Source organism: Paenibacillus endoradicis, from assembly GCF_024721975.1.
Window position 1 is genome coordinate 57,672 of record NZ_JANQBB010000007.1, and the last position, 115,343, is coordinate 173,014.

The 115,343-nt window shown below is 37.4% G+C and carries 89 protein-coding genes, 2 pseudogenes and 3 riboswitches (2 of these 94 cut by a window edge); of the genes and pseudogenes, 64 read left to right on the forward strand and 27 right to left on the reverse strand.

Annotation, left to right across the window (positions count from 1 at the left end; translation table 11 throughout):
* Positions 1–196, forward strand: partial view of an S-layer homology domain-containing protein gene (locus NV377_RS20675; RefSeq protein ID WP_258202703.1) — the 3' end only. The gene continues 5,618 nt to the left of window position 1, outside the view; only the last 196 of its 5,814 coding nucleotides appear in the window; its start codon lies beyond the left edge, outside the window; it ends in the stop codon at positions 194–196.
* Positions 197–334: 138 nt separating this feature from the next.
* On the opposite strand, the gene NV377_RS20680 is transcribed toward NV377_RS20675, so the two are convergent.
* Positions 335–1,036, reverse strand: a complete 702-nt coding sequence (locus NV377_RS20680; RefSeq protein ID WP_258202704.1) for a glycosyltransferase family 2 protein — start codon at positions 1,034–1,036, stop codon at positions 335–337.
* A 174-nt stretch (positions 1,037–1,210) separates the two neighbouring features.
* On the opposite strand from NV377_RS20680, the gene NV377_RS20685 reads away from it, so the two are divergent.
* From NV377_RS20685 to NV377_RS20695, 3 genes are all read left to right on the forward strand, one after another.
* Positions 1,211–1,987, forward strand: coding sequence for a hypothetical protein (locus NV377_RS20685; protein WP_258202705.1), 777 nt, complete (start codon positions 1,211–1,213; stop codon positions 1,985–1,987).
* 257 nt (positions 1,988–2,244) lie between these two features.
* Positions 2,245–3,132: a DMT family transporter gene (locus NV377_RS20690; RefSeq protein ID WP_258202706.1), complete on the forward strand. Its 888-nt coding sequence runs from the start codon at positions 2,245–2,247 to the stop codon at positions 3,130–3,132.
* A 344-nt stretch (positions 3,133–3,476) separates the two neighbouring features.
* Positions 3,477–4,121, forward strand: a complete 645-nt coding sequence (locus NV377_RS20695; protein ID WP_258202707.1) for a 2OG-Fe(II) oxygenase — start codon at positions 3,477–3,479, stop codon at positions 4,119–4,121.
* Positions 4,122–4,204: 83 nt separating this feature from the next.
* Here NV377_RS20695 and NV377_RS20700 read toward each other — a convergent pair whose 3' ends face one another.
* From NV377_RS20700 to NV377_RS20715, 4 genes are all read right to left on the reverse strand, one after another.
* Positions 4,205–4,570: a GntR family transcriptional regulator gene (locus NV377_RS20700; RefSeq protein ID WP_258202708.1), complete on the reverse strand. Its 366-nt coding sequence runs from the start codon at positions 4,568–4,570 to the stop codon at positions 4,205–4,207.
* Positions 4,570–5,223 carry an ABC-2 transporter permease gene (locus tag NV377_RS20705; protein WP_258202709.1) on the reverse strand — a complete coding sequence of 218 codons (654 nt, stop codon included), beginning with the start codon at positions 5,221–5,223 and terminating at the stop codon, positions 4,570–4,572. The genes NV377_RS20700 and NV377_RS20705 overlap by 1 nt, the downstream gene beginning before the upstream one ends.
* Complete coding sequence (locus tag NV377_RS20710) at positions 5,216–6,070, reverse strand: ABC transporter ATP-binding protein (RefSeq protein WP_258202710.1); 855 nt, start codon at positions 6,068–6,070, stop codon at positions 5,216–5,218. Before NV377_RS20710 ends, NV377_RS20705 begins: the two co-directional genes overlap by 8 nt.
* 273 nt (positions 6,071–6,343) lie before the next feature.
* Positions 6,344–7,261 carry a LysR family transcriptional regulator gene (locus NV377_RS20715; RefSeq protein ID WP_258202711.1) on the reverse strand — a complete coding sequence of 306 codons (918 nt, stop codon included), beginning with the start codon at positions 7,259–7,261 and terminating at the stop codon, positions 6,344–6,346.
* A 108-nt stretch (positions 7,262–7,369) separates the two neighbouring features.
* Here NV377_RS20715 and NV377_RS20720 point away from each other — a divergent pair, with 108 nt between their 5' ends.
* The 3 genes from NV377_RS20720 (at position 7,370) to ald (ending at position 10,700) form a co-directional block, all read left to right on the forward strand.
* Complete coding sequence (locus NV377_RS20720; RefSeq protein WP_258202712.1) at positions 7,370–8,413, forward strand: 2,3-butanediol dehydrogenase; 1,044 nt, start codon at positions 7,370–7,372, stop codon at positions 8,411–8,413.
* A gap of 48 nt (positions 8,414–8,461) precedes the next feature.
* Positions 8,462–9,235 carry an SDR family NAD(P)-dependent oxidoreductase gene (locus NV377_RS20725; RefSeq protein ID WP_258202713.1) on the forward strand — a complete coding sequence of 258 codons (774 nt, stop codon included), beginning with the start codon at positions 8,462–8,464 and terminating at the stop codon, positions 9,233–9,235.
* 328 nt (positions 9,236–9,563) lie between these two features.
* Entirely contained in the window at positions 9,564–10,700 is a 1,137-nt protein-coding gene (gene ald / locus NV377_RS20730; protein WP_258202714.1) for an alanine dehydrogenase, read from the forward strand.
* 221 nt (positions 10,701–10,921) lie between these two features.
* Here ald and NV377_RS20735 read toward each other — a convergent pair whose 3' ends face one another.
* The 3 genes from NV377_RS20735 to NV377_RS20745 are packed head-to-tail and all read right to left on the reverse strand — an operon-like array spanning position 10,922 to position 15,232.
* Positions 10,922–11,311, reverse strand: a complete 390-nt coding sequence (locus NV377_RS20735) for a carboxymuconolactone decarboxylase family protein (RefSeq protein WP_258202715.1) — start codon at positions 11,309–11,311, stop codon at positions 10,922–10,924.
* Positions 11,312–11,313: 2 nt separating this feature from the next.
* On the reverse strand, positions 11,314–12,942 hold the full coding sequence (locus NV377_RS20740) for a thiamine pyrophosphate-binding protein (RefSeq protein ID WP_258202716.1): 1,629 nt from the start codon (positions 12,940–12,942) through the stop codon (positions 11,314–11,316).
* Complete coding sequence (locus NV377_RS20745) at positions 12,926–15,232, reverse strand: EAL domain-containing protein (protein ID WP_258202717.1); 2,307 nt, start codon at positions 15,230–15,232, stop codon at positions 12,926–12,928. The genes NV377_RS20740 and NV377_RS20745 overlap by 17 nt, the downstream gene beginning before the upstream one ends.
* A 681-nt stretch (positions 15,233–15,913) precedes the next feature.
* Between NV377_RS20745 and NV377_RS20750 the strand changes: the two genes are divergently transcribed.
* The 7 genes from NV377_RS20750 to NV377_RS20780 all read left to right on the forward strand — a co-directional run bounded on the left by NV377_RS20750 (position 15,914) and on the right by NV377_RS20780 (position 28,291).
* A complete protein-coding gene (locus NV377_RS20750) occupies positions 15,914–21,640 on the forward strand; it encodes a right-handed parallel beta-helix repeat-containing protein (RefSeq protein ID WP_258202718.1) in 5,727 nt (1,908 codons plus the stop codon).
* A 140-nt stretch (positions 21,641–21,780) separates the two neighbouring features.
* Entirely contained in the window at positions 21,781–23,028 is a 1,248-nt protein-coding gene (locus tag NV377_RS20755; protein WP_258202719.1) for a mechanosensitive ion channel family protein, read from the forward strand.
* Positions 23,029–23,204: 176 nt separating this feature from the next.
* The gene (locus NV377_RS20760; RefSeq protein ID WP_258202720.1) at positions 23,205–25,475 is read left to right on the forward strand and encodes a carbohydrate-binding domain-containing protein; all 2,271 of its coding nucleotides are present in this window, start codon (positions 23,205–23,207) and stop codon (positions 25,473–25,475) included.
* A gap of 251 nt (positions 25,476–25,726) precedes the next feature.
* Positions 25,727–26,623, forward strand: coding sequence for a dienelactone hydrolase family protein (locus NV377_RS20765; RefSeq protein ID WP_258202721.1), 897 nt, complete (start codon positions 25,727–25,729; stop codon positions 26,621–26,623).
* 61 nt (positions 26,624–26,684) lie between these two features.
* A complete protein-coding gene (locus NV377_RS20770; RefSeq protein WP_258202722.1) occupies positions 26,685–27,335 on the forward strand; it encodes an SGNH/GDSL hydrolase family protein in 651 nt (216 codons plus the stop codon).
* A gap of 70 nt (positions 27,336–27,405) precedes the next feature.
* Positions 27,406–27,882 (forward strand): methyl-accepting chemotaxis protein, encoded by a 477-nt coding sequence (locus NV377_RS25830; protein WP_308860195.1) that lies wholly within the window; start codon positions 27,406–27,408, stop codon positions 27,880–27,882.
* A 253-nt stretch (positions 27,883–28,135) separates the two neighbouring features.
* Positions 28,136–28,291: a hypothetical protein gene (locus tag NV377_RS20780; protein ID WP_258202723.1), complete on the forward strand. Its 156-nt coding sequence runs from the start codon at positions 28,136–28,138 to the stop codon at positions 28,289–28,291.
* Positions 28,292–28,432: 141 nt separating this feature from the next.
* On the opposite strand, the gene NV377_RS20785 is transcribed toward NV377_RS20780, so the two are convergent.
* Together NV377_RS20785 and NV377_RS20790 are read right to left on the reverse strand one after the other, a co-directional pair.
* The gene (locus NV377_RS20785; protein WP_258202724.1) at positions 28,433–29,104 is read right to left on the reverse strand and encodes a YwrJ family protein; all 672 of its coding nucleotides are present in this window, start codon (positions 29,102–29,104) and stop codon (positions 28,433–28,435) included.
* Between the two features lie 172 nt (positions 29,105–29,276).
* Positions 29,277–29,834 carry a hypothetical protein gene (locus NV377_RS20790; RefSeq protein WP_258202725.1) on the reverse strand — a complete coding sequence of 186 codons (558 nt, stop codon included), beginning with the start codon at positions 29,832–29,834 and terminating at the stop codon, positions 29,277–29,279.
* A 328-nt stretch (positions 29,835–30,162) separates the two neighbouring features.
* Between NV377_RS20790 and NV377_RS20795 the strand changes: the two genes are divergently transcribed.
* Complete coding sequence (locus NV377_RS20795) at positions 30,163–30,471, forward strand: hypothetical protein (protein WP_258202726.1); 309 nt, start codon at positions 30,163–30,165, stop codon at positions 30,469–30,471.
* Between the two features lie 93 nt (positions 30,472–30,564).
* Here NV377_RS20795 and NV377_RS25965 read toward each other — a convergent pair.
* Positions 30,565–30,641, reverse strand: a pseudogene (locus NV377_RS25965) (IS3 family transposase); the annotation flags it as partial.
* Positions 30,642–30,816: 175 nt separating this feature from the next.
* Between NV377_RS25965 and NV377_RS20805 the strand changes: the two are divergent.
* Positions 30,817–31,542, forward strand: coding sequence for an alpha/beta hydrolase (locus NV377_RS20805; protein ID WP_258202727.1), 726 nt, complete (start codon positions 30,817–30,819; stop codon positions 31,540–31,542).
* A gap of 156 nt (positions 31,543–31,698) precedes the next feature.
* On the opposite strand, the gene NV377_RS20810 is transcribed toward NV377_RS20805, so the two are convergent.
* From NV377_RS20810 to NV377_RS20825, 4 genes are all read right to left on the reverse strand, one after another.
* Positions 31,699–35,586: an endo-1,4-beta-xylanase gene (locus NV377_RS20810; RefSeq protein ID WP_258202728.1), complete on the reverse strand. Its 3,888-nt coding sequence runs from the start codon at positions 35,584–35,586 to the stop codon at positions 31,699–31,701.
* Positions 35,587–36,008: 422 nt separating this feature from the next.
* A complete protein-coding gene (locus NV377_RS20815) occupies positions 36,009–36,848 on the reverse strand; it encodes a carbohydrate ABC transporter permease (protein ID WP_258202729.1) in 840 nt (279 codons plus the stop codon).
* On the reverse strand, positions 36,848–37,738 hold the full coding sequence (locus tag NV377_RS20820) for a carbohydrate ABC transporter permease (RefSeq protein WP_258202730.1): 891 nt from the start codon (positions 37,736–37,738) through the stop codon (positions 36,848–36,850). Before NV377_RS20820 ends, NV377_RS20815 begins: the two co-directional genes overlap by 1 nt.
* 112 nt (positions 37,739–37,850) lie before the next feature.
* Positions 37,851–39,230, reverse strand: a complete 1,380-nt coding sequence (locus NV377_RS20825; RefSeq protein WP_258202731.1) for an ABC transporter substrate-binding protein — start codon at positions 39,228–39,230, stop codon at positions 37,851–37,853.
* A gap of 286 nt (positions 39,231–39,516) precedes the next feature.
* Here NV377_RS20825 and NV377_RS20830 point away from each other — a divergent pair, with 286 nt between their 5' ends.
* Positions 39,517–40,572 carry a LacI family DNA-binding transcriptional regulator gene (locus tag NV377_RS20830; RefSeq protein ID WP_258202954.1) on the forward strand — a complete coding sequence of 352 codons (1,056 nt, stop codon included), beginning with the start codon at positions 39,517–39,519 and terminating at the stop codon, positions 40,570–40,572.
* A gap of 11 nt (positions 40,573–40,583) precedes the next feature.
* Here the strand turns inward: NV377_RS20830 and NV377_RS20835 are convergent, their stop codons facing one another.
* Positions 40,584–40,913: a hypothetical protein gene (locus NV377_RS20835; RefSeq protein WP_258202732.1), complete on the reverse strand. Its 330-nt coding sequence runs from the start codon at positions 40,911–40,913 to the stop codon at positions 40,584–40,586.
* Positions 40,914–41,066: 153 nt separating this feature from the next.
* The gene (locus NV377_RS20840; RefSeq protein WP_258202733.1) at positions 41,067–42,410 is read right to left on the reverse strand and encodes an amino acid permease; all 1,344 of its coding nucleotides are present in this window, start codon (positions 42,408–42,410) and stop codon (positions 41,067–41,069) included.
* A gap of 76 nt (positions 42,411–42,486) precedes the next feature.
* Positions 42,487–42,565, reverse strand: a riboswitch (glycine riboswitch).
* Positions 42,566–42,812: 247 nt separating this feature from the next.
* On the opposite strand from NV377_RS20840, the gene NV377_RS20845 reads away from it, so the two are divergent.
* A complete protein-coding gene (locus tag NV377_RS20845; protein WP_258202734.1) occupies positions 42,813–43,196 on the forward strand; it encodes a GntR family transcriptional regulator in 384 nt (127 codons plus the stop codon).
* A 20-nt stretch (positions 43,197–43,216) separates the two neighbouring features.
* Complete coding sequence (locus tag NV377_RS20850; RefSeq protein ID WP_258202735.1) at positions 43,217–44,590, forward strand: DUF5808 domain-containing protein; 1,374 nt, start codon at positions 43,217–43,219, stop codon at positions 44,588–44,590.
* Positions 44,591–44,646: 56 nt separating this feature from the next.
* Here the strand turns inward: NV377_RS20850 and NV377_RS20855 are convergent, their stop codons facing one another.
* From NV377_RS20855 to NV377_RS20865, 3 genes are all read right to left on the reverse strand, one after another.
* The gene (locus NV377_RS20855) at positions 44,647–46,338 is read right to left on the reverse strand and encodes a type 2 periplasmic-binding domain-containing protein (RefSeq protein WP_258202736.1); all 1,692 of its coding nucleotides are present in this window, start codon (positions 46,336–46,338) and stop codon (positions 44,647–44,649) included.
* 108 nt (positions 46,339–46,446) lie between these two features.
* Positions 46,447–48,054 carry a response regulator transcription factor gene (locus NV377_RS20860; RefSeq protein WP_258202737.1) on the reverse strand — a complete coding sequence of 536 codons (1,608 nt, stop codon included), beginning with the start codon at positions 48,052–48,054 and terminating at the stop codon, positions 46,447–46,449.
* Position 48,055: 1 nt separating this feature from the next.
* The gene (locus NV377_RS20865) at positions 48,056–49,870 is read right to left on the reverse strand and encodes a sensor histidine kinase (protein ID WP_258202738.1); all 1,815 of its coding nucleotides are present in this window, start codon (positions 49,868–49,870) and stop codon (positions 48,056–48,058) included.
* Positions 49,871–50,042: 172 nt separating this feature from the next.
* Between NV377_RS20865 and NV377_RS20870 the strand changes: the two genes are divergently transcribed.
* The gene (locus NV377_RS20870) at positions 50,043–50,963 is read left to right on the forward strand and encodes an ABC transporter permease (RefSeq protein WP_258202955.1); all 921 of its coding nucleotides are present in this window, start codon (positions 50,043–50,045) and stop codon (positions 50,961–50,963) included.
* A gap of 42 nt (positions 50,964–51,005) precedes the next feature.
* Complete coding sequence (locus NV377_RS20875; RefSeq protein ID WP_258202739.1) at positions 51,006–51,878, forward strand: carbohydrate ABC transporter permease; 873 nt, start codon at positions 51,006–51,008, stop codon at positions 51,876–51,878.
* Between the two features lie 355 nt (positions 51,879–52,233).
* Here NV377_RS20875 and NV377_RS20880 read toward each other — a convergent pair whose 3' ends face one another.
* From NV377_RS20880 to bglX, 4 genes are all read right to left on the reverse strand, one after another.
* Positions 52,234–53,100 carry an AraC family transcriptional regulator gene (locus NV377_RS20880; protein WP_258202740.1) on the reverse strand — a complete coding sequence of 289 codons (867 nt, stop codon included), beginning with the start codon at positions 53,098–53,100 and terminating at the stop codon, positions 52,234–52,236.
* Positions 53,101–53,303: 203 nt separating this feature from the next.
* Complete coding sequence (locus tag NV377_RS20885; RefSeq protein WP_258202741.1) at positions 53,304–53,774, reverse strand: GNAT family N-acetyltransferase; 471 nt, start codon at positions 53,772–53,774, stop codon at positions 53,304–53,306.
* A 65-nt stretch (positions 53,775–53,839) separates the two neighbouring features.
* The gene (locus NV377_RS20890) at positions 53,840–54,454 is read right to left on the reverse strand and encodes a DJ-1/PfpI family protein (protein WP_258202956.1); all 615 of its coding nucleotides are present in this window, start codon (positions 54,452–54,454) and stop codon (positions 53,840–53,842) included.
* 59 nt (positions 54,455–54,513) lie between these two features.
* Positions 54,514–54,592: riboswitch (ZMP/ZTP riboswitch) on the reverse strand.
* A gap of 503 nt (positions 54,593–55,095) precedes the next feature.
* Positions 55,096–57,300 (reverse strand): beta-glucosidase BglX, encoded by a 2,205-nt coding sequence (gene bglX, locus NV377_RS20895; RefSeq protein ID WP_373425842.1) that lies wholly within the window; start codon positions 57,298–57,300, stop codon positions 55,096–55,098.
* A gap of 208 nt (positions 57,301–57,508) precedes the next feature.
* On the opposite strand from bglX, the gene NV377_RS20900 reads away from it, so the two are divergent.
* The 24 genes from NV377_RS20900 to NV377_RS21015 all read left to right on the forward strand — a co-directional run bounded on the left by NV377_RS20900 (position 57,509) and on the right by NV377_RS21015 (position 84,637).
* On the forward strand, positions 57,509–58,480 hold the full coding sequence (locus NV377_RS20900; protein ID WP_258202742.1) for a LacI family DNA-binding transcriptional regulator: 972 nt from the start codon (positions 57,509–57,511) through the stop codon (positions 58,478–58,480).
* 266 nt (positions 58,481–58,746) lie between these two features.
* Positions 58,747–59,673, forward strand: coding sequence for an urea transporter (locus NV377_RS20905; protein ID WP_258202743.1), 927 nt, complete (start codon positions 58,747–58,749; stop codon positions 59,671–59,673).
* A gap of 21 nt (positions 59,674–59,694) precedes the next feature.
* Entirely contained in the window at positions 59,695–59,916 is a 222-nt protein-coding gene (locus NV377_RS20910) for a DUF5342 family protein (RefSeq protein WP_258202744.1), read from the forward strand.
* 90 nt (positions 59,917–60,006) lie between these two features.
* The gene (locus tag NV377_RS20915; RefSeq protein WP_258202745.1) at positions 60,007–60,309 is read left to right on the forward strand and encodes an urease subunit gamma; all 303 of its coding nucleotides are present in this window, start codon (positions 60,007–60,009) and stop codon (positions 60,307–60,309) included.
* Between the two features lie 32 nt (positions 60,310–60,341).
* Positions 60,342–60,653: an urease subunit beta gene (locus NV377_RS20920; RefSeq protein ID WP_258202746.1), complete on the forward strand. Its 312-nt coding sequence runs from the start codon at positions 60,342–60,344 to the stop codon at positions 60,651–60,653.
* An 11-nt stretch (positions 60,654–60,664) separates the two neighbouring features.
* Entirely contained in the window at positions 60,665–62,377 is a 1,713-nt protein-coding gene (gene ureC / locus NV377_RS20925; protein WP_258202747.1) for an urease subunit alpha, read from the forward strand.
* Between the two features lie 11 nt (positions 62,378–62,388).
* Positions 62,389–62,841: an urease accessory protein UreE gene (locus NV377_RS20930; protein WP_258202748.1), complete on the forward strand. Its 453-nt coding sequence runs from the start codon at positions 62,389–62,391 to the stop codon at positions 62,839–62,841.
* Positions 62,822–63,523: an urease accessory protein UreF gene (locus NV377_RS20935; RefSeq protein ID WP_258202749.1), complete on the forward strand. Its 702-nt coding sequence runs from the start codon at positions 62,822–62,824 to the stop codon at positions 63,521–63,523. Before NV377_RS20930 ends, NV377_RS20935 begins: the two co-directional genes overlap by 20 nt.
* A 29-nt stretch (positions 63,524–63,552) precedes the next feature.
* Positions 63,553–64,164, forward strand: a complete 612-nt coding sequence (gene ureG / locus NV377_RS20940; RefSeq protein WP_258202750.1) for an urease accessory protein UreG — start codon at positions 63,553–63,555, stop codon at positions 64,162–64,164.
* Complete coding sequence (locus tag NV377_RS20945; RefSeq protein ID WP_258202751.1) at positions 64,125–64,988, forward strand: urease accessory protein UreD; 864 nt, start codon at positions 64,125–64,127, stop codon at positions 64,986–64,988. The genes ureG and NV377_RS20945 overlap by 40 nt, the downstream gene beginning before the upstream one ends.
* A 200-nt stretch (positions 64,989–65,188) precedes the next feature.
* Positions 65,189–66,553, forward strand: coding sequence for a sodium-dependent transporter (locus tag NV377_RS20950; protein ID WP_258202752.1), 1,365 nt, complete (start codon positions 65,189–65,191; stop codon positions 66,551–66,553).
* 97 nt (positions 66,554–66,650) lie between these two features.
* Positions 66,651–66,696: riboswitch (PreQ1 riboswitch) on the forward strand.
* A gap of 5 nt (positions 66,697–66,701) precedes the next feature.
* On the forward strand, positions 66,702–67,418 hold the full coding sequence (locus NV377_RS20955; protein ID WP_258202753.1) for a queuosine precursor transporter: 717 nt from the start codon (positions 66,702–66,704) through the stop codon (positions 67,416–67,418).
* A gap of 272 nt (positions 67,419–67,690) precedes the next feature.
* Positions 67,691–68,056 (forward strand): DoxX family protein, encoded by a 366-nt coding sequence (locus NV377_RS20960; RefSeq protein WP_258202754.1) that lies wholly within the window; start codon positions 67,691–67,693, stop codon positions 68,054–68,056.
* A 30-nt stretch (positions 68,057–68,086) separates the two neighbouring features.
* Entirely contained in the window at positions 68,087–69,457 is a 1,371-nt protein-coding gene (locus NV377_RS20965) for an MFS transporter (RefSeq protein ID WP_258202755.1), read from the forward strand.
* Positions 69,458–69,492: 35 nt separating this feature from the next.
* Positions 69,493–70,941: an MDR family MFS transporter gene (locus NV377_RS20970; RefSeq protein ID WP_258202958.1), complete on the forward strand. Its 1,449-nt coding sequence runs from the start codon at positions 69,493–69,495 to the stop codon at positions 70,939–70,941.
* A gap of 453 nt (positions 70,942–71,394) precedes the next feature.
* The gene (locus NV377_RS20975) at positions 71,395–74,910 is read left to right on the forward strand and encodes a family 10 glycosylhydrolase (RefSeq protein ID WP_258202756.1); all 3,516 of its coding nucleotides are present in this window, start codon (positions 71,395–71,397) and stop codon (positions 74,908–74,910) included.
* A 255-nt stretch (positions 74,911–75,165) separates the two neighbouring features.
* Positions 75,166–77,235: a bifunctional aldolase/short-chain dehydrogenase gene (locus NV377_RS20980; protein WP_258202757.1), complete on the forward strand. Its 2,070-nt coding sequence runs from the start codon at positions 75,166–75,168 to the stop codon at positions 77,233–77,235.
* A gap of 105 nt (positions 77,236–77,340) precedes the next feature.
* Positions 77,341–77,712 (forward strand): sensory rhodopsin transducer, encoded by a 372-nt coding sequence (locus tag NV377_RS20985; protein WP_258202758.1) that lies wholly within the window; start codon positions 77,341–77,343, stop codon positions 77,710–77,712.
* A 327-nt stretch (positions 77,713–78,039) separates the two neighbouring features.
* Positions 78,040–79,260 (forward strand): L-rhamnose isomerase, encoded by a 1,221-nt coding sequence (gene rhaI, locus NV377_RS20990; RefSeq protein ID WP_258202759.1) that lies wholly within the window; start codon positions 78,040–78,042, stop codon positions 79,258–79,260.
* A complete protein-coding gene (locus tag NV377_RS20995; protein ID WP_258202760.1) occupies positions 79,257–80,741 on the forward strand; it encodes a rhamnulokinase in 1,485 nt (494 codons plus the stop codon). Before rhaI ends, NV377_RS20995 begins: the two co-directional genes overlap by 4 nt.
* Positions 80,742–80,777: 36 nt before the next feature.
* The gene (locus NV377_RS21000; protein ID WP_258202761.1) at positions 80,778–81,539 is read left to right on the forward strand and encodes a DeoR/GlpR family DNA-binding transcription regulator; all 762 of its coding nucleotides are present in this window, start codon (positions 80,778–80,780) and stop codon (positions 81,537–81,539) included.
* 120 nt (positions 81,540–81,659) lie between these two features.
* Positions 81,660–82,409 (forward strand): (Fe-S)-binding protein, encoded by a 750-nt coding sequence (locus tag NV377_RS21005; RefSeq protein ID WP_258202762.1) that lies wholly within the window; start codon positions 81,660–81,662, stop codon positions 82,407–82,409.
* A complete protein-coding gene (locus tag NV377_RS21010; RefSeq protein WP_258202763.1) occupies positions 82,384–83,913 on the forward strand; it encodes a LutB/LldF family L-lactate oxidation iron-sulfur protein in 1,530 nt (509 codons plus the stop codon). Before NV377_RS21005 ends, NV377_RS21010 begins: the two co-directional genes overlap by 26 nt.
* Complete coding sequence (locus tag NV377_RS21015) at positions 83,903–84,637, forward strand: LutC/YkgG family protein (protein WP_258202764.1); 735 nt, start codon at positions 83,903–83,905, stop codon at positions 84,635–84,637. Before NV377_RS21010 ends, NV377_RS21015 begins: the two co-directional genes overlap by 11 nt.
* 89 nt (positions 84,638–84,726) lie before the next feature.
* On the opposite strand, the gene NV377_RS21020 is transcribed toward NV377_RS21015, so the two are convergent.
* On the reverse strand, positions 84,727–87,186 hold the full coding sequence (locus NV377_RS21020) for an O-antigen ligase family protein (protein ID WP_258202765.1): 2,460 nt from the start codon (positions 87,184–87,186) through the stop codon (positions 84,727–84,729).
* 224 nt (positions 87,187–87,410) lie between these two features.
* Between NV377_RS21020 and galU the strand changes: the two genes are divergently transcribed.
* The 18 genes and pseudogenes from galU (at position 87,411) to NV377_RS21110 (ending at position 107,113) form a co-directional block, all read left to right on the forward strand.
* Positions 87,411–88,310 carry a UTP--glucose-1-phosphate uridylyltransferase GalU gene (gene galU, locus NV377_RS21025; protein WP_258202766.1) on the forward strand — a complete coding sequence of 300 codons (900 nt, stop codon included), beginning with the start codon at positions 87,411–87,413 and terminating at the stop codon, positions 88,308–88,310.
* 1 nt (position 88,311) lies between these two features.
* Complete coding sequence (locus NV377_RS21030; RefSeq protein WP_258202767.1) at positions 88,312–88,728, forward strand: hypothetical protein; 417 nt, start codon at positions 88,312–88,314, stop codon at positions 88,726–88,728.
* Positions 88,729–88,784: 56 nt separating this feature from the next.
* Positions 88,785–89,537 carry an ABC transporter permease gene (locus tag NV377_RS21035; protein WP_258202959.1) on the forward strand — a complete coding sequence of 251 codons (753 nt, stop codon included), beginning with the start codon at positions 88,785–88,787 and terminating at the stop codon, positions 89,535–89,537.
* Positions 89,538–89,554: 17 nt separating this feature from the next.
* On the forward strand, positions 89,555–90,835 hold the full coding sequence (locus tag NV377_RS21040) for an ABC transporter ATP-binding protein (protein WP_258202768.1): 1,281 nt from the start codon (positions 89,555–89,557) through the stop codon (positions 90,833–90,835).
* Between the two features lie 29 nt (positions 90,836–90,864).
* Positions 90,865–91,482, forward strand: a pseudogene (locus NV377_RS25995) (class I SAM-dependent methyltransferase); the annotation flags it as partial.
* Positions 91,483–92,190: 708 nt separating this feature from the next.
* Positions 92,191–93,390: a rhamnosyltransferase WsaF family glycosyltransferase gene (locus tag NV377_RS21050; protein WP_258202770.1), complete on the forward strand. Its 1,200-nt coding sequence runs from the start codon at positions 92,191–92,193 to the stop codon at positions 93,388–93,390.
* Positions 93,391–93,401: 11 nt separating this feature from the next.
* Complete coding sequence (locus NV377_RS21055; protein WP_258202771.1) at positions 93,402–95,636, forward strand: hypothetical protein; 2,235 nt, start codon at positions 93,402–93,404, stop codon at positions 95,634–95,636.
* A 33-nt stretch (positions 95,637–95,669) separates the two neighbouring features.
* Entirely contained in the window at positions 95,670–96,965 is a 1,296-nt protein-coding gene (locus NV377_RS21060; protein ID WP_258202772.1) for a glycosyltransferase, read from the forward strand.
* A gap of 75 nt (positions 96,966–97,040) precedes the next feature.
* Positions 97,041–98,120, forward strand: a complete 1,080-nt coding sequence (locus NV377_RS21065; protein ID WP_258202773.1) for an acyltransferase family protein — start codon at positions 97,041–97,043, stop codon at positions 98,118–98,120.
* 272 nt (positions 98,121–98,392) lie between these two features.
* Entirely contained in the window at positions 98,393–99,136 is a 744-nt protein-coding gene (locus tag NV377_RS21070; RefSeq protein ID WP_258202774.1) for a sugar phosphate nucleotidyltransferase, read from the forward strand.
* 16 nt (positions 99,137–99,152) lie between these two features.
* Positions 99,153–99,710: a dTDP-4-dehydrorhamnose 3,5-epimerase gene (gene rfbC / locus NV377_RS21075; RefSeq protein WP_258202775.1), complete on the forward strand. Its 558-nt coding sequence runs from the start codon at positions 99,153–99,155 to the stop codon at positions 99,708–99,710.
* A gap of 10 nt (positions 99,711–99,720) precedes the next feature.
* Complete coding sequence (rfbB, locus tag NV377_RS21080; protein ID WP_258202960.1) at positions 99,721–100,728, forward strand: dTDP-glucose 4,6-dehydratase; 1,008 nt, start codon at positions 99,721–99,723, stop codon at positions 100,726–100,728.
* Between the two features lie 140 nt (positions 100,729–100,868).
* Positions 100,869–101,717 (forward strand): dTDP-4-dehydrorhamnose reductase, encoded by an 849-nt coding sequence (gene rfbD, locus NV377_RS21085; RefSeq protein ID WP_258202776.1) that lies wholly within the window; start codon positions 100,869–100,871, stop codon positions 101,715–101,717.
* Positions 101,718–101,733: 16 nt separating this feature from the next.
* Positions 101,734–102,678, forward strand: a complete 945-nt coding sequence (locus NV377_RS21090) for a glycosyltransferase family 2 protein (protein WP_258202777.1) — start codon at positions 101,734–101,736, stop codon at positions 102,676–102,678.
* A gap of 82 nt (positions 102,679–102,760) precedes the next feature.
* Positions 102,761–104,167, forward strand: coding sequence for an undecaprenyl-phosphate glucose phosphotransferase (locus tag NV377_RS21095; protein WP_258202778.1), 1,407 nt, complete (start codon positions 102,761–102,763; stop codon positions 104,165–104,167).
* Positions 104,157–105,173 (forward strand): glycosyltransferase family 2 protein, encoded by a 1,017-nt coding sequence (locus tag NV377_RS21100; protein WP_258202779.1) that lies wholly within the window; start codon positions 104,157–104,159, stop codon positions 105,171–105,173. The genes NV377_RS21095 and NV377_RS21100 overlap by 11 nt, the downstream gene beginning before the upstream one ends.
* Positions 105,174–105,422: 249 nt before the next feature.
* Positions 105,423–106,346: a DUF2167 domain-containing protein gene (locus NV377_RS21105; protein ID WP_258202780.1), complete on the forward strand. Its 924-nt coding sequence runs from the start codon at positions 105,423–105,425 to the stop codon at positions 106,344–106,346.
* Positions 106,347–106,555: 209 nt separating this feature from the next.
* A complete protein-coding gene (locus NV377_RS21110) occupies positions 106,556–107,113 on the forward strand; it encodes a DUF1697 domain-containing protein (RefSeq protein WP_258202781.1) in 558 nt (185 codons plus the stop codon).
* 106 nt (positions 107,114–107,219) lie between these two features.
* On the opposite strand, the gene NV377_RS21115 is transcribed toward NV377_RS21110, so the two are convergent.
* Complete coding sequence (locus NV377_RS21115; RefSeq protein ID WP_258202782.1) at positions 107,220–107,990, reverse strand: response regulator; 771 nt, start codon at positions 107,988–107,990, stop codon at positions 107,220–107,222.
* Positions 107,968–110,925: a histidine kinase gene (locus NV377_RS21120; protein ID WP_258202783.1), complete on the reverse strand. Its 2,958-nt coding sequence runs from the start codon at positions 110,923–110,925 to the stop codon at positions 107,968–107,970. Before NV377_RS21120 ends, NV377_RS21115 begins: the two co-directional genes overlap by 23 nt.
* A gap of 459 nt (positions 110,926–111,384) precedes the next feature.
* On the opposite strand from NV377_RS21120, the gene NV377_RS21125 reads away from it, so the two are divergent.
* A protein-coding gene (locus NV377_RS21125; RefSeq protein ID WP_258202784.1) for an immunoglobulin-like domain-containing protein crosses the window boundary here: on the forward strand, positions 111,385–115,343 show its 5' portion. It continues 3,595 nt past the right edge of the window; only the first 3,959 of its 7,554 coding nucleotides appear in the window; the start codon lies at positions 111,385–111,387; the stop codon falls past the right edge of the window.

The window sequence follows — 115,343 nt, forward strand, 5'->3', positions numbered from 1 at the left end:
TCAGTCTAGCGTTAGTTATCAAGACCGTGACCAAATTGCATCATGGGCACAGGGACATGTTGCGGATATTTCCTCGTTAAACATTATGACTGGTTATAATGAGCAATTTAATCCGAAGGGTGTTGCGACGAGAGAGATGGCTTTCGTTGTTGCGATGAGAGCATACCAATACAATAAGAGTCAAGAAGTGAAATAGAAAATAAAAACCTCGACCGCATGTGGTCGAGGTTTTTATTTTAAATAATAAAGGTGCAATAGTGGAGATCAATATAGCCCTCTCTTTAATAGGGTTTTAACATAGCTAATTAGTGAAAACTATTATTGTCCAGTTCACTTAATATTTCCGCACGGCGTAATTTTTGAAATTATTAGTAACTGCAACAGGCTGGCCACCGTTTAGAAACTCTTTATCGCTTACTTGCCAAGTATGAGTACTTTTGTTTTTTCGGCGAATGTAGACGTAATTGTGGGGAGAAGTAGCGTAAATAGTATAACCTTTCTTAGAGCAATCTTTTAAAAATTTGACGTCCTCGCCAACCGAGCGATCTGAGAAGCGCACTTTCTTGAGGATGCTCTTCCGAATCAAGAGAGTTCCTCCTTGAATGAAATCTACAGATTTATTCTTTTCATAAGGAGACCGAATGAGAAGTTTTTTACTTGCAGTCAGATAGACATAACATGCGTGCTTACCTACTACTGGGCTTCCTGTACGAAGGAGAACTTTGACTTGCTCGCCTAAATAGTATGGCGAATAATAATCATCGTTATCAAATTTAGCAACTAGGGGATATTTGGACTTGCCGATACCAAAATTTAAGCATTTACCAAGCGAGATTCGCTCTTGCAACTTATAGATGGTGACGTCGGGATACATGGCGGTTTTTTTCTGCCATTCCTTTAAACTGATGCTGTCTTTATTAATTATGATAATTAATTCTTTTCGCTTATAGCGCTGATTATGGTAATTGTTCAAGATGTTCTTGAGAAAATCTGGATGATTCGTGCATGTGATAATAGATACACCTGGATCTGACAATATTTTACTCCTCCATTCGTTTACTACATTAAATTCTTTATTGCATAATATTCAAACCTATAGAAAGCTGCTTGGACGATCGTAAATAGTTCCAAAAGATAATAACCTGTATTTAAATACATAAATTGACAGATGATGTAGTGTCATATATCATTGGGAACTGGAGGGGATCATATGTTATTTCTAGCTGTACTATGTATTAATATAATGCTAGGTATGTTTGTACCGTATATTCTCGTCTATGCTTTCATTGTCCAACCAATTCAAAAGAAAAAGCGGGATAATGAACCTCAATTACGCAAGAGAAAGAAAGAGCAGGGAAGTCTGAAATCGATAATAGGTAATATTGTTATAGCTGTGTTCGTTATGGGGGGGATATTGGCACTTGGTGTTCTAACCTGGTCGTTAGCAATGCCTCACTGGAAGGACATACCCTCTATTCTCCTTAAGCAATACGAAGAGAAAACAGGTACAGTAACTGACATCGAATATGATTGGGAGAGAGATTCTAGAAAATCGTGGGGGTTTGACCATGTAAAGCTTGATGGTAAACGATTTTCGTTTGAGGGTTTGGAGCTAGATTATATTAATATCGGTGATGAGGTTACGGTACAATATCTAAAACATTCAAACTACGTTATACGAATTACCGATCAGGAGGGTAATGTAATTAAGCATACTTTTTCTAAGTTATCATTTCTGATTACAGTCTTTATTTATATTTTACTGACCGCAATATATTTTTATAGGAAAAAGCGGTTGAAAATCATCAATAGTGCATGGAGTAAACGGAAGGTTATTGTTACGATTAGTTTTCATACAATAACTATTCTCATACTTATAGTCTCCTGCTATTTCTTTCAACCACAAGCACTTCTAGTCGTTTTGGTGGTGCATTTCTTGATGCATTATATTCAAGCGGACGGCGGTATAAGGTCGAAAATTGTATAGCTGCACGTAAATTCTCCTATAACGTTTTTGTATTTCGTAGGGATGGAATAGAGGTAAAGCATATATTGGATATTAATCCCATTGTAATTTTGTGCATGAATAATGCATTGAGGTTATAATGAATATAAAGAACAACCGATGCTTACTGACCGTCAGTACAATAGACCGCGTACCTTACGATGGCCGGTCTATTTTTTTGTTTTAAAGGGTACTTAGGGGCAAGTTGAACAGCAGGAATTATTGAAAGGTGATTATTAATGTTTAAAGCTTATGGTTGGCTCACGTTTTGTGTAGTCATATGGGGTAGTAATTTTGTATTTGGCAAGATGTTAGTTCAAGACTTTTCCCCTAGTCTGTTAACATCACTACGGCTTTTATTTATTGTCATGTTTTTAGTTGGAGTAACTTCTTATAAAAAGCATTTCAAGCGAGTGTCTAAATTCGATTTATTATTCATATTATTTCTAGGTGTAATTGGTGTATTTATAAATCAGTGGTCCTTTTTCAAAGGGTTACAAACAGCTGATCCAACAACATCTGCAATTATTTTAGCTATGACTCCAATTTTAACTGGCTTGTTAGCAGCTCTATTTCTAAAGGAAAAATTAACGATCCGTATGTTAATGGGGTCAGTACTTGCGATCATAGGTATTTATTTTGTCGTTGTAAAAGGTAATTCGTCCTCTTTACATATAGATAAAGGACTAATATGGATTGTCTTAACGATGATAACATTCGCCATTATGATTATTATTACTAGGGTACTTTCGCAACGAATAGACCCACTCACAATTACTTTATATTCGAATCTGGTGGGTTTTATTGTGTCGATCCCGTTTGCTATTTCACTAGAAGCTCCATTACGAATGAGCACAAATATTACGGATTGGGCGATGCTGATCGGAACTGCGGTTGTTGTACATGGAATAGCGACACTTATTTGGAATAATAATATTCGACATGTTGATGCTTCTAAAGCATCGGTATTATCTAATTTAGAGCCTTTTGTAGCGATGATTATGGGATTAATATTATTGTATAAGCCAATTACAGGTGTAGAAATACTAGGGTCTTTGTTTATTCTAGCGGGAGTTATGCTATCAACGTATCAACGTACAATGCGAGATAAGCGATCGGTGGGCTGATACTATATTGAATCTACGTAGGGAATATCAATACTTACTTTCTCCTCCACAAATATGTAGAACCCTGATCTCAAAAGATCGGGGTTTTTATATACCATCCATGATTTATTTGTTGAAACTTTTAAATAAAAGAAAATTATTTGGGTGACGCCACATCTGTAACACCGGCAGGAAGACGTATACGACATTGTAATATGGCTTCGTGATATTCTGAGATTAATAGGGAACTTAGAATATGATATTGATGGTTGTACTAATATTTTGATTTTTCTGAAATTAGTTAGAGTAATTAATTCCATTTTATGGTATTCTAATGAGTGTCATAATATAGGGGATGTATAAGGATGATAGGGAATACGATAGAAAAAGAACAGACGATTTTTGATCATGTTGGAAATACGATTAAGACAGAAGATCGAGAGATTCGAATTGTTGCCAAGTATGAGGTACCACTAGTTGTCGTTTTAGGGAATGTGCTTAGCGATGAGGAATGTGACGAACTAATTAATCATTCTAGAGAACAATTACAACGTTCAAAAATAGGTGGCAATCGTGAAGTCAATCAGATTAGAACGAGTAGCGGGGTATTCGTTGAGGAGAATGAGAAGATTACAAAAATCGAGAAGAGACTCTCTCAAATTATGAATATTCCTATCGAGCATGGTGATGGCTTACAAATTCTACAGTATACACCTGGTCAAGAGTATCAACCTCATTATGATTTTTTCGCAGAAACGAGTCGAGCAAATACCAACAATCGAATTAGTACGCTCGTAATGTATTTGAATGATGTAGAAGAAGGCGGAGAAACAGCATTTCCAATGCTTAATTTTTCTGTTTTTCCTAACAAAGGTATGGCAGTCTACTTCGAATATTTTTACAATAACGATGAATTAAATGATTTCACCTTGCATGCAGGTACACCAGTGATCAAGGGTGAAAAATGGGTTGCAACGATGTGGATGAGAAGACAAGCTCTTCGCGTCTAACAGCAAAAACACCATCCGCATGAGGATGGTGTTTTTGTTGTTAATATAAAATTGTTGATGTAGTAGACATGAGATTGGATAAATTAATAAACCTTTTTCAATAACTCAATAACCTCTTCTATGGTGACACCAAAAGATTTATAATATGAAGCGCTCTCGACCATTTGCTTCAAGATCATCTCATTTCGTTTTTGAAGCATATCATCGGGTGAAAGTTCGGCTACAAAGCATCCTTTACCAGTTACTGTATAGATAAGACCAGATCTTTCAAGCTCTTCCCAAGCTTTTTTCACAGTGATAATGCTTATCCCAAGTTCTATAGCTGCTTGTCGTATTGGTGGTAAACTATAGCCAGATTCTAACTCACCCTTTAGAATTTGAGAGCTAATTTGTTCAAAAAGTTGCTGATAAATAGGTTTTTCAGATGTGTTGGAAAGTGCGATGTTCATTATATTTCTACTTTCTTAAATTGTTTAATAGAAATATTATAAGCGATAATGGTAAATGTTGCGAATAATGCAATCCCTGCGAGTAGAATAGATATTTGTAATGGAATGTTCTCAGCACCACTACCCTTGAAAAGGTCAAAAACTACTGAATTTTGTATTCCCAACCATTCTGCCCCTCCAGCAAACAGTATAGCTGCTGCGATGGATGTGAACGCTGCTGCGCCATATTTATATGCTGTCTTGTAATACATAGAGAAAAAGATAATGTTAAAGATCGCAAGCATGACAAAACATAGTCCCCAAAAACCTAAGGTTGGTTCAAAGAAAAAGTAGATCAAATTAGGATATAAGCGAGTGCTTATCATACCGAAGATAACTGCAATAACGATATGCAATAATTCAAGAATGACAACGACACCTATTTTTGCTTTCACAATATTGTTTTTTGTAACAGGTAACATCATCGTAAACATCAAATCATTTTGTGATTTGAACACCCCAAACATATTAGGCACTGTTATAAAACAAAAATATAAGATGACAAGAAAGTATAACCAACTCGGAATGAGCATTAAGGCTCCAGTCAAGAAGGGTAATGCATAAAAAAAAGGACTTACTCCGAGTTTTAATTCTTTCATTAGTAAGTTATACATACATATCCTCCTTCTTTGATACATAGATCATAATGTCTTCGAGATTAGGCAAAGTTGATTTAATATCGGAAGAAGTATCGAAATCTTTAGTATGAATCAATCCTGTAAAGCCAAATGAATTTGTTTTGTAGGATATTAACTGGTCTTTAACTTCAGAAAGTTGACTTTCTTTACCGTTTATCAAGCGGTACGAGTTAATGAAGTCTTCTTTTTCGCAGCTATTGATAATTTGTCCTTTGTGTATAAAAGTTATATAATCAGCACATTTTTCTAAATCTGAAGTGATATGAGTTGAAAAGAGAATGCTAATTTCCCCTGGTTCTACTAACTCCTGGAAAATGGTTAATAGTTCCCCTCTTGCAACTGGATCTAGTCCACTAGTTGGTTCATCTAAAATGAGAATTTTCGCTCCGTGGGATAAAGCAAGAGCCAAACTATACTTTACTTTCATACCAGTCGATAACTGGACTATTTTTTTATTTTCATCCAAATGGAATCTTTTTAAATAACTGTAATAGGTTTCATCATCCCAATTCTCATAAAATCTCTTAATTACATTAGTTAATGTTTTAATTTTGCTGCGAGTATAAAAATCAATCCCGCCGAATGAGAAACCAATCTCTTGCTTCAACTCAATCTCATGCTTTATGGCATCCTTGCCTAAGATGCTAATTTCTCCACTATCGATTTGAATGATATTCAGGATTGATTTAATCGTTGTTGTTTTTCCCGCACCATTGGCTCCGATAAAACCCATAATATAGCCCATTTCTAATTGCAAAGATATATCTTTCAATTGAAAATTATCATATTTCTTATTCAGGTGCTTAATATCTAACGCTAGCATATAACAACCTCCTTGTTAACTGTGTATATTGTGTATACCGTGCATACACAATATATCACCCTATAATAACGATGTCAACAATTGAATAAAAATCCATTTTTACGAAGTTGAATGATTAGTTGCATCCTCGTGGAAAAACACCATCCACATGTGGATGGTGTTTTTGTGTTGTTTATAAAGATGACATCGTTGTTAATTACTAACTGAAATGATGATAGTAATTCTATTATTAGAGTGGAATGAAGTGATGTTGAATCGAGTATTAGAAGTGAATTAGACCATGCTACTATGTTTGATCAAGATTTGATTAATTCCCTCGATATAAAGTTTTGCTTCGCTTGATAGTTTATAATCATTCTTTCTCACCCAGCCAAATCTGAAAGAGGAATCATAGAAATTGTCTAAACTGTAAGCTTTCATTTTACTTCTTGAGAATTCAGAGTTAAACAAGGTAGATATATCATGTCCAAGCGTAATGGCACCAAACTCGAACACAGCATTAGATATTATATCTACATTCGTTGTTTTTAAGAAAATATCTACCGGTCCGTATTTTCTTTGGAAATTGGCAATGAAATCTTCTACATATTCATCTTTGTATAACACAAACGTTTGCTTCTTCAAAAAATCTGCAGTAATTTCATTTCCGCTGCCAGGTATCTCTAATTGCTTTGATGTGAAGATCAAAAGTTCCCCATTTATAATGGGTGTAAAGCTAAGTTCGCTCAATGAATCAATGCTGGCTTTATTTATCGCTATAAATCCAATATCTGCGATATCATTTTTAATATCCCTTATTATTTTTGTGCTCGATTTCTCGTTTACCTCTATATTTAGACTTGTTTTCTTATTTTTGAATGAAAAGTATGTATCAATTAATGGAACGGTCAAACCCGGAATTGCTGTTATACGTAGCAAATCGTCTTTGTTATTATTTTGTTTGTATGCTTCCTCTTTGATCTGGTAAATGGCATCTAAAGCATGAAGCGCTTTTTCAACGATTTTATCACCCTCTTTAGTTGTCACAGCTCCTGTTCTCGTGCGCTCAAATATTTTCATATTTAGTTCAGATTCTAATCGTGTTATCGCTTGGCTCAATGCGGATTGGCTAATATTTAAAGTCTTAGAAGCTTCAGCTAATGATTTTCTATTTGCCACTTCCACGATATAGGTTAGTTGTTCAATGTTCATCTCATCACACCTTAAGTAAAAGTTAATACATCTTAAATTATATTAACTTTTATTTATAATTACAAACTTTTATACTAATATTGTAAATATAAATTAGGAGTTGATTACATGCGGGCAGCAGTATTGCACAATAGTAAAGATATTCGGGTAGAACAGGTGGAAGAACCACAAGTTTCATCAGGTCAAATAAAGGTTAAAGTAGAATGGGCGGGGATTTGCGGAAGTGATCTTCATATCTACTTACACGGCTTATCTATGGAAGCGCATCCATTAACTGGTCAAAAGCCGCCGCTTACATTAGGTCACGAATTTTCGGGGAAGATTGTAGAGGTTGGTGAAAATGTGACTAGCCATCACATTGGGGAAAGAGTAGCCATTGAACCTTTAATCTATTGCGGAGAATGCTACGCATGCAAGCGAGGTTATTACAATCAATGCAATAAAGTGGGCTTTATCGGAATCAATCGTGATGGCGGCTTTGCCGAGCATGTCATCGTTGAGGATAATATGGTTCATACGATTCCTGACCAAGTGTCTTTTGAAGAAGGCGCTTTGGTTGAACCAACTGCTGTTTCGTTGTATGCAGTAAGAGAGAGTAGACTTAAAGCAGGGGATTCGGTAGCTATCTTTGGAGCAGGGCCAATCGGCTTGTTGACATTATTGTGTGCAAAAGCAGCGGGTGCTACACAAATCATTGTCATCGATTTGTCTGTTGAACGTTTGAACAAAGCAAAGGAATTAGGTGCTACCACTGTTATTGAAGGAAATCGTGACGATATTGTCGCAACTATACATCAATTGACTCATGGCGGAGTTAGCGTAGCATACGAATGTGCTGGCGTACAGCCAACGATGACAAATGCTATTGCATCTGTGAAACAAGGCGGGCAAGTTATGGCCATAGCGAACTTTGCCAAGCCGGTAAGTATTGACATGGGGCTATTAATGTTTAATGCGTCTGAGATAACATCTAGATTGGCTTATCGGCATATTTTCCCGGAAGTTATTGAAATGATTGCTACGGGAAGACTTGATGTAAAACAAGTCATTACGAAGAAAATCGATCTGGATAATATTGTTGAGGAAGGTTTTAATGAGCTAATTAACGATATTAAACAAGCTAAAATTTTAGTCAGACCGTCCGTTCAGTAGAGCTTTCGCAATGAAAAGTATCAATAATCTGATTTGAGAGGGAGATGGATGATGAGCAATTTAACTGGAAAAGCGGCTATTGTCACTGGAGGGGCGTCAGGAATTGGCTATGCGATTGTTCAGCGTTTATTGGCGGCTGGAGTTAAAGTCGCAGTCGCTGATTTGAATAAAGACAAGCTTGCAGAATTGGAGGAAGCTCATAAAGGAAACTTAATCGGTTGCGTTACCAATGTGACTAAAGAATCCGATATTGAGGTTCTTGTTCAACAGACGGTTGATAATTTCGGTCGACTTGATTTTGCTTTCAATGTTGCAGGTGCATCTAAAGCGGGTGCTATCGTCGATCAAAGCGAAGAGGACTGGGATTTCACTGTTGATTTATGTTTGAAGGGTGTATTTCTATCGGTGAAACATGAAGCGAAATATATGAAGGATCATGGTGGAGGGGCAATTGTAAACGTTGCTTCATTAAACGCCCATGTTCCAATGTTTTATGGTGCAGCATACTCTTCTGCAAAAGCAGGAGTGGAAATGCTAACGAAAAATGCCGCTCTAGAGCTGTCGCAATTTAACATTCGCGTAAATGCCATTTTACCAGGATTGGTTGCGACTCCTCTTACAAACGGGTTGACAAGTGTTGATGTTATTAATCAAGCCTACATGGAACGAATTCCAATGAAACGTGCTGCAGAACCAGATGAAATGGCTGGTCCAGCTCTATTTCTAGTAAGTGATGATGCTACTTATGTTAATGGAGCAAGCTTACTTGTAGACGGAGCATGGGCTGTAACGGGCTATCCTGATTTGAGCAAGTTTATATAAAAGTATACACTTCCCTTTTAAAACATCATCCGCATGAGGATGGTGTTTTTTGTTATAAAGCTTGCACCGATTCCTTGGTCTAACAATGTCACTGGGTAAAGAGCACATAGAGCATCGATGAATAGGCATTTAATCAGAAAAAAGCTACCCGTATGAAGAAGTGTGACGCTGCAGATAATAATCCTAGTGAAAAGGATATTCTAAAAAACAATTTGTAATTAATATTGTTTATTGTTAACAGTCATGGTTTGTATCAATTTTTAAAATTAATGATGGGGATCTTATTACTATATTGCATTATATAAAAATAAATAGGAGTGTGTCGATCATGATTATTGGTGTGCCAAAAGAAGTTAAGAATAATGAAAATCGAGTAGCAATTACACCAGCAGGTGTTATTTCATTCGTTAATGCTGGACATGAGGTATGGATTGAGAATGGTGCAGGATTAGGCAGTGGGATTACGAATGAAGCATACAGTCAAGCTGGAGCAAAAATTGTTGCTTCCGCAAGTGAAGCTTGGTCTGCAGATATGGTTATGAAAGTAAAAGAGCCGCAACGAGAAGAGTTTTCATACTTCCGTGAGAATCTAATATTATTCACGTATTTGCATCTTGCAGCAGAGCCTGCTTTAACACATATGCTTATCGAGAAAAAAGTGACCGCGATTGCTTATGAAACGATTCAATTAGACAATGGTGCTCTGCCTTTATTAATACCGATGAGTGAAGTTGCAGGGCGGATGTCTGTTCAAGTGGGGGTACATTGTTTAGAAAAGTTCCAAGGAGGAAAAGGGATTTTAATTAGTGGTGTACCAGGCGTGAAGGCAGCCAACGTCGTTATTATTGGCGGTGGGGTTGTAGGAATGAATGCTGCAAAAATGGCAGTTGGACTTGGCGCTAAAGTAACGATTCTTGATGTTAACCCCGAGCGACTTAGACAACTAGATGATATGTTTGAGGGACGTGTACAAACATTAATCTCTAATCGTTTCCATATTACTGAAGAAGTAAAAAAGGCAGATTTACTAATCGGAGCAGTATTAATTCCTGGTGCTAGAGCACCTCAGCTTGTAACGGAAAGTATGATCAAGGACATGGAAGCGGGCTCTGTTGTCGTTGATGTTGCGATTGATCAAGGTGGTTCAATTGAAACGATAGATCATATCACGACGCATGATCAGCCTACTTATGTAAAGCATGGCGTTGTTCATTATGCTGTTGCTAATATGCCTGGTGCGGTTGCAAGAACGTCCACATATGCTTTGTCAAATGTAACAAACCCATATGGTGTCTATATTGCTAACCAAGGCTTCACTCAAGCAGTATTGAATAATGCGGCTATCGCGAAAGGGGTAAATACGTATAGAGGTGAAATTACATTCAAAGCTGTTGCTCAATCATTAGATCTATCTTATACGGCAATTGATGAATTAGTTTCACGCACATCCGTAACGGTATCCTAATATAACGAGAGGAGAGGATTTCATTGGAAACTACAACAGTAAAACTCTTTAGGAAAGTTAAAAATGAGAACATCTGTATTTTAGGATGTTCTCATTTTTTTGCTTCAAGCATTTTCATGATAGAATACATTGCTAAGTCCTTTAAATACATTTGAATAGAAGATAGCATCCACGCAGGTACTTATCCTTTATGTACTATAGAAAATTATGCAGAAAAGTCATTAAATTTCTTTTATTCCTCTTTGTTCAAATACATTCATTACTTGTCCCATAGCACTGCACGCTTTTGGAAAGCCAACATAAGCAGCACAATGGATAACGAGTTCAACAATTTCTTTTGGACTCATCCCCACATTGAGCGCGGCATTAATATGAAAACCCATTTGCTCAAAAGCACCCTGTGAAATCAACGCTGTCAGAGTGATGGTTTCTCTTTGTTTAAAGTCTAATATTTCTCTGGAATATATTTCTCCGAAACCAAATGAAACTAGAAAATCTGCAAAATCTGGATAGAATTTTTGGAATGATTCTATCGCTTGCAAACCTTGTGCTCCAACCATTTCATTTAGAACTTCAATTCCCTTGTTATAATTATCTGAATCTCTACTCATATTTATCCCCTTCTCGTAGTTGGTGGAATTTCTAATGGATCAATTATAGCTTCAATAACAACCGTTGTATTGGCAAGCTTAGCTTTTTCTAACGCATCTTCTAACTCCTTAGCATCGAAACATTTGAAAGAGAGAGCTCCCATGGATTCTGCAAACTTTTGAACATCTAACATCGTTTTATAAACAGTTCCCACAGCTTTTCCTAAGTGCAAAGTCATTCCTGTATCAACCATATCGATTTTGCCATTATTGAAAACGACAAAAATGACATTAGCACCGTAGTTTACAGCAGTGGAAATCTCAGTTCCATGCATAAATGTGCATCCGTCCCCGGTTAAGCAAACAATCTTAGCTTTGGGATTTGAAAGCTTGGCTCCAATAGAATATCCTATAGCATGGCCCATCGTACCGAACACATCATCAAAATAAAAAGTTCCGGGCATCTTAACATCGTAATATTTTATACCATAAAAAGTATGACTCCCATCATCGCCAAAAATGATAGTATCATCATCTAAAGTTGCGCTCATCACTTTAACAGCTTCAACTGCAGACATTGGAGATTTAATTTCCTTGCATGGTTCCTCTATTTTATAATCATAAATATTAAAGGGCATTTTAATAATTTCATTATAATTAAGTTGTTCAAATAGCGTATTTAGATTTGTTTTAATATCGCCAATAATAGGTAATGTTTCTACCTGAATAGTTTTACCTATGAAAGTTTGGTCAAAATCAAAATGAATTACGCTTTTTGGAAAATTGGATGGTTTTAGGCCGGCAACGGACATATCTGAAAGTTTAGTTCCGATGACGATCATCAAATCTAAACCACATTCAACGTATGTACTAGATTCCTCAGTCCCTCCAAGACCGTAAGCCCCCAATGACAAATGGTGATTACTCTCAAATACGCCCTTACCTCCTGGCGTGGTCATGACTGGAATATTGAAAATCTCGGCTAACATTTTCACTTCTCGATACGCTCTGCTCGAATGTACGCCTTTGCCTAGAAAGATAACTTTTTTACCAGGACGGTTTATTAAATCCGAACACTTAGCTAAGTTTGGAGCAACAGGATATATAACCTCCGGTAAATCAATCTCAAATTCAGCAATACTTTCAGCTAAAACGTCTGCGGCTATGGATAGATGAACAGGGCCTTTAACTCCTGAGTAGGCTTTTTCAATGGCATGCTGAAAATAAGACTTAAAAGTATCTGCTCTTTCCACTCTAGCACTAAACTTTGTGACAGGTTCAAACATTTTAACGAGATCTGTTCCAAAAATAGTTGAGTCTTGGCCTAACGCTTTGCCTGAATCTTTGGTAGAAGGTTGTCCAGTAATAAATAAAACAGGAAGATGAGATGCTTTAGCTTGACCAGCAGATGTTAAAAGATTAGTACCACCTGGACCCGATGTTCCAATAGCCACAGCCAATTTATTATTCATTAATGCATAACCAGCAGCCTCGAATCCTGCACCCGACTCATGTTTGGATAATACAAACTCAATGCCGTTATTATATAAATCAAGAATGAGTGGAGTGACTGGCTTACCAGGAATGCCAAATATGTGGTTGATCCCCCACTTTTTAAAATGGATTGCTAATATCTCAGAAATTTTTTTCATTATAACCATCCATTTCGCTTGAGTAATTGAGTTTTATATCGTCATTCAGTTGATAAAACGACTTTTCAAAATCATCGACAGAAAGAGGTTTACTAAAATAATATCCTTGAACAACATCGCATTTCTTCATTTGTAAAAAATTGAGCTGATCTTTTGTTTCTACACCCTCTGCTACAACATCTAAGTTTAAATTGTGTGCCATTGAAATAATTGTGCTAACAATATCTGAATCATTTTTATCCAACATGATATCTCGGACAAAGGATTTGTCTATTTTTAAAGTATGAATAGGGAACTTCTTTAAATAATTCAAAGAGCTGTAACCGGTTCCGAAATCATCAATACTAATCCTTACTCCTAAAGCGTTTAATTGACCCAAAACGTTTATCGCACGTTCAACATCCATGGTCATCGTTTCCGTAATTTCTAACTCCAAATAATTAGGATCCATTCCAGTTTCCATTAATGTATTGGAAATTACTTCCACTAAGTTATCCTTTAAAAATTGCTGTGAAGAAAGATTAACCGCTATTCTAAATTTAGGAAACCCCATTTCAACCCACCGCTTACTTTGATCACAGACTTCACTTAGAACCCATTCACCAACTTGTGAAATTATTCCGTTTTCCTCTAAAATGGGAATAAATACATCTGGTGATACAATACCATATTCTGGGCTGTTCCATCTTAGGAGAGCTTCCGCTCCAATGATTTTCTTACTAATTAAGTCAACTTGTGGTTGATAGTACACGATAAATTCTTTATTTTCTAAAGCTTTTCTTAATGAAACTTCCAATGATAGTTTATCTTTTTCATTAGAATTAGACTTCATATTTGAATCGAATAGGGTATAATTATTCCTTCCCTTTGATTTCGACTTATACATAGCATTATCTGCGTAAACCATGAACGTTTCAGCGTCAGTCCCATCATTGGGATAGATTGCTATACCGATACTCGCAGTTACATGGAATTTGGAACCATTAATAGTGAATGGGGTGTCAAATAAGTCAATAATTTGCTTCCCTATGTGAATAACTTCTTTTTGCCCAGTAAGGTTATGAAATAGGAAAATGAATTCATCTCCGCCCATTCTAAATACCTTCCCATTATCACCTAAAAATTGTGTCAGTCTACCGGAGACTTGCTTTAGCAATATGTCACCATTGGAATGTCCAAAAGCATCATTAATCGTTTTAAAGTGATCTAAATCCAAGAACATAAGTGTCAAATCAATATTTGTGCGAGTAGTTAGAGATGATAAAATATGATAATTTAATGTTTCACTTAGTGATCGTCTATTTGGTAAGGATGTTAATTCATCGTGATAGGCCAAATAATTATGCCGTTCTTCATTAAGATAACGTTCTGTAATATCTCTAAGCTGAGAGTATGAACCAATAAAATTATTTGTTTCATCATAGATAGGTTGAGCATCAAATAAACAAACTACTTTTTGATTATCTACCGTTCTTAAAATCATTTGAACATTATCAAAACTCTGTTTGTTTTTTATTACTTTTTTCATGTGACTGCTTACTAGACATCCTGGGTTTTGTTCACTTCTATCAACAATATTGGTATCTTTATGAATATTGAATGTTTCGACCACAAAATCGTTCACTGAGCTAATGATGCCATCAGCATTTGTGATGATAATGCCATTTCTATTTTTATTAACCATAATCTGATTTAACATATCTAACTTTCTATTTTGCTTCCTAAGTAAAAGTTCTCTCTCAATAGAGTCAACCACTGTAGATAACATAGTCAAGAAAAATGGATTATGCAATTCAGTCGCAGTCATAATACATATACTTCCGAGTAAATTGTTGATATCTGTGTAATGAAAGGCCACTCCATAGCATGCTGAGTCATGTAGGACCGTATGAAAATGATTTGAGCCTATGATTTGAACCGGATGGCTTTGTTGAAGAGACAAGCTCACAACATTAGTCCCCATATCTTCTTGAGTAAATTGTGCGCCTACTTGTATACCTAATTGGTGAATTGTTTTTTTTATCGTTTCATCGCCAACCATATGTAGCAAATATCCATTTTCATCAGATATTACAATTAGTACAGGTGTTCCACTTAACGAGTGTAAAATCTTTTTTGAGAAAAAATTAACAACGGATAAAATTTCACTGTATGTGTTTCTTTTTTTCAACAGTTCTTGTTCTGACATAGAACGTTTCGGTTTTCTAACTTCATTTGGATCCATTCCTGCTTCGATGCATTTACGCTTAGACTCAACAATATAGTCCTCTTCATGATCCAGTTGTATCATTTTAATCACCGCCCATTGATTCTAGCTTTTATATTTAACATAACTATTTTTGAGATTTGCAAGCTCAATTTTACGGTTTTTAAATATCCGAGGCATAGCCAGTTTGTGAGTGAATGCAGAATCTATTCCTATTAATTATATCTTCCATTTAATACTATCTTTCATATATTATTCGACAAAAAAAGATGTTACCCTGCAACAATAAATGTGAAATTTTAGGGCTTTATTGATACTTAGTATTGCAGTTATTGTTGTCCCACTTTATTTTGTTAGTTAATTCCTAATCATGCGTGTACATTTCTTGATCGATCTGATATTGATGCTGGGCATTTAGCTAAGATTGGCATGTGTTAAGGCAATAAAGCTTTAACATTCGCGTTTTCAGCAATAATCATTTTACGATGCAATAAGCATTTTATTAGATATTTATGTGTATGCAGATAAAATAGGTCCTAGTATAAGAGTCTGTTTAGATGATTATCGAAGTAACACACATCATCTGTCATAGTGTAGCTATACAGCATGAGTAGGTAGTATGGAAAGAAGAAGTTAAAGATTAAGAGCGTTAATGAGTTTTCAAACGGAGGTATTAAGAGCAGAGAGAAGGTGATGTGAGCTAGTGATAAGTAAGCCCGCGCAATCGAAACAACAAATTCGATTAAAGGAGTTGAAAACTATCGTATGAGTAAAAAATTTATAGGTAGAATATTCACTTCATTACTTGCAATATTACTTATATTACCTGCTAATATTGGGATGATAGCTGCTGAGGGCGAGGGGAACGACAACATGCTGGTCCAAGAACCAGCTATTACAAACCTACAGCCTGATTCGAGCTGGCAAGCTTCTATATTTGGGGATGTTGGTGGACAGGATAAAATAACGGCTACAAATTTTAGTGTTATTGAGGATGAACAAGGGATTGTTCAGATGAAAAGTCTCAATGATCGAGGTAAAATATCTTCATCAACAGATGGTATCGCCTATTTGTATCAGCCGGTGTTAATAGATCAAGACTTTGAGTTTTCAGCTACTGCTACAGTGAATAGTATTAGCGATAATAATCAAGCTTCTTTCGGAATTATGCTGAGAAATAAAGTATATGAAAATATACATGGAACTGAATATGGAAAAGATGATTATTTGGCTCTTGGTGGATTAGATAAAAAGATCAAAATATTTAATCGAGTGAACACAGTGCAAACAAAGCAGGATTTGGATGAATCATTAACAATGCCGACAGCTGGAAGTAGCTATCAGCTTTCTATTAAAAAATCAGAAAATATGTTTGTAATAAAGGTGAATGATTTTAGTTACGTGGTAGATAACTATGCTCCAGAGGTAAGCTACTTGGGTCTATTTACTGCCCGTAATGCTGACATTACATATAGTGATATTCAGTTTAATATCATTTCAGAGGAGCAACCAGAAATTGGAGAACTTCAATTCTACTCCTTCGGCGGTAATACTTCAGTTGAGAAAAATCCAGAACCAGTCTCAGGCGAATCAGGTGAATATACTTTGGAGGCAACTGGTGGAAAGTTAGCTGGAGGAGATGAAGGAATTTCATACCTAGCTTATGAAGTGCCGCCGAATGTTAGCTTCAGATTAGAGGCAACAGCGACGATTGAATCGTTTAATAGAAACACATCGATTAATAATGCTAATCAAAAGTCCTTTGGATTAATGCTTCGTGAAACCGTTGGCGAGCATCGTTCAGCTACAGCGACAACATCGAATTATGTTGCGGTAGGTGCACTGGATACTGTGATGAAAGGATTTTATAAATCAGGTGTAGTCAATAGTATCGGAGGTACGCAAACAAAGCTAAATACGTATTCTACTGCTAATGTACCAGCAATAAATGAGGTTTATCAGTTAAAAATCGAAAAAAATCAGAATAGCTATACGTTAACCGTTAATGGAGAAAGTCAGCTTGTAACGGTAGAAGATTTATTCTCGGAGCAATTATATGCGGGTGTTTATGTTGCGCGTGATGCTAAGGTAACCTTTTCTAATATTAAGCTACAAGTAGAAACAGCAACAGTGAGCTCTTTAAAGGTTGATGCCTCTAATATGAAAACAATTTATCGTCTTCAAGAGAAACTTAATCTAGAAGATCTGGTTGTCACAGCAATGATGGTTGATAACAGTGAAAAAGTACTTTCAGAAGAAGAATATATTGTTACGGATTTTGATAGCTCCAAGGTAGGAAATAAAGTACTAACGATTCATTATAAAGGGAAAACGGCACAATTGCATTATGAAGTGGTTGCACTAGAAGTGACATCCATTGAATTGGTATATGAGCCTGCGAAGACAACTTATTATGTGGGCGACGAACTTCAGCTTCAAGGCTTAACGATTGAAGCAAACTATGAAGATGGCTATGCATATCAAGAGCTCACACCAGACTTATACACGATAGCCATTCAAGATCAAGTGTACGATGGCTATGGTAATAATGAGGTAGGTGCAAAGTATAAATTTACTGCTGCAGGTACTTATAACGTTAAAATAATTTCAGCTGAAAATACTAATGTATCTACTGAGTTTACAATTAACGTGGTGGATGCAAGTCTAACTAGCATAGAAGTCCGTCAGCTTCCAACAAAAACAACATACTTTATAAATGAAGCGCTGCAATTAGATGGATTAATTGTTTATGGACATTATAGTGATCATTCTAGTAAACGTATTTCCAGAAACGATCTAACATTATCCGGCTTTAGCACAGCTGTTGCTAGTCGACAGGAGCTCTTAATTTCTTATCGTGATCAGATTGCAACACTATCTTTACTAGTCAAAGAAAAGGAAGCAGTTAAGTTAGTCGTAACAAGTTATCCAAAAACAACTTATAAGTTAGGTGAGGGATTAGATTTATCGGAATTAGAGCTAGCTATTGCGTTTGATAACGGAGAATTAAAAACGATTACAGATCGAGATTTTATAATGGATACCTCTAACTATAATGCGGAAGTAGTAGGGCAATATAAGCTACTGATTACACCTAATAATGAAGAACTGGAATCATTAGATCTGCTGGTGACCGTACGTGAAGAAACGTCAATGCTATGGGAGAGTATTCGCTTTGGGCAATCAACTACATCGAGCAATAATACGATTGAAGTAGCTGGAAATAGTGTAGTTACTCTGAAAGCAATTGGTGGTTCAGCGGGAAAAGTTACCGGAGATCATGATGGCATTAGCTTCTATTATGTAGAATTAGATGCTGTAGAAGATAATTTTGAGCTATCTGCAGATATTAAAGTGTTAGAATATGCGAAGTCTCCAGATCATGACGGTCAGGAATCCTTTGGGATTATGGCTCGTGATGCAATAGGAACAGCTAATGATTCCTCAGTTTTTGCCTCTAATATTGCGGCAATAGGAGGTTATAGCGGTGGAACATCAAATCCAATTGGCACGCAGCTATTTGCACGTACAGGAATTGAAACATCAGATGGCAGTGGTAGTCAAGGGATTCAATCTATAAGCTTTAACAGTGATCGTCCAACGCAGGCCAATACTTATCCTGCACAAAATTATAGACTGACTTTAGCTAAGACGAATAGCGGCTTTACAGGAAAGCTGAATGATAGTACGCCAGTGATTTTGTATACACCAACTATTCTGAATGTACAAGATAATAAAATGTATGTAGGATTCTACGTGGCACGTCTAGCAACAATCGAAGTTCATAATATTGAGCTTAAAGTAACATCAGCGGCATCGGATGCTCCTAAAGTTGAGCCTCCATTAGTTCCATTAGATGCTAGTATTGAATTTGTTTCTTTACAGCAAACCTCAACAACTGAGCTATATGAGGTTAAAGTGAAAGCCAATACGTCAGGTTCAGTGACGATTAAGCAAGACAATACGATCATCATGGATGATGTATTGATTGAAGCTAATCAAGTATTGTCAAAGGCAACGAAGTTAATGATAGGTAAAAATCCTTTTACGATCAGTTTTATTCCCAGTGATACGGAATATTTAAAAAGCTATGAAACGATTATTTTAAATCGCACCGTTACCGTGAAACAATACGCAGGAGATATGTACGTTTCTCCAGATGGAAGTTCAAATGGTGATGGAACTGTAGGCAATCCACTTAATCTGGATACTGCAATCACATATGTAGCTCCTGGTCAAACTATTATTGTTCAGGATGGACAATATATGCGTAATTCGAAACTGGATATTAAGAAATATAATGATGGAACAGCAGATGCCATGAAAACATTGAAGGCAGCAGAGGGTGCTCGGCCTGTTATTGATTTTGATAAGAAATCTGAAGGAGTAGTACTTAGCGGGAACTATTGGCATGTGATCGGTTTAGATTTTACTCGTTCAGCGGGCAATAAAAAAGGATTTACAATCGGTGGTAGTCATAATATTATTGAGCTTTCTCGCTTCTATGAGCATGGAGATACAGGTTTGCAAATTAGTAGAACGGATGATTCCAATAATATAGCAGATTGGCCATCCTACAATTTGATTGTAAATAGTACTTCATTTGCCAATTGTGATCCTTCTGATAACAATGCTGATGGTTTTGCAGCTAAGCTAACCTCTGGAGTAGGTAACGTATTCCGTGGTACCATTGCCTACAACAATGTTGATGATGGATGGGATTTATATACGAAGGCGGGTTCTGGAGCTATTGGAGCAGTAACGATTGAGAATAGTATTGCCTACAATAACGGATATCCGATGGGATCTACAGAGTTAAAAGGGGATGGCAATGGTTTTAAGCTAGGTGGAGAAGGTATTCACGTTGCTCACGTTATTCGCGATAGCATTGCTTTTAATAATGGTACAGTAGGCTTTGCAAGTAATAGTAATCCTGGGGTTATCGCTGACAATAATATTGGCTTTAACAATCCAAAAGGCAATATTGTATTTACGACTTATAATCAAATTACGCCAGACTTTACGATAGATGGATTCGTTTCCTATGCAACGACTTCTATTGCTTTAGATCAAGTACCACAATCCACACGAGCTAAAAATAATTATCTATATGATGGAACGAAGTTTGCTAATAGCGTTGGAACGGTTATTGCCGAAAGAAACTTTAAGAGCTTACAGGTGCCTCTAGAATTTGCACGTGATGAAGAAGGTAATATTATTTTAGAGGATTTCCTAAGCTTTACTGCTCCGAAAGATGCAAATAACTCTAGTAATTCTAACAATCAGATAACTGAGCCAACCCCAACGCCGACAACTTCCTTTAAGCTTAAAGGATATATTGAAAATGGGAAGGTAACGGGTAAAATTGCTTCAGAAGAGGCTAAAGCAGCCATTGCATTATTGAAAACTCAATCAGGTTCAAAAATTACGATTACTATTGAGGAAAATCGTAAAGAAAAGATCTATCGGTTAATATTGCCATCCAATTTATTTGTAACGACTAATCAAGATTACAACGTTGAAATTGTTACACCAATTGGAAGCATCGTAATTCCGAGTTTTGCTTTTAAGAATGAAAGTAATGCTGATAACGCTGAATTCATTGTTGAAATTCGTGATGTTACTGATGTAACTAATACTTCAAATTGGTCTAGTGATGCAATAGCAAGGCCAGTATTAGAGTTTGATTTTTATTGGAATGGTCAATTGATTGATTATAATAATCTAGATCTATCGTTGCAATTATTCGTACCATATACACCTAGTACAGATGAGCAAAATCAACTATCCAAACTAGCGATATGGTATATTGCTCCCAATGGAGAGATTACTCCAATACCTAATGCGTATTATGATGAAAAGGAAAAAGGTATGAGATGGAGGACCAATCATCTCAGTCAATATGCTATAGTACTCAAAGTTAAGAACTTCTCAGATGTACCCAATACCCATTGGGCTTATGAAGCAGTTAGTACACTAGCGGCAAAAGAAGTAATTAATGGGATAAATGAATCTAACTTTGCACCCAATGAGTCAGTTACTAGAGCTGACTTTGTCGTTATGCTCATGCGTTGTCTGGGACTTGCTGCAAGCATAGACAATTCATTAGCTTTTACTGATGTAGCGACTAAAGCTTATTACTATGAAGCAGTAATGACAGCCCAGCAACTCGATATTATTACTGGGTATCCTACTGGTGAATTTAAACCTAATCAAGCGATAGAGCGTCAAGAAATGTTTGTTATTGCTTATAAGGCAATCCAGAAGGTAGAGGAGTTGCAGCTAAGCTTAGCCAAAGATCATGAGTCGATAGAAAAATTTGTAGATTCAGCAACTATTGCTGGCTATGCGAAGGAGATCTTATCTACATTAGTTGAACATGGAGTGATACAAGGATATAACGAAAAGATAAATGCTAAGGGAGAAACAACTCGTGCCGAGGCAACAGTGTTAATCGAACGACTAGTTTTCAAAAATCTAAATAGCCGATAAGCGCAAATGAACTGTAGAATAAGTGGATGATTGATTAAAATTTAATAGGACCAGAGAAGACACCGCGAGGTGTCTTTTTTGCTTAGTAGTTAAAACTACTTTATAATAGTATGCTAACATAGGGTGTTTAGGAGGAGACAATGGAATATATAATAAGACAATTAGAAGAATACGGCATGAGCCCAATAACAGTTGTTTATCTTTCAAATATTATCATGATCGGTTTTATTACTGTGATCTGTATACTGGCAAATTATATAGCCAAAAGAATAGTATTGAAAATCATCATTCATATTATTACGAACAATAAGTACACATGGGATAATATTATATTAGAGAAAAAAGTTTTTCACAAACTTTCTCATATCGTTCCTGCCATTATTGTTTATTTCTTTGGGGCTGTATTTCCTACGTATCAATTTTTGATTGAAAAGGGCGCATCAACTTATATAATTATAGTGGCTATTATGGTCCTTAATGCATTGCTCAATGCTTTTGATGATATCTATCGATCGTTTGAAGTTTCCAAGGTCAAACCGATTAAGGGATATATTCAGGTTGTTAAAATTATTCTATTTATCATTGGTGGCATTGCAGTTATCTCGATTCTCATCGGACAAAATCCGTTGATCATTCTTAGTGGTCTTGGAGCATTATCAGCTATCTTTATGTTAATCTTTAAGGACTCGATATTAGGACTAGTAGCAGGTGTCCAATTATCATCTAACGATATGGTACGCGTAGGTGACTGGATTGAGATGCCTAAGTACAATGCGGATGGTGACGTAATAGATATCACATTGAATACGGTCAAAGTTATGAATTTCGATAAAACGATCACTACGATTCCTAGTTATGCACTGATTTCTGATTCATTCAAAAATTGGAGAAGTATGCAAGCTTCGGGCGGTAGAAGGATTAAGCGTTGCATCAATATAGATACAAGTAGCATACGTTTTTGTTCGAAGGAAATGATTGATGAATTTAAACAGATTCATTATCTTACTGATTATATGATGACAAGAGTAAGCGAAATCGAAGAATATAATAAGAAGAACCAAATTAACATAAACAATAAAGTAAACGGCAGGCAGCTTACGAATATTGGTGTATTCAGAATGTATATCCATCAATATCTCAAAAATCATCCGCAAATCCACAAGCAAATGACGCTAATCGTAAGACAACTTGCGCCAGGAGATAACGGATTACCACTGGAAATATACGCTTTCACTAACGATACTAATTGGGCGATATATGAATCGATTCAGTCGGACATCTTTGATCATATTTTTGCAGTAGCACCGGCATTTGGGCTTCGGGCTTTCCAAAACCCAACAGGGTATGATATGAATCATTATAAAGATACGTATCAAGGTGAATTCTAATTGAACTGCATTGAATCGCTAGAAACAAGATCCACAGCCGCAAGAGGTTGTGGATTTTTTATATTGCTGAGTGTTTTCCAAAATCTTCAGCTATCTTTAAACTGCTTATAAGCTTCGTTTAAGACAAGCGATATACACTAAAAGAGTACAAAATATTTGAAAGGAAGTGAGAAAGTATGCTGAAACGTACAACGTCTCTTATGCTTGTCTTAATATTGACAATGACTAGCGCGGTTGGACTTGCATCTGCTAGCACAACAACGAAGGAAACGGTTATTAAACTTACTGATACAGTCGTAACGGTTGATGGAGAAGTAGCATCAACGAGTTCATCGTCAGCTGTATATACAGGAGCTAGCATTGTATATTATGAGGATGGAAAAGACAGTAGTTATGGAGAAGGTACAGAGTCAGATGCGCACAGCGCTGAAGAAGCAGCTAAGCATACAGTTGTAACCATTACTGAGCCTGGAACTTATCTCGTATCAGGTAAGTTATCGGCAGGACAGTTAGCAGTTGATTTGGGAACGGACGCGGCTTCTGATCCGACAGCAGTTGTAACACTTATTTTAGACGGAGTAGATATTACGAATACAGTTGCTCCCGGTGTTATCTTTTACAATGTATATGAGCCATACTCAGATACAGAAGATACTAAAGGAATTGTCGATCTAAGCCAAGCAGGGGCACAGGTTATATTAGCAGATAATGCTATTAATACTGTAAATGGCGCCTATGTAGCACGAATTTATAAAACAGGTACAACGAAAAAACTGCATAAATATGATGGAGCATTTTATTCTAAAATGTCCATGAACATTTCTGGAGAAGCTAAGGGCACAGGTGAGTTGCATATTACTGCTACTAACGAAGGGCTCGATTCTGAACTACATCTCGCTCTCAACGGCGGAAAGGTTTATATTGAGGCTCAGGATGATGGAATCAATACGAATGAAGATGGAATTTCAGTTACGAGCATTAATGGTGGATATCTATACGTTAATGCAGGCCTAGGAGCAGAAGGTGATGGAATTGACTCTAATGGATACTTAACTATTAACGGAGGAACTATTGTTACAATGGCCAATGAACGTAGTCCTGACGGCGGTATTGATGCTGATAGTGATATTATCATCAATGGCGGCACAGTTCTTGCACTAGGCACACGTAATGATGCTACTTCTTCTACATCCAAGCAACCATTTATTGAACTGTCCTTTGCTTCAACACACGCAGCAGGAAGCAAAATTTTATTAACGGATACGGAAGGAAATGAATTGCTAAGCCATACTGCAGAAAAAGCTTTTCAAAGTGTAACATTCTCATCTGCTGATCTTAAGCTTGATACTGAATATCATTTGTACATTGATGGTATACAGCAGCAGTATACAGGAAATTCCTTCGGAATGATGGGTGGCGGTCCTGGTGGCAATCCCCCTGGAGATGGAAATGGACAATTTGGTCAAGGCACGCCTCCAACAGGTGAACGTCCAGATAATGGAATGACGAATGGACAATTCCCTGAAGGCACGCCTCCAGAGGGAACTATGTCCCGTCCTGATAATAATTTAGCAGGTATGCCAGAAGGTAGTTTTAATCCTAATGGACAAGAAAGCACAACTACTAGTGGTGAAGGTTCTACTGCATTCGTGATTACGGAAACGGTTCATAGCTTCTCAGGTGTTTCCGAAGCTACTGATGCTAGCGGTAAAACTAAGGTTACCTTTACTGTCAATGATGGTGCAGGCATTCAAAGTGTAGCTTCTGGTAAAAGTATAGTATTTGATGGAGTTTCAGCGAGCGTAGCTGTTCCTGAAAGTGATATCCAACTGACAGTAACAGATATGCCTTCAGAGAACTATTCTGAAACGTTTCTTCTATCTGAGTTGAAGGGTGACTTCTCCAAGATAATGCCCCAGGAGGATGGTCAATATCGCCTAACAATTGCGGTAGTTTCCTCAAATGAAACATATACTGGAGTATCACAATGGCAGTTTGCAATTGGTGTGCTTCCCTTTACTGATGTGAATTCAAACGATGTTTCCTACAATGCAATTAAATCTTTGTATGAACAGGGGATTATGATTGGTACTAGTTCAACTCGGTTCTCTCCAAACTCTCCAGTAACACGTGCTTCAGCGATTACGACTCTTGGTAGATTGCTTAAGATTGAGCAAGCTGAATCAAGCTCCTTCAATGATGTTGTGAAAAACAGCTGGTATAGTGGATATGTTGGTTGGGCAGCGCAAAGCGGAATTGTTATTGGTGATGGAAAAGGGAACTTCATGCCAAATGCTAACGTGACTGTTGAACAGATGAAGCTTATTATCTCGAGATATGTTAAGTTGAGCGGATTAAACATTTCAATAGACGATCTTTTCCCAAGCACTATTACTGGCACAATGACTCGTGCAGAGCTTGCAACTCTATTAAGCAAGCTACTATAGACGACATGTGGTGACACTAGCATAAATAGTATAATTAAAGATATCCTGCTGCTTACAAGATAGAAAGTAAGCACAGGTTATTTTTAGTTTTCAATGTCCATTACAACGAGCTATTCATTAAATAAAACTCTGACCTTCTAAGGTCGGGGTTTTATTTTATATAAATTGTGCGAAATTGAATGGGATATAGTAGAATAGTAGACATAATTTACAATAAGTTACAGTTAATCTGGAGTAGAGGAGTAATAACGATGACTACTACATACGATAAGCTATTTCAATTGCTAGGTGATTTACCAACAGAAGGTGTTACCAATGTACAACTATTAGATGAAACAATGGAAGACGGATATCGCTTGCAAACCGTTCTGTTAGAACTTGGGTTTACGGAGCGGGTATCTGTGTGGGTTGCCTTACCTGTAAAGCTAGATGGTCCTTATCCACTCGTTATTTTTAATCATTCACATGGTGGAAATTATACAAATGGAAGAAATGAATTAGTGCGTAGTAGCTCATATTTACAGCAACCCTCATTCGCTCATACGCTTACCAGCATGGGGTATGCCGTGTGTTGTATGGATATGCGAGGTTTTAATGAACGTTCTGGTAGAACAGAAAGTGAATTAGTAAAGGAAATGCTTTGGCAAGGTAAAGTATTGTGGGGCACGATGCTCTACGACACACGTTGCTTGCTAGATTATATGTTAAGTCGATCTGATATTGATGCTGGGCGTGTAGCTACGATTGGGATGTCTATGGGGGGATTGATGGCATGGTGGCTAGCTGCCTTAGATGAGCGTATTAACGTAGTAGTGGATATATGTGGTCAAGTGGACGCACATACTTTAATCAGTAAACGAGGATTAGACCATCATGGTTTCTATCATTATGTTCCTGGTTTGCTAAAGCACTTTACAACTTTAGAAATTCAAGCTCTTATTGTACCGCGTCCAAGACTTAGTTTAACGGGGCAGCACGATCGACTATGCCCAATGGAAGGGGTACAGCTGTTGAAAGAAGGTTTAGATCAAGCATATTTAGCTGCTGGATATCCAGATAACTTTCAAACGATTGAGACTACAGGTGGTCATATGGAAACTGTAGAAATGCGTACAGCGTGGAAACAATTTTTACAGCGACATTTATAAACGAATTATTATTTTGTTGTTATCATGTAGTTTAGATATTCTAAATAAAGGGTGCTGTGTGATGAAAGATAATCTTGTTGTAGTATTTCAGGGAGATTCCATTACTGATGGTAATCGAGATAGAGGCAATGATTTAAATCATATTATAGGTCATGGCTACGCATATATGATAGCAGGTAAATTAGGAAGTAAGTTCGCTGAAAAAAAACCTGATTTTGTGAATCGTGGTGTAAGCGGAGATCGAATTTCTGATTTGTATGCTCGCTGGAACGAGGATGCATTAAGTTTCACACCTAATGTGCTTAGTATTTTAGCTGGAGTAAATGATGCATGGAGAATCGTTCATCAAGATCGGGGCGGGTTTACTGATCGATTCGAACGAACATATCACCATTTGTTATCAGAGACGAGAGAAGTATTGCCAGCCACTAAGCTTGTATTATGTGAGCCATTCATATTAAAGACGTCTGCTACTGAGAAGCAATTTGATCAGTGGAAGGAGCTGATCTCCAATTACCAGCAGCATGTACGTCAGCTTGCACAGCAGTATAATGCTGTGTTTGTACCTTTGCAGGACGTATTTGATGATGCAGCTAAGCGGACTTCTGCTGAAGCATGGCTTTGGGACGGTATACATCCTACCGTAGCTGGACATTATCTGCTTGCAGAGCGCTGGCTTGAGGTAGTTGAAGATAGTGGTTGCTTAAACTGACTAAGTAATAGACTTATTAATATTGATAGATAGTATTACAGGGTTTTCAACAGTGTAAGTTCGCCTACATATGATAAAGAGCACCTTTTACGGTTTTGAATTTATTGGGACGGCTACACCGCTCCATGACTCTGATGGTAAAGTAATAGGTGGCATAGCCGTTCAGCTTCGAAAACAAAGTGAATTATTAGCTATTGCAGACCAAATTACAGCTTCATTAACACAAGCCAACATTCAGATGTCACAAGTCACGAATGGCTCAATGGGCTTGGCTGGATCTGCTCAGAATTTGCTTGCACTAGCAAGTCAGACAGCTGAACAAGTTAATGAAACAGGTGAAGTAGTATCAATTGTAAGAAGAGTGGCTGATCACACCCATTTGTTAGGTATGAATGCAGCTATTGAAGCTGCGCATGCCGGCGATAATGGAAGAGGCTTTGGGATTGTAGCTGATGAGATACGGAAAGTATCTAACGAAACGTTATCTTCAACGAAAACAATTCAACAGACACTGAAGGCATTTGAGGGAGCAATAAATACTATGTAGCAGTCTATTGAACAAATAGCATCGACTGTTGAGCAGCAAGCATTATCGTCTCAACAGGTTTTAGCATATATGGAAGAGATTTATCGTATGTCAGAACAACTTAATCTCTTTGCAAAAAAACTATAATTGAACTCTGAGGACGGGTTATTAAAATACGCAATAATGTTACAACGAAGAAGTCGTTCTTTAAGGCGACTTCTTCGTTGTATGATTTAGTCCAATTAAAGGTGAACCAGCAGATTTATTAGAGACAATGAAAGAGAAGGTTGCTTTATTTTCAGTGTTAGAAGAGAATCTAACGGAATTACAATCTCTCTATGTAATAAGTAATATTGCACGTGATAAGGATCAAAAGCTGAAGGTGCGAGCGATTGCAGATGTTAATCAAATGGACAATGGCGATTACTAGGTACTCAAAATGAAGATGGCAGAGATGCCTCCCCTATGATGCAAGAGGATGATATGCAGTAGTATATATAATAAAATCGAAAAGCAGTATCCTTTAGTTTCATAACTATAAGGATACTGCTTTCTTTCAGACATCGATTATTTATAATTGTTTTGGGGAGTGTACCGTCATCATATGTTGTATATTCCAAAAATAACTATTGCCGTCAGCTGTCACTAATTCGACCAAGTGGTTTTCTAACTTATTCAATAATCCTATCTTATTGGGATTTATACCTAAATCGAATACAACAATCTCCCCTGATAGCTTAGATAATTGTTCTTCAAATGTACGCATTAGAGGTATAACAGATGGGCTGACCGGAAGTAGTGAACGATCAATTGAAAAAGGTGTTTTGTCAGGGGAATAAGGAATTAACCATTTAAGATGGTTCATAGGAATATAAATTGTTTTGAAAACAGGCGAATAGAAGACAAAGTAGTCATTTAGTATAGTAGTCACATAACCATGTAATGATAGAGTCCCAGAGACGTAAATTTCAACGAATTGTCCGCGTGCATGCTGCAAAGTTTTTCGATATGAAATCTCCTTTTCACTTTCAATAGGAATGTGAGTAGGACTTTCAATTTTTCCTTCTATATTGGTGCTAGCTTTAATATTTTGAACATGTAGAATTGGAAAATACAGAAATTTAATACCGTTAAATAATACAAGAATATCTTGACCATAATCGATCAGAATTCCAGTATGTTTTTTTTCTCCCGATATTTCAATATCTATTGTTTTATTAAGGAAAGATTGCAATACTATCATGGGTAATCTCCTCTTCTTAATAGAATAAATCAAACTACATGAATCTAGCGGATTATAGTAATAGTAAGAAAGCTCTATCTATAAATCTTTAGCAATGATCTTCTTACCTTATTAAACTGAGAATAAAAAAACCAGACACAGCAGAAACAACACTTGTCTGGTTTGTATACAGTTATTTTTTAGAATAATGTTTACTATATCTAGATTTTTTCTTGTTACTATTGTTATTTTGTTTCTTATTTTCGTTCTCATTTTTATTATCTTGCTTCTTTTCTTGATTGTTTTCTTCATTATTCGCATCTGAGTTATCTTGGCTGAAGAAGCTGCAACTCTTAATATGAGAGTAAAGGATTAGAAGCACTTCTTCCTTTAAAACAATGGTAATGTAATCATCGTAGATTTCAGTTAGTACACCTTTTACGCATTCTGGGCCGCCACGATTAATTTGAATCTGTTTGTACTTCATCGATTCAAAAACATTTTTCATGGATCCAGAACTTACATAGTTAAGTCGAGTAATCGGCTTAATGACATCTTGTGAGGAATCACTCTTAACAAGTGTGATACTCTTAATATGATCTACATAGTAATAAACGATTCCATCATTCACAGTAGATAACACAAGGTAATCATCTCCAACTGCTAATACAAGACCTATTCTAGACTCAGGGCCACCTCTATCAAGTTGAACCTTCTTTCCTATAAGGCTAGATAATTGATACTCCGCCATCTCATATGCACCTCTTCATTATTAATGGTGAATCTATTACATATATACGTGTACCTCAATGATATTGATCTAATCATTTAGCCTTTATTTAGAAAATCCGCTAGAATCTAAGGATAATAACCTAGTGAATATAGATCGTAAAATTAGAAACTCTAATAGAGTTCATTCTATCGTCTAAACTTCGACAGCATTAATTGAAATATTAATCATTCTGTAGAAAATCACTTTCGTATATTTTGCAATGAGACAATGATGGAGTGGTAAGGATATGCTATACTTAATGTGTTTTATTGAATTTTCATATAAGTAGTAAAAGTGAGGGAAAACGATGAATACTAGATATAGAATTACAAGAAGTCCACAAGGTGATCAAGTTGAAAAGGGTATGTCTCTTGAAGAATGTAAGATATTCTTTGCTCAACAAGCTGATTTTGTACATGCCGAGGAATATTCTTCTCGCTCAGGTGAAACAGTGATGAAAATTAAGGGTGAGTTTTTTATGTGGCAGTTAGGAGAGGTGCAAATTCCATTTAGATACTTTGATGGAGATGTGTATGTATCCGTTTCTCACGAAGTCATCTATCATAGAATGTTAGAAGTAGCTGAAGGATTGCATGCCCAATGTATTGAAGGGTAGTCGCATTCATTGTGACATTTCAAGTTCAGATGAAAAAAAGGATACTCCAATTTTAGCAAGAATTCAGTAGAAGCAAAGTTAGCAAGATTATTGTTAGGCGGCTCCTAGGGCTTGCGCTCGGTATTCTACCGGACTCAAGCCCTTCAGTTTTATTTTGATACGTTTGAATTACCATAATCAACGTATTTGTACAGACCTTCTTTAAAGTGTGCCATACACTCAAATTCCTTTAAGTACATCAAACACGGGATGAACAGCAATAGCGATGCCATTCACATGAGAATAGTTAATATAATAATAAAGCATTATAATAAATACATAAGGCATCTTAGGAGGAGATAATCTTTGAAACTAAAGTCAAAAAGGAAAATAAAAATAGCTTTAATTAGTTTGGTAGTCAGTTTGGTTTTGCTAATAGGTGGCTTTTACATATATACCTTAGATTATTATCGAGCTGATGAGGTTGCTATAGAAGTGCTTTCTAGAGTGGATACAGGAAGTCAGATAGAAAAACGAAAAGATATGTGGATTTTTCATCCCGATAATGAAAAGAAAAGTGATGTAGGTTTGATTTTTTATCCTGGTGGAAAGGTGGAATGGACAGCGTATTCTGTATTGCTTGAGAAACTATCGCAAAATGGTATAACTTCTGTGTTAATCAAAATGCCTTTTAACTTAGCAGTATTTGATATTAATGCAGCTAATCGTGTATATAATCAATTACCTGAAATAAATAATTGGATGATCGGCGGTCATTCCTTAGGCGGTGCGATGGCAAGCAGCTATGCTAATGATCATCAAGATATAATTAATGGGCTTGTATTACTTGGAGCTTATCCTGTTGATGGGAATTCAATTCCGACCATTGCTCTTTATGGTACCGAAGATATGGTTTTAGATAAATCTAAGTTAGCAACTACGCAAAATCAGTACGTAATACCAGGGGGTAATCATGCGTATTTCGGCAACTATGGTGAGCAGAAGGGCGATGGCATTGCAACAATTACAAGAGAGGAACAGCAACAGCTAGCCGTTGAGGAAATATCTACATTTATATTAGATTCTCAGTAGAAAACGAGTTGATTTGCAGTTGTTGTTGTGCAAGCTGCTGAAAACATGTCAATTTATCTCCACAGATTAATATTATATTTAAAGTTAAATGTACAAACAAAAAAATGAGCCAAGTTATGTTTAAGATAACTTGACTCATTTTTGTTTAAAGTTTAATTATAAATTCCAAATACGATACAAGATAACAGCTGCTTCAGCCCGAGTAAGAGAATCATTAGGGGCAATCTTACCGTTCTTGCCATCTACAATGCCTAATTTCACTAGTTTCGTTATGTCATCTTTTGCATATGTTGCAATACTTTCTGCATCAGAGTAAGCATCTAATGTTCCGCCAGATTCGATTTGCTTACCTGCTATCGTTAGTGCGCGACTAGCTAGAACTATCATATCTTGGCGAGAAATATGATCGTTTGGCTTAAATGTATTGTCTCCATAGCCAGACACGATGGATAGTTCCTTCGCAATAACTAACTCTTTATAGTAGTAAGCATTTGCTGAAACATCACTGAACATAGTTGTATTCTTTCCGTTACCTTGCAGTTCAAGTGATCTTACAAGGAGGGTGATGAAGTCCGCTCTTGTAATAGAATTAGCAGGAGAGAAGCTATTTACTGATGTTCCTTTGATCACATCTCGAGCAGCCATTGCATCAATTGCTTGCTTCGCCCATGGCACGTTGTTCAAGTCCTCGAATGATTTGACAACGTAAGCGACAGCATAGTTACTAAAGTGGGTCGTTCGGAAAACAACCGATTTTGTTGTAGCATCGTAGCGGCCATTCGGAATGGTAATCAAGTTACCATTGTTATCGATGTACCAAACTACGATTGAATCTGGATTACTAAGTTCTTCCACAGTTGGCGAGTAAGGAATAGTTATCGTTACAGGCGCATTCGGGTTGTTCCAAGGGATTACCTTGTTACCTGCTATCAAGCTCAAGTCTAGTACAGGATGGCTACCAATTAGAGCTCGAGTAGCTTCATCCAGATGATCGATAGAAGCAGGTGCTACACGAATGGATACATGCTCCTCGTTCACTGTTGTATTAGACAGCATGTTGCTTGGAAGCTCGATCGTAGCAAGCTCTGTCTTGATTGAAAGAGTGAATGTTTCTAGTGATTTTAAGCTTTGAGTTGGCAGTTGAACATTATACGATTGGGCACCAATCTGTTTCGGTATGTCGATAACAATTGGTTTCTTACCGTTTGTTCCTGAAGTAGCAAGTTCAAGTGCTTGCTTCAAGATTTCTGTAGACACGATACCTGTAACAACGTTACTTTGGTTCGTAATTTCAGGTTTAATGACAACAATACCGTCTTTAATCTCAACGTTTCCTGTTGAAGGAGGAGTTACGTTGTTATTGTTGTTGTTGTTTGAACCACTTGGTTTACCAGTTAATGTAAGCTCTCCATAAACGGATGTATCCATATAGCCAGTGCCTGTGGTATCGTTCCAAGCAGCTACGCTTTGACGAGCACCAGCTTTTGCATCATTGATCTGTACGTCGAAGCCTAATTTCATGTTGTTAGCTGGTGTGATTGATTTCAAAGGTATCTTCACTTCAACCGTGTAATTTGTTCCCGAAACATTAGTTGCTGATTCGAAGCCACTAGCAATACTTGCAGGATTGAATGAAGATTCATTGTCAAAATTGATTCGATATTGTCCATCGTCATCTTGGTAGACCAATGTTTTTTCATTATTTTCATCCAAGAAGATTTCGACAGAATCCTGTTCGTGTAATTGTGAGCTAGTTTTATCAAGTTGAGCATCACTTACTTGAATGAGCACATATAGGTTCTCATTATCCCACAGTGCTTTGGCTACACCAGTTGCTCCTTGCCAAGCCATCTGGTAACGGTTAATTTGCATTTCGGCTGCTTGATTCCATACTCCGTCGACCGTTCCGTCGATGATAGGTGTAGCAAATTTAGCCGTTCCTTGATTTGCATTTGAAAATTCTGGATTATGTTCACTTATAAATGTATCTGGGTCGATGACAGCATAATAAGCTGGTTTAGCTTGTAAATTTTTATCAAATAATAACGGATTGGTAGATGCTCTCCAACTCGTATTGTCATCTAGTCCCCAGAAGGTAACACGTGCGATATCATCTTTGTGATCTTTAAAAAGGTTGAACAACTGAGCATATAAATAACCTTGATCATTGGCTTGTTTTTCGGAAAGCTGATAGTTGCTTCCTGCTTGGATATCGAGCTCAGTTATACTTACTTCCACACCTAGCGAAATGAATTTCTCCAGCGACAGCTTCACAAGCTCTGGGTTTGTGTTGACATTGTAATGTCCTTGCATTCCCATACCATCGATAAGTAGTTTTCCAGGGTGTGTTAGCGCATAGTTATCGTTAAGTTCTTTGATCATGCTATAAATAGCTTGAGCTTTATTCTGATTATCTTCATTGTAATCGTTGTAGTACAGCTTAATATCCCACTCGGGATTATCGTCCAATACTTCTCTTGCTGCCAAGAATGCTTGCTCTACGTAGTCAGATCCGATAGCGTTAAACCATTCGGACTTACGTAGCGCATTTTTCCAATCTGTCGGATTAGAAGGGTTATCGATCATTGCTTCGTTAACAACATCCCATGAAATTACTTTGTCGCCGAAGTTTTCCATAACCGTTTGAATATGAGTTCTCAGATTATCGAGTGCTTCAGTTCGTGATAACGGAATGGTGTTGTTCTGTCCATCAGTAGTCGTATTCATCCAAGCGGGTGATTGCTGATGCCATACAAGCACATGTCCGTGCATTTGCATGCCTTCAGCAAGCACTTTATCGACCATTGCATTTGCTGTGTCAAAGGTAAAGTTGCCTTTTGTCAGCTGCATCGCATCGGGTTTCATTGCATTACCGGCAGTAACGACATCATGATGCATTCCCAGAAGATTGAGTCTAACACCGTGTAAGTCTTCAGCAGATATTGCATTACCGATTAGGAAATCATTGGCATAGGCATCCTTTAACGGAGTAAGATCATCCTGTATTTCGATTAGCCCAGAACCACTATCGGTGATGCTAATATCATCAATGTAGAAGGAAGCAGAACTATTGTTAGAACTTTCAACGTAGATCGTCAAATAATCACTACTTGTATTGCTATAACGATAAGTTCCTTCAAATTGAACCCAGTCATCACTTGCATTAATTGTTTTAGGTGCAAGAGTAACGTAATTAGCGCTACTGCCATTGCCTATCTGAGTGGATAACTGCAGTTGAGTACTAGATGGCTGGATCAGCTTGACCCATGCTGAAATTTTATATTCGTAGCCTTCATTAACGAAGTCCTCTATTTGTAATGAAGGACCGTGCCAATTCGAAGTTCTACCTTCTACTTTCAAAGAGTAAGAACCGTCGGTAGTATGATTGGCTTCATTAGTTACAGTTAGAGTTTCAGTACCTGCTCTTCCAGAAAAGCCTCCAAGCATTTGATCTTCAAACGAAATAGTATAGGAGTCTAATTCATCTACTTGCTGTGTGATCAACACATCGCCAACGTAGAACGGAACTGTTGCACCAGCGGTGTTGGATTGAATACGTAGTTTGGTATCCTTACTAGTATCAACGGTAAATTCTTTCGTTAAAGTAATGGCTTTTCCAGCTTCATAATTAGCAGCTGCTAAAAAACCATAGTTAATATCAGCGGTTTGTAGAAACGCTTGTGCGCCTACAGGAACGACTACATCTTCATCAACATAAACAGTAACAGTTACTGTATACGTTTCACCGTTTACTAGACCAGCTCCGGTGTAACCAAAGTCAGGTGCGTCATAATTATTTAATCGATTGCTTACATATAAAGCAGCGCCGTCATCATTGCCAGGAAAAATTTTACCAGTGACATGTTCGAGCTTAGCGCCGCCTGATTGTATTGCAATGCCTTTACCATTCATAAAGTTTTCATGATATATCGTTGTCGTATTTGTTAGTTCTACCGCTTTCGCGACTGGAGCAAGCCACCCTGTTGGAATAAGTAAAGCAGCTGTAAGTAAAATTGAGATGACTCTTAAGAGTTTTTTACTCATTTATTACATTCCCCTTCCAAATAATTTAGTTAAACGGTTAAGCGCTTACAAAAATTAAAAAACGCCTCCTTCCTAAACTTGATTATATCTCGTATCGAATGTGCTTTTAACTTAACAAACTTTACAACATACTATAATTTATTTATATGTTTAGTAAAAAATGGATCTTTCGATGACTAGATGAAGTTTACTAACATACTTCTGAGAGATGAATTATTATAATGTAAGATCTTTACCGATGGGTAGTAGAATTGATCACACTTTATAGGACATTAATTAAACTAGATAGCCTAATTCAGAGAAGGGATGGCCTATTCGAAATAAGTAAAAGACCTTTCTCCGATTGAATATCGGGGAAGGTCTTTTAGTTTTTATTGGTGTCTAATTACCAGTTTTTAATTGAAAGTCTCTTAATTTTTTGATCATGATTTAATTGCACCAGCCAATGCACCATTAACGATATATTTCTGTATGAATAGGAAGAGCACAACTAAAGGTGCTGCAACGATCATGACCGCACAAGCTAGTAATGGCCAGTTGTTCCCGTATTGACCGCGAAATTCTTTCAAACCTGAAGTAATTGGGAAGTGTTCAGGAGATGACAGGAATTGTATTGGTCCAACGAGATCATTCCACGTCCCAATCACTGTTAGAATGACACCAGTAGCAATAATCGGCTTCATTAGCGGCATAATGATTTGGAATAAATAGCGAAGATAGCCTGTTCCATCAATACCAGCTGCTTCATCCAATTCACGACTAATAGATTTGATATAACCGACAAACATCATAAATACAAGGCCTGCTCCAGAGGTGCGTAGCAGCATATAACCGATTTTGGAATTGTATCCGATATCGGAATGAACATTATCTCGTAAAAATAACATTAGGCGATACTGGGCAACGACAGGATTAGGTAAAAATTGAGACATAACGAATAATAAATAGAAAAACCCGCCCCAAGCTATGTAACCTCTTGCAATAGGAAATGCAGCAAATATCGCTAGCATAATGGAGACGATAGTTGTAACTCCTGTGTATAGCAAACTATTTAACAAATAGTCAGAGAAGTTACCTTGTTTCCATGCTTCTGTGTAATTAGAGAAATTAAACTGAGATGCAATAGAGAACGGATTATTTAGGAAATCTTCGAATGATTTCAACGATACATTGAAAACAAGAAGTATTGGAACTAAATAAATGCAGAGAAGGACAAAAATGAATACGTAAGAAATTGTTTTTGCTGATCTAGAAGGCTGCATTAGTATTCAACCTCTCTTTTACGAAGTAATTGGATAGCTACAATAACAAATGAAAGTATGAACAAGAATTGCACGACAGATAGCGCCGATGGGAGTCCCATTTCAAGCGATCCACGGAATGTTTCTTTATACACATCATAAGCCATCGTACGGGAATTAAATTGACCGTCGGTAGTCGCCAATATAATATCAAAAGTCTGCATGGCACCAATGATAGAAAGTAGAATGTTAACTGTGAATGCAGGTGCGATAAGCGGAAATGTAATTTTTTTGAATGATTGCCAGCGTGTTGTTCCATCAATATACCCTGCTTCATATAAGTCCTTAGGAACAGATTGCAATCCTGCTAAATAAATCAACATGGAATGTCCCATATACATCCAGATCTGAACAAAGATGATATACCCAAAGGAATGAGAGAAGCTTCCAAAGAAAGTGTCAGAGTAATTAAAGATACTGTAAACTTTATTGACAGGACCATTGATAGGATCAAACATTAATGTCCATATGAGGGCTACTACTGCTACCCCTAACACTACAGGCAAGAAAAATACGGAGCGATAAAGCTTATCTCCTATTAACTTTTGATTAATAACAACCGCAACTAGTAAGGCAAGCCCATTTTGTACAATAGTTACGATAAATGTGAATTGAAGTGTTCTCTTAATTGAATCGATACGTTCAGCTGAATTTCCAGCAAAAAATATATCTTTATAATTATCTAATCCGACAAACTGATAAGCTTTTCCAGGAATATTTATAACATCCGTAAAGGAATAAATGACCGTAAAAATAGACGGACCGAGTAAGAAAATTAAATAAAAAGCCATAGGGAGTGCAAACAATAAATATGGCCAAAGCCTTGTTACTCCTCTGCCAAATGGATACATAAAGACACCTCACACTTCATCATGCTGTTACATGTACAGGACCTGAATATTAGCTTCAGGTCCCGCAACATAAAAACTGAATAGTAATTACATCTTATATTTTAGTTATTCATTACTTAGGAGCTGCAGCTTCCCATTCTTTCTGTTGCACGTCAGCTAATTCTTTCGCTGTTTTAAATTCTCCACCTGGAGCAAGGTACTCTGTATGAATGCCTTCTGCTTCTAAATGCTGACCAATGTTTTCACGATTAATCATTTTGATCTCATATGCAACTTCAAAATTATTCATATAAGGCTGTACTTCAGCATCAAGGAATTCTGTTGTAGCGATGTTCGGCTGAACTGGCAAGAAGCCTGTTGCTTGAACAAATTCTTGATAAATCTCAGGTTGGGAGAAGAACTCCAACCATTTAATTGCACCTTCTGTATTTCCACCATTGCTTGTTACATACCAAGTCATGTCGTATTTACCGATCAATTTGATCTTCGCAGGATCATCAGTAGCAGGAAGTGGGAAGTAACCAAAGTTCATGTCTGGCTTAGCTGCTTGAACAGCACCGGCCTCCCATACACCATTTACCATCATCGCTACTTTTTCTCCTGTGAAGTACGATGTCAATGTACCGTAGTCGATACCCATGAAGCCGTTAATCGTATATTTATCTTGAATTGTTTTCATTTTTTCTAGAACTTCAACAGCATCAGGGTCATTGAATTTGGACGTTCCTTTCCAAAGGCCTTCAATGAATTGAGATTGGTTACCGCCAGCTAGTAGTTGTGCTTGAAGATTCATCGCAGCCAATTTTACCGGCCATTTATCTTTACCAGCCATTGCAATTGGCGTAACGTTGTTCTGTATCAATACTTCGTTAACATTAATAAATTCTGACCAAGTCGTAGGTACTTTTAGATCATATTTAGCAAAAATATCTTTGTTATAGAACAATCCGCCCATTGCCACTTTACCGGCAGGGATCGCATAAACTTTATCTTGATACGTACCTCCGTCCTTAATATCTGATTCGTTGTAATTTTTGATGAAGGCTTGATCGGACAAGTCTTGAATCAGACCGTTGTCTATAAATTGTTGCCAATCCGGAACCTTTGCACCTGGCGTCCAATCACTCGGTGAAAGTCTCATTGCGCTCAGGTCAGCGAAAATGTCTACTTCGCCGGCTGGAACACGTGTTTTGTAGGCTTGTTTATATTCATCATCCGGTGCTGTCGTAACATACTCGACTTTGTATTCAGGATATTTTTCTTCAAATTTCTTATTAATTGATTCGATAACTGTATTGTTCGTCGATTGTTTCCATCCGAGCATCTTAATTACTTTCTTCTCACCACTTGGTTGCTTCTTATCATCTGCCGGAGCAGTCGTTGAAGGCGTAGTTCCTTCATTCGTAGGTTTGTTGGCTCCATTGCCGCCACAAGCCGCTAACATGGCCATAAGCATAAATAAAGCTAATAAGCCTGCTAATTTTTTAGTCATTTTTATTCCCCCTGATAATATGATCGAAAAACTTTCGTAATGTAATCTTTATCATGATGTGACGAAAGCGGTTTCGTAATTCCATTATTAACCATACCTTATCGTTTGGATATAGCCGTTTTTTAGTCATTTATACCTTTATTTTGTGTTAAATTAGTGTGAAATGACCATTTATGTTATCCGAATTTAAGTGTTGACTTGCTATTCGAACAACTATAAACTTAAAAAAAATAGCGATTCCCGAAACTTTAGGTCAGTTTCGCTTGGATTTGAGGAGGGATAACTAATTAACATCAAGACCATCGCAGAGATGGCCGGTGTCTCTATATCGACTGTCTCCAAAATAATTAATAACTACGATGATGTTTCTCAAAAAACTAAAGAAAAAGTGCTCGAAATTATGAAACAAACAGGTTACGCCCCATCTAATTCGGCTAAAACTTTAGCTACTAAAAAATCCAATTTGATTGGAGTTATATTCGCGGGCGAGTTAAATATTGATTTTACCCATCCTTTTTTTGTTGAAGTTCTTAACTCCTTCAAGAAACAGATGGGTTTATTAGGGTATGACCTTCTTTTCTTCTCTAATGTTAAGTTTCATGCTGAAGGAGATTATGTAGCTCGTTGTAAACATTTTCAAGTCGATGGCTGCATCGTTATTGCAGGCCAAGAGGTGGAAGCAGCTATTTATGAGCTTGATCAAAGCAATATTCCTTGCATCGGGGTAGATTTAGTGCTCGAAGGTCAGCATTCTGGCTATATAATGAGCGATAATTATAAGGCTTCATCAAAAGTCGTTGAGCATTTTTATTTGATGGGTTACCGAGAGTTAGGCTTTATTGGTTCTGACTTTTCTGAAATATCAAATTCACGAAAAATGGGCTATATTGGTGCGATTAAAGACTTTGGTCTGCCTCTGAAAGAGGAGTGGTTTGACAATGGGGATGATTTCTTTGAAGAAAGTGGATTTCACGCGATGGAAGCTATGATTCAATCAGGAAGCTTGCCACGTGCCATATTCGCAGCTTCTGATTTACTTGCGATTGGAGCTATTAGAGCTTTGCAAATGAATGGACTTCGCATACCGGAAGATGTCGCTATTGTTGGCTGTGATGATATATCTGTTTGTCAATATACGACACCTACTATTACAACGGTACGCCAAAACAAAGAAAGATTGGGTAAGCTTGCCGCTCACATGCTATTCGATATTATCAATAAGCAAGCAATGGCTAGCTCTGTTCTGTTGGAATCTGAATTAATTGTTCGTGAATCATGCGGTAGCCTGCCAGAATCTCCGTTATTAGAAACAGGAACCCACAGAGTTAGGAGAATCCGTTAAGGATTGCCTGGCTATGAAGAAGATCCAGCCTCTTCAATATTCACTGTAGCTAATTCGTTTGCTTCACTTTCGTGAATTTCAAATAACTGAGTAAATTCGTTGATTAATAGATCGATAGCTTTTAATTCACCGACTAGAATTTGATTAATCGATTCAAATTCTGGTTTGTCTAGCTGTTGCATGATGGTTGCTCGCTTAACATTCATCATCTCCAAAAATGCAAGTGCTTTTCCTCTGCGGAAAGTTTTTGCCCCGCGATGTTCAGATCGTTCATGACTTCTATGATGACCACCGCGATGGTGTCCTTCATTACCATGTTCCTTAAATTTTCCTTCTCTCATATACTGACCTCTTTTCTTGTATACAAATGTATACATTCATTGTATTTTGATTGTATGCTTTTGTATACAATATGTCAATCAAAAAGGTGTAGTCACATGGACTACACCTTTTTTTGAAGTATGAATCTGGTTTTCTAGACATAACCGAATTTATTAGGCTCTTTTCTTCATATATCGATAGAAAATTAATAATATAATAAACCATATCGGAGTTAATAGTAGCGCTACACGAGTAGCTTCTGCCCACAGCATAACCATAAGAATACCAGCGAAAATTGTTAAAACCACATAATTAATAAACGGCGTTAATGGAGCTTTGAAAGTAGATTTTTCTCGTAAATCCGGACGTTTTCTTACATAACGAATATGCGATATTATGATGATGCTCCATACCCATATAAAACAAATGGCACTTATTGTCGTTACAATTGTGAATGCCTGCTCAGGTACAAGCTTACTTAACAGTGCACCTATTGAAACTACGATGGTAGACACGAGTAGTGCACGACTAGGTACAGATTTCTTATTAAGCTTAGCAAGCTTTGCGGGAGCATCCTTGTTTTTACTTAATGTATATAGACTACGACTAGTTGAAAATAATCCACTGTTACCTGCTGAAGCGGCTGAAGTTAGTACAACAAAGTTAATAATTCCGGCAGCTGCTGGAATACCAACAAGTGCAAATACTTCAACAAAAGGGCTACTTGCAGCACTGAACTGCGTCCAAGGAGTGATAGTCATAATTACAATAATTGCTCCTACATAAAAGAGAAGAATACGAATTGGAATTTTATTAATGGCAGAAGGAATATTTTTTTGTGGATTTTCGGTTTCTGCTGCAGTTACTCCAACTAATTCAATCCCTACAAATGAAAAAACAACGAGCTGTAATGATAATAAGAAGCCAGTAATACCATTTGGAAACATCCCGCCGTGCTGCGTGAGATTCATAAGGGAGACTGGACCATAATTCGTTTTAAAGCCTACAATGAGTAATATAATTCCGACTACAATTAAACCAATAATCGTAATGACTTTAATGATAGAGAACCAAAACTCAAGCTCACCAAATAATTTAACCGTTAATAGATTTAAAAATAATAAAATAACAAGACATAATAGTGCTGGTATCCATTGTGGGATATCAAACCAATACTGCATATATACACCAACTGCAATAATATCCGCCATAGCGGTCATAATCCAACAAAACCAATAGGTCCAGCCAGTAACAAACCCAGCCCAAGGTCCGATATATTCAGAAGCGAACTCATTAAAAGATGTGTATCCAGAATCAGATAATAATAATTCTCCTAAAGCTCGCATCACAAAAAATAAGGTAATACCGATCAATAAAAAAGAAAAAATAATCGATGGTCCTGCTAATTGTATGGATTTACCTGCCCCGAGAAATAAACCAGTGCCTATCGTGCCACCAATTGCAATAAGCTGGACATGACGATTTTTGAGATCCCGTTTTAGTTGTTGATTAGACATTCTTATTCCCCCGTTGTTCATACAAAAAAGAGATTGAATAAATTCAATCTCCAAAAGTTCAAAAATAACATATATATGTTACTCTTCTGTCCTTTTGCCTGAGATAGTGAATCCTTCGGCGCTGCAACGTATGCAGTCTCTCCAGAAGCAGCTTCTGCTATAGTTTTATCCATAGCATTCAACGCTTTCCAATATGAAGTTATGTTCTAATCTATCATATTGCTGAAAAACATAATGTGATAGATTAAACGAATTCTAACACGTTATGAAAAAGAGGTCAAATACTGCAAAAGATAATTAGATTAGAAGGCGAATATTTGATCTTGCAGAACTTAAGTATTATTTGTATTATTATAAGTGATACTTAATAAGAGTTAATATTTATGAAAGAAGGGAAATATAATGGTTATTTCATTGCAATTAGATAGCGAAACACCACTGTATGAACAACTACGTAATCAAATTGTTATTGGAATTGCTACTGGTGAACTTGAAGGGCAGGAAAAATTGCCAACAGTACGTCAGCTAGCTGGTGACTTGGGTATTAATACGATGACAGTTAATAAAGCCTATTCACTATTGAAACAAGAAGGCTACATTGTCATTGATCGGCGACACGGAGCAAAAGTAAGTCCAACAACCAATGGGAATGACAATGTTTCCATACAATTGGAGGAACAGATGCAATTAATTATTGCACAAGCGACAATACATGGGATGGACCAGTCTCGTTTTAATTCTTTATGTTCAAGTATATTCGCGAAGATGGTTTATCAACCTTCATAAATGAAAAAGAGGTGAATTCTATGTTAACTGTGATTCTATCAATTTCAGCGATCATTTGTTACATTGCGTTAGCAGTAACCTATAAGCCACAAGTTAAATATAAAAATGGTATGTTATTTGCAGTCACCTTGCCACCTCATGCGATGGAGCATGAGGAAATCCATAGAATTCAAGCTCGATTTAATAAGCAATTTAAGAAAGCTAGCTTATGGATGGTTATATCTTTTGTTCCTTTTCTACTACTCTATTATTTGATGACGTATCAATTTATTTATTTCTTTGTATGGATATCGGTGTTCTGCATTGTATTGGTTATTCCGTTTCGTCGAGCTTTCCGTGATACATTAGCATTGAAACGTGAAAATGAATGGTTTGTTGGTACGAAGCGGGTTATTCAAAGTGATCTACGTGTAGCACTTTTGAAAAATCAGCAATCAGCATCATTGTGGCTATTCTTCATTCCATTTACAATTGCAATTGGAACGATGTTATGGGCCATCGCAGAAGATATTGAATTTATCGGTATGGCCTTTGTAGGCTTAATAGTTACAAGTCTCTTCTTGCTCATCTCACTCTTAATGCGTGGAAGTAAAGGAAAAGTATATAGTGAGAATAGTGAAGTGAATGTAGCGCTTAATCAGGCAAGACGTAGGGAGATATCTTACTTATGGATATATATGGCTATAGTAGAAAACATTCATGTTATTTTTATATATTTATTGTTACTGAATGACAACGCAGATATGAATGGTGTATGGATTACAATGCTAGTATTGTTCACTGTTATTCCAATCGGTCTTATTTATTATACATATCGCAACATCGGTACTTTAGAGCAAGAAGTATTAGCACAAGACGGAAAAGTCATCTATTCGGATGATGATGAATATTGGGCAAATGGTTTCACCTACCACAATCCTAATGATAGAAGCATTCTTGTACCTAAGCGTATAGGAATGGGAGAAACGATCAATACAGCGACTGTGGTTGGCAAGTTAACGATGTGGGGAACTGTCGGTTTAACGGCAGTACTTATTATAGGTGTTTCATTTATGTTAATTCGATCTGAGTTGACATCGCCAGTCTTAACTGTTACAGCCGATTATAACGTCCAGATCGATTATCCTATGTATTCCTTTGATTTTAACATCGCTGATATTGAAGAAATTACGTTAGTTGATGAAGTTCCCTCGGGATTGAAGTCAAATGGAGAGTCAACAAATCAATATGCACGTGGACATTTCAAGTTAAAAGAAATAGGGAAAACAAGACTATACATATTCAAAAACAATCCTCCTTATATCCGGGTTAAACTAGACGATGTGTATATTTTCTACAATGAAAAGGATCCAGTGTTAACTAAAGAATTGTTCGAACAATTGCTGAAGTTATAGAGGTTAAATATTAAACAACCCAGTACCGATAAGTACTGGGTTGTTTTTGTAGGTATCTATAATTTTGATACCGATTGGAACCACTCATTTACTTCTTTCGTTACTTGCTCTCCGCCATTTTCCATCCATTTTGCAACGAATTCATCGAAGGCATCAATAGGTAATTTTCCATAAATGATTTTGTTGAACGTTTCTAACTCAGATTGACGCAACAGATTCCATTTTTCGATCATCGTAGGAGTTGCAGCACCAGTAAAGTAGTTTTGTTTACGAATGTCGATTTGAGACATTACAACTTTAGCAGCATACCAGTTTTCAGGTTTGCGGAATTGAGCTTGTTGTTTTTCATACGGTGTTTCAGCAGCTTCACCGTTAGCTAGTTTAACTAATGAAGACATATACAGGTTTGGAATACGTGCAGGACCTGTAATGAACGGGAATTTGTCAAAGAAATCTGTAATTTTTTCTTTATCTTTAGTAGGTTTGCCATCAATAATATCCCAATCATAACCTTGAGCAAATCCATACTCATAATCACTACCAACAGCTGGATTAGCAAGGTTATCAAGAAGATAGTTGTAGTATAGTATGATAGCTTCTGGGTGCTTCGCATCTTTGTTAATCATAAAGCTACTATTAACGCCTGAATTTTGCCACTTCGTACCCATCAATCCATCTGGTCCTGCAGGTACAGGATATGCTTTAAATACTGATCCTGGTACGTTATTCAATAGATCACCAGCTGGCCAGTCAGGAACCCAGTTTGCACCTGGTAAAATACCTGCATTTCCTTTTGTCCAGATCTCAGCGGATTTACCTTCATCCCATAGTGCAGCATCGGGGTGAATATAACCTTTCTCCATCCACTCTTGCAATTTAGCTAGTGCTTGTTTCGCACCTGCATTTATAGAACCATACTCTAGGTTACCATTGGCATCTTTATTCCATTGTTCTTGTACTGAACCGTATGCACCGAATAACCAGTCAAGTCCACCCATCCAAGTGTTTGTATTGTTTTTCAATGAGATAGCAAGTGGGAATACATCTTTTGCAGCTAATCCATCAGGATTTTCATTTTTGAACTTATCCATAATGTTCTCTAGATCAGCGATCGTTTTTGGCTCTTGAAGATTTAGTTTAGTCATCCAATCTTCGCGAAGCCATAGAAGTGTATCATCGTTATCCGTGTATTCCATAATTGGAAGATTCCATTTTTTACCTTCTTTTGTGAACGGGTACCATAGTTCAGGATTCTTCTCAGCATGAGCCTTCCAAGTTTCAGTCGCATACTTCTCAAATAATTCATCGATTGGCATGAACTGCCCTGAATCAATAAGTTGATCTGTTAGTACGGAATCAGTAGGTACCATTACGAAATCAGGTAGTTTCTCACCGGAAGTAAGTGCAAGTTGAAGTTGCTGCTTATATTGATCTGAACCGGCAGGATACCATGTGTTTTTATGTTTCATACCTAATGTTTCTAACATCCAACGGTCATGTACGTTGTTATCTTTTGTTTCACCTTTGGTATATTCAATTGGCATAATGATAGTACTGATTTCAATCGGTGGATCGTATTTACCCTTTTCGAAAGCAAGATCAGCTTCTGACTTTGTCGCTGAATCAGTTACTCCTGAATTGTTGTTACTAGGTGCAGTCGTATTTCCTGGATCAGTAGCTTTGCCACAAGCAGATACAATCAGCATTAGTGCAATAAGTGGCAACCATAGTTTCTGTAGTTTTTTCATTTCGAATATCCCCCTGTTGAATAAGATGATTTCTAGTGTAACTGTAACAATTGTGCTAGGAGGTCATCTATATGATTATTTCAGTTTTCATAGGATTTTGTCATGTTGTTAATGTTCTTCTCTAAATTCTTGCGGCGTTTTGCCAAATTGCCGCTTAAATACTTTGATGAAGTATGCAGGATCCAAGTATCCAATCTCTGCACTAATCTCGTATACTTTTTTATCGGTTGATTTCAATTTGTGGCAAGCAGTCTCCATGCGCAGTCTGGATACGAAATCACTTACGCCTTCGCCAGTCTCATATTTATATAACTTAGATAGATGAGTTGGATGGAGGTTTACATGATCAGCAAGTGCTCTTAATGAAACATCATGATGTAAGTTCATCTCAACAAACTTTTGCGTTTTTTTGACGTAGATAGAACGAATATCTTTAACGTCGTCGGATGCTTTTGCCTTTAACTTACTTAGCGATTCAAAAGACCAGTTGCGAAGCTTATTAATCGAGTTGAATATTTCACCGGATTGTAGAAGCTCAAACTCTTTACCCAATAATCCTTCAAGCGTATGACCATTACGATGACAATAATGAGCAAAGGAGGACCCGATGATATAGCCAGTTTCTAAACAATGCTCCCAAGACTCTGCCCATTTGTCATCTAACTCAGCAAAAACTTGCGTTAACTTCTCTTCAGCCGACTCCCAGCGCCCTGCTTCAAGTAAGTTTTTCAATAAGGGAGGAGCATGGATGACGTCGAGAACACCACTGGATGTTTGATTATCTAAGTCACTTGCTCGCATTACAAAATCTCTTTCGTCACCGACAATTTGTCTGAAGTATGCGAGTGCATGTCGATACTTATCCGATAATTGGTCAGGGAAATGGAAGGGATCAGTCATGACGATCGACAAAGAGCCTTTCAGAAACTGTTTTACTTTCGATTGAAGCTGCATTGCTAATTTTTCTATATTCATTTCTTTTTCATTGTATTGATGTTCAACCTTAAACTGAATCAATATAGCTAGATATCCATGCTCTTCTTTTATACCCCATACATTTGCAAATTCGTCCAATATCTCTTCTGCAATATTAAAAATAGCGTACTCTAATAGATGTTGCCCATTGTTGCGATATTGTCCAAACTCTTCTTCCATTCGAACAAGCATTAGTACGCTGTTATCAAGGCGGAAGGGTAAGTTATAATTTTCTAATTTTCGTTCCCATTCCTCTATAGAAATTCGCTCTCCGCGCAAAGCGCTTTGTAACAATTGACCTTGTAACCTTGGAAGGTTTTCTCTCAGAATTTTTTCCATTCGTTCATAGGAGTTTACACTGCCCCACTCAGAATTCAGCTGATCTATTGCAGTTTTAACTGCATTAAGTAAATCAATGTCGGTAGGTGGTTTGAGCAAATAATCGACTGCCTGATTTTGTAATGCTACCTTCGTATATTCAAAATCGGAATATCCCGATAAAATAATGCATTTAATCTTATTGTCGAGCGATCTAATTTTCTCGATCAGCTCTAATCCTGTCATCTCAGGCATAAGGACATCTGAAATAACTATGTCAATTGGATAGGTGTCGATAATGCGCAGTGCCTCTTGTGCAGAGTAAGCTTTATGCACGACTTCAATACCTAGTGTATCCCAAGGTTTATTCAAAGATAAGTTGTCTACCCAGTGAGCTTCGTCATCAACGATGATCATTTGCATGTTATTGTTCTCCTTTTTGGTGGGATTGTTGATCTTGATCAATGGTAGCTGGAAGTTCCCAAGTAATTTCCGTTCTAAATCCCCCAATATCTGATTTTGAGAATATGAGTTGAGAGTTTTCACCAAATTGATGGATTAACCGTTGGTTGGTATTCCAGAAGCCATATCCGGTATCATCTTGTAATGGTTGTTTCATTGAGCGATTGAGGCTCATAAATTGCTCATCTGTCATTCCAGGTCCATCGTCATCTACATAGATCTTGGAAAATCCTTCTGAGATTTCACCTTTAATCCGAATTTCTCCTGAGGAATATGTTTTACCAACCCCGTGAATAACGGCGTTCTCTACGATCGGCTGCAGCATCAGACGAGGAATCTGCCCCTTGAGCATCTCCTCAGGAATGTCGATGTGATAATGAATTCTGCCGTTACGTAGCTTCTGAATATCTAAATAATTAATAATAAGTTGAACTTCTTCATTCAAAGATGCTGTTGGGCGCTCCAAGCGTGTCATATAACGATAGTAAGCGCTTAAATTATGTCCCATTGAAACGACGGCTTCTTCATCCTTTAATTGAGCCATATTAATCATATATCCAATGCAATTATACAAAAAGTGAGGATTAATTTGTGCCTGCAGTTGTCTTAAAGTCGCTTCTCTTGCTCTTAGCTTTTCGTTCAATACATTATCGATCAGCTCTTGAATTTGTTGCGACATATCATTAAATCGATAAAATAAGAATGCAAATTCGTTGTTAACGCTAGAACTGATCCGCACAGAAAAATCTCCGCGTTGTACACGCTGAAGTCCATGTATGAGTTTACGAATCGGACTTTGAATATTTCGATATAGTAGTACGGATAAAGATATACCTACAATGAATATTAGCCCCATCGCAAAATAGAACAAGTTTCTGCTAAATGATATCGGTCCCAATATTTGATCGAGAGGTACAATGTCTACTAAAAACCAGCCCAACGATGAAGAATTTACAGCACTAATTAAATATTGTTGCTCATCTAATTCAACCACTTCTTGCATTGAATTCTCCAAAGTTTTTTCATCTAGAAATTGGACGAGCTTATTAATAAGCTCGGGGTCAGCACTACGGTTAAGGATTGGTGCTTCTCCATTAAGATAGAAGATAGGGTCTCCTTGTCCACCTTCTTTATAGGTGTCTAAAATATTTTGAATGTTCTCAGGATAAAAGCTAGATTTGATAACGAGATTAGTCTTGTCGAGTGCATCCTGTTCGCTGAATGAATCGCTATAAAACAGATGAAAAGCCTTCTTAATATTTTTTTCAGCTTCTTGACCATCTCCGTAAATCCATTTACCAGTAATATTTCTTTTTAGATAATCTTCATCATAGTCAACCATCGTGCTTTTATTAGAGATGCCTTCTTTGTTCAATTCTGAATAGACAGTAAACTCAACCGGCCATATATTCATAACTCCCGATTGCAACACCATCTTTTCTTGTATTGCATATCTTGTCTGCATTCGATCATATCGATCATCCCATAGATTTATCCCATTAAATTTACGAACGTTAGGATCACGTGAAAACGTTGTCATAAAATCCATTGTTTGACTTATTCGTGATTCAATCTGACTGGAGAGAAAGGAAAGTTGTTTCATATTTGAAGCTTTAAGTTCCTTTACGATGACATTTGAAGAGACCTCATTGGAATATGTGAACAAAATAATGACAGGAATAAAAAAAATGATGATAAGTGCGTTCGTCTTCGCAAATAAACTCATTTTAGAACCAAAGATGTTCTTAAATATGTTGATGCTTCTGCCTGATTTCAATGGTCATCCCCCCGATAAGTACATAACAAAACACTATCAATCCTAATAATGTCTTATAGTTTGTTTAACTTGCTTGTTGATAATATATATAACAGGGCTACGCCATATATACAAATTAAATTTTATAGAAAGGGAGAAAACTATGAACCGAATGACTACAACCGATCCCCACATGAAGGTAGACAGAATAGCTGATAAGCGTAGAGGATATCGAGTGCCATGGGTGTTGCATTTTATGGTGCTACCAGCGGTACTGGTTGCTTTTGTTTTTTCTTATTTACCAATGTCAGGTATTGCTATGGCTTTTCAGGACTATAAGGCAGCATTAGGAATCACAGGTTCTCCGTTCGTCGGTTTGAAGCATTTCCGATATATGTTTGAAAATGATTACTTTATTAAGATCACTTGGAATACAGTGCTGTTCGCATGTTCCAAAATTGTTTTGAATTTAATCATTCCTTTTGGCTTCGCGTTATTACTTAACGAAGTCCGCAATATGGGAGTCAAGAGATCAGTACAGACACTTGTCTACCTACCACACTTTCTTTCGTGGGTTACCCTTGGAGGCATATTGATCGATTTGTTGGCACAAACGGGCATTATCAATTCGTTTTTAACGAACGTATTTGGCATAAAACCGATATTCTTCTTAGGTGATGGTACATGGTTTAGGCTTACCATTATTTTCAGTGACGTATGGAAAGAATTTGGTTTTAACACAATTATTTTCCTTGCGGCGCTTTCTGGAATCAATCCAGCTCAATATGAAGCCGCTGAAGTTGACGGTGCAAGTCGACTGAAACAAACGTTTTATATAACGATTCCTTCATTGATTCCGATTGTTATCGTGGTTGCGACGTTGGCACTAGGTAATGTACTGAATGCAAACTTTGACCAAGTATTTAACTTATACAGTCCGATGATCTACCAACAAGGTGATATTATCGATACATTCGTCTATAGAGAAGGGTTGCTAAGTGGCCAATTCAGCTTTGCAACTGCTGTCAGCTTATTCAAATCGTTAATTAGCTTAGTCTTAATTATCATCTCATATCGTCTTGCTTATAGATATGCTGGATATCGAATTTTCTAACTGAAATGGATGAAATAAGCTTACATGAAAGGATGAACGCTCGTGTATCATAAAACGTTACCTTATCGAATATTCACAGTGTTTAACTATACATTTCTAATTACTATTTCAATTGGCTGCATGTTGCCGTTATATCATTTACTAATGGTATCTTTCAGTGATACTTCTGCTGCCAATGCGGGGCTTGTTACATTCTGGCCGATTGATTTTACGTTTGAAGCATACGAACAAACATTTTCTAATGATAATTTCCTTACATCGCTTGGAGTATCACTTAAGCGTACAGTCATTGGAACAGCTTTAGCTTTAGCGGTGAACGCTGTTGCTGCATATGCTTTATCCAAAGACAATCGAACATTTCGTGGTAGAAACATATACCTTTGGTATTTTGTAATTACAATGTTGTTTAATGCGGGCCTTGTTCCAGGCTATATTCTTATTCTAAAACTTGGTTTACTTAATAATCTGCTTGCACTAATACTTCCAGGACTTGTGGCAGTCTATAATTTAATATTACTTCTTAATTTCTTCCGTGCTATACCGAAGGAATTAGAGGAAGCTACCTTTATAGATGGAGCAGGGCATTTCAGAACCTTTATATCTATCTATCTTCCTCTGTCTATGCCTGCACTTGCAACGATCGGTTTGTTTACGATGGTAGGACATTGGAATGCATATTTCGATGGTTTGATCTATATGAAGGGAGTAGAAAACCTTCCACTTGCTAGCTTTATGCAAACTTTGATCGTTCAAGGCAGCAAAACGGGATTTGATCAAGCAGTCATCGCCAATATGTCACAACGGACACTGCGAGCATCTCAAATATTTATTGCCGCTCTTCCAATTCTAATCGTATATCCGTTTTTACAACGTTTCTTTGTCAAAGGGATAGTCATTGGCGCTGTGAAAGAGTAGATGTAGTTCAAAGCAGTCGCTTGTGATCAGGATGTGAAGGCAATAGCTTCGACGGCGAAGCTAGGAATTCAATTATAGTCAATAATTCTAAGTTATTTAATAGAATGTTATACATTATATTGGAAAAAAAGATGGATAGAGATTTCAGAATACATCTGAACCCCTATCCATCTTTTCGTTCATTTACAATTACATTATGACTTGGTAAAAAGTATTGCTGAATTAAACTATCGTTCTCCGTTAGCGGATTGTTCGGAATCGTTTGTTCAATTTTTTATACCAATCTACTAATAGCATATAGGAAATCACACCTGACACCAAGCTTATGATATTTCTTCAACGGACCATCCAAATTCTACGACTCTGGTTTTTTAACGACAGGGATCCAAACTTCCATCTCATACATGCCGTTGCCTCTATCATAGCTCATTTCAAACTCAGGGCCATTTGCGAATTGATAATCACAGGTTGGAAACCATTCCGACCAAATACGTCTCCACAAATCATGAATATCGTTTTTGGGGTTTACGCCAGTCGAAAAAACCGCATATGTTTGCGGGGGGATCTGCAACTTTTCAAATCCTTGCGGCAAGCCGCTCTGTGGCAGGAAATAACCGATCATGTAGGATAATTCCTCACCATTGTTGTTGTATAAAACCGAATGTATCTCGCCATCTTCCCCCAAGCCAGCTGCGGCACGGATTCGGTTTACAGTTCCGTCGGCAATACATTTTTCCCATAACTTTGGTATTTCTATATACGGATTTTCGCCATCGGCTTTGATCAGATTAGAAACCCCGAACATTTCAAAACTTTGTTTATCCACGATTTTGTAATTCATCTCCACAGCTCCTCGAATTGAAATATGAAAGGACAGTCGAGGATAAGCTTTTAGTGACACACCTTTGTCGCGCGCAGACATTGGCATCACACCGTGCATTTTTTTGAACGCTCTGGAAAATGCCTCAGGCGATTCGTAACCATACTTCAATGCCATGTCGATGACCTTCACACCACTATTTTGCAGTTCAAATGCAGCAAGAGTTAGCCGCCTGCGTCGAATATATTCCGACAGCGGAACATTGGTGATGAACGGAAACATCCGTTGAAAATGGTACGTTGAGCAACAAGCAATTCTAGCCACTTGTTCGTAGTCGATCAGTTCAGACAGATTTGATTCAATGTATTCCATTGCGTTACTCATGCGTTTCAGCCACTCCATAGGGATCATCCTTTCAAATTTAATTATACCGAGTGCTGAAAATGAAGCCTTGCAATGCTTGCACAGAAATATCATGTTTGCTAGTATCTAAACGCAGGATTAAGCAAGTGATAATACGACTCTTTCACCACGCTCTTCTTCCTGTTAGTTGAGAAAAGGCTACCTTAATGGAATTGAACTATCGTGTCCCGTTAGAATAACTGTTAGCTCAACTTTTTTACAAAAGTAACTCTATGATAGTCTGTTTCAAAGAAATCCTTTTCAAAATCAACTTGCTCATAACCTATATTGCGGTAAAAAGTTAACGTGTTTTCATTTCCAACATGCCCTAGAGTTTGTAGAATCACCTTGTTCCCACCAAGTAAGTGAACTTGATTACATATGGTATCAAGCAGTCCTTTTCCGATTCCCTTACGTTGACTTTCCTTATGAACTGCTACCCCAACTATTTCATAAAGTCTTTTTTCGACATCGAAAATATATCCAGCATGACCGAGAACAATATGGGTATGTGCCACGTAATAACCGCAAATCTTATGATCCTGTTTCTCCAGAAAATCAGACCACCTCAATGGGTATTTTTCAATGATGAATTTTGGAAATTGAAGAGGGTGACTTGCCATAATATTTTCTACATGACTTCGGTCATTATCTTCCAATAAACGTATAATCAAGCCTTCACCCCCCTGAATTACTGGATGCTAATGATAAGTACAGCTTCCAGTCGTAATCCTTAAGTTTAACTGTATTCATCACTCGTGTGCGGCATGAAAATATTAGACAATTTCCCCGCCTGATAGTAAGGGTAATCCATCATCTTTTGAACCTTCTTTACCACATCCTTATTCGTTAGTGATTCAACAAGGTACAACCCTAAATCAATTGAAGTTGAAACACCCCCGCCTGTAAAAATATTCCCATCGCGTACAATCCGAGCCTTAACAACCTCTGTGCAATAAGGAATCATCAATTCATAAGCAGCTGGATTCGTTGTTGCTATTTTATCAGTTAAGAACCCTGCAGCACCTAAAAGCAAAGCCCCCGTACAAACAGACACTTTGTATTCCACATCTCGAGCAGTTTGTATCCATGATATAAACTCTTTATCGTATCTCAATTCTCTGGTAGACATGCCGCCGGGAATAAAAATCAAATCATACTTAGACAGATCTGGGTTAATATGCTTTATCTGTATTGTCATACCACGGTCGTCTGTAATTTCCTCGCGTTTTGCACAGAGATCCCAAGACACATTTTCTTTAGCATTCAGAATTTTTAGCCAAGATACCGCTTCATAAAAGCCGACAAAGTCCAATGTTGTCATCTTGTCAAAAAGAATATAAGCTATTTTCATCAAATAACACCGTCCCTTTCATGGATAGAAACAAAAAAAAGCATCTGATCTTAGATCAAATACTTTGCCCAGGCGAACGGCGTATGAAATATGTGCTTCCTCGTGGTACTCCACGTTTCGCCAGTCACACATACCAAATATTTACTTTATTATAGTCAGAACTATCTATTACATCAAGTTAATTTTTACGTTATCCTGCCCGTGAGCTTACCCTCAACTAAACTGCTCAAAGATACTTGAAGTCTATTTGTTATGGTTTTCTGCAATGAATTGTTCCGACTGTATGAGCTTTTCCACAAGCTCCTGTTTCGTGAACTTCATGTATTTTTAATGAAGGTGTACAAGATCACGGTTAGGGTTAATGCGTCTTAATTCAGTATCTTGTGTCTTATTTACTTAATTAAGTCGTTTTTAGCTTGCCGTTGTTTAAATGTATGACTATGTTCCTTATAAGACGAAGAGTAATTGACGCAACTCTTCATAAAACAAAAGAGGATGAGCAACATATAGAAGGGATATTCCCTTTACGTTACTCATCCTCGAATATAATGTCTAATATTGTATTCAATTGCTTATTGTTACTGGTCAAAGTATACGTCCTACACATTTATTGTTACAGAGTAGGACAACCCCTTTGTATATCATTTAATTAAGTTGAACTTAAGCTCGGTATTTACACTACTGCTCGGACCGATGAACGCTACGAAAGCACCAGCATCGCTTTCATGAGTAAGATCAGAATGATAATATCTAAGCTGTTGCTCCGTAAGAGTAAATTCAATGTCTGCGCTCTCACCTGACTGAAGCTCGACTCTGCGGAAATCTTTCAATTCTTTAACTGGACGTACGACTTCTCCTGACATATCTCTCACATAAAGCTGAACAGTTTCAACACCAGTTACGCTTCCTTTATTACTTACCGTAATAGAAAGCTTAATAGGCTCTGTCTCAGTCATTGTAGTAGCAGATAGCTGCGCCTCACTAAATTCAAATTTTGAATAACTTAGTCCGAAGCCGAAAGGAAGTAATGGCTCATTCGGAATATCTAGAAACTGTGATACATAACGGACTTGAGCATCTGGAGCACCTTGAGGGCGTCCAGTATTGTAAGCATTGTAATAGACAGGTACTTGACCTACGCTGTAAGGGAAGGACATTGTTAATCGTCCACTCGGATTTTCGTCTCCGAACAACAAGTCAGCAACAGCGTGCCCAGCTTGTGAACCTGGATACCAAGCTTCCAAAATAGCATCTGCTTCTTCGTAAACGCCATGTAGATCAAGCGGTCTACCATTGAATAGAACGACAACCATTGGTTTGCCAAGTGATTTCAGCTTCTGAATAAGTTCTAGTTGAACATGAGGTAATTGAATATTTGATCTACTTGCAGCCTCACCATTCATATCCGAATGTTCACCGAGTGCTAACACAATCGTATCGGCGTCAAGAGCCACAGCGAGCGCTTCCTGCCATTGTTGCTCTGTTGCTGTCTCGATTCCACATCCTTCAGCGACTGAGAGGGTAACATAGCCGCTTAGCTTCGCATTCATTCCTTCAACAAGTGTGACAGCCTCATCCTTCGAACCTGTCCAAGACCAAGGCCCTAGCACATCACCGCTATTGGCAAAAGGTCCAATAAGTGCTATGCGTTGATTACGTGTAAGTGGTAACATTCCTTCATTTTTTAATAGAACGCAAGATTTGACTGCCAGACTACGAGCTACCTTCAAATGATCTTCACAAAATACAATCTCTTGCTCACGTATTGGATCAGCAGCACGATACGGATTTTCGAATAATCCAAGCTTCTTTTTCAGGTTCAAAATACGTAGAACCGCTTCGTCAATTAACGCAACATCGACTTCATTACGTTCAACTAGCTCTGATAAATGATTAACGTAACAAGAGGTCATCATCTCAATATCGACACCTGCATTAATCGCTTTAAGCGCAGCCTCTGATTCATCAGCTGCGATACCGTGGGCAATTAATTCTCTGACAGCTCCCCAATCGGAAATTAATATGCCGTCAAAGCCCCATTCCTCACGAAGTAGCTTACGCATCAACTTCGAATTTCCAGTCGCAGGAATTCCATCTACCGTGTTGAAGGAGGTCATAACCATTTCACAGCCTTCATCAAGCGCTGCTTTGTATGCGGGTAAGTAGAACTCACGCATTTGTCGATCAGATAAATCAACCGTATTATAATCTCGTCCAGCTTCAGCAGCACCATAAGCTGCAAAGTGTTTCACGCAGGCAGCGACTCTATCTAAGTTATTCGTAAGATCATCGCTTTGGAAGCCTTTTACGAATGCTCTAGAAAACTGAGCGTTCAAGTAAGGATCTTCTCCTGTTGCTTCTACTACGCGTCCCCATCTTGGATCTCGGACTAGATCGACCATTGGCGCGTAAGTAACATGAACGCCAGATACCGAAGCTTCCTTTGCTGCGATTTCAGCACTTTTCTCTGCAAGGTCCATATCCCAGGAGCAACCAATTGCTAGTGGCACAGGGAATATCGTCTTAAACCCATGTACGATATCCGCCATCATAAGCAGCGGAATTCCAAGTCGGTTATGGCTTAGATGAGTGCGTTGCACATTAATAACGTCCTGAGCACCTGCCATTCCAAGTACAGATCCTGAATTGTGGACCGTTTCTTCTGTAATTCCAAGTGAATCTATTGGACCGGTAATTAATCCTTCACCTACTGCACCTTCATAGAAGGGAACAGCCAATTGAATAAGCTGTGCGATCTTTTCATCTAGTGTCATTTGCTCGATAAGTTCTTTTACATTTACTCTATTGTTAGTTTTGTCAGGAAACTGGTGATTCTCGTTCGACATGTGTAAAAACCTCCCTGGATATCCTCCTTGATATCAATCGAAACGTTTCGATTGATTATAATATGCATTATAATTGGCATAAGATAAAGCTGTCAATTGCAATATTTAGATGTTTATATGACTAAATTGGTAGGTTGAATGGCTTTTTTATTTCTGTTATAGTTAGGATAGAAACGTTTCACTTGAAACGAATGAGGAGCGGGGGATTTTGGCTAGTATTAAAGATATTGCGAAACAGGCAGGAGTCTCCATCTCCACAGTTTCGTATGCGCTAAATGGTAGTGAAAAAGTAACGAAGGAAACTGCAGCGAGAATATTGGCTATAGCTAAGGAATTGAATTACGTGCCTCATGCGGCTGCTCGCTTATTGAAAACTAAAAAATCGAACTTGATTGGTATTTTTTTGACTGATTTTAGCGGCAACTTCTATGGAGATTTATTGCAAGGAGTTAAAGATTATCTTCATTTAAGAGGGTATGATCTACTCGTATGTAGTGGGTCGCAATCACGTAGATTAATTGCTGAGCGAATGATTGATGGTGCGATTATTCTCGATGAGACTTTTTCTACGGAAGAGTTGCTGCAATATACGAATAATGGTCATAAGGCTGTTGTACTTGACCGCGAATTGAATCATTCTCATATTAATCAAGTGCTGCTCGACAATAAAGCTGGAGCAACACTTGCGATGGAATATCTAATTGAGCAAGGACATGACAAAATATATACGGTAACTGGCCCGGAAGGCTCTTATGATGCCAATCAGAGATTACGGGCGGTGCATCAAGTGATTGCTCGAATTCCACAAGTGGAATTCCATGAAATATCAGGTGATTTTAGTAAAGCAGCAGGAGAAGCTGCGGCAAAGCGCATTGCTAACGAGTATACTAGACCGGTTGCTGTTTTCTGTCTTAATGACGAGATGGCGATAGGACTTTATCGTTATATTCGTATTCATTCGGATCTTATTATTGGTGAACACATTCATCTCATTGGATTCGATAATATTGAGCTAGCTCAGTTTATTCAGCCTAGGTTAGCGACAATTAATTATTCTATGCATAAGTGGGGAGCGCTCGCTTCCGAGCAATTGCTCAAAATGTTGTCCGGTGAGTCTGTTGAACCCGAACGAATCTATGTTTCTCTTATTAAAGGAGAGACTATTAAAGCTCTCAATTGAATCTGTTTATCGTTAACCCTATCCTCATGAGGATAGGGTATTTAGTTATATCAATAAGCTCCATCTTAATGCTATCTCTAAAAGTGTTGATTTGAAGCATGTAAAGTTGGTTATTTTAACTTAATAGGTTGCATGAGATCGCTCTACCATGTTCTATGGTTTAGGGGGATCTTCTAACGAAAAACTAAGTATAATTATGTAATAATTGTCAACAATAATCAGCATATGCGATTATTCGACAAGAGGTGAACCTAATTCAACAGAAAATGCATCATATATGGAGAAGGGATTACCTTATAGCTTTTTTTTCCGCATCACTTAAAGGGATCTCACAGGTGTTATTGATTGATAATGCGATTACAGGGCTGATCGTTCTAATAGCCATTATGATTGTATCTATTCCTTTAGCGCTTATAGCCTTAGCTTCATCCATTATTGGAACTTGGATTTGTCTATACAGCGGGGCTAACAAGGTGACAGTCAACGAGGGCATCTTTGGATATAATTCAGTTTTAACTGGTTTGGCGTTATCTTTATATTTAAGTGGTCAAAATAGATGGTTAATCGCTATTGTTGGAGCTGTTGTTGCTGCTCTATTTACAGCAGCGTTGATGAATGTATTGAATCGCTTAAAAATCCCGATACTGACATTTCCATATATTTTGCTAACATGGTTGGTTATGCTTGCCTCCTTCGGGATGTCGGCTATTCAATTAAGTGCTGATCTAGTCCAACAAGATGTTACTCCATGGAGACTACATATTGGGGGCGAGATCGAATATAACGGAGTTATTTATGGTATTAGTCAAATCTTTTTTTTGAAAAATGTCTATTCAGCGGTTCTTATTCTAATCGGAATTTTTTGGGCAGGCTGGCGATTGGGCGTATATGCGGTTGTAGGTATAATCATCTCTTGGTTAACAGCATATGGATTAGGGGCAGAGGTTACATCTCTAAACATGGGTATGTATGGTTATAATGCGGTGTTGGCGATTTTGGCTATTTCTGTAGTATATGCGGATCGAAATGGCAACTCAGCTTTGACAGGGATCATTGCTGCGATAATTACAGTACCTATTACAGCAAGCATTAATGAATGGATGCATCCTTATGGTCTCCCAGCACTAACGATGCCATTTGTTCTAGTTACTTGGTTGATGATTAGTATGAGAAAAGGATTGCCTAAATTATAGGAAGTAATGGAGGCGAAGAGAATGTTTGAGAAATTTGATGTGAAAGTATCGCTTGATGACACTGTAAACTGTCACTGGCATTTTACTACTGAAAAGGATGGTATTAATTATAACGGTCATTATGATGGTGGAGAAATTTATTGGCTACAACCGATGCCAGAAGAGAATCTCAAAAAACAGATGGAAGAAAAAATTCATCAACTTATGGCAGAATATCAACCATTAGATAGTGAGATGAGATAATGTTTGTATAGTGAAAAGAGAAAATGTTATAATATTTTTTTAGGCAATTTGGATAATTTAGGTATAAATGTTCTGAAGGGGAGATGTAAGATGAAGCTAACACAACGTGAACAAGAAAAGCTGATGATCGTCGTTGCAGCTGACCTTGCAAGGCGGAGAAAAGACAGAGGTCTCAAATTAAACTATCCAGAAGCGATAGCTTTAATTACATATGAGATCTTAGAAGGTGCTCGCGATGGCAAAACCGTAGCTGAATTAATGCGAGACGGCACAAAAATTCTAACAGCAGAAGATACGATGGAAGGCATTCCTGAAATGATTCAAGATATTCAGGTAGAGGCTACCTTTCCGGATGGGACAAAGTTAGTTACTGTCCATAATCCGATTAAATAAAATCAAAACATGAGAAGAAAGGTGAACTCATTATGCATCCTGGAGAGTACGTCTTACGTGAAGATGATATTATTTGTAATGAAAACAGAAATACTCACGTTATAGAAGTCGTGAATATAGGAGACAGACCAGTTCAAGTTGGATCTCACTATCATTTCTATGAGGTTAATAACGCCCTTCAATTTATTCGCGAAGAGGCTTACGGCATGCGTTTAGATATTCCTGCGGGATCTGCTGTGAGATTCGAGCCGGGTGATGCGAAACAAGTAAATCTTGTTGCATTAGCAGGGGAACGTCGAGTTTATGGATTAAACAATCAAACAAACGGCTATTTAGATAAATAAGGAGGCATCTCATGAGTCTGCGATTAACAAGAAAAGAATATGCAGATATGTTCGGACCCACTGTAGGAGATGCAATCCGACTAGCAGATACAGATCTTTTCATAGAAATAGAAAAAGACTATACGCAGTATGGCGATGAATGCAAATTTGGTGGCGGGAAATCTATCCGTGACGGTATGGGGCAACACCCTTCTGCGACACGAGCGGATGGAGTAATGGATGTAGTTATAACGAACGTTGTTATATTGGATTATACCGGTATCTATAAAGCGGATATCGGAATTCGCGATGGTATAATTGCTTGTATTGGAAAAAGTGGAAACCCATACATTATGGATGGCGTCGATATGATAATCGGGGCGACAACGGAAATATTCGCCGGTGAGGGAATGATCGTTACTGCCGGTGCAATAGATACACATGTTCACTTTATTAATCCACTCCAAGTAGAAACAGCGTTAACTTCAGGCATTACTACTTTAATAGGTGGCGGAACAGGACCAGCAGAAGGCTCGAAAGCAACTACTTGTACACCTGGAGAGTGGAGTATCCATCGTATGCTTGAAGCTACGGAGGATTTACCGATCAATATTGGTCTTCTCGGTAAAGGAAGTACATCTTCTGAAGGAGCGCTAGTTGAGCAAGTTATGGCTGGTGCGATTGGATTCAAAATTCATGAGGATTGGGGTGCTACTGCTTCTGTCATTGACATGTCTTTACGCGTTGCAGATGAATATGACGTTCAAGTAGCTATTCATGCCGATTCGCTGAATGAATTCGGTTTTGTTGAAGACACTGTTAAAGCAATTGATGGCAGAGTAATTCATACATTCCATACGGAAGGTGCTGGAGGTGGACACGCACCTGATATGATTACAATGGCGTCCTTACCTAACATTCTTCCTGCATCTACGAATCCAACGAAGCCGTATACGATTAATACTGTAGAAGAACATTTAGATATGCTTATGGTTTGTCATCATCTTAGCCCGATGGTTCCTGAGGACGTGGCTTTCGCAGATTCACGGATCCGTAAGGAAACGATTGCTGCGGAAGATATTCTACACGACTTAGGTGTATTTAGTATGATGAGTTCTGACTCTCAAGCGATGGGACGCATTGGTGAGGTTATATTACGTACTTGGCAAACCGCAGATAAGATGAAAAAGCAACTGGGAAAAATGGAGGGTGATAATGGTATTGGTGATAATAACCGAGCTAAGCGTTATGTTGCCAAATATACCATTAATCCTGCGATTGCACATGGCATTGGTTCCTACGTTGGTTCTATTGAAGTAGGGAAAGTGGCTGATCTAGTTCTCTGGCATCCAGCATTTTTTGGAGTGAAGCCAGAAGTCATTATGAAGAGTGGTTTTGTCGTGTACAGTGTTATGGGGGATGCCAATGCAGCAATTCCTACTCCACAACCAGTTTTATTCCGTCCTATGTACGCTGCACTAGGCAAAGCGAAGTATGCTAGTTCAATTACGTTTGTGTCTAAGGCTGCTTATGAAGCCGGAATTAAGGAAAAGCTGGGATTGCAGAAGCAAGTTCTTCCTGTATTCGGTATTCGTGATCTTACCAAAAAAGATTTGAAATTAAATGGAGAAACTCCGAAAATAGAAGTTGATCCCCAAACGTTTGAAGTTAAAGTAGATGGACAATTAATTACGTGTGAACCAGTTGATGCTGTACCAATGGCACAACGTTATTTCTTATTTTGAGGTGAAGTTTTATGATAATCGATAAAGTAGTTACTCATATAGATAGTCTAAGTGAAGAAGAAAGAAAGAGTCGTCATATAGAAAAAGTGTTTTTGCAAAGTGATGATTTAGTTAAAAGAATACAACGTGTAGTTACTGATCATGGCAAGGAGTTAGGTATATCTCTTGCACATGCCAAAGAGCTTGTTCACGGGGATGTGCTCTATATGGATGACCATTCGTTAATTGTTATTCATGTTTTACCTGATGAATTACTCGTTATTTATCCACGTACGATTAAAGAAATGGGTGAAGTTGCTCATTCACTAGGAAACCGACATTTACCTGCTCAATTCGAGGGAGAGAAGATGTTGGTTCAATACGATTATCTGGTGGAGGAACTGCTACAAAAAGATGGAATACCTTGTTCTCGTGAGAAGATGGCCGTTAGGAAAGCATTCCGACATGTCGATCATAGACACTAATTCCTCTTTACTATCGCTCCTTCAATGGTGTGATTCAAGTTTACCGACAGGGGCATTCAGTCATTCATTTGGTCTTGAAACGTATGTACAAGATGAGAAAGTGTTGAACAAACAAACATTTCTGGAATGGTTGCAGATTTACGTTCGAGAACAACTTGTATATACAGATGGACTTGCGAGTCGCTTAACGTATGAAGCACTTGAGAAAGACGATATGGAATTAATCTGGTCACTGGATGCTAAGATTAGTGTCCAAAATCTAGCTCGAGAGACAAGGGATGGAAATAAGCGAATTGCAGATAGGATGCTACATCTCGCTATGGAACTGTATGCAAGTCCGATACTGCAACAATATCAGCAAAGAATTAAAGATAAGCAATGTTGGGGGCATTCGTCGATTGTATTCGCAATGATAGCCCATCATTTACATATTCCTCAATCAACAGCGGTTGTTTCGTACTTGTATGCTTCAACGGTGAGTTTGGTCCAAAATGGTGTCCGAGCTATACCTCTTGGTCAGACGGACGGACAACGGTTGATTCAGGAATTACAGTCTACACTCAATCATGCGGTAGAGCAGATTCAGCAGTTAGACCAAAATGATTTTGGAATAACATCACCAGGTCTAGAATTATCTCAGATGAGACACGAGAGACTAAATATTCGTTTATTTATGTCATAATATAAAGGTTTATATAAGGAGGGGCAGTCATGGAACCGGTTCGAATCGGAGTAGGTGGTCCTGTTGGAGCAGGTAAAACATTGCTCGTAGAAAAGTTAACTCGATATTTGCAAGATGAAATTAGTATGGCGGTTATTACCAATGATATTTACACCAAAGAGGATGCTAAGTTTCTAATGATTAATGGCGTACTGCCTGAGGATAGAATTATTGGCGTAGAAACGGGAGGTTGCCCACATACAGCAATCCGAGAAGATGCATCTATGAATTTTGCTGCTATAGATGAATTGAAGCAAAGGCATCCAGATGTACAATTAATATTTGTGGAGAGCGGTGGAGATAATTTGGCGGCTACCTTTAGCCCGGAACTTGTCGACTTTTCCATATATATTATTGATGTGGCCCAAGGTGAGAAAATTCCGCGTAAAGGTGGACAAGGCATGATCAAGTCAGATCTATTTATTATTAATAAGATTGATTTGGCTCCTTATGTTGGTGCTAATTTGGATGTTATGGAAGCAGACACGCAAACGTTCCGCGGCAATAAACCGTATATTTTTACTAATTTAAAGGAAAATTTTGGTCTGCCTGAAGTTATAGATTGGATAAGAAAGAACGCTCTGCTGGATGGATTAAAATAATGTCAGAGCTGACCGGTTACTTATCAATTGAAGTCCGTACGCAGGGAGAGAAAACGATTGTATCGGACATATATTCTCAAGGTGCTTGGAAAGCGAACCCGCCTATTTATCTTGATAATAGTGGTCAGCCTTGTTTTTACATGGTCAGCCTAGGTGGAGGATATGTGGGGGGAGATCGCTACAAAGCACAATTTCGTCTATCCGAAAATGCTGAGCTTCTGCTTACGACATTATCTTCCACAAAGATATATAAATCAAAAGGGAATCCAGTTTTCCAGGAGACAGATATATATTTGGCAAAAGGAAGCATTCTTGAGTATTTTCCAGATAATATTATTGCGTATCAAGATGCCCATTATGAGCAAACGACAGTAATCAGAATGGAGACGGGAGCTACACTGCTCTACACTGAGTTGTTAACACCTGGTTGGGCGCCTGACCGTTCGTTATTTAGTTATGATACCCTTAAACTCAAAACTGAAATTTATAGAGATAATGAGTTAGTTGTCTTTGATCATATTCGCTTGTGCCCTGAAGTGCAGGATATGCAGGGTATTGGTTTATTAGAAGGATATACTCATTATGGTTCGATGATTGTAATTGGGGAGCAGGCAACTGCACAATTCCTTGAACAGTTATATGAGCATTTGAATATTGGACAGTCTAAAGTTAGATTGGGTTTATCGATGCTTGCGGTTTCTGGGTTTACAATAAGAATATTGGCGTTCTCAACACAAGTAATCGAGAGCGTATTTGAAAGTTGTCATCGAATGATCCGCAAAGAGTGGTTTAATAAGCAACCAATCTCTTTCCGAAAATATTAAGTAGCGTATGCTTGGAGGCAAATCACCATCGATTGGATGTGATTTGCCTCTTTTTAATGTTTCCAGAAATGATGCAGTTCAATCAACGAACTCAACTAATTAATTCCATAGCATATGAGCTATGTAAAAGTGTTATAATAGGTAGGGAAATTTTATCATCATGAAGATAGTTTAACATCAGGAGGAAAGTTGGTCGCATCATGAATGGCAATTCAAGTGAAAACATAACATCTGGAAAGCAGAAAAAAGAGAGGTTTACTTCGTCTGGATTCATCTTATCTGCTATTGGTAGTTCGATAGGTCTCGGCACGATGTGGAAGTTCCCATACATAACAGGTAAGTATGGTGGAGCAGCCTTTTTCTTGCTTTTCCTTGTCTGCTTAATTATTGTAGGTTTACCAATTTTACTTGCAGAGATGACGATTGGACGTGGCGGAAGAGGGAATGCATCCTCTTCATTATTTAAGTTAACCGGTAAAAAATATTGGGGATTATTCGGATTTCTATCGATCATTACTGCATTCATCATTATGTCCTATTATGGTGTAGTAGCGGGTTGGACACTAAACTATACCGTTGAATCATTTACAGGACTATTATATGGAGATTCAATAGATTACAAGCTGAAGTTCGTGAACTTTGCTGCTGGATATTGGCCGGTAGTATGGCAGTTTATTGTTATGGCTATAACAGGATTTATTATTATTAAAGGTGTATCAAGTGGAATTGAGAAATTCAATAAAATTATGATTCCAGGATTTTTAATTATTTTAGTCATTCTTATGATAAGATCGGTTACTTTACCAGGTGCAAGTGAAGGGATTAGCTTTTTCTTGAAACCTGATTTTTCAAAGCTTAATGCCGAATCGGTACTTGTAGCATTGGGACATGCCTTCTATTCCTTATCACTAGGAATGGGTGCGATGATCACCTATGGCGCTTATGTTCAGAAAGAACAATCGTTAGGTAAAGCGACACTTGCGATCGGCTCAAGTAACGTACTTTACGCTTTTATTGCGGGCCTTGTTATATTCCCGACAGTGTTCTCTTATGGACTAGAACCTGGAGAAGGTGTGGGTCTTGCTTTCATGGCACTACCAGCAGCATTCTCACAAATGTCGTTCGGCTTCTTCTTTGGTGGATTATTCTTCCTATTGCTAGCAGTAGCTGCGTTAACTTCTGCGGTTTCTATACTTGAGGTTCCTGTTGCTTTTGCGATTGATAAATGGAACTGGTCACGTAAGAAAGCAGCTATTATTATATCTACGCTCTGTTTTCTAATAGGAGTACCGTCTGCGTTATCAGTTGGTGGAGTGCTAAGTGAATTTACACCTTTTGGTATGTCGGTTTTCGATACAGTCGACTTTTTAGCTTCATATGTGTTAACTCCTATTGGTGGATTAATCGTAACGATATTTACAGGTTACGTATGGAAACAGGCAGGTGTAGAGGCAGGACTGAATGGCTGGTGGTTCAAGTTATGGCTTCTTATGTTAAGAGTAGTCGTTCCAATTTCTATTATTATCGTGTTCCTGTATTCAGTTGGAATTATTAATTTTGGTTAGTAAATGAAAGAATATTAAGACCTTCATCTACTATTTCAATATATATACAGTTTCTTTCTGTAACGAAATTTGATATTGTTATCTCTGGTCATAGAATTGACCCGCGGTTCGTAAACTTCCCGCGTAAACAAAACTAAGGGGGATTTTTGTGTTTAATTTGGGTTGGGGTATTTTATTTGTTGCTGTAAATTTCATGTTATTTCTTGCATGTTATCGTTTCTTTGGTAAAACAGGTCTTTATGCGTGGATTGCCTTTGCGACGGTAATTGCTAACATTCAAGTGACGAAGTCAATTGAACTGTCTATTTTCACTGTTGGTATCATTATGACATTAGGAAATACGATATATACGACGATCTCGATGAGTACTGATTTACTCAATGAGAAATATGGTCCTAAAGAGGCAAAACGAGCGGTATGGTTTGGATTTTTCACACTTATTGCTACCACGATTATGATGCAAATGGCATTACAATTCACGCCGCAGGAAACTGATTTTGCACAGGAGTCTTTAGAGACGATATTTGGTCTTATGCCGCGTCTTGCAGCAGGTAGCTTGTTAGCCTACCTAACAAGTCAGTTTTTGGATGTTAAAGTATATGGTTATTTAAGAAAGAAATTTGGCGCTAAAAATCAGTTTTGGATACGTACCAATGTTAGTACAGGAATTAGTCAACTTGTAGACTCCATCGTATTTTGTACCGTTGCTTTTGTTGGTACAGGACTATACACTTGGCAAGAATGGCTACAAATTGTGTTTACGACATATATCTTTAAATTTATTATATCGGTTGTAGCAACTCCAGTTCTGTATTGGGCACGTAGTTTTAAAGTGAACGACCATGCAGAAGGTACTAGTGAATAATATGTCAAAAAGTGTTTACAACATTAATAAATTATTAAGGTCATAAACGATGTAAGTTCATAGATAGCAGCCCAACCCCATTCGATGATGAATGGGGTTTTTACTTTATAGTTATACGATATTGCAATATAGATTTAACATACTTTCCATGTATGAAAATTAAAAGTAATGAGCATGGTTAAATATGTTGTTGCTCTTAGTGAGTATCCTCTCTATAATATAATTATCGTATATTCAACTCACGATCACATCATACTAACGGAGGATTTCAAATGACTATTGTAGCATTAGTACTTCAAGTTTTATTAATATTAGCTTTTTTCTTTTCAGGTGTAGGCAAAATAAAGGGAGTCAAAATGCAAGTAGACACATTTACACATTTAGGACTGCCTCAATGGTTTAGAGTTGCAACAGGGTGGATTGCTCTACTAGGAGTAGTAGGGTTAATTATAGGTTTCTGGTATGAAGGAGTGCTTGCCATCTCTGCACTTTGGATTGCGTGTATTATGATAGGCGCTGTATTGTTTCATATTCGAACTAAAGATCCTATCAATAAAATAATACCAGCAGCTATTCTGATGCTCTTGGCTTTAGTTCTAGCAGCATTTCATGTAGCTGCATTTACAAATTTATTGTAAAGAGATAATGATAGAAATGGGGTTACAACAATGGTAAATTCATCATCGCAAAATGCGGATAAGCTACTAAAAGTGCTTGTTGTTGCTTTAATATTCTCAGTTATGAATGGTACAATGTTTAACGTAGCACTCCCTGAAATAGGAAAAGAATTTCAGCTAGTTCCGTCTGAGGTCAGTTGGATAATGACGAGTTATATGGTAGTATACGCGATAGGCTCTATAGTAATGGGAAAATTAGCTGACAAATATAGGCTTAAGGATTTGTTAACATATGGACTTATTATTTTTGCAATTGGTTCATTAATTGGATTGCTTGCTACACAATTTTGGGTTATTATTTTAGGGCGAGTTATTCAAGCTGCAGGAGCATCTGTTCTACCTGCTACTGCTATGATTATTCCAACAAGATATTTTGCTCCAGAACAAAGAGGAAGAGCACTAGGAACTTCCGCGATTGGCCTTGCACTAGGAAGTGCATTAGGTCCAGTTGTAGCTGGATTGCTGACTAGCTTTGGAAATTGGAGACTTATGTTCGTTCTATCTCTACTTCCGCTATTGACGCTACCTTTCTTTAGAAAGTATCTAGATAATGTGAAAGGTAATGCGGGAAGTATTGATGTTCTTGGTGGCGGTTTATTAGCTGCTTCGGTGGCAATGTTCTTGCTTGCTATTACGCAAATGCAATTATTGTTATTCTTCGGAGGAATAGTATTGCTATTACTATTCATTATTCGAATAAGAAAAGCTGCTGAACCTTTTATTAAACCTAGTTTGTTCCGCAATAAGACATATTCAATTGGCTTGCTGCTTGCTTTTATGACTACTGCTATGAGCTTCAGCCTGACATTTATTACACCACAATTTCTAGCGACAGTTAATAACTTATCCCCTGCAAATATTGGTTTTGTACTCGTTCCAGCGGCGATTACTTCAGCAATTTTTGGACGAAAGGGAGGAAAGTTAGCTGATAGTCGTGGGAACTATACACTTGTTTTCTTAGCCTCTATATTAATCTTTGCTGCATTTGCACTGCTATCTTCTCTTATTGGTATATCAGCATACATTATTGCCATAATTCTAATATTAGGTAACGTAGGTCAGACATTCATGCAGATTGCGATGTCGAACACGATCTCACGCACGTTGACGAAAGAGGAGACAGGTGTCGGCATGGGATTACTCTCAATGATTAATTTTATTTCGGGTGCGATGGCAATGAGTGTAGTCGGTAAAATGTTAGACAAAGGCACAACTTCTGTAAAGTTCAACCCACTAATTACGAATGATGCTGCCAATGTCTATAGTAATATTTTTGTCGTTATGTCCATATTGATTATCGTTGTCGTTGTTATTTATCGTTATCAGTTTGGTACAAAAACATCTTTCGTTAAACAGAAATAAGAAAGAAATATATTATTTACAGTGGAGGAATAATGATGAATACTTCAGCTTCGCCTGCCTCTTCTCATTCTCAAGCAATAGGGAATGTGAAGAGGCTACCAATTATGATTTCTTTAATTATTGGTGCATTTTTTTCTATACTTAACGAAACTTTATTGAGCAACGCTATTCCGCAATTAGTTATTGAATTGAACGTGACGGCTTCGACACTTCAATGGCTTTCAACGGGGTATATGTTAGTAGTTGCCGTATTAATTCCTGCTTCGGCATTACTAGTTCAATGGTTTACAACAAGACAAGTATTTTTAGGAGCCATGATCGTATTTACAGTAGGGACAATAGTTTGTGGTATTTCCCCCGGATTTTCTGTGCTTCTAATTGGTCGTTTATTACAGGCCGTAGGTACAGGATTAATGATGCCAGTTCTTATGAACACGATACTGTTGCTATATCCTCCAGAGAAGCGCGGTGGGGCAATGGGTACTATCGGGCTCGTTATTATGTTCGCTCCTGCCATTGGACCAACGCTTTCGGGTATTATTCTAGATTCATTGGAATGGAGATGGCTATTTTATATCGTTCTACCATTTGCAATCTTCTCTATAATATTCGCATTCATTTATTTGAAAAATTTATCACCTCCTACGAAACCTAAGGTGGATGTAGTATCGATCCTTTTATCAACCATCGGATTCGGTGGACTTGTATACGGATTTAGTAGCTCCGTTAAAGGATGGAATCACTTGGAAGTGTACGGAATGATTAGTGTAGGACTAATAGCATTGCTTCTATTCGTAATCCGTCAATTAAAATTAAAGGAGCCGTTATTGGATCTAAGAGCATTTAAGTTTCCAATGTTTACATTAACATCTATTCTATTAATTATTATGATGATGACAATGTTCTCGACAATGGCGTTACTACCTTTCCTATTCCAAGGAGCTTTAGGCTTAACGGTTTATGCATCAGGTCTAATTATGTTGCCTGGTAGTCTTTTGAACGGACTTATATCACCAATTACTGGTAAGTTGTTTGATAAATTTGGGCCAAGAGCGCTAATTATTCCTGGAACAGTTGTATTGGCAATCGTGATGTGGTTCTTTACACAAGTATCCTCTGATACATCCAAGATGACCTTTATCATTCTGCATATTTGCTTAATGGTAGCGATCTCGATGATTATGATGCCAGCACAAACGAATGGTTTGAATCAACTGCCGCCGCGTTATTATCCGCACGGTACTGCGATACTGAATACATTATCACAAGTAGCAGGTGCGATCGGCGTTGCATTCTTTATCAGCGTAATGACGACGGGACAAAAAAATTACTTGACCCAATCAACAGATCCAACTGCTGTTGTTCAACAAACAGAAGCACTAGTTTCTGGTATACACAATGCATTTGTAATCGGTTTTGGCTTTGCAATTATTGCAATTATTGTTGCTTTCTTCACTAAGCGTGCTAAGACTACGGTGGAGTAAGTTAGATTAATAAGTGTTGTTATTAACACAAAAAGGTATGCCTTGAGGCATACCTTTTTGTGTTATGTGCAAATTAGAAACATTTTACTCTAATATACTCGCAAGCACGTAATGATACGTTAATAAAGTAATACTTTACTCCGTTCCTAATAAACACTCATCGGAGCGTCACTTAACAATCATGTCATTAACTATTAATCATACGAATTACATATGTCTTATATGGATTATGTAAATGAATAGAAAAATAATTAAATTTTTCTGAACGATATCCAGGAAAAGGATTTACAAAACTTACAGCTATACACTATGATGAATATGGGGTTGGAATAAAATTCTATATTATATATTAGTTTTGGTTTTTTATTTTGAAATTTACTACCAAAACCAAAAAAATGTAAGCGCTTTTTTCAACCTCGACATTTACATAAGGGGAAGGGAGATTGTGATTTAATGAAGCATTTTAATCGTATGTTCATGGTACTATTAAGCTTTCTTATTGTCTCTTCAAGTTTTTCTGCATTATCGGAAGTATCCTATGCTACAGAGATGCAAGCCAACACCTCATCAAGTTTAGTATTCGAGGATTTTGAGGATATGAGTGATGTATACCTCACGAAAAGTGTTGCTACTGACTATGCCGTGCTTGAACAATCGACGAGGCCTGATCCAGCAGTACATGGTTTATCTGCAGCAAAGTTATCGTATGATTTTAGTGGGTCAACCGCTACATCCGCAGCCTATCTACGTTTTTATAACAACGATGGCACTGCTGGACGTACGATTGTTGGTGAGCCTAGTAAAATTGGTTTTTGGGTTTACGGGGCTGGCTTTAAGCATTGGATACGTGCTCAGATTCAGGATGCAAATAATACCCAGGCAACAATTGATTTTACAACGACTTCAACTGTAATAGATGGGTGGCAATATGTCAGTGCTAACCTTCCTACAAATTTAACAGCTCCTTATAAATTAAACTTCATCTATTATGTAGAAATTGGCGCTAAAACAAGTGGTACCCTTTATTTTGATCAAATTTCTATGATTTATGGAAATACTACATCGTTAGAATTTCAATGGAGTAATGTGAAACCAATGCATATTGGAGAAACGCTTAATGCTCAAATGCTTGAAACTAAGGTAGGCTATAAAATGCCAGCCGTTGTAGCAGCCAATCTAGTTACATATAGCAGCTCAGATCCATCTGTTGCAGAGGTTGCTGCCGATGGAATGATTACAGCGCTAGCTGCTGGTACAACTACATTAACAGCTTCCTATAATGGTACAATTTCAACCTATGAATTAACGGTTACGGATGAACAGGTGGAATCGAACGATCTAGTTATTACTGGACCAAGCACACTAGTTCCATCTGAGGAGGGAGCAGTTCACGTATATTCAGTATTTGAGAATAATCAGCTTTTTGATGTAACGCAATCAGCTGTCATTACATCCAGTGATAAGGAAATATTAGCAGTAGATGGCAACATACTTCGTGGTATTAGCTATGGTACAGCAATGATTACAGCTACATTGACGACTGAAGAATATGGTGAATTAACTGCAAGCTACAGCTTAGAGGTAAAGCCAGGAGAATTGAGATCGATTACCATTAAAGATGTATTCTCTGCCATTATTGGTGGAGAGGCTCTAAGTGCAAAGGTTATAGGTACGTACCGCATTGAAGGTGAGAAACCTATTACTGAAGGAGTAGAATACTCTATTGATAATGTTTCGATCGCGACGATTGATGCCGAAACAGGAGTAATTACAGCTCTAGCTCCAGGAGTAACAACAGTTCGTGCTAATGTCAATGGGCAAGTAGCACAACAAACACTAGTAGTAACGAATGACATCAGCAATCCAAAGTATGAGCTTCGTGGAGCTTGGATTTCTACAGTTGAAAATATCGACTGGCCCGCTAAAGGAGATATAAATCCCGCATCTCAGCGCGAAGACTTTATTGAGCTGCTTGATGAATTACAGGCAGCAGGAATTAATGCTATTTTCACACAAGTTCGACCAACAGCGGATTCATTCTTTCCATCAGATTATTTCCCATGGTCACATTGGCTAACGGGTGAACAAGGGGTTGCACCAGCAGATAACTATGATCCACTAGAATTTATGATTGAGGAAGCTCATAAACGTAATATGGAGTTCCATGCTTGGGTGAATCCATTCCGCGTATCTATGAATACTAATATCGAAGCTCTAGTAGAGACTCATCCAGCGCGTCAGAATCCAGACTGGATTGTTAATTATGAAGGCAAGTTATACTTTAACCCGGGTATAGAGGAAGCTCGCAATTATATTATCGAAGCGGTCAATGAGATCGTAGTGAACTATAACATTGATGGTATTCATATGGATGACTATTTCTATCCTTATCCATCATCTCAAAGTTTTAATGATGCAGAGCAGTATGAGGGATACACAGCTGCAGGAGGTAATCTTTCATTAAGTGATTGGCGCCGTAATAATGTGAATCAAGTGGTATCAGGTCTACATAATACCATTAAGGAAAGTAAAGATTATGTCAAATTTGGAATTAGTCCATTTGGTATTTGGAAAAATAAATCTAGTGATGCTACTGGATCAGCAACGAATGGTTTAGAAAGTTATTCAGCGATTTATGCAGATACGAGAACATGGATACAAGAGGGCTGGGTAGATTACATCGCCCCGCAAATTTATTGGCATTTTGGTTATAATGCAGCAGCTTATGATGTACTTGTTGATTGGTGGGTTAATGAGGTAAATGAACATGCCAATACACATGACGTACATTTATACATTGGTCATGCAACCTATAAGGTAGGCACTAGTGGTTGGGAGCATGAAGATCAATTGCCTGCACAACTTCGTTACAATCAAGGTAAGCAAGGAGCAGTGGATGGAAGTATTTTGTTCAGCTCGAATCACTTCTTAGCAAATCCATTAGGTATCTTAGATGCAATTAAAGAAACCTACGTTCGTCCAGCACTTATTCCAGTGATGTCATGGTTAGATGGAACAGCTCCACAAGTACCTCTCATCAACACAATAAAGAGTGTGAAAACTGGCGTGCAGTTAGGCTGGGATTTGGCGAAAAGTGGAGAGAAAGCAGCTTACTATACGATATATCGTGCAGATGGTAAAGCTACCCCTACTACATCTACATCAGAGCAATTGATTGCGACTGTTCGTGCTGTGAACGGTTCACTACAATCCTTTGTAGATGAGACAGCGGTGGTAGGTCAAACCTATACGTATGCCGTTACAGCAGTATCTCGTATTCATGTTGAAAGCGGAGCTAGCAAAAGCAGTACAATAAAAGTAGAAACAGTTAAAACTCCAACTCCTACACCTAGTCCAGGGGGCGGCGATTCGACAGAGGAGGGGACTACTGAGGAACCTAAAGAAGAAGTTGAAACTCCAACCCCAACCCCTACCTTCAAAGATTTAAGTAAGAATCACTGGGCAGCAATATATATTGAACAGCTGGCTGCCAAAAAAATATTCACTGGCTATGCTGATGGCACAATTAAGCCCAATGCATTAATGACTCGTGCTGAATATATGACAGTATTATATCGTTTGTATGATAACAAAAGTGTATTAATAGATTACTCCACATTTACCGATGTGAAACAGGATACTTGGTATAGTGAGGCTATTAATCAACTTGCTAGCCAAGGCTTTGTAACTGGCTATGCTGATGGTAGCTTTAAGCCAAATCATTCGATTACGAGAGAAGAAGCCTTTGTCATGTTGTATCGTATGTTTAAGGATCAATTAGCCGATGGTCAAGCTGATCATGCAGGTTTCGCAGATGGTGCAACCATTGCTACTTGGGCTCAGGAAGCGATACAGTATTTAGCAGCGGCAGGTATTCTTGAAGGTGATCATAGTGGTAAGCTTAATCCCAAGCAACCGATTACCCGCGCTGAAATTGCGAAAATCGTATCCTTCTTTTTAGTTAAATAATATAAACGTCTATAAGCTTCATCTCCTTTTGTTAGATTGTTCTAACGATTTGGGGATGAAGTTTATTCATATTCGAAAGAACGATCATTGATTAATAGATGAAGAGTGTTGAATTAGCATCTTAAAGCACAGGTTAAAACTTTTTTGTTTGTTTTTGTTTTAGGTATTTTCAAACATAAACAAATGTTGTATATTGTTATGTATAGGGTAAACAAATGAAAAAGCAATAAAACAAATACAAACGGAGGCTTATAAATGGTTAAATCATTGTGGGAATCAGCAAAAGTATCACAATTACAAACTGGATTAGACAGCTTAGTATATCGATCCAATATTATTGGTGCCGATCGTCGAGTATGTAATTATGGCGGTGGTAATACATCAACTAAAACAGTAGTGAAAGATTTCCGTGGTCGTGACGTTGAAGTCATGTATGTTAAAGGTAGTGGATCTGATCTTGCAACAATGAAAGCTAACAATTTCACTGGTCTTCGTTTAGATGATATTCGCCCGTTATTTGAGCGTGATGAGATGAGCGATGAGGATATGGTTGCTTATTTAGCGAGCTGTATGATTGACGCTAAGCACCCTCGTGCTTCTATTGAAACGTTATTGCATGCTTTTTTACCATTTAATCATGTTGATCATACTCACCCTGATGCGATTATTAGTCTCTGCTGTGCCGATAATGGTAAACAAATTGCTGAAGAAATTTTCGGTAATCGCTTCGTATGGGTACCTTATATTCGTCCAGGATTCAAACTTTCCAAAATGATTGCTGAAGGTGTGCTTGCTAACCCTAATGCAGAGCTGGTACTAATGGAGAAGCATGGTCTAGTGACTTGGGGAGAAACTTCTGAAGAGGCTTATGCACAGACTATTAAAATTATTACTGAGGCTGAAAGTTATATTGAAACACAATTTAATTCGGTTAAATTATTCGGTGGTGAGAAGCATGCTGCACTTCCAACAGATGTGCGTCGATCCATTGTTGCTGAAGTTATGCCATTATTACGTGGTGCGGTTAGTGACGAAAAACGTATGATTCTTTCATATGATGATCAAGATGATGTATTAGCATTCGTTGGTGGGATTGATTCACCAGTTTTATCGCAAATTGGTGCAGCTTGTCCAGATCATCTTGTACATACAAAAGTTGTTCCTCTATTCATCGATTGGACACCCAGTGCGGACAATGTTGGAGAACTAAAAGCAAAGCTTGTAGAAGGTATAACGGCTTATAAAGCTCAATATGCTGCATATTTTGAGCGTAACAAAAATGAAGGCGATAAAATGTTCGAGGCTGCTCCTCGTGTCATCTTAATTCCAGGTATCGGAATGATTAACACCGGTAAGAGTTGGTTCATGTCCCAAGTAAGTGGTGCGCTATATCATCGTGCAATTGCAGTAATGCGTGGTGCAACTGCTCTAGGCAGCTTTGTCTCACTAAGTGAAAATGAATCTTATAATGTAGAATATTGGCCACTTGAATTATATAAATTATCTCTTGCTCCAGCAGAAGCAGAATTTTCACGTAAGGTAGCATTTATTACGGGTGGTGCTGGTGGTATTGGTAGTGCAACAGCTCGTCGTCTAGTTGAAGAAGGAGCGCATGTTGTATTAGCGGATCTTAACTTTGAAGGTGCAGAAAAGGTAGCAGCGGATCTTAATGCTGAGTTCGGTGATCATCGTGCATTAGCTGTTAAAGTTGATGTGACAAGCGAGGAATTAATTCAAGCTGCCTATGCTGAGACAGCAATTAATTACGGTGGTGTTGATATTATCGTTAACAATGCTGGTCTAGCAACTTCAAGCCCGTTTGATGAAACATCATTAAAAGAGTGGAATCTCAATATAAATGTATTGGGCACAGGCTACTTCTTAGTTGCTAGAGAAGCATTTAAGCTTATGAAAGTACAATCATTTGGTGGGAATATGGTATTTATCGGTTCTAAGAATTCGATATATGCAGGGAAAAATGTTACAGCATACAGCTCTGTTAAAGCGCTAGAGGCTCATCTTGCCCGTTGTATAGCTGCTGAGGGTGGAGAGTTTGGTATTCGCGTCAATACGATTCTACCAGACGCAATCCTGCAAGGTTCGGCGATTTGGAATGGTAACTGGCGTAATGAACGTGCAGCTGCATATGGCATTGAACCAGATCAACTAGAGGAACACTATCGCAAGCGTACTACACTGTTAGTAAATATTTATCCACATGATATTGCTGAAGGAATAGCATTCTTTGCTTCTTCCAAATCAGCTAAAACGACGGGGTGTATGTTGACCATAGACGGAGGCGTACCAGCAGCTTTCACTCGATAGGAAGTTCAAAACATCCACTCGTGATCACAATGACTATGCTAACGTAGTTTAGTCGGCGGCGAAGTGGTAGCTAATTTTGATAGATTTATACTGGAGGTGTATGTTATGTTTCAAGCAACAGGTGAGAAGCATTGGATTATTCCTGATGGTTATATTCCACCTACAAGTACTGGTGAGTTGCTAAGCCATGAGTCAATCTGTGTATTGAATACATCCTCCGAGGAAGCCTTAATTAAGGTTACGATCTTCTTTGAAGATCGTGAACCAATGGAAGATATTGAAGTAGCTGTTCCCGCTAGAAGAACGAAGCATATTCGCACGAGTTCTTTAATTAAAGGTGAGCAATCAATTCCAGTTGGTGTACCCTATGCAATAGAAGTTTCTAGTGATATTGCTATCGTAGTACAATATAGCAGATTAGATTCTACGCAGGCTGCTAATGCGCTGATGTCTACTATAGCTTTTCCATTAAAGTAGTAAGGTAGTTCAAAAAGTGGACGTTGATAACGATGTAACGCGCTGTAGTTTACTCGACATCGAATATGAAGCGAACTTGGAAAGTCCGGTACGCATGTACCAAACACGTACATTTGCGTTTCCTCCTTCCGCAAGTAGCGCCTCATCTTCTCGGTTCTGAGCGCCCGCTTTTTGAACACATATTGTAAGAGGTAGTTCAAAAAGTGGACGTTAATAACTATGAAAACGCTAACGTAGCATATTCGACATTGAATATGAAGCGAACTTTGAAAGTCCGGTACGCATGCACCAATAACTTTCACTATAAAAATTCAGGAGGGTACGTAAATGACAGATCGTGCTTATTCTTTATTCGAAGAACAACAGCAAGCTAGAGGAATTAATCTAATTGAAGTAAGAGAAAAGCTTAAAGCTTTTAATATAGAGACTCCTTCATGGGGATATGGAGATTCAGGTACACGCTTTAAAGTGTTTCAAAAGGTTGGTGTTCCTCGTACTCCATTCGAAAAATTAGAAGATGCTGCGCAAGTTCATAAGTATACAGGTATTGCGCCATCTGTAGCTATTCATATCCCATGGGATAAAGTTGACGATTACGGAAAGCTTCGCTCACATGCTGAAGGCTTAGGCTTATCCATTGGCGCAATCAATCCGAATCTATTCCAAGATGACGACTATATGCTCGGAAGTGTCACGAATTCGGATGCTGCTATTCGTCGCAAAGCTACTAATCATTTGCTAGAGTGTGTTGATATTGCCAAAGCAACAGGCTCCAAAGAATTCAGTCTATGGTTTGCGGATGGTACGAATTATCCTGGTCAAGGTAATATTCGTAAGCGTAAAGCTTGGATGCAGGAATCTCTACAAGAAATGTATAATGCAATGACACCTCAGATGAGAATGCTTATTGAATATAAATGCTTTGAGCCAGCTTTTTATCATACAGATTTAGCGGACTGGGGAATGGCTTATAATCTAGCAATGAAGCTAGGTCCTCAAGCAGAAGTGCTTGTTGATACAGGACATCATCTTCAAGGTGCAAATATTGAGCATATTGTTGCTTATCTTATTGATGAAAAGCGACTAGGTGGCTTCCATTTCAATTCTCGCAAATATGCGGACGATGATCTAATTGTTGGTACAACAAATCCTTATGAATTATTCCTTATTTTCTATCAAATTCTTAATGCAGCTAACGATTCTGATGCTGCAATTGCTTCATGTGTGAATAATATTGCTTATATGATCGACCAATCACATAACATTGAGCAAAAGATTCCAGCTATGATTCGCTCTGTATTGAATGCGCAAACACAATATGCTAAAGCTCTATTAATTGACCATGCTGAGGTAGAAGCAGCTTCTGAGCGTCATGATGTGCTTGGTGCAGAAGATGCTGTTCGTAAAGCTTTTGAGTTCGATGTGGCTCCTCTATTACAATCAATTCGTGAAGAGCAAGGTTTACCTGTTGATCCGATGCATGCTTATCTAACAAGTAGCTATAGTCAAAGTATTCAGCATCGTGGAAAAGGTGGTGCAAGCTGGTGAGTTATGTTCTAGCTTTTGATCTCGGTGCTAGTAGTGGAAGAGCAATGCTCGGACGTATTCATGAGGGCAAGATTGAGCTAGAAGAGCTTCACCGGTTTTCTAATGATCCAGTACAAATCAATCAACGATTGTATTGGGATATATTACGATTATTTTATGAGATTAAGCAATCACTGCTAAAGGCTAAGCATCGTGGCATTAAATTAAACAGCATTGCTATTGATTCATGGGCGGTAGATTTTGGACTCTTAGATGAAGCTGGAGAGTTATTATCGAATCCTTTTCACTATCGCGATTTACAAAATAATGAAGTATTCGAAGAGGTTGTTTCTTTAATAGGAGCAGAGCGAATATACGAACGTACGGGTATTCAATTACTTTCGTTTAATTCACTTTATCAATTGGTAGCGATGAAGAAGCAACATCATCCTGCACTTAAAGAAGCTAAACATTTGCTTATGATACCATCCTTACTTCGCTATTTTCTAACAGGTGAAAAAGTTAATGAATTTACCAATGCAACAACTACTCAACTGTACAATCCGTTAGAGGATAATTGGGATACACAATTACTTGAGCAGATCGGCCTTGATCCTTCTATATTTGCAGAGGTGGTACAGCCAGGAACGGTCGTTGGGAAGTTACAACCATCGCTTTGCGAGGAATTGGGGATTGAATCGGTTCCAGTTATAGCGACAGCTGAACATGATACAGCGTCTGCAGTTGCAGCTGTTCCTGCTACATCGGAGAGATTTGCCTACTTAAGCAGTGGCACCTGGTCTTTGATGGGCACGGAAATTGACCATCCTAATTTGACGGAAGAAGCAAGAAAACATAACTTTACGAATGAAGGTGGAGTAGATCATACATTCCGCTTTCTGAAAAATATTATGGGTTTATGGATCATTCAGCAATGTAAACTTGCTTGGGAAAAGCAAGGTGAACATTATTCGTTTGCCGAATTGGTGGAATTAGCAGCAGAAGCGGAGCCTTTTACAGCGTTTATAGATGTGGATGATGATTTGTTTCTTGGAGTAGGAAATATGCTCACGCAGATTGATCTATATTGCAACCGGACTGGTCAGAATCCACCTGCATCGATTGGAAACTATGCCCGTACAATATTCGAAGGATTAGCGTTAAAATATCGTTATACACTAGAGACTATGGAACAATTAACGGGAGACTCATATAGTGGGCTTCATATCGTTGGAGGAGGCATTCAAAATAGACTGCTTTGTCAGTGGACTGCTAACGCTACTCAGCGACCTGTATGGGCTGGACCGATTGAGGGTAGTGCAATTGGCAATATGCTAGTACAATGGATATCAAGTGGACAGTTACAAGATTTAAGGCAAGCGCGTCAACTTGTTCATCAATCCTTTGGTATCGAGACATATGAGCCAGTACAGCCAGAAATTTGGAGTGAAGCTTACACAAGATTTCAACAAATGATCTTGCTACACGATTCCAATAGTTAATAGAAGATATAATAAGTTTTAGAAAGAGGTAAAGGTATGCTAGTTGCGGAACGTTATAGTTACATTGTACAGCTTGTCAACGAGAGAGGGAGTATTCGGGTTACAGAGCTTAGTGAATTATGCGAGGTAACGGAAGAAACGATCCGTCGTGATTTGGATAAACTCGAGCAAGCTGGGCGTCTACGTCGTTCACATGGCGGTGCCGTTAGTGTAAAGGAGCAACAGCACCCTGAAACTCCATATTTCGAGCGTGAGGTCGTGTCGGCGGAGGAGAAGAAGCGTATTGCTCAAGAAGCGATTAAGCTCATAGCTCCCAAGGACAGAATTATACTTGATGCTAGTACAACGGCTTGGTATATGGCAGCTTCAATGCCAGATATTCCGATGACAGTACTAACCAATTCAATTAAGGTAGCGATAGAACTTTCCAATAAAGAGAAGATAGAGGTTATCTCAACTGGTGGTATTCTAGCACCGAAAAGCCTCTCCTATGTTGGGCCTTTAGCAGAACGTTCTTTGGATGCGTATCATGTAGATAAAGCCTTTGTTTCATGTAAGGGTGTCCATTTGGAAAAAGGGCTTAGTGAATCCAATGAGTTGCAAGGCCGCATTAAGCAAAAAATAGTAGGCATGGCGGATCAAGTTATTTTACTTGCTGATTCTAGTAAATTCGGAGTCCAGTCCTTTACGGGGTTTGCTGAGCTATCTGATGTAACGGACATTGTAACGGACATAGGTATTTCAGAGGAGTTTGTTCATTCATTACGTCAAATGCAAATTCATGTTTATACTGTCTAACTATGAATCGTTAGATTAAATAAATAGCGCTAGCTTCAACTGAAGCTCGGCGCTATTTTTGAAAATAGTAATCAATTAATTGATTGTAAGGTACAGCTTAGCAACGATAGGAGTGAAACGATGAAGGTATCTCTATTTATTACTTGCATAAGTGATGCGCTCTTTCCAAGAGTTGGAGAAGCTATGGCCCGACTTCTCGCTCGTTATGGTGTAGAACTTCAATTCCCAACTGCGCAAACATGTTGTGGTCAGCCAGCTTTTAATAGTGGTTATTGGAAGCAAGCACGAGAGTCTGCCATTACGATTCTCGATGCTTTTGAAGATAGTGACTTTGTTATTGCACCATCTGGCTCCTGTACAGGAATGCTTCATCACTATCCGAAGTTATTTGAGAATGAACCAGCTTATCTAGAGCGAGCTGAGCGTCTTCGGGCGAAATCCTACGAATTTACCCAGTTTCTTGTTAAAGTATTAGGCGTTACTGATGTAGGTGCTACATTTTCACATAAAGTAACGTATCATCCGTCCTGTCATGGAACTCGTATTCTTGGGGTGAAGGAAGAACCATTATTGCTCATGGAGCATGTTGAGGGATTAGAGCTTGTACCCCTTCCCTTTGCAGAAGATTGTTGCGGATTTGGTGGTACATTTGCAATTAAAATGGGCGATATCTCTGGAGCGATGGTAACAGAGAAGGCAGATCATGTGATTGAAAGTGAGGCAGAGGTGCTTGTTGGACTCGACCTTGCATGCTTAATGAATATTGCAGGGAATCTCATGTATCGCGGAGAGAATGTTCGTGTCATGCATTTGGCAGAGTTGTTGTATGAAGGAGTGATAGCAGGTGAGTCAACCCACATCAAAGCTTAATACCGTTAAACAAAGAGCGGAACTTGCGCTTAATGATGAGTTTTTGCGTAAAGCGGTAAAATTTACAACCGAGCGTCTACGGAATGGTAAAAAGGCAGCAGCTGAAGAACATGGAAATTGGGATGATTGGCGTGAAAGAGGACGGCAAATTAGGTTGCATACGATCGCTCATTTGGACTATTATTTGAATACATTTGTTGAAAATGCACGTGCTAATGGCGTACATATTCACTTTGCCGATACAGCAGCAGAGGCAGTGCAAATTACATTAGATATCGCTAAACAGGTCGAAGCGAAGTCTGTAGTAAAGTCGAAATCAATGGTATCAGAAGAATTACATCTGAATACTGCTCTAGAATCTATTGATGTCGAAACGATTGAGACGGATTTAGGTGAATATATTATTCAGTTAGCTCATGAAACCCCTTCTCACATCGTAATTCCTGCTATTCATAAAAATCGTTATCAAATAGCTGATCTATTAAGTAAAGAAGCTGGCTATACGCTTGAACCAGATACGACAGTACTAGCGGGCTTTGTACGTAAGAAGCTTCGCGAGAAATTTCTTGAAGCAGATATTGGAATGACAGGCTGTAACTTTGCAATCGCTGAAACAGGTTCGATGGTGCTGTTTGAGAATGAGGGTAATGCAAGAATGGTTACCACTTTACCAAAAACGCAAATTACATTGATGGGTATGGAACGAATTATACCTTCTTGGGCAGATTTGGAAGTGATGGCCACGTTGTTGCCACGATCAGCTACAGGGCAGAAGCTAACGATGTATATGTCTGGAATTACAGGACCGAAGCGCCAAGAGGATGGAGACGGTCCAGAAGAAATGCATATTATTATTGTAGATAATGGACGGTCTCTACAACTTGGAGACCCAGAATTTCAAGAATTGTTGAATTGTATACGTTGTGGTGCTTGCTTGAATGCATGTCCAGTGTATCGCCATATTGGTGGTCATGCTTATGGTGGAACGTATAGCGGACCAATCGGTGCTGTACTTACCCCATCGCTGAAGAGCAATGTTGCGGAATGGGATGATATTGCTAATGCTTCTAGTCTGTGCGGAGCTTGTTATGAGGCATGTCCAGTTAAAATTCCGTTGCATGATATGCTTGTCTACTTGCGTCGTCGTAAAGTGGAAGCTGGTCATGGGAATAAGTTAGAAAGTATAGGGATGCAAGGTTTTGCTACAGTTATGGGCAACTCAGGTCGATTTGGTGGTGTATTGCGACTTGGGAAGTTGGGGCAAAAGTTAGTGGTGCGTAATGGCATTATTAAGACGAAGTTAGGTCCTTTGAAATCTTGGAATAAATATCGCGTAACTTCCAGCTTGCCGAAGGAATCGTTCCGAGATCGGTGGGAGCAATTAGAACGTGAATTTACGGCTCAACCACCTGTAATGACAGAGGAAATGAAGCAGCGCTTGGAGCGCATTGCTGTGGAGCAACAGCAAACGGTGAAGAAGGGCGGTCAGCACAATGGGCACTAATTCGGAGAAGCATCAACAGTGGTTAGAACAGTTAACCGAACAATCAAAAGCTAAGCAACAGAAATTTATGAATAATATATCTTCACGTCTTGGTCATCCACGTATGACGGAAGCGCCACAACATCCGTTCCAAGGAGCTCCAGATTTTTGGAGTGAGAAGAACTGGACTACAGAGCAATGTATCGAACAATTTACCGTTAATTTTCTGTCGGTAGGTGGTCATGTTCAGCACTGTAACAATATGGAGCAGGCAGCGAATTACATTGCGGGTAAGGCTAAGGAGATGAATCCTTCACATATTGTGCGTCAAGATGAGCAGGAGCTGGAGGCGTTGTCGTTAGAGCGATTAATCCCTGGTGCTTCAGTGAAGGTTTGGAATAGTGATGCTAAAACGTCTTGGAAAAGTGAAGCAGCACAAGCTGACTTCGGTGTCGTCTATGCAGATCACGCTGTCGCTTATACGGGTAGTGTTGTAGTGAAGTCTACAAAGGAGAAGGGGCGTTCGGTTAGCTTGTTGCCAACAGTACTCTTCATCATCATTCCTGCTTCACGAATGGTTACACGTCTAGGTGAAGTACTTATTCCGTTTGACGAAGCGGGGAGAGAGAATTTACCTGCGGGTATACACTTTATATCGGGACCAAGTCGTTCATCCGATATCGAAAATGATCTAACGATTGGTGTACATGGACCTGGTATTGTGTATGCGTTGATTGTTGATTAGGAGAGTATGGCATCCAAATTAGATGGAACACAAAAAAATCGCCTTTAGCTAGGCGATTTTTTTGTTACTGCTCTATTAAATTATAGTAGTTAGTTGTTAATAGGCAATGTTCCAATTAAACCATCAAGAATTGCACTCAAATCTTCTTGCGTATCAGGGAATGCTGCGAAAATAGTATTGTTAATTTCTTCATTCGATTGATTTAGCTTTTGTAGCACTGCAGAATAATAGAGAGCTGCCATCACATCATCATTATCATCGAATGCTGGATCCCAAGAAAGTGCTAAGTAACTTGCTGCTTGCACGTAATCTCCAAGTACGAAGAAAGCTTGACCAATCGGCATCGCTAGTTTGGCAGTTATACCAAACTCTCTACCTTGTAATTGAGCATCTGGCAGCAGTTCAAGTTCTAATGCTTTGGCAGTTACTACATCGCGTATTTCGAAAATAGATTGTAAGTACTCATTAGCTAATTGTAAATCATCTTCTCCTATTGCTGTTACAGCTCTACGGAATTGAGTTTTAGCGAATTCTACATAATAATCAATTTCCCATGGATATTTATTAATAGCTATCTTGGAGACGATAGCGGACTCTTCATCGTTTCCTAGAAGTCGATTCAATTCTAATTGGCGGAAGATAAAGTTCTCATAATAAGGTTCTTGCTTACTCATCTTATCAAGTATTTCTTGTACTTCTATAGCATACTGCTCTTCAAGTGTAGATTCATAGGTCCGGGTTAATAACTCTAATTTATAATCTATATATTCAGGGTCTCCATTACGACTAATGGCATTATCCAATTGCTCTATCGATTGTTGTACATTTTGCTCTTGAATCGATTTTTGTACAGTATTAAAGGAATGATAGCCTGATATATTAACTAATGTCATTATAAGATATACAGCTGCTCCTACTATGAAAATAGCGGGTATTACGATTGTAAGTTTGTTGCTTAATACTTTATCTTGCCATAGGAATGTCTTTGCTTCACTAGATGATAACATCGCTCCAAGTGAGAAGAATACAAGTGCACCAAGATAGACATAACTCATATTGAAATCAAGTACACTATGAATCAGAATTGCTGTACTTATAATATACCAAATCGATGGCATAAGTTTTTCATCATCAGTTTTTTTGAGATATGATTTGAAGAAATAATAATAAACAATAGCAAGCGTTAGGAATAGAGCTAGCATACCGAGAGCTCCTACCTCTACAAGCATCTGAATGAAGAAGCTATGTACTTGAGTACTAGAGTAAGGGTTGTTCTGGTATTGCTGATACAGAGCTTGCCATGCTCCACCGCCTGCTCCATCAATCGGATAGTCTTTCCAGATAGATAGTGCATCCTCGTAAAAAGTTCCTCGTTCTAATACACTGTGCTGGTTGAAGTTAATATTTTCAATACGATCACCGATACTCGCGGGTAATAATTTCGTAAAGCCGGTATTTCCTAATAACAAGAAAGCACCTGCTATACCAGCAACAATACCTAGCATCGGGATAAGGAACATTACCAATTTTCGCTTGTTGAATGATTGAAGTTTTTGTTCGAGACGAGTTGCAACATATTTTTGGAATGCAAAGGCAATGACAGCCGTAACGAGTGATCCTCCAAGCAGGATGATCCAAGCGAGCAATGCAGTGCCTTGGGTATGATCTTGTTGCAGTTGCAATCCATAACTATTCATACTTGGTAACATAATAACGCTTGCGATTAGAGCTAGTATTAGCTGGAATAACGCTTGAATCTGTTTAGAAAACGTCAGTAATGGTAGTACGAATAATAGAATGACTGGGAATGTAGTCCAGCCACCACGAGATAGTGTAAGGATAAAGGAAATTAATGCAGGCACTAACATAAATGATGCAAAAAGTACGACATACTTATTTTTTGAAACAACAATTGTAAATAAACATGCGAATAAGAAAGCTATTAAATAGGCAGCATATGTATTTGCATATTGGAACACTGACGTTAAACGAACATCTCCGCTACTAGGCATAGCGGCATCAGGATAAACTTCCCAAGGAAATAAGCCCCAAAGGGAGGCATTGCCGAACCAATTCATCATCCCAAAGAGAACGATAACGGAAGCAGATCCCATATATATGTAGAAAGCGATTTGTTGACCATCACTTTGACGAAGCAAGTGGTAAGCGGTCATGAACAATATAGCGTAAAAAATCCAAATCATAAACTCTATGTATGAATAATGAGCAGACACCGCACCAATCATCGAAATACAATAAATGAGTGGAATGCTCCATATTACATATCGAAATGGGTTGTGCACTAAAGAGGCGCGACGAGATCGATACATATAAATCCCAAGGCATAATAATAATATAGCGCCAATAATAAAACTATATAATATATCTATCTCGTAGTTTGGTTGACTACCATTAAGTAAGCCACTTTGAAATGGCATAAATAAAAAGAAGAAAATAAGACAGCTATTAATGATCCAAAATATAGTTGAACGTTTGGTTAATAGATGCTGGGAGGACGATATACTAGATTTATTAATTTTGTTTGCCATGATTACTCTCCTATGTAAACAATGTTAAATACCTTTAGTAGTATATCATATATATGCATCGTGTTTAAGAGATGGTGTCGAGGGAAGTGACAAACTATGGCAAAATCTATATTTAATCACCTGAATATAACAATATATATCCCAAATGTCCCCTCAAATATGTCTTTTTTATTGATAGTTTGATATGATGCTAATAGAGAAAAAGTGAATAAGGAGACTGGAAATTGAAGATACGTAAAGCCATTATTCCTGCAGCTGGACTTGGTACAAGGTTCTTGCCTGCCACTAAAGCCATGCCAAAAGAAATGCTTCCAATTGTAGATAAACCTACTATTCAATATATTGTCGAAGAAGCAGTAGCAGCCGGTATTGAGGACATAATCATAGTTACTGGTAAAGGAAAGAGAGCTATTGAGGATCATTTTGACAACAGTTTTGAGTTGGAGCAAAATTTACTGAATAAAGGGAAATTAGATCTATTAAATGAGGTTCAAAAGTCATCTCAAATGGCAGATATTCACTATATTAGACAAAAAGAGCCCAAAGGCTTAGGTCATGCTATTTGGTGCGCACGCAAATTTATAGGCGATGAACCATTTGCTGTATTACTTGGTGACGATATTGTTCAGTCGGATGTTCCATGTATTAGACAATTGATGGATGTTTATAACAAAGAAGAAAAATCAGTAATAGGAGCTCAGAGAGTTCCAATTGAAGAAGTATCAAGATATGGAATTATTGAATATGAGAGAATACTTGATCGAATGTATGGCATCAAAAGTTTAGTTGAAAAGCCTAAAAAAGATGAATCACCATCCAATTTGGCTATTATGGGCAGATACATATTAACACCTAGAATATTTGAGATTTTGGAGAATCAAGAAGTTGGAGCAGGTGGTGAAATTCAATTAACAGATGCTATTAATACATTAAATACCTTAGAAAAGGTGTTCGCATATAATTTCGAAGGAAATCGTTATGATGTCGGTGAAAAATTAGGTTTCATTAAAACAACTATTGAATTTGCACTGAATAATAGTGAATTAGGACCAGAGTTGGCAATTTATCTAGAGAAACTTAGTGCGAATCGTAATGAAAGGGTAGATCAAATTGAAGTATTATAAAGTGTTAGTTCTCGTTTCTATTTTTGTATTTAGTTTATTGTCGTTACCTACAGATACTTATGCTACTGATAATGATCAGTTGTATGAAGGTAAACGTGATGAAATGTTTAAAGATGATACTAATTGGCTTACTATACAATCTAGTGAGGGCGGTACAAGATTTGTAACAGCTGATGGACAAAAAGAAGTTATGTTGATTGACAACTTTGGAGGCATATACTTAAACGGAGATCTATATTTGAATAACGAGAAAGTAAACGAAACGTTATCTAATACAATAAGTTCAGATGCATTTCAAATTGGGTTTGTTATTATATTAGTCTTTTTTATTGTCTTTTTACTTGTTACTGTATTTGTTTTCTTAAAGCTAAAGAGAAAAATAGGAATACTAGAAAACCATATTAAGCGGATTGTCTAGATATCGAAGAGGAGAAAAATATGTCGTTTCTTTCACATATTCTAAATAACAGAAAGATGATTATAGAATTAACTAAAAATGACTTCAAATCTAAATACTTAGGGACACTCCTAGGTATTTTTTGGGCATTCTTTAATCCTATACTCACTATAGTTGTTTTTTTAATAGTTTTTCAGTTCGGATTTAAATCAATGCCAGTGGGAGATTATCCTTTTACTAATTGGCTTATATCCGGAATAATCTCATGGTTTTTCTTCACAGAGAGCCTTGGAAGTGGAACTGGCTCGATTGTTGATAATAGTTATCTGGTGAAAAAGGTTTCCTTTAGAGTCAGTCTATTACCAGGTATAAAACTTCTTTCAGCTTTAATTATTCATCTGTTTTTTATTGGTGTAGTAGTAATTATTAACTGGAGTTATGGATATGCACCATCTATTTACACATTGCAAATATTTTATTACTTACCTGCGATGATACTGCTACTTATGGGGCTTACATGGCTTACATCTGCATTATATGTCTTTTTTAGAGATACGATGCAAATTGTGACTACCGTTGTATCATTAGGATTTTGGTTGACTCCAATTTTTTGGAGTTTTAGTATTGTACCAGAGCAATATAAAATCTATTTTATGTTAAATCCGATGGTCTACATTGTAGAAGGATATAGAAGTGCTTTCATTTATCAAACATGGTTCTGGGAAAATCCAATATCATCAGTTATTTTTTGGATTGAAACTTTGTTTATTCTTGTTATTGGAATATTTGTGTTCCGTAAATTACGTCCTCAATTCTCTGATGTAATTTAAGTATGGGAGGTATTTGTATGGAGCGAGAAGTGGTAATACGCGCGAATAATTTAGGGAAAATATACAAGTTGTATAAGAAACCCGAAGATAGAATTAAAGAAGCATTTTCGGTTTTTGGTACAAAAGAATATTATAAGCCACATCACGCATTGAAGAATGTCAGTCTGGAAGTTCTTCGAGGAGAAACGATAGGTATTATAGGTAAGAATGGTTCTGGAAAATCTACATTTTTAAAGATGCTAGCAAATGTTCTAGTGCCAACAAATGGAACAGTAGAGATAAATGGACGTGTAACTTCTCTTTTAGAGCTTGGTGCAGGATTTAATCCTGAATATACAGGGATTGAAAATATTTATCTTAATGGTACGATCATGGGATACTCTAAAGAACAGATGCAAGATAAATTGGATACAATATTGAATTTTGCTGATATAGGAGATTATGTTCATCAAGCTGTGAAAACATATTCAAGTGGAATGTTTGCACGACTTGCATTTTCAGTAATGGTAAATCTTGATCCAGACATTCTCATCGTAGATGAAGCGCTATCAGTAGGGGATATATTTTTTCAACAGAAGTGCAATATGTATATGAAAAATGAGATGAAGAATACTACGAAACTATTGGTTACACACGATATGAACAGTATAGCTAATCTGGCTGATCGCTGCATTGTATTGGATAAAGGTAGAGTGGTGTTCGAAGGACCTCCACTCGAATCGATTGAATATTATGTGAAAAGTCTTCATTCTGAGAGTTTCGGGCAGCCTACAGCTGATAATGATAAAATATCGAACTTAATAAACAAAGAAGATAAACGAAACCTTGAAAATTGGAATAGCGTTGATGTGGATAAATTAGGAGGCGCTTTAGAAGCAAGAATAAAGCGATTTTTAATTGACGTTAACGGTGAAAGTTATAAAGGATTTATTCAAGAAAATGATGAAGTAAGAGTACAGTTTTTATTAGAAACAGATAGGGATATTAGTGACGGAATATTTGGATATATTATTAGTGATAAGTTTGGAAATAACATATTTGGAGAAAATAGCGTTACATCCGGCTTTAGCAATCAATACTTGCGTAATGAACATGTCGTTACTATGCAATTTATGTGGCCTGAGATTAAGGAAGGTGAGTACTTTCTTACTCTAGGTATTGGTGAAGGAGAACACGAACTACAACATATCATACAGTGCTGGGCGCATAATATTTTTAAATTTGATTGTATTACTCCTAAGAAAACTATTCACTGTTTGTTTAATAATAAAATATTGAATTTAACAATAAGTAAGTAAGTGCGAAGCTTTGGAATGGAAGTGAATAAATGAAAAACTGGATTATTACCTCCCCTAAATATGAGTCTGATAATTTAAATTCTATGTTAGCGGTATCTCCATGGGCAGGGCATAGAAATTTTGCTTATGACTTAATTAATTTTATGCAACCTGATGTAATCGTTGAACTTGGTTCACATTTTGGAGGTTCATTGTTTTCTTTCTGTCAATCTGTTAAAGATAACAAACTCAATTCTAAAATAATTGCAATTGACACTTGGGAAGGTGACCCTCAAGCTGGTTTCTATGGCGATGAAGTGTTTACTATGGTAAAAACGACTGCTAATGAATGTTTCAAAAGTGTTGATTTGAAACTAGATAAACGAACGTTTCAAGCAGCCGTTGAGAGTATGGGAGATATGTCGATAGATCTTTTGCATATTGACGGATTGCATACTTATGAAGCTGTGTCAGATGATTTTAAAACATGGTTACCTAAATTAAAGGAAAACGGGATTATATTATTTCATGATACTGCAGCTTATACAGGCTATGGCTCACATGTTTTTTGGGAGGAAATAAAGCAATTCTATCCTAGTTTTGAGTTTAATCATAGTTGGGGGTTAGGTATTTTATTTCCTAAAGGTGACAAATGGTATGATTTGATGCTTAAGAGTAATTTTCTAGATAAGATTCTACTCTATAGTTACAAAGCGAAATTTGAGTTGGCACAAATACAAGTGCACGATTTAGAAAAAATGTCTAATGAACGCTACCAAGCTATGAAGGAAATGGAAATACTAATCCAGAAACGTGATGAAATTATCGAATCACAATCTAAGTTGCTAGAAGAACGTTTGATATCCATGAATGAAATGGAAGCAATGGTAAGGGAACGTGATGAGGTTATTGAATCACAGTCAAAGCTAGTAGAAGAACGTTTGATATCTATGAATGAAATGGAAGCAATGGTAAGGGAACGTGACGAGATTATCGAATCACAATCTAAGTTAGTGGAAGACCGTTTAAAATCAATGAATGATATGGAAGAAATGATAAGAGAACGTGATAAAATTATCGAGTCACAGTCTAAGTTGGTAGAAGACCGTTTAAATGCAATGAATGAAATGGAAGAAATGATCAAGGAACGTGATGAAATTATCGAGTCACAGTCTAAGTTGGTAGAAGACCGTTTGAATGCTATGAATGAAATGGAAGAAATGATCAAGGAACGTGACGAGATTATTAAATCACAAGTAAATTTAGTAGAAGAACGATTACTATCTATGAATGAAATGGAACAAATGATAAGAGAACGAGATCAGACGATTACAGAATTAGATAAAAACATTAAGGAATAGATTGGAGATAAAACTTTGAGAAAAGTAGCATGGTTTATTCCTTACCCAATGGAAGGGTCGGGCGGACATAGAACTATTATCCAAAATTTAGTTGCATTAGTTGATGAGGGATACGTATGCCATGCTTATATTGAAGATATTGGCTCAGGTCAGACAGTTGAGCAATTAAAGGATATGTTTGAAAAATATTTCGGGAAAATTGATGCGAAATTTTTTATAGGATTTCAGCCTGAGGAACAATATGATTTAATATTTGCAACAGCTTGGTACACTGCAAAGTTTGTTCGAGATGTTAATCAGGATTGTAAAAAAGCTTATTTTGTTCAAGATTTTGAGGCCTACTTTAACGCAATGGGTGATGGTTACTTATTAGCAGAGAATTCATATCGGTATGGTCTAATGCCAGTAACTATAGGGAAATGGCTTTCCAATAAAATGATTGAGGAGTTCAACTCCCCGTCTAAGTACTTTGATTTTTGTGCAGATCAGAATGTATATAAGAAACTTAATCATAAAAAAGAAAAAGCAGTTTGCTTTATATACCAACCAGAAAAGCCTAGAAGATGCAGTGTTATCGGGGTCGAAGCATTAGGAATTGTAAAGCATCTTATGCCAGATGTGAAGATATATTTATATGGTTCAAAGCAGAAGACAAATGTATGGTACGAGCATACTAACTTAGAATTAATAAACATAGATAAGTGTAATGAACTTTACAATAAATGTCAGGTTGGTTTGTGTATAAGTGCATCGAATCCTTCAAGAATCCCATACGAAATGATGTCTGCTGGACTACCAGTAGTGGATATTTATAAAGAAAATAATTTATATGATATGCCTGAAAAAGGTGTATTGTTAGCTGACCCTACACCAGAATCTATAGCAACTGCAATAATAGAATTATTAAATGATGAAAATAAGAGATTAGAAATGTCCGAAATGGGAATTAACTTCATGAAGGATAAGCCACTTGAAGCAGGATATAAACAATTTGTAAATGCAGTTGATAGTATGTTTGAAGATAATTATGCAGATTCGGTAAGTATACCTCAGATGTATAATCAACAACCTGTAATAGCAGATGTTTTTCTGGAAAATCAAACGAAAAATGTAGTGATGCCTTCATATCAATCGGCATCCGAAATTAAAAGAAGTTTGGCTTATCGTGCGTTGCGAAAGGTTAAACGAACCGTTGTTCGATTAATAAAGAATTGAGGCTGATTTAATTGTCAGATTATAAAATAGTTAGTTTTGATATTTGGGATACTGTACTTAGGCGTCATTGTCATCCAGATGAAATTAAGCTTCATGTATCTAGATATATATTTTTAGTATATAACAAATACCTTACCGCTAGCTATTTGTCCTATTATGATATTTATTTTGAAAGATGCAAAATAGAAGGACAGCTTGGTAACGAGAATAAGCTAAATGGTCATGATGATGAGTATAGCTTAGGTGAAGTATTAAAGGTTCTATTACATAATATTTCTGAAGGATACATTGTAACGGATGATATATTGATTCAACAACTTGTTGAAGTTGAGTTGAGCCAAGAAAAAAAAATGTCTTATTTAGATTCTAATATTGAAAAATTTATTTCCTCATTAGGTTCTACTAAAAGTTATTTTATATCTGACTTTTATACAGATAAATTATTTGTTGAAGAATTATTAAAACATGTTGGATTTAAGCATCAATATATTGATGGTTATGTATCTAGTGATATCAAGTTAAATAAGAGATCAGGAAAATTGTTTACACATTTTCATAATAATCATTCTATTCTTCCTAGTAATCATACTCATATAGGTGATAGCTTAATAGCAGATGTAGAGTCTCCTAGTAGATTAGGTATCACTACACATCATTACTACATTGACGCTGAAGAAAAGAAACGTGAGCTAAATAAAAGAAGTTTTGAGAATAGAATGTCAAATAGAGTTTTTGAAATAAAAAATTCGCTTAGTATAAATGCTAAGACTGGTACCGAAAAAGAGCAGTTGTTCAATATAGGCCATAAATTTAGCAGTATATTTTATACATTTGTAATGGCGTTAATTGAAGATGCAGTGAAAAAAGGATACGATGAAATTTATTATTTTACAAGAGAGGGAGAGTTTTTCAAAGAGATACACGATGATATTGTAACTAATAATCCTTATGGTTTTAATATTCCAAAATCAAAATTGTTAGAAGTTAGTCGTGTAGCTACATTTGCTGCTTCGATAGAAGAGATATCATTAGATGGTTTCATGCGTTTATGGAATCAATACTCGACACAATCTATGTCAGCTTTCTTCCTTACATTAAATCTGGAGATCGAAGAGTATAAAAAGTATCTTAATATATACAATATTGATGAAACTATAGATATACAGTATCCGTGGCTTAATAAACAGATTCAAGAGCTATTTAACGATACATTATTTTGTGAACAGTTAGGTAGTGACATTAAGGAAAAACAAAAACAGTTATTAAACTACTTTGCAAACAAAGGAATTAAGAAGGAATCTGAAAAAGTATATATTGTAGATATTGGTTGGAGAGGAACAATACAAGATAATATTGCAACAATATTTAGTAATACTCATATTGACGGATATTATTTTGGTTTGTTTAATTTTATTAACCCTCAAAGGACGAATACAGCTAAAGGAAGTTTTCTGAAGTCTGATGAGATGAATCGGTTACTACGTTTCGTATCACCTATAGAAATGCTGTGTAACTCTGCTAGCGGCAGCGTAGTTGGCTATAAAGGTAACGAAAATAAAGTAGCGGTTATTAAGAAAAATGATGATGCGGAAGATAATATCCATAATGAGTTCATTAGGTATTTTCAAGAAGGGGTTTTAAGTGCAGGTTTTGAAATTTCTCAAGTAATTAACAAACATGCTATAACTTCTGATGATATGAAGACCGATACTTTAAAATTGTTAAAGGAATTAATGGAGGAGCCTCCATATATATTGACCAAAGCATTCTTTAAACTGGCTCACAATGAGCAATTTGGTTTAGGGAAATATGTAGATAAAAAGTATAATATTCCATACTTACTAATTTTAAAAGCTATACTTTCTAAATCTAAAAGAAGAGAGTTCAAGCATTATCTTGAAAATTCTTCATGGCCACAAGGATTAATGATCAATAAGAAGTTGGATATATTGAACGATGCTTATAATAAGCATATGAATAAAGTTTTTACTCGGATCGAAGGTAGCCCTTCTTCTGATGCTAATAAATTAAATAATGATTCAATTCAAAAACAGATAGACGAACAACAACTCCTTCTAGAAGAAAGATATTCTGCAATTATGAATATGGAGCAGATGATTATTGAAAGAGATAATACAATTGCTCAGCAAGGAAAATTGCTTGAAGAAAGACTTCATGCTATGGAGGAAATGGAACAAATGATTCAAGAACGAGATAACATAATAGCGGGTTTAAAAGGAAACTAGTGACCAATATGTTTAATTAGGTTGTGAGTAGGTTTGAAGAATATATTAATTGTTTCGCCAGATTATATTAGTGTACAAATGGCTGGTCCGGGTATTCGTTATTGGAATTTTGCTACTACATTGTCCAAAACATTTAATGTTACACTATTAACTCCGAATCATTGTGAGCTTACTTCTAATTTTCGAATACTACAATTGAATAAAGAGACTTTAATTAATGAACTGAAATCTGCGGATTCTATAGTGATTCAAGGCATGACACTTTGGCAATATCCGATTATTAAGAAATATAAAGTACCTATAGTTGTTGATTTGTATGATCCGTTTGTATTTGAAAATTTAGAGACATTTAATGGTAATAAAGATGATAATCAAATGCACGTAGCAGGATTATCAGTACTGACGGATCAATTACAGTATGGTGATTATTTTATTTGTGCTTCTGAGAAACAAAAAGATTTCTGGTTAGGAATGTTAACAGCAATTAATCGTGTTAATCCTATAGAATACAAAAGTAATAAAACCTTATCATCTTTGATAGGAGTTGTTCCTTTCGGTTTAGAGCCAGGCGTTCCTGTGGCATCTAATAGAGTTATGAAAGGAGTAGTTCCTGGAATTACAAAGGATGATCACGTAGTACTATGGGGTGGAGGGATATGGCCGTGGCTTGACCCATTAACAGCTGTAGAATCTATGAAAATATTATCTGAAAAACATGAGAATATTAAACTGTATTTCATGGGGATAAAACATCCAAACCCTAGTGTTACTTCAATGAATATTGTTGATGAAGTAATTGAGATGAGTGACAGATTGAAGTTAACAAACAAATATGTGTTTTTTAACGATTGGGTTAATTATGACGAGCGATATAATTATTACTTAGAAGCAGATATTGGACTGAGCCTACATTTTAATCATGTAGAGACTAGATTTTCATTCAGAACAAGAATGCTTGACTACATACGTTGCGAATTACCTATTATTTGTACAAGTGGAGACGTGTTCTCAGAAACTGTTCAGAAATATGAAATAGGTGCAGTAATTCCGTCGGAAGATGCTAAAATATTGGCATTAAAAATAGAAGAGACTTTGAAACTAAATAAGGACATAAAAAATTACGAAGAATTACATAGTGATTTTACATGGGATCATTGCGTAAAACCACTTGTTGTATTTTGTGAAAAACCATATCTGTCGAGCGGAAAGAAGCATGTTATTAGAAATCGGAAATTCAACAGGATAAATTATTATTTTGTGAAAATGAAACATTATGGATTAAAAGGGAATTGGGATTATTTATATCGTAAGCTTATTTCAAGGAAGTAATTTTTCAGATGACTCTTTTGAATAATAATTCTAACTGCTAATTTTATGTTTTTTTTCAAATACGGGGGAATAGACTTGAGTATTAATAAAAATCGAATAGAAGGACTAGATCTTTTACGATTTGCAGCGGCGTTTTCTGTTCTTTTTTATCATTATTTTTTCATAGGTCCACTGGAAGGTTTTTGGCCTAATACTCAATTTATTGAATTTTTTCATTTTGGAGACTTTGGGGTAGATATATTTTTTATAATAAGTGGTTTAGTTATTTGTATATCATCCGAGGGTAGAAGCGCAAGACAATTTATAAAAGCAAGATTTCTTAGAATAATGCCAGCATTGTTTGTCTGCTCCTTAATTACTGCACTTTCATCTTCGATGCTACCAGGAGTATCACCTAAAGAAATTTTTGTTAGATGGTTAGCTAGTCTAACATTGTTTCCTCAGTTATTTGGAAGTGAACTTCTATCTGGTGTCTATTGGACACTCCAAACAGAAATTAAATTTTATATTATAGTAGCCATACTTATAGCATTGAGATTATGGAGAAACAATTATTTAAGATACATTATGCCGATTTGGTTGATTGTTTCTTTAGTTAACTCTTTTTATTTACATAATGGTTATTTAGAAAAAATCTTAATAACTGAATATGCGGGACACTTCATAGCTGGGATATTACTTTATCAAATATATAAAAAGGAAAAGACCTCATTTATGCCGCTTGGTTTTTTATTATCAGGGATTTTAATTTGGAATCATTGTGTAGGTTTTGAGAGTTGGATAGGTGGTACATTTAACCAATCTTATTCGATGATTGGGACTTTCTTAATTGCTCCAGTCTGTATCACGATAGTTTATTATGTATCAGGGATTACAAGTGTACCACTTCCATCAAGTCTATTAAAATTGCTTGGTGGAATGAGTTATCCATTATACCTATTACATGGAGATTTTGGTTTCTTTTTGAGAGCGATGACAGATCGTTGGATACTTATTAAGTACCCTTCAGCTTCCACTTTTTTGACTAATATAGTTGTTGTTATTACTGCTATAGTTCTATCTCTAGCAATATCAGCAGTTGTAGTAAGGTACATTGAACCTAGGGTGAGAGATTTATTTAAGAGAATATTGAGAGTACCTTTATTAAAGAAATAGTAAAACACTTCAAATTATGATTATAAAGGTAATTGTTATCTCGAGATTTTAAATATTTAAACAATAGAATAAAATCTATATACACAAGATTTTTAATCTGGTTTAAGTTTTAATGTTCGGTATAGTTTCAAATTTAATAGTTTTAATAGCGATGTAATCGAGATTTAGGATTACCGATTATAAGGGTTAATACTAATATATCTCTTGTTTCTTTATTTCTATTAAAATATCTTTAGAACCAATCAATTCATAGAAGTGAAGGTGATTTACAAATGAAAGGTATTATCCTAGCCGGAGGAACAGGCTCGCGCTTGTTCCCATTAACGAAAGTAACCAATAAGCATCTTCTACCTGTAGGCAAGTATCCGATGATCTTTCATTCGATTGCTAAGCTTCAAGAAGCTGGGCTCGATGATGTTCTTATCGTTACAGGTAAGGAACATATGGGCGATGTCGTTAGTCTGCTTGGCAGTGGTCGGGATTTTGGGATGTCTTTCACCTACAAAGTCCAAGACGAGGCAGGCGGGATTGCGCAGGCACTTGGGATGGCGGAACATTTTGTAGGTGATGATCGGATGGTTGTTTTATTAGGAGACAATGTTTTTGAAGATAGTATAGCCGATTATGTTAACGAATTCGTGAATCAAGCAAATGGAGCTAAGCTACTTATTCAGGAGGTTAATGACCCCGAACGCTATGGGGTGGCTGAGCTAAACGAAAATCGCATTATTTCAATCGAGGAAAAGCCCGAGTTACCTCAATCGAGCTATGCTGTTACAGGTATCTATATGTTCGATAGCCGCGTCTTCGATATTATTCGTACATTGAAACCATCAGAGCGTGGCGAACTGGAAATTACAGATGTGAATAATGCGTATATTGCTACCAATGAGCTGAGTTATAATGTGCTAAACGGTTGGTGGACGGATGCAGGTACTCATGCCTCGTATAGCAAAGCGAATGAGCTAGCACAAGAAATTCAATATGGCGAGCAATTCGGCAAGTTGAAGCTATAGGGAGTGGGATAGAAGAATGAAGGTTTTAACAACAAAACTACCTGGAATTAAAATTATTGAACCAGTTGTACATGGTGATAATCGCGGTTTTTTCATGGAAAACTACAATCAGGAAACGTTCAACAAGTGCGGGATTAATACGATTTTCGTACAGGATAATCATTCTCTATCAGCTGAAGTAGGTATATTACGGGGACTACATTACCAACTCAATCCAGCTGCGCAGACTAAGTTGGTACGTGTCATTTCCGGGGAAATTATTGATGTTGTTGTCGATATTCGTAGAAACTCTCCTACTTTTGGTCAGTGGGAGAGTTTTGTGTTGTCAGCTGTAAACAAACGTCAGCTGCTAGTACCTCAAGGATTTGCACATGGCTTCTGTACGCAAGTAGCAAACACTGAGGTTCAATATAAAGTTGATAACTACTATTCGCCAGAGCACGATAGAGGCATAGCATGGAATGATCCTGCACTTGCTATCGATTGGCCAACATTGACTCCAATATTATCGGATAAGGATGTTAAGCATCCTCTACTGGCAGAAGCAGATCTTAACTTTGAATATGAAGGGTAAGGGAACAGATATGAAATTACTTGTTACTGGCGGTGCTGGCTTTATAGGAAGCAATTTTGTTCTCTACATGCTTGAGAAATATCCACAATACGAAATTATTAATGTGGATGCACTCACTTACGCTGGCAATTTGGAGAATCTAAGATCTATCGAAGGCAACGCTAATCATACATTTGTAAAGGCTGATATCGCTGAGCGTTCAGAGCTAGAGCCTTTGTTTGCGAAAGGCATTGATGCTGTCATTAACTTTGCAGCTGAATCTCATGTAGATCGCAGTATTTTGGATCCAGGTATATTTGTACGCACGAATGTTGTTGGTACTCAGACGTTACTTGATCTAACTAAGCAATATGAGATTGGTAAATTTGTTCAAGTGTCCACTGATGAAGTATATGGAACTTTAGGTAAAACTGGTTTATTTACAGAAGAAACACCAATAGCACCAAATAGTCCATATTCCGCAAGTAAAGCAGGAGCTGATTTACTAGTTCGAGCGTATCATGAAACGTTCGGTCTAAATGTGAATATTACGCGTTGTTCCAATAATTATGGTCCTTATCAGTTTCCTGAGAAGTTAATCCCGTTAATGATTCACAATGCATTACATGATAAATCTCTACCTGTATACGGGGATGGGCTTAATGTACGTGATTGGTTATACGTCGAGGATCATTGCAGTGCGATTGATCTAGTTCTTCATAAAGGCGTTAGCGGCGAGGTATACAATGTAGGCGGACGTAATGAGCGTAATAATTTACAAGTCGTTCGTACCATTCTAGAAGAATTAGATAAGCCTGAAACACTTATTGCTTATGTACAAGATCGTCTTGGACACGATCGCCGTTATGCAATTGACGCGGATAAAATACGTAATGAGCTAGGCTGGCAGCCTAAATTCAATTACGAAGATGGTATTCGTGAAACCATTCGCTGGTACTTAGCCCACCAGGAGTGGACCCAGCAAGTGGTAAGCGGTGCTTATCAAGACTATTATGATCTGCAGTACAAGGATCGTTAGTTTGTGCTTCCGCAGCTACTTTTCATTTACAAAGTAGTATTTCAAGGAGTTATGAAAAGTTTTAGATAATGCTTCCGATGTACTTTTCATCAACTGAGAAGTATATTGAGATTATGATGAAAAGTTGGAGGAAATTCGTTTTGAGAGAAAAGCCAACGATTGTTGTGACAGGAGCGAATGGACAACTAGGTCGTGAGTTAGTTTTGCTTGAACAAACTGGATTTACGGTTGTTGGTTTGAGTCGAAATGAGCTTGATATTACCGATCTATCTGCTTGTCGCCAAATAATGAACGAATATTATCCTTACGCGGTTATTCATTGCGGGGCTTATACTGCTGTAGATAAAGCCGAGTCCGAACCGGATGAGGCTTTTCGTATAAATAGAGATGGTACAAATAATATAGCGATTTCTTCTCATGAAATAGGGGCAAAGCTCATTTATATAAGCACGGATTATGTTTTTGATGGTAAAAGTACTATTCCATATGTGGAGACGGATGCTGTAGATCCGGTTACAGTATATGGTAGCTCAAAACTCGCAGGAGAAGAGGCTGTTCAAACTATCCATCCTAATTATTTTATTGTTCGAACATCGTGGGTGTTTGGTCAATATGGCAATAATTTCGTCAATACGATGTTATCTCTAGCCGAACAGCACAAGTCACTGAAGGTAGTTTCCGATCAGATCGGATCACCAACCTCTACATATGATCTTGCTCAATTTTTATTGCAGCTTGTTGAGACAGAGCATTATGGTATTTATCATGTATCCAACTCTGGCTCATGCTCATGGTATGATTTTGCGATAGCAATATTTGCAGAAAGTGGAGTTAGCGTTGATGTTGAAGCTTGCACAACGGAGCAGTTTCCAAGACCAGCAGCAAGACCAGCGTATTCTGTTATGGCACATCGCCAGATGGAGTTGAACGGTTTCCAACCGCTAAGAGATTGGCGAGAGGCTTTACATGATTATATAAATAAATTGTAGTGAAAGGATGATAGTGATGGTTACAGTTAGCGTCTGCATTGTTACTTATAACAGCGCTGAGGATATTTCTTCGTGTTTAGATGCTGTTATGCTGCAGTCACAGCCAGTACAATCTATCATCATCGTGGATAATGCTTCTGCTGATCGCTCCGTTGAGCTAGTTAAAGAACGTATGAACGAAGCCACTCCGATTGTATTAATAGAGAATAAGATTAATAATGGCTTCGCAGGTGGACAGAATCAGGCGATAGCAGCAACTGATTCTGATTATGTGCTCGTATTAAATCCTGATGTTGAACTATATCCAGATTATATTAAGATCTTAGTCGATAGATTAGAGCGTGATTCTCATGCTGGTAGTGCAACGGGATTATTAAAGCTTAAGTCAAATCCTTCTATTGTAGATAGTACTGGTCTGCAGATGGGATTAAACCGTCATGCTCTTGACCGTGGAGCCGGGCAACCAATAGACATGTGGCTTGAGCCTGGAGAGGTATTCGGAGTTTCGGGGGCAGCTGCATTATATGCTAGACGAATGATTAACGATATAAGTTTGGAAGGCGAATTTTTTGACGAACACTTTTTCGCTTATAAGGAGGACGTTGACGTAGCATGGCGAGCTAGATTGCTAGGCTGGTCATCCTATTATGATCCAACATCTCAAGGCATCCATGCTCGTGGTTGGCAAACAGGTGGGCGTCGTTCTATTTCTCTATTTGTGAGACAGCATTCTTACATTAATCAGCTTTTTATGATTGTCAAAAATGAACAGTGTGGTTGGCATTGGGTCAAAGTGTTGCCAATTGTGTTTTTACGAGAGGTTACTAAGCTACTTTATATTCTAATTCGAGAGAGGGAATTATTAAGTAGTTGGAAACTAGTCTTTAAAGCATTACCAAGTATGATTAGAAAACGTAAGTTGCTATTGGACAAGATAACAAAAAAGAAAACTAAATTGTAAACATATGGTATCAACGCGATTGTGACATATGCTAGAATGTAGATAATAAGCGAAAATAGTATATTACAGGTGGTTTTTTGATATGTTACGACAGAATCAACGGTTTCTCACACAACTATATATTTTAGCTGATTTGTTATGTGCGCTAGTCGTTTTTTTGCTAGCATATTGGGTTAGGTTCAAATCGGGCTGGACTGATTACAACCATGCATTACCTTTTTCAACTTATTTGATCTGGGGAACCGTTTATTCCTTTGCGGTTGTGGTCATTGGTTTCTATCTACAATTCTATTCACCGAAGCGGCGTAAAAATTATTCTTATGACCTGCTGAAAATACTACAAATTCAGACGATGAGTTTACTCGGATTACTTGCTTTACTTTACTTTGTTAATGAGCCTAATATTTCACGAGAATTTTTGGTTATATTTTACTTTCTAAATGTAATCTGTTCGGTCGTTTATCGTTATATCGTTAAGAAAGTTCTATTCTCGCTTCGTCGTAAAGGATTTAATAAGCGTTTCGTCCTTATTCTAGGTGCTGGTAAAGTTGGTCGACGTTTCTATAGAAACTTGCAAAATTATCCTGAAATAGGATATGAGGCGGTCGGTTTTTTAGATGATTTTCATAGCAAACATGAGGACGACTCTCGTAATATAAAGCCTATACTTGGTAAGATCGATGACTTGGAGAGTTTGCTTAAAAAGCATCCGATAGATGAAGTTATTATTGCTCTTCCACTAGATGCACATCTTAAGTTACCAAAAGTTATTGAAGTGTGTGAACAGGCAGGAGTAAAGACGCTTATTATTCCTGATTACTTCGATTTACTTCCAGCGCGTCCGTTCTTTGATAATTTTGCGGGTATCCCCTTAATTAATGTACGTGATGTTCCACTAGATGAGCTAAGTAATCGTGTGCTGAAGCGAGCTTTCGATATTATTTTTTCCATATTAGCTATTATATTAACATCGCCGATTATGTTGTTCGCTATTATAGGAATTAAGCTAACTGCACCAGGTCCGATTATTTTCAAGCAAGAGCGTATGGGACTTGATCGAAAATCTTTTCAAATGTACAAATTCCGCTCTATGCGTGTATCTACAGAGAAAGTGGCGGATACGCAGTGGACAGTTGCGAATGATCCACGACGAACGAAGTTCGGAAGCTTCTTGCGTAGAACTAGTATTGATGAGTTTCCACAGTTCTTTAATGTACTATTAGGACATATGAGCGTTGTTGGTCCCCGTCCGGAACGACCTTACTTCGTAAATCAATTTCGTGAAGATATCCCTAAATATATGATTAAGCATCAGGTCCGTCCTGGTATTACAGGTTGGGCTCAAACGAATGGACTACGTGGTGATACTTCGATTGAAGATCGGATTACACATGATATTTTCTACATAGAAAATTGGTCGTTCTTCTTTGATGTGAAAATTATTGCCATGACAGCATTTCGAGGAAAGGTTAATCGCAATGCATACTAATAATGAAAAACAAGAAGCGAATGTATCTGTAATTATACCGACTTTGAATGCTGGTGATTCATTTGGCATGTTGTTAAAGTTACTTAAGGAACAAACGATTCAGCCACATGAGCTGATCATTATTGATTCATGTTCTGATGATGCTACAGTTCAGCTTGCTCAAGCTGCGGGTGCGAAAATATTAACGGTGCAGCGTACAGACTTTGATCATGGTGGTACTCGTAATCTCGCTGCGGATTATGCATCTGGTGATATATTAATGTTTATGACTCAGGATGTTATTCCTGTGAATGGGCGATTGATTGAGAATCTTGTTAAGCCATTAGTTGGCGATAGTACTCATGATGAAGTAGTGTACACATATGCTAGACAGATTGCAGGAGCAGATGGAAATCTATTAGAAAAACTGGCTAGAGCGAATAATTATCCGCAGGAATCTTCTGTTCAAAGTTATGAAGATATTGAACGACTAGGGATTAAGACATTTTTCTGCTCCAATGCATGCTCAGCAATCCGGCGAGATGTGTTTGAACAGATGGGTGGTTTTCAATCTCCAGTAATATTTAACGAAGATATGTTTATGGCTGCACGATGTATTTTAAGTGGCATGAAGATTGGCTATTGCGCTGAGGCGCAGGTGAATCATACTCATAATTATACAATTAAACAGCAATTTAAGCGTTTCTTTGATAATGGTGTGTCCATGCGTTGTAATGCTTGGATCCATCCTTATGCATCGGCAACTAAGGCTGGCTCTAAGCTGGTTAAGAAACAAATCATCGGGCTGCGAGATGCTAGAAAATTGTATCTTATTCCGAAGCTTGTGGCGGAATCTGCTGCCAAGTTGATCGGTTATAAGTTAGGTATGAATTACGATCGATTACCTAGCAAATTATGTCGACGAATGAGCATGCATCGCTTAATTTGGGATCAAATTGATCGAGGAGACTTGCTTGTGAAAACTCCCGTACATGTAAATGAGAATGTACAGTCGAAATCAAGGTAATGACTTCTGAATATGAGGTTCATAATTAGTTTTTATAGACCGAATTCTGTTCAAGTTTAAACAGAATTCGGTCTATTTTTTTGTCTATCTGATCACAAAGAACTAAAATTTAATATCCAAATATGTAATTTATTATTAAATTAGTACTAAATGCCCTGTTATATAAATGGAAAAAAATATAATATAAACGAATGTGCTTTTTGTTTAATATACACATTTATGTATAAATATAAAATTTTGGAGGATGTTATGAAGTTTATTAAATTTAGTTTTAGCTTGTTAATATGCATTACATTATTTGCAAGCCCAGTCTTTGCAATGGAAGAAGAGGTAGCACCGACTGTCAATTGGATAGAAGGTGGCATAACTGTGCCAGTAGGAGATATTTCTTCTCTTAATCTCGACGAATCACTGTTATACCTTGATGAAGTCAATACACCTATTATCCAACAATACATTGGTAATATGGTATATGGTACGGAACTAGGAAGCGTGTTTCCTGCTAGCGAAGAGGAAAACTGGTATGTAGTATTTGATTATGAAGATGTAGGCTATATCTCAGATAAGGATAAAAGTAAAATTAAAGCGAAAGAACTATTAAAGAGCTATCAGCAAGGTACGGAAGAAAGCAATAAGAATCTTCCAGAAGAAGATCATCTATTCGTAAAAGGTTGGTATACGGAACCGTATTATGATGAAACTGATCGTACGCTGAAATGGGCATTGCTTGCTGAAGACTTTTACGGTAATTCCGTTATTAACTACAATATAAGAATTTTGACTAGAGAGGGTTATGTCTCAGTACTACTAGTTACAGACCCAACTACACTGGAGCATGACATTACAACTCTTGATACACTGATCTTATCCCAATATTCAATCAATGATGGTTATCGTTATGAGGATCATGATCCTTCCACAGATAAAATTTCAGAGTTAGGTTTAACTGGTCTTATTCTTGGTGGTGCTGGTCTGGTAGCTGCGAAGAAGGCAGGGTTACTTATTGCAGCTGGATTACTGCTTAAAAAGTTCTGGTTTATTTTATTCGCAATACCTATAGCTATTTGGAATTGGTTGAGACGACGTAAAAAAGAAGATACGGATCCATCAATTGGGGAGTCTCCAGTTGATCCATCAACATCTGATAAAACTATAGATCATGATTCAAGATAAACTTGGATCAATGTAAGAAAGCGGCACGTCGTAATGACGACCGCTTTTTTTTGCTTTATAAAGTGAAAAATATTAGTTAACTAGAATTAAAGATTATAGTAACTTGAATATACTGATTATGTTAATTATGATGATATAAGCAAGCTATAAGTAGACGATAATGTAATAGTGGTAAGAGGAACAAATCGGATGTAGGAAGCGGTGGTTAGATGACTCAATATATAGTTTTACTTAGAGGGATTAATGTAGGTGGGAAAAATAAGCTTAAAATGGCGGATTTAAGAGTGGCTCTAAGTAATATAGGTTTAGTAAAAGTACAAACTTATATTCAAAGTGGCAATATAGTATTGGAGTCTAATGAAGATGAGGCAACACTGTGCTCGATGATTGAACATACGATTGAAAAGGAATTTAAACTATCAATTAAAACTGTAATCAGAACATCAGAACAATTAAAGCAGATTGTTAAAAACTGTCCTTTTTCAGAGGAGCAAATAGCGGAAGTGGCGGCTAATTCGGAGACGGAGACTCTCTACGTTGCAATGTTACTTGATGAGCCTCATTTTGAACGAATTGAAAAACTAAACGGTCTCCATTTTGGTAATGATCAGTACGGTATTGTAGGAAGAGATGTATATCTGCTTTTTGATCAAAGTATTCGTAATTCTAAGTTAGCCGTTCAAGTAGAGAAATTGGGTGAGCCAATTACAACCCGAAATTGGAAGACAATTAATAAGCTCATCGAATTATGTAATGAATTAGAATAGAAGGGTAGAGTTCTATGAAACATACATTATTACTGCTAATAGATATACTTATTTAAGGGAGCTATTTTATTAGAATATCAATGAAATAGCTCCCGCTTGGCGTAACTCACAAATTGGAATTCCAACTATGAGACCATAAGTACCCCTTCGACTCCAGTAACATTGCGTTTGGATTATCTTTGGGTGCTTGTAGGATACTGTTGTTAGTATTCATAATATAACCATCATTCATTCGTTCGAAAACGATTGGAATATCAAGTTCCATAAACAGCTGTCGCATACGGTAAATCGTATTGTACAAATTGGACAGCGCTCGCTTGTCTTCTGCATTCGTCCAGAGATCATCGATTATTCTCCACTTTTGGCACAGCTTTCCTTCATGAAGAAGGAAATAGTAAAATAACTCCTCAGTAATTCGTGTAGGCCATTTAACAAGATGTTCTCCTTTCCTAACATATGCTTGACCATACAGCTGAACATGAAGTTGATTATTATTGGTAATCTGTGGTTTTAGACCATAATACTTTTGTAAACGACTATCTAATTGTCTGACCGTATTTGGGGTCATAGGTTTTAATATATAATCCAGTGCCTGCACTCGAAAAGCTTCAATAGCATATTGTTGATGAGCAGTTGAGAAGATTACGGGCAAGTCTATCCCACTCTCTACTAATTGCTGTGCGAGTTGAAGTCCTGTCATCCTCGGCATTTCGATATCGAGCAGGAGTGCATCTAGTTTCAGTTTAGGAATTTCCTGTAATGCTTCAAATGGTGATTCAAAGCGACCCATGATTTGAAAGGGACCGTAAGTCTCTAGTAATCTTGTATGTAAATCCAAAATTGGTCGCTCATCCTCAACTATAATTACTCTCCACATCTTTTCTTCCCTCCTTAATAGGAATCGTTATATGAATAGTTGTTCCTTCGCCAAGTAAAGAGCTAATCTCTAGTTGTCCTTGTGTTAGATCATGTACGCGTCGGCGTACATTTGTAAATCCTATACCTATATTAGTGTTTCCTTCCCCCATTAACTGGGCACATTGCATCGCAGACATTCCTATGCCATTATCTGTAACTTGAATACTTAGGTTAGTTTCGTGAATAGCTATCATTACCTGTACATGTCCTGGACCTTCTTTCTCAAAGAGGCCATGTCGGATTGAATTTTCAACTAATGGCTGTAATAGCAGATTTGGAATAAGTATGTTCTCAGTAGCAATTAAAGGATCTACTTCGTAACAGTAAGTTAGTCGATCACCAAATCTTGCTTTCTCTACTTCTACGTATGCTTCAATAATTTCCAGTTCCTTCTGGAGAGTGGAGAATTGGCCATCACGACTAGTCTCAAAGATGTAACGTAAAAACGAACTAAGCATAGACAATAGATGAGCAGCACGTTCACCATCGGTATAACAGAAGGAAATAATACTGCTAAGAGCGTTATATAGAAAGTGCGGTTTTATTTGAGTTTGCAGAAAAGCCATTTCATATTCAATAGCTTTTAACATAGATTGCTTTGTTTGCTCAACGGCATTAAGACGAGCCATCAATGTTTCTTTTGAGAAAGGCTTAATTAAATAATCATTAGCACCGCTAGTAAAAATCATCTCAATATGATTTGGATATTCGGTAGAACTCATTATTAAGATAGGTAGTTCCATTAAAGAAGCTTGCTTACGGAAATGTTGAAGCAATTGTAAACTATTCATTCTACCAGGGATAACGTCATCAATAATAACCATCGTTATGTCGGGATGATTATTATAGTAGTTAAGTGCTTCTTGAGCTGTATAAGCAATTCGTATTTTATAGCTATCGCTTAACATTCCTTTAATAATTTCAGCATGCATAACATCGTCTTCAACAATAAGAATTGTTTGTAGTTCTCTATCCTCTATAACTGTTTCAGATTGAATGGTATGTGATTGTTCAATAGTTGCAGCTACTTGTTTGACTTCACTCAAGGCGAGTGTAAGCGTAAAGCGAATACCATCATCCAGATGTTCAATCGTTATACTTCCATTCATCTGCTGAATGAGCTCTTCCGTCATGATTAGCCCATGAGAGTGTTGTCGCTCTGTACTTGCTGTCATTGACGTACGATTCGTAGTCAATTGCAGTACGACAATGCTTTCAACTTGTTGAGATTCTATCGTTATACTATCTCCTGAAGCATCGTGAGATATTTCCGCCATAATGCGAATAAGTACCTGAGTCAATCTTTGTTCATCAGCCCATACATATAGTTGATCCGAAATATGTTCATTTATGAGAATCTTTTTCTTTGCCAAAGTAAGCTGCATTAATTGGATGACATGGAACATGACCATACGAAGATTGGTTGAATTAAGCTGGATTGCGTAATCATCAAATCGTATACGAGTATAATCATGAAGATCTCGTAGTAAATAAACCATGTTCTCCATTAACTGTTCAGCTAAATATAATTGCTCACCTTGCTTCGTATGATCGTGCTCTCGCGTAATTGATTTAATTAAATGAACAGCATCATGCAAAGGTTGTTGCATGTCTTGCGTAGTGACTTTAAGAAAATCATCTTTGGCATCACTAGCCTTCTGTAATCGAGCTGTCAGAAGTTCAGATTCCTCAGCACGATTCATTAGACGCATACCGAGGAATACATTCATCGCCAAAGAAAATCCAATAAATCCGACTCTGTTAAGGATATTGCGTCCGGAGAAGAACAGAACATCCAATGAACCACTAAGTGCAAATAACACTAGAAATAGTAGCATTGTAGCTAGAATAATTGCTTCATTCTTCCTGATAGAAATGCGATTTTTTATCGTTAAATAAAATATGTAGATGACAATAGCTGAAAATATTGCTTCGCTATAAAAAAAGAAGAAATATTGTGCGGCTGATAACGTTCTTGCTGGAAGAACGATGATTAATAGTGAATAGATAAGTATAGGTAGAAAAAGTAAGACTAGCGTTCGCTGTTTCATAATAGAAGGAATCATTCTAATAACAAAACAAATTAGTATGAAAGAACTCAAAAAAGTAACGGCGTCTTGAATTCGAAAGTAGACTTCAAAAGGTATCGATGGAAATTCACGAATAAGCAACCGTTCCCCACGTGTGATAACAATGACAGTTAATATTAGAAAGTACAGACCACTAAAAAGGAATGCTTCATCTTTAGTTCGTAGTATATAGATCGTTATATGAAAAATACAGAACAATAACAAACAGAAGGCAGCCATCCATTCTAGTGAAAGATCACGTTGAACATCTTCTTTCATTTGCTGGGCATCCCCGATATCAATGGGGAAAACAATACCACTTCTCGCGTTATAGAAGTCTGATATATGAATGGTGATTAATAGTTGACGACTTTCTGGTGTGAAATATACTTCGTATGAACGATTGTCAGGGACCATTTTTTCTTTAGAATCAGCTACAGTACCACTTAGCGAAATCGTAGAGCCATTGACATAAATCGTATGGGCAGACCAAATATTTCGTACACGCAGACCTATTTCGTTCCATTGATCAGGTAAAAGAACGACTAATTGATACGTTCCCCATTGCGCATTCGATAACAAAGGACCGGGAACATGTTGATTATTAGCTTCACTCAAAAATTCTGAGGGAGAGATAAAAGAATTCGCAGTGAACTTCCAGTCACCAGCTAACGATACAAATGCTGAATCAGTCATTTCTCGTAGATCAAGTTCACCTTCAATGGACCCTGTTTTTAATGAACCATTTTTCGTATCACTAAAAATCATATAAATAATAGCGATTAAGGCACATACAATAGCCAAATAACCGATTAATTTCTTCAAAATATAATCACATCCCTTTAATTTCTATCATACGTCAAAGATCTCTCAAAAAACTATCAAAATTATAGAAGAGACAATTTGAGAGATTTTTGAGAGATGTCTCTGATATGTTAAATGTAACAACTAGAAGAGTTTGAGATAATTTCAATTAATAGTCTATGAAAACCAATGTATAGTAAGGTGTATGACTTGAAGGGAAAAAAATATGAATGTTAATTGCAGTAGTATTAGATGAATCAAACGGTTCTATGGCGTTTGTATTATCACCAGTAGCAGAAGTGTATTAGAATGTAGGTTCTATAAAGATTGAATCAAAGAAATCAATGGTAGACAAGTAGTGCATCAATACCTTACCATAGTTTTCTAATACTTTATTTCATTTTATCTCTAGGAGTTTAGTCTCATATTTTCATGACTCTAAACACTAGATCAATACTAAAATTACAGGAGGTTACATTAGTGAGTAAACGATGGTTTAAAAAGTTTGGAATTTCCATGCTTAGCTTCACATTAATAGTGTCGTTAGTTACTGTAGCATTGCCAATCAGTGTCAGCGCTGCAACTGAAGCAGTAGAGATTGGAATAGATGTGCAGAAGGCTTACGATGTAGATGTCGTTCTGGCGTTGGATAATTCAACACAAAATATAGACACCTACAAGGAAGATTTACAACGTGCATTAGAAAGCAGAGGGATAAATGCTAGCAATCTTAATATCCAATCTATAGAAGTAAACGAAACTAATATTTTAGAAGGTAAATTTGAGCTTAATCTATTTTGGCCGGGTCCAGGAAAAGATATGGATGCTCATGTCGAATTTTGGAGTTCATCTAGCAAAGTAGATGAATTATATTATCGAAAGCAAGAAGTATATGGTAGCACATTGAACAATGATGATACAAATGGCGGAGTTGGAGAAATTATTACATTAAGCTTGGACACAATTCCAAGTAATGTTGTGGAGCTTAAAGTATATATTAATCCATACACAGGTTCAGACAATTCCACTATGTACCTGTACAAAACAGTGAACGGAGTTAAGCAAGAAATTATTAAACATTCAGGTTTTGTAACTCAAAAGTTCTATTTTGGCAGCTTTAAGCGTAACCAGGATTCATGGGATTTTCATTTTAACAATGGATCAGTTTTTGTTGGTAAAGAGGTTGAAATTATATCAAAAGACTTTATGGAGGTTCTACGCGAACCAGATTGGAGACCTTCAGCTAAAAAGTATCTTGTTAACTTAAATGATGAGACTGTGCCAGATTTCGATGATTCCATTGAATTAGGCGAAATTATTACAAGAATGGACAATGACCAAATCCATTATATTGGCTGGGGAGAAGATACTGATCATGCAGGAACTAATGATCTAACACAAAATCAAGCAGAATCCTTTATTAGAAAAAATAATAGTTTAGGCACTTTTGTTAATCGAACAGGTTCAAGCTATCAGGAGCAAATCAATCAAACGGCAGATTATATTGCTAGTCAATCGCGTAATGAAGCCAATAATGAATATTTGGAGTTGGGTCAAAATTATGATCTAATCGTTTCTCCATCATCTGAGCTTACGAATACGAAAGACGAGAATTGGCCAAATGGTAAATGGAGAATAGAACATGACCCAAGTATTTATGAAAATAACACGGGTGTTGTTCCATACAGCGGTCAGTACTTAGATGATTTCCTTCCTACTTTCAATAAAGTTGGACAGTACGATATTTATTATGCTGACGTACTTGTGAAGACGCTATATGTACATAGAAAACCAGTAAGTCGCTTTGAGGTGGAGGTAAGCAGTAGTAATGAGGTTTCGCTAACGAATTTATCGTATGATCGCGATACTCCAAATCAACAAAATGGAATTGAAGAAGTGATTTGGAAGTGGAAGCTCACGACTGATGAAAACTTTACAAGCGGGCAGCCTAGTAGCTTTGAGCCGAGTAAGGATTATATTATCCAACTTGCGGTTAAAGATTACCAAGGAACATGGAGTACAGCTCGTTCGCTTTATCAATCGACACAGTCTGGAGCAGGAAAGCCAATCTCTGATTTCGAGCTAAGCAAGAATCAGCTAGTATGGCCGGAAAGCACGATAGAAATTGAAAATACAAGCTATGATCCTCGTAGTGCAGACATAACAGAACAACAATGGACAGTATATAAAAATAATGAAGTTATTTATACGGGTAGCACACCAAAGCTTAATTTTTCAAATGAAGGTGTAGGCACGTATAAGATTTCACTTAGAACGAAAAATCAAAGTGGAATTTGGTCAGAAACCTTTAGTCGCTTTTTGAAAATTCTTCCGAATAGTAAGCCTACGATCTCTAGCATTAGTAATCAATCGGTTACTGAAGGCGTAACTAAAGAGATTTCTTTCCAGGTAACGGATGTAGAGACAGGTGCTTATAGCGTAACGGTAGCAGGATCTTCTTCTAATACAACCATTATTCCTAATGAGAATATTGTTGTAACAGGTAATGGGAAAGATAGAGTCGTGTCTATAACCCCAGTTTTAGGACAATCTGGTGTTGTAACGATTACTTTATTAGCTACTGACGGTGATATGTCGGTTCAGCAATCCTTTACTATTACAGTAATTGAGAAGAGCGCTCCTACAATAAGCAGCATTGAAGATCAAGCTATCAACATCGGCGATTCTTCTGAAGATATTAGCTTTACAATAAGCGATGAAGTCGTTGCGTCTAATTTAATTACAGTAACTGCTACTTCTTCTAATCAGGAACTAATAGCTGATTCTAGTATTATACTTGGTGGAACGGATGAAAACCGTACGATTCGCTTTACTCCAGTAGCTGGAGCATCAGGAACTGCAGATATTACAATAGAAGCAACTGACCCAAGTGGGAAAAAATCGGTTCAAATTTTCACAGTTACAGTGAGCGATTTGACACCACCTAACGTATTAAATGTTGAGGTAGTTAATCCTAGTGATCGTTATAAGGCAGGAGACACAATCATTATTAAGGTTACCTTCGATGAGGATGTTCTAGTTAACGGTGTACCTGAGTTAGCACTTGACTTTGGTAATACACCTACTCGTCAAGCACAATATACAAGTGGCAGTGCTACTAACGAATTAATCTTTGAATATACACTTCAAGATGGTGACGATACAGAGGAAATTCGAATTTCAGCTCAGCAAGGCTTACAGCTAGCAGGTGGAAGCATTCAGGATAGTAACGAGAATAATGCTAATTTGACTTTGCTAGAAGATTTTGTATGGGACACTCTTATCGTTGATACGGTAGCACCAAACAGACCAAGCATTGAGTCTCAATCTGTAAAGCCAGGTACAAGCATTGAAATTACATCGGGTGCACCTGACGAAGGTGAAACGGCTTGGCTCGCGCCAGCAGGTACAACTAGCTTTGAAGAAGACACAACAATGACCAAATTAGTGGGTGACGGAACTAGAGATACGATTTCAGCACCTACAGCAGAAGGAACATATTATTTGTATGTTATTGATGCTAATGGAAATGTCTCCCTTGCTTCTGAGCATGCAGTGGTTGTAGACCAAACACCACCAAATGTTGCGATTATTTCATTGCCTATAGCTAATGACAATGCTATCAATGGAACTGAGGTAGGAAATGTAACGATTTCTGGCACAGCTGAGAAAAATGCAAAAATCGAGGTAACGTTTACAGATAAAAATTTACAAACAATTGTTGAAATAACGTATGCCGATGAAAATGGAAATTGGAGCATAGACCCAAGCAACATTAGCTCGTTAGTAGATGGCACCATTATCGTTAGTGTAAAAGTGATTGATGAAGCAGGTAATGAAAGTATTGAGAGCACTCAATCGATTTTCAAAGATACTGTTTCTCCTATTTTACAGGATGATGTGCTTGCTAATGATCGATATGTAAAAGGCGGGACATCTATTACACTTGATTCAGCAGCTGGAGAAGGCGAGATAATCTTTGTTGCGCCTTATGGAACTACACTGCAGGATTTGGTTGCAAATGGTGAGACGATTACAAGTGTTGTAGGTAATTATTCATCTATTACAGCACCAACTACAGATGGAGTCTACCATATATATCTTGTAGATTCGGCAGGCAATATATCAGAGCCAAGTAATGCTACTATTACGGTTGATAATATTGCGCCAACTATTGAATCGTTAGTTCCAGATACAACAGATTGGGTAAATAGTTCAATTAACATCTCAATTAATGCTTTTGATGAAGACGGAAGCGGAATTGCTGAAGTGAAGTACGCATATGGCATTCAACTGCCTAATTACTTTATTTCTAATGGTCTTCATGCTAACGATTTTGTGTTTGAAGTCGACACAAATGGTATTTACACGGTTTATGTACGTGATTTGGCAGGAAACGAGAGCGTTAAAATTATTCACGTATCTAATATTGATAAGGT

What these genes read in the sequence shown, in the direction of transcription:
- NV377_RS20685 (WP_258202705.1), top strand. Translation starts at nt 1,211, where the DNA reads ATGTTATTTCTAGCTGTACTATGTATTAATATAATGCTAGGTATGTTT.
- NV377_RS20690 (WP_258202706.1), top strand. Translation starts at nt 2,245, where the DNA reads ATGTTTAAAGCTTATGGTTGGCTCACGTTTTGTGTAGTCATATGGGGT.
- NV377_RS20695 (WP_258202707.1), top strand. Translation starts at nt 3,477, where the DNA reads ATGATAGGGAATACGATAGAAAAAGAACAGACGATTTTTGATCATGTT.
- NV377_RS20700 (WP_258202708.1), bottom strand. Translation starts at nt 4,570, where the DNA reads ATGAACATCGCACTTTCCAACACATCTGAAAAACCTATTTATCAGCAA.
- NV377_RS20705 (WP_258202709.1), bottom strand. Translation starts at nt 5,223, where the DNA reads ATGTATAACTTACTAATGAAAGAATTAAAACTCGGAGTAAGTCCTTTT.
- NV377_RS20710 (WP_258202710.1), bottom strand. Translation starts at nt 6,070, where the DNA reads ATGCTAGCGTTAGATATTAAGCACCTGAATAAGAAATATGATAATTTT.
- NV377_RS20715 (WP_258202711.1), bottom strand. Translation starts at nt 7,261, where the DNA reads ATGAACATTGAACAACTAACCTATATCGTGGAAGTGGCAAATAGAAAA.
- NV377_RS20720 (WP_258202712.1), top strand. Translation starts at nt 7,370, where the DNA reads ATGCGGGCAGCAGTATTGCACAATAGTAAAGATATTCGGGTAGAACAG.
- NV377_RS20725 (WP_258202713.1), top strand. Translation starts at nt 8,462, where the DNA reads ATGATGAGCAATTTAACTGGAAAAGCGGCTATTGTCACTGGAGGGGCG.
- ald (WP_258202714.1), top strand. Translation starts at nt 9,564, where the DNA reads ATGATTATTGGTGTGCCAAAAGAAGTTAAGAATAATGAAAATCGAGTA.
- NV377_RS20735 (WP_258202715.1), bottom strand. Translation starts at nt 11,311, where the DNA reads ATGAGTAGAGATTCAGATAATTATAACAAGGGAATTGAAGTTCTAAAT.
- NV377_RS20740 (WP_258202716.1), bottom strand. Translation starts at nt 12,942, where the DNA reads ATGAAAAAAATTTCTGAGATATTAGCAATCCATTTTAAAAAGTGGGGG.
- NV377_RS20745 (WP_258202717.1), bottom strand. Translation starts at nt 15,232, where the DNA reads ATGATACAACTGGATCATGAAGAGGACTATATTGTTGAGTCTAAGCGT.
- NV377_RS20750 (WP_258202718.1), top strand. Translation starts at nt 15,914, where the DNA reads ATGAGTAAAAAATTTATAGGTAGAATATTCACTTCATTACTTGCAATA.
- NV377_RS20755 (WP_258202719.1), top strand. Translation starts at nt 21,781, where the DNA reads ATGGAATATATAATAAGACAATTAGAAGAATACGGCATGAGCCCAATA.
- NV377_RS20760 (WP_258202720.1), top strand. Translation starts at nt 23,205, where the DNA reads ATGCTGAAACGTACAACGTCTCTTATGCTTGTCTTAATATTGACAATG.
- NV377_RS20765 (WP_258202721.1), top strand. Translation starts at nt 25,727, where the DNA reads ATGACTACTACATACGATAAGCTATTTCAATTGCTAGGTGATTTACCA.
- NV377_RS20770 (WP_258202722.1), top strand. Translation starts at nt 26,685, where the DNA reads ATGAAAGATAATCTTGTTGTAGTATTTCAGGGAGATTCCATTACTGAT.
- NV377_RS25830 (WP_308860195.1), top strand. Translation starts at nt 27,406, where the DNA reads ATGATAAAGAGCACCTTTTACGGTTTTGAATTTATTGGGACGGCTACA.
- NV377_RS20780 (WP_258202723.1), top strand. Translation starts at nt 28,136, where the DNA reads ATGAAAGAGAAGGTTGCTTTATTTTCAGTGTTAGAAGAGAATCTAACG.
- NV377_RS20785 (WP_258202724.1), bottom strand. Translation starts at nt 29,104, where the DNA reads ATGATAGTATTGCAATCTTTCCTTAATAAAACAATAGATATTGAAATA.
- NV377_RS20790 (WP_258202725.1), bottom strand. Translation starts at nt 29,834, where the DNA reads ATGGCGGAGTATCAATTATCTAGCCTTATAGGAAAGAAGGTTCAACTT.
- NV377_RS20795 (WP_258202726.1), top strand. Translation starts at nt 30,163, where the DNA reads ATGAATACTAGATATAGAATTACAAGAAGTCCACAAGGTGATCAAGTT.
- NV377_RS20810 (WP_258202728.1), bottom strand. Translation starts at nt 35,586, where the DNA reads ATGAGTAAAAAACTCTTAAGAGTCATCTCAATTTTACTTACAGCTGCT.
- NV377_RS20815 (WP_258202729.1), bottom strand. Translation starts at nt 36,848, where the DNA reads ATGCAGCCTTCTAGATCAGCAAAAACAATTTCTTACGTATTCATTTTT.
- NV377_RS20820 (WP_258202730.1), bottom strand. Translation starts at nt 37,738, where the DNA reads ATGTATCCATTTGGCAGAGGAGTAACAAGGCTTTGGCCATATTTATTG.
- NV377_RS20825 (WP_258202731.1), bottom strand. Translation starts at nt 39,230, where the DNA reads ATGACTAAAAAATTAGCAGGCTTATTAGCTTTATTTATGCTTATGGCC.
- NV377_RS20835 (WP_258202732.1), bottom strand. Translation starts at nt 40,913, where the DNA reads ATGAGAGAAGGAAAATTTAAGGAACATGGTAATGAAGGACACCATCGC.
- NV377_RS20840 (WP_258202733.1), bottom strand. Translation starts at nt 42,410, where the DNA reads ATGTCTAATCAACAACTAAAACGGGATCTCAAAAATCGTCATGTCCAG.
- NV377_RS20845 (WP_258202734.1), top strand. Translation starts at nt 42,813, where the DNA reads ATGGTTATTTCATTGCAATTAGATAGCGAAACACCACTGTATGAACAA.
- NV377_RS20850 (WP_258202735.1), top strand. Translation starts at nt 43,217, where the DNA reads ATGTTAACTGTGATTCTATCAATTTCAGCGATCATTTGTTACATTGCG.
- NV377_RS20855 (WP_258202736.1), bottom strand. Translation starts at nt 46,338, where the DNA reads ATGAAAAAACTACAGAAACTATGGTTGCCACTTATTGCACTAATGCTG.
- NV377_RS20860 (WP_258202737.1), bottom strand. Translation starts at nt 48,054, where the DNA reads ATGCAAATGATCATCGTTGATGACGAAGCTCACTGGGTAGACAACTTA.
- NV377_RS20870 (WP_258202955.1), top strand. Translation starts at nt 50,043, where the DNA reads ATGAAGGTAGACAGAATAGCTGATAAGCGTAGAGGATATCGAGTGCCA.
- NV377_RS20880 (WP_258202740.1), bottom strand. Translation starts at nt 53,100, where the DNA reads ATGGAGTGGCTGAAACGCATGAGTAACGCAATGGAATACATTGAATCA.
- NV377_RS20890 (WP_258202956.1), bottom strand. Translation starts at nt 54,454, where the DNA reads ATGAAAATAGCTTATATTCTTTTTGACAAGATGACAACATTGGACTTT.
- bglX (WP_373425842.1), bottom strand. Translation starts at nt 57,300, where the DNA reads ATGTCGAACGAGAATCACCAGTTTCCTGACAAAACTAACAATAGAGTA.
- NV377_RS20905 (WP_258202743.1), top strand. Translation starts at nt 58,747, where the DNA reads ATGCATCATATATGGAGAAGGGATTACCTTATAGCTTTTTTTTCCGCA.
- NV377_RS20910 (WP_258202744.1), top strand. Translation starts at nt 59,695, where the DNA reads ATGTTTGAGAAATTTGATGTGAAAGTATCGCTTGATGACACTGTAAAC.
- NV377_RS20915 (WP_258202745.1), top strand. Translation starts at nt 60,007, where the DNA reads ATGAAGCTAACACAACGTGAACAAGAAAAGCTGATGATCGTCGTTGCA.
- NV377_RS20920 (WP_258202746.1), top strand. Translation starts at nt 60,342, where the DNA reads ATGCATCCTGGAGAGTACGTCTTACGTGAAGATGATATTATTTGTAAT.
- ureC (WP_258202747.1), top strand. Translation starts at nt 60,665, where the DNA reads ATGAGTCTGCGATTAACAAGAAAAGAATATGCAGATATGTTCGGACCC.
- NV377_RS20930 (WP_258202748.1), top strand. Translation starts at nt 62,389, where the DNA reads ATGATAATCGATAAAGTAGTTACTCATATAGATAGTCTAAGTGAAGAA.
- NV377_RS20935 (WP_258202749.1), top strand. Translation starts at nt 62,822, where the DNA reads ATGTCGATCATAGACACTAATTCCTCTTTACTATCGCTCCTTCAATGG.
- ureG (WP_258202750.1), top strand. Translation starts at nt 63,553, where the DNA reads ATGGAACCGGTTCGAATCGGAGTAGGTGGTCCTGTTGGAGCAGGTAAA.
- NV377_RS20950 (WP_258202752.1), top strand. Translation starts at nt 65,189, where the DNA reads ATGAATGGCAATTCAAGTGAAAACATAACATCTGGAAAGCAGAAAAAA.
- NV377_RS20960 (WP_258202754.1), top strand. Translation starts at nt 67,691, where the DNA reads ATGACTATTGTAGCATTAGTACTTCAAGTTTTATTAATATTAGCTTTT.
- NV377_RS20965 (WP_258202755.1), top strand. Translation starts at nt 68,087, where the DNA reads ATGGTAAATTCATCATCGCAAAATGCGGATAAGCTACTAAAAGTGCTT.
- NV377_RS20970 (WP_258202958.1), top strand. Translation starts at nt 69,493, where the DNA reads ATGAATACTTCAGCTTCGCCTGCCTCTTCTCATTCTCAAGCAATAGGG.
- NV377_RS20975 (WP_258202756.1), top strand. Translation starts at nt 71,395, where the DNA reads ATGAAGCATTTTAATCGTATGTTCATGGTACTATTAAGCTTTCTTATT.
- NV377_RS20980 (WP_258202757.1), top strand. Translation starts at nt 75,166, where the DNA reads ATGGTTAAATCATTGTGGGAATCAGCAAAAGTATCACAATTACAAACT.
- NV377_RS20985 (WP_258202758.1), top strand. Translation starts at nt 77,341, where the DNA reads ATGTTTCAAGCAACAGGTGAGAAGCATTGGATTATTCCTGATGGTTAT.
- rhaI (WP_258202759.1), top strand. Translation starts at nt 78,040, where the DNA reads ATGACAGATCGTGCTTATTCTTTATTCGAAGAACAACAGCAAGCTAGA.
- NV377_RS21000 (WP_258202761.1), top strand. Translation starts at nt 80,778, where the DNA reads ATGCTAGTTGCGGAACGTTATAGTTACATTGTACAGCTTGTCAACGAG.
- NV377_RS21005 (WP_258202762.1), top strand. Translation starts at nt 81,660, where the DNA reads ATGAAGGTATCTCTATTTATTACTTGCATAAGTGATGCGCTCTTTCCA.
- NV377_RS21015 (WP_258202764.1), top strand. Translation starts at nt 83,903, where the DNA reads ATGGGCACTAATTCGGAGAAGCATCAACAGTGGTTAGAACAGTTAACC.
- NV377_RS21020 (WP_258202765.1), bottom strand. Translation starts at nt 87,186, where the DNA reads ATGGCAAACAAAATTAATAAATCTAGTATATCGTCCTCCCAGCATCTA.
- NV377_RS21035 (WP_258202959.1), top strand. Translation starts at nt 88,785, where the DNA reads ATGATTATAGAATTAACTAAAAATGACTTCAAATCTAAATACTTAGGG.
- NV377_RS21040 (WP_258202768.1), top strand. Translation starts at nt 89,555, where the DNA reads ATGGAGCGAGAAGTGGTAATACGCGCGAATAATTTAGGGAAAATATAC.
- NV377_RS21070 (WP_258202774.1), top strand. Translation starts at nt 98,393, where the DNA reads ATGAAAGGTATTATCCTAGCCGGAGGAACAGGCTCGCGCTTGTTCCCA.
- rfbC (WP_258202775.1), top strand. Translation starts at nt 99,153, where the DNA reads ATGAAGGTTTTAACAACAAAACTACCTGGAATTAAAATTATTGAACCA.
- rfbB (WP_258202960.1), top strand. Translation starts at nt 99,721, where the DNA reads ATGAAATTACTTGTTACTGGCGGTGCTGGCTTTATAGGAAGCAATTTT.
- NV377_RS21090 (WP_258202777.1), top strand. Translation starts at nt 101,734, where the DNA reads ATGGTTACAGTTAGCGTCTGCATTGTTACTTATAACAGCGCTGAGGAT.
- NV377_RS21095 (WP_258202778.1), top strand. Translation starts at nt 102,761, where the DNA reads ATGTTACGACAGAATCAACGGTTTCTCACACAACTATATATTTTAGCT.
- NV377_RS21100 (WP_258202779.1), top strand. Translation starts at nt 104,157, where the DNA reads ATGCATACTAATAATGAAAAACAAGAAGCGAATGTATCTGTAATTATA.
- NV377_RS21105 (WP_258202780.1), top strand. Translation starts at nt 105,423, where the DNA reads ATGAAGTTTATTAAATTTAGTTTTAGCTTGTTAATATGCATTACATTA.
- NV377_RS21110 (WP_258202781.1), top strand. Translation starts at nt 106,556, where the DNA reads ATGACTCAATATATAGTTTTACTTAGAGGGATTAATGTAGGTGGGAAA.
- NV377_RS21115 (WP_258202782.1), bottom strand. Translation starts at nt 107,990, where the DNA reads ATGTGGAGAGTAATTATAGTTGAGGATGAGCGACCAATTTTGGATTTA.